The organism is Breoghania sp. JC706, from assembly GCF_037026715.1.
In the GTDB taxonomy this organism is placed as follows: Bacteria; Pseudomonadota; Alphaproteobacteria; order Rhizobiales; family Stappiaceae; genus Breoghania.
The window spans coordinates 282,046-370,519 of sequence record NZ_JBANCG010000007.1 but is presented as its reverse complement, the minus strand read 5'-3'; the positions used below and the strand labels follow the sequence as shown (position 1 = coordinate 370,519).

The window sequence follows — 88,474 nt, the reverse complement described above, 5'->3', positions numbered from 1 at the left end:
GAGGCCGTCAGCGCGATCAGCGAGATCACCCACACCGTGAACCAGATCAACGAGATCACCTCCGGCATCGCGGCGGCTGTCGAACAGCAGGGTGCGGCCACGACGGAGATCGCCCGCAACGTTCAGGAAGCCTCCAACGGCACGCGGGAGGTTACGTCGAACATCGAAGGCGTCTCGGGTGCGGCAGAGGTCACCAACCAGGCGGCCGCGACGGTCTTCGACGCCTCCAAGGCGCTGGAGCGCGAAGCGCGGGAACTGCGCGAGCACGTCTCCGGCTTCCTGGCCGGCATCAAGAAGAACGTCGCCTGACGGCGATCTCTTCCGGGGCGGAACGCACATGTCCGCCCCGGGGCTTCCTGTTGTTCCCGCCATGTCCCGTCGCATCCGGGCCCGTTACGGATGCGGGCGCCACCCGTGGACAGGCGCGCTACGCTCAATGAGCAAGGTTCTGGCACTCCTTCCGTCCGGCACGCGGATGGAAGCCCGCGAATACGGAACCTTCCCCCGGAAAGACAAAAAGCCCGCCGGATCCGGCGGGCTTTTCTCGTTTTCAACGTCGAAAATGCTGTCAGGCGGCATCCGTGGTGTTGATGCTCGACAAGAAGGTTCCCACCCGATCGCGCAGGAGCCCGGCTTCCCGTTCCAGAGCCGAGGAGGCCTCGGCGACCATCGCCACGGCCTCATTGGCGACCTGGGAAGCGCTGAACACGCCCTCGATGTTCTCCGAAACATCCTGCGTGCCGCGTGAGGCCTCCTGAACGTTGCGGGCGATCTCCGTGGTGGCCGCACCCTGCTGTTCCACCGCCGCCGCGATGCCGGACGTGATCTCGTTGATCTGCTTCACCGTATGGGTGATGGCGCTGATCGCGCCGACAGCCTCATGCGTCTCGCCCTGGATCGACGAGATCTGCGAGGAGATCTCCTCCGTCGCCTTGGAGGTCTGGGTGGCAAGTTCCTTGACTTCCGCCGCCACCACGGCAAAGCCGCGGCCCGCCTCGCCGGCCCGCGCCGCCTCGATGGTGGCGTTCAGCGCCAGCAGGTTGGTCTGTTCCGCGATCGCCTGGATCAGGCTCACCACCTCGCCGATGCGCGTCGCGGCGTCCGACAGACCCTTGATGCGCACGTTGGTGCTGTCGGCCTGGCTTGCCGCCTGCGAGGCGATCTCGCTCGACGACGACACCTGACGGCTGATTTCGGCAACCGATGCGGCCAGCTCTTCGGCGGCAGACGCGACCGTCTCCACGTTGGCGGAGGCCTCGGCGGCGGCACCCGCCACGGTCTTGCTCTGGCTGGTAACCTGCGCGGCACCCGCGTTCAGGTTGGTCGAGGCATGCTGAAGGTTGGCAACCGAGCTGGAAATGGTTTCCAGAAGCGAGCCCATCTGCCCCTCGAATTCCTTCGAGATCGCCTGGATCTCCCGCGCCCGCTCCCGGTCGCGCTCGACGCGCTCCTGCTGGCCCGCCTCCAGATCGCGCCGCTTGCGCTCGTTCTCCACGAACACGGCCATCGCTCCGGCCATGGCGCCGATCTCGTCGCCGCGATCGGCGCCCTCGATATCGATCTCGGTATTGCCGTGGGCAAGTTCCCGCATACGCTCGGTCAGGTTCTTGATCGGCCTGGAGAGATTGCGGATCGCCGCGAAGGCGATGCCGAAAGCCAGCAGCCCGCCGACGGCGCCGATGCCGATGATCTGGATCGCCTTTGTCCAGAACGTGCTTTCGATATCATCGATATAGACGCCGGTGCCGAATACCCAGCCCCAGGGTTGAAACTCCTGCGCCCAGCTCAGCTTTGGCAGGGGCACGTCTCCGCCCTTGCGCGTGACGTGGTAGGGAACGGTCCCGCCGCCGGCCCTTGCGGCGGCCAGCATCTCGCGGACCTGATACTTGCCCTTGGCATCCTGGGTGTTGCTCGCGTCCTTGCCTTCCAGAGACGCCTTGGAAGAGACGACACGGACGCCGTCGGTTCCGTAGACGAAGGCATAGTTGTTGCCGTCGTAACGCATGGCGCGGATGGCATCGCGTGCCTGCGCCTGAGCCTGTTCGCGGGTGAGCTTTCCCGTCTTTTCCAGCTCGTGGTAGTGCGCGGCAACCGAGATTGCCAGCTGAACCACGGTACGGGTCTTGTCCACGCGCTCCCCGTAAAGGGCGCCATACAGTGAAGAGAGGCTAAAGGCGGCCAGAATGACGACGAGGGCAGCGAGGGTGACCACCGGAACCCAGATCTTGATGCCGATACCGAATTTGTTCAGGGACATTCGAGGTTGCCTGCTTGCAAATATAAACCCGCGCAACCTTGGAGTGACTCAAGTTAAATAATTGTGAAAAATACCTATTGAATTGCGATTATATTTTACTCTACGTCACTTTCTGTTTGTATTTTTCAATTAATTCGATGAATAAAACCGCTCTTTTTCCGTTTTTATTTCATCATCCATCTATTTCGTTGCGCATGCGGCTATATTTTTTTACGAAGGCCGATATCAACACGGCCTCCAGACGTATTCGTACGATCATGCACGGCCAGAACACGGCGCGCGAGGCTCAACCGCCGCCGAACAGACGACGGAAGAAACCACCGCCCGGCGGCGGCATGACCCGGTTGCCCGGTTCCACTGTCCGCCCTTCCGCGAGGTTGCGCGGAGGGGCCGGTGGGGGAGGCTCGCGGGCAATGACCGGACCGCCGACGGGAATGCCCGGCAGTTCCACCAGCGGCATATGCTCGTGCGCCTTGACCATGAAATCGTGCCAGATCGTTGCCGGCAGCGTCCCGCCCGTGGCCGACTTCGTGGGCGAATTGTCATCGTTTCCGAGCCACACGGCGGCGGTGTAGTTGGCGGTGAACCCGATGAACCACGCGTCGCGCAGGTCCTGGCTGGTGCCGGTCTTGCCGCCGGCCGGCCGATCGCCCAGACGCGCGCGCTTTCCGGTGCCGGTGACCAACGTTTCGCCGAGCATGGAATCGATCTCGCGCAGCTTGTCGGGCTGGATCACCTGGCCGGGTCCGTCGACGACCCGGTGGTAGAGCACCTTGCCGCTCTCCGTCTTGACCGAGCGGATGACATAGGGGATGACCCCCCAGCCGCCGTTGGAAAAGGGCACGTAGGCGGCCGTGATTTCCAGCGGCGTGACCTCGGAGGTGCCAAGCGCCAGCGACGGATTGGCCTTCAGGTCGGAGGTGATGCCGAGCCGTCGCGCCGTCGCGGCCACGTTCTTCGGCCCGACCTCGTAGCCGAGCTCCGCCGCGACCGTGTTGAGCGAATAGGCGAGCCCCTTTCGAAGCGTCACGGGGCCATAATATTTCTTGGTGTAGTTCTTCGGCTTCCAGCCCTTGATGGAGACCGGCTGATCGACACGGATCGTATCCGGCGTCATGCCCTGCTCGAGCGCCGTGAGGTAGACGAACGGCTTGAAGGCCGAGCCGGGCTGGCGTTCGGCGGAGACCGCCCGGTTGAACTGGCTCTTGCGGTAGTTGCGCCCGCCGACCAGCGCCTTGACCGCACCGGAAGTATCAAGCGCCACCAGCGCGCCCTGGCTCACGCCCAGTTTCTTACCGCTCTTGTCGAGAGCGTCCGACAATGTCCGCTCCGCCTCTTGCTGGAGCCGCAGATCGACGGTGGTGTCGACGATCACGTCGCGATCGATCCGGCCGATATAGCCGGGCAGCAGGTCCATCACCCAGTCGGCGATGTAGTTGGTCCCTGCCGCGCCGTTTCCGGCCACAGCAAGGGCGGGGTGGTCGATGGCGTTCTTCTCGTCGCGTTCGGAAATGAAGCCGGCATCATGCATGGCGGCAAGAACGAGCCGGGCCCGCTCTTCCGCCAGATCGGGATTGCGGTTCGGCGCATAGCGCGAGGGCGCCTTGAGAAGGGCTGCGAGGGTCGCGGCCTCCGCCAGCGTCACCTGACGCGCGGACTTGCCGAAGTAGCGCCGGGCCGCACCGTCGACGCCATAGGCGCCGGCACCGAAATAGACCCGGTTCAGATACATCTCCAGGATCTGATCCTTGGAGTAGCGCGTCTCCAGCCAGAGCGCGAGCACCACCTCCTGCATCTTGCGGCTGATCGTGCGTTCATGCGTGAGGAACAGGTTCTTGGCAAGCTGCTGGGTCAGCGTGGAACCGCCCTGGACGACCCCGCCGCGCACCAGATTGGTGACGAGCGCGCGGGCGAGGCCGATGACGTCGATGCCGAAATGACTGCGGAAGCGGCGGTCCTCGATGGCGATCACGGCGTTGGGCAGGTACTTTGGCAATTGCTCCAGGCGCACGGCCTCGCCACCCGTCTCGCCGCGATTGGCGATGAGCCGACCTTCCGCGGAAACGATCTTGACGTTCGGCGGGCGCGCGGGAACCTTCCAGTCATAGCTCTGGGGCAGTTGCGCGGCGAAATAGGCAAGCGTGCCGGCGACGACGATGAAGCCCCACACGCAGGCGACCATGCCCCAGTAGAGACCGCGCTTGAGAAGCCGCGTGAACCGGCCGCCACCCGAGCCGGAACCGGAGCCTCCCTTGCGGCGCGGCTTGCGGCGTTTGCGGGCGGAGGAGGGGCGGGGCGGGCGCTGACCGGAGGCTCCGGCCGCGGCCTTTGCCGGGCCGGCGGGCTTGCGCCGCTGGTCGGAGGAGCCGTCTTCGGCGCGTTGCGGGCGGGGCGCTGCCTTCTTCGCGCCGCTGGGCGCCCGGGCCCCTTTCGCGGCCGGACGGTCGGACTTATCGATGCGAAGATCCGGCGCTTTCGGGGCGCCGCCCATTCTCGGTTCGATACGTTCGCCGCGGTTGCCGCGTCTGCTGGCCATCGGCCGCCTCTTGCGTCCTGTCGTTCGGTCACTGTGCGAAAAGACAAGCGGTCCGGACCGCCGCGCCTTCTGCTTCACGCTAGAATGCGGCGCTTTAAGGGGCGGTTAAGCTTGACGGTTTTTCAACATCCGGCAAGCCCGGTGCCGATCCCCGCCCTTGCCGGCCAGTTTGGCCTTGAACCGAAGACCGCACTCGCCAAAACTGCGCATGCACAAATCATCTGGCCGGAGCGTGTCGCCAAATCATGACGGCAGTTCGGGGCGCAGCAGTTCAGGGTATGAGAGAGGTTCGAATGGCAAAGGGATACTGGATCGCGCGGGTCGATGTGGACGATCCGGAGGCCTACAAGGATTACATTGCCACGGCCAAACCGGCATTCGAGCGTCACGGCGCCCGGTTCCTGGTGCGCGGGGGAACCTATTCCGCCCTCGAAGGCACGTCGCGCAGCCGCAACGTGGTGATCGAGTTCGAAAGCTACGAGGAAGCGCTGGCCTGCTACAATTCGCCGGAGTACCAGGCCGCGAAGGCCATCCGAACAAAATTCTCGACGGGCGATCTTCTCATCATCGAGGGATATGACGGCTGACGGCAAGGTCCCTTGCCCCCAATGGAGCGGGGGCGTTGCAGCTCCCGTTTATCCTCCCGGCCCACCGAAGCGGGCGCGCCCCGCTCCGCTCGCGCGGGGCGTCTAGCTCGCGAAACGCTCCGCGCCGCTGCCGTAATAGTTGACATAGCGGCTGTTGAGCGAGGCGACAGGCACGATGATCAGGACATCCGTCGTGCCGAACTGGTGGTCAACCACCGCGCCATCGCCGATATGAGCGCCCAGCCGCAGATAGCCCTTGATCAGCGGCGGCATCTCGCGCAGCGCGCCACGGAGATCGACCTCGGAGGCCGGCAGCCGGTTCATCTCGACATAGCGCTCGTCGAGCGCGCGAACGCGCCACTCCTCCGGCGCCCTGGCGAAATGGTGGAGATAGGAAAGCGGCACGGCGAGCCGGTCGGGATCGGTGCCTTCGAAAGAGGCGCAACCGATCATCGCGTCGATGCCGTGCATCAGCACATAGGCCCAGATGCCGTGCCACAGCAGTTCCACCGTGCGCTTGGTGCGGTAGGGCTTGAGCACGCAGGAGCGGCCAAGCTCCAGGAAATTCAGCTCGGGCTTGCCGTCCAGCAGTGTCTGGATGTCGTATTCGCCGGCGGTGTAGAAACCGCCGAACCGTTCGGCGACCGACTGGCGCAGCAGGCGATAGGTGGCGACGATGCGCGGCTTGCGGCGGCCGAAGGGCTTGGCCCGCTCCGCGACGTCGTGGTCGAACACCAGGAGATGGTCGCAAAATTCGTCAAAGGCATCCGCATCGCGCCCGGAGGCGAGCGTCTGACCATCGGCGATGGCCGACATCTCCTCGTAAAAGACCTGATAGCGCAGCTCCTGCGCGCGCTTGATCTCCGAAGCCTTTCGGGCGAGGCGCACTTCCAGCGAGCCGATGCGGCCGAGCGACACGGAGGCGCCGCCGTTGCGCGCGGCTTCCGGTCCCGCCGACGGCAACGCGACGCCCTGGCCCGGCAGCCAGCCACCCAGACGGGCGGAATCGCGATGAACAGGCATGAACTTGCGCACCAGTCTGGCGGGCGACAATTTGGCTTGCTGTCTCATGAATTTCGGCCTCTGCCCAGCATGCGTGCCGCTCGGATCGGGCACGGCCTGGCGCTTCCCCGTTTTTCGGCCGGGCCTGGCTCCGGCGCCTTTGTTGAACGCTGAAGCCGGGACGCCAACAAACGTCCGGCTTGAACCGTCATAAACCACAGATTTCCGACAGTTCGATGACACCCACCGAAACCCGCCACGCCATCCGCGTGCGGCCCGGCGGACCCGGCGGATCCATGGTTAGCCGGCAATATAACGGTTGCTTGAAGCCACGTCACGCTGCTGATGGCAAATTTGGCGAGCCGGGAGGGACCCCGGCCACCGAAGGCACGCGCGAAACGGCGGTATGCGGCTCCGCGTGCGGCTTTCGCAAACCGCCGCGATCAGGCAAGGCCGCAGCGCTCGAGAAGATCGGAAAGCACATCCGGATCGAGCGGCTTGGTCAGGAAATCATCTGCACCGGCGGCTTCCGCCTCGGCCCGCGATCCGGCCGTCACATCCGCCGTGAGCGCGAAGATCGGCGTGACCTTGAGATCGTGCGCCTGTTCCGCCTCGCGGATCCGGCGAATCGCTTCAAGACCGTCGATGCCCGGCATGTGCAGATCCATGAACACGGCGGCGAACGGCGGGTCCTCGCCGGAATGCGTGCGCCGGATGAGTGCCAGCGCCGTTTCGCCATCACGGGCGACGACAGCCTCGTGACCGTGCTTTTTCAGAAGCGCCGTGGTGAGCATGAGATTGATGTCGTTGTCTTCCGCCACCAGCATGCGCAGAGCTTGCGGACGCGGGCCGAAGGCCTCGCGCTCGTCGCGCCAGGCGGCGTCACCTTCGCCCACCGGCTCGCCGGCCACGAGCGCAGCCATGACCTTGGCGAGCGAAACGCTGCGCACCGGCTTGACCAGATAGGCATCGAATCCGGCCCGGCGAAGCGCCGGCAAGTGGCCGCGTTCAGCCGGCGTGACCATGATGATGACCGGGGCCGCGACAGCGGCACCCCTCAGCCGCGAGAGCCAGCCGGCTGGGTCGGCGAGCGAGCCGTGGTCGGCGAGCAGAATATCGCATTGTGCAGCGTCGCGGCCCGCCTGGTCTCGCTCTGCCATGGTCGGCGAGCCGTCCCCACCGGGGGCATCCTCCGCGAGGTTCTCAACCACGCAGCCGAAGTCGCGCAACCGGCGCTCCATCAGCGTGGCGGCCATGCCGTCGCCGTAGATCAGCCCGACGCGCTGGCCCCGGAAATCCCCGCGAAGCGGGGAGGCGGTCGCATCTTCGGCCTCCACTTCGAAGTCGAAGGAGAAGGTGGCGCCCTGGCCCGGTTCGCTGTCGATGACGATGCGGCCGTTCATCGCCTCCACGATGCGCTGCGAGATGGCGAGGCCGAGGCCGGTGCCGCCGTGGCGGCGCGCGGGGCCGGGATCGACCTGCTCGAATTCGGTGAAAAGCCTGGATGCTGCCTCCCGGGACAGGCCGATGCCGGTGTCGTGGACACGGGCGGAAAGACGCGCCGCACCGGCCCCGCGGTGGCCGGAATTCTCCGAGGCTTCGGCATCCGCCCGCAGGATCTCGATCAGCACGCCGCCGCGATCGGTGAACTTGATGCCGTTGCCGGCCAGATTGATCAGCACCTGGCGCAGGCGCGGCGCATCGACCAGCACCTCGTCGGGCACGTCCGGGGAGACATAGCAGGCGATGTCGAGGCCCTTGGCCTGGGCACGCGGGGCGAGCAGTTCCACCACGCGCTCGGCCAGAAGCTCCAGCCGGGTGGACATGGGCCGCAGTTCCAGCCGGCCGGCTTCGATGCGCGAGAAATCGAGCACCTCGTCGATGAGGCCGAGCAAGGCCTCGCCGGAGGAGGAGATCGCCTCCACGTAGCTTGCCTGCTCGGCGGTGAGGCTTGTGTCGCGCAGAAGCGTTCCCATGCCGAAAATGCCGTTGAGCGGGGTGCGGATTTCGTGGCTCACGGTGGCGAGGAAGCGCGACTTGGCCTCGTTGGCTGAGCGCGCCTGGTCACGCGCCTCAACGAGCGCCTCCTCCGCCAGACGGCGGGGGGTGACATCGCGCAGGATGGTCTGGACGACGGGCCCGCCCGCGCCGTCGCGCACCGGCACGTCCAGCCGGGCGAACCAGCGCGGACCGGCTGTGGTCTGCAAAGCGAGATCGCTGGTGCCGGGCAGGGCGTCTTCGGGTGCCCCCGGCAGATCGGCGCGCGGCAGGCGAAAGGCCTCCCCGCCCAGCCTTGCCGGATCGATGCCGAAGCAGCGCGCGAAGGTCTCGTTTGCGTAGACGATGCGCCCGGCCGCGTCGCGGCGGAAGATGATGTCGCCGAGCGCGTTGATGACGGAGCGGTGGCGATCATCGGATTCGCGCAGTTCCCAGACGAGATCGTCGAGCGCTTCGGTCTGGCGTCGCAGCTCGTTCAGCTCGGCCGCATCGGCCGCTCTGCGGCCGCCGAGATCGACGTGGCGCAGGATGGCCATGGCGCCGACGCCGGCAAGAAAGGCGATGGCAAGGCCCGCCAGCGGCGCGGGCGACGGCTTGCCGAGCAGAAAGACGCCGCTGGCGATCGCCGCCAACACCAGCGCAGATGCCGCAGCAAGAAGCCAGGGCGCGAGCTGCGCGCGATCATCGTCTGACGTCTCGATCCCGATATCGGGCGGTGTGTCAGACCAGGCGCCGGACCAGGTGTCGCGAACCTCATCTGACTCGTTCGCGGATTGCGGGCCGGCACCGGGAGCAGGACCGGGAGCAGGACCGGCGGCGGTACCGGCAGCAAACGGAGCGGACGCCGCCAGCGCCTCCCCCGGACCGCCTTGTCTTTCCTCCGCCGTTGACCGCATAGCCTGTCGCATTCCCCCAATTGAGCGCCGGAACAGGCGGTCCGAGCCGGACCTGAACGCAGCGCCGGTGCGCCACCGGCCACCAGAGTTGCCCCGGATTCGCCTCCGGCCCCTGCCTGCATCCGGCCCGGCCTCACCGTTCCGATAGGCCATTGTGGCGCAAAGGAATTGCCAAACGATTGCCAGGGATCGTGAGCGACATGCCGGAGAGGGGGCAGAGGACCTTGCCGGACGGATTGCTTTCGGCCGTCTCGCGGTGGCCGCCGTAGCTGAAAGACACGAGCGACGGGCGCGATCATGTTGGCGCGATCACTCCTGTTTTGCGAACATGCGGAAACGAGGAGACGGATCTCTCCACAGTCATCACCCGGCGTCGTCCGGGCGATGACGGCGGCGGTGCATGAGGGGGGTGGTCGAAGGTACCCAACCCGATACCAATTCCGGGCCAGCCTCTCAAGCGGCGGTGGCGCGGCGGGCGATGGTGCCGCGATAGGCCAGCGCCTCCGCAATGTGGGGGCGTCCGACGCGGGCGCGGCCGTCGAGGTCGGCCAGTGTGCGGGCGAGCTTGAGCACGCGGTGGTATCCGCGCGCCGACAGCGAGAGCGCGTCGGCGGCATCGCTCAGAAGCGCGATACCGGCCTCGTCCGGTTGGGCGACCTCCTCGATGAGCCGCGCGCCGGCCTGGGCGTTGCAGCGGGCCGGCACACCGAGAGCGGCGTACCGCTCGGCCTGCACGCGGCGGGCGGTGGCAACCCGTTCGGCAATGGAGGCGGAACTCTCCGAGGCACCGGGGCGGATGAGATCGTGGGCGGTGACGGCGGGAACCTGGATGGAAAGATCAATGCGATCGAGGAAGGGCCCGGAAATGCGCGCCTGATAGTCGGCGGCGCAGCGCGGTCCACGCGCGCAGACGTGCCCCGGCTCGCCCGCATGACCGCAACGACACGGGTTCATTGCGGCGACGAGCTGGATGCGCGCAGGATAGGTGACGCGATGATTGGCCCGCGCGATGACCGTCTCGCCGTTTTCCAGGGGCTGGCGCAGACTGTCGAGCACCTGCGGGTTGAACTCGGGCAATTCATCGAGAAAGAGCACGCCGTTATGGGCAAGCGAAACCTCTCCCGGCCGCGCCTTGAAGCCGCCGCCGACGAGCGCCGCCATGGAGGCGGAATGATGCGGCGCGCGGAAGGGGCGCCGGTCCGACAGGCGGCCATCCGCCAGTTCGCCGGCGAGCGAGGCGATCATGGAGACTTCCAGCAGTTCGCGCGGTGTCAGCGGCGGGAGGATAGAGGGGAGCCGTGCCGCCAGCATCGACTTGCCCGCGCCCGGCGGCCCGACCATCAGCAGGTTGTGGCCGCCGGCGGCCGCCACTTCCAGCGCACGCCGCGCGCTTTCCTGGCCACGCACCTCCGACATGTCGGGCAGGCCTTCGGCGGGCGGCTTCAGGCCGGCACGCGGGCGGCCCAGAACCTGCGTTCCCTTGAAGTGATTGGCGAGCTGGATCAGGCTGCGCGGCGCCAGAATATCCATGTCGGCGCTGGCCCAGGCGGCCTCCGGCCCGCAATCGGCCGGGCAGATCAGTCCGCGCCCCATGCCGTTGGCGCCCATGGCCGCGGGCAGCGCGCCGGCGACGGACGCGATCGTGCCGTCGAGCGCCAGTTCGCCCACCACCACGTAATCGAGCAGCTTGTCGGCCGGAATGGCCCCCATCGCCGCCATCAGACCAAGCGCGATGGGCAGATCGTAGTGCGATCCTTCCTTGGGAAGATCGGCGGGGGCGAGGTTGACGGTAATGCGCTTGGCCGGCAGCGACATGCCCGATGCGATGAGCGCGCTTCTGACACGCTCGCGGCTTTCGGCCACCGCCTTGTCGGCAAGACCGACGATGTTGAAGACCACCGAGCCGGGCCCGACCTGGACCTGCACGTCGACAGGAACCGCCTCAATGCCCTGAAAGGCCACTGTCGTGACGCGACTGACCATCCGTGCCCCCGTCCTTGCCCGCCCCTGCGGCTTCTCACCATAGGAACCTTACCCTACGGCAGAAATCCGCAGGCTTCAAGAACGGAATAGGAACATTCCTGTCGAGCACTGCTGGCGGGGCAAAGAAAAAGGCCGGCGAAGGCCGGCCTTTTTGAGGAGTGGGTAGGGTCTATGCCACCGCAATGATGATGGCGGCTGCCGTTCCGCCCGTGATCAGAGGCACGAGCAGGTAAGGCAAAGCCAGGCGAACCATGCCTTTTCCTTTCTTACTTTTTTGATGTGGTCGCGGCTTATATAGGAAGGCCCGTGCGACGTTCATGCGAAATTTCGCATTTGCTGAAAATTTCTTCGCCACCTCCACCTGCCTGTTTTCAAGGCAAGAAAAGCACTGCCCCGCGCCAAGGGCATGGCGCGAGGCGGGCAGCTTCGGGTTATCCGGGTCAGGCGTCTTGCGGCGCCATCCGGCGGGCGTCGCCTGGAGTGCTGGCAGGGCTGTTGGCAGGCGTCAGCCCGCGCGCTTTGCCTCGATCGTGTTCCAGACCATGGCGGCGATGTCCGGCCCGCCGAGCTTCGCGACCGCGCGGATGCCCGTCGGCGCGGTGACGTTGATTTCCGTCAGCCAGCCGTCGATGACGTCGATGCCCACCAGAAGAAGCCCGCGCTCGCGAAGGGCCGGACCGAGGCGGGCGCAGATCTCGCGCTCGCGGTCGGTGAGATCGGATTCCCTGGGCGCGCCGCCGCGCACCATGTTGGAGCGCAGGTCGCCGGCTGCCGGCACCCGGTTGACCGCACCGGCAAACTCGCCATCGACCAGCAGGATGCGCTTGTCGCCGTGCTTGATGTTGGGCAGGAACTTCTGGATCACCCAGGGCTCCCGGAAGGTGGCGGCGAAGAAATCGTAGAGCGAGCCGTAGTTGAGGTCGTCCGCCGTGATGCGGAAGACGGCCGCGCCGCCGTGGCCGAACAGCGGTTTCATGACGATTTCGCCGTGCTCGGCGCGGAAGGCGTCGATCTCGCTTCTGTCGCGGGTGATCAGCGTCGGCGGCATCAGGTCGGCGAATTCGGTGACGAAGAGCTTTTCCGGCGCATTGCGCACCGATGCCGGATCGTTCACCACCAGCGTTTTCGGGTGGATCTTTTCCAGCATGTGGGTGGCGGCGATGTAGGAAAGATCGAAGGGCGGGTCCTGACGCATCAGGATCACGTCGATCTCGGCCAGGTCCGTGCGCACCGGCTCGCCGAGCGTGTAGTAGTCCTTCGGATCGTCGCGCACGTCGACCGGTTCGAGGCGGGCGGTGACGGTATCGCCGTTCATGGCCAGCCGGTCGGGCGTGTAGTGATAGAGCGTGTGGCCGCGCTTTTGAGCTTCCAGCATCAGGGCGAAGGCGCTGTCGCCCGCCATGTTGATCGTGGAAATGTGGTCCATCTGGACGGCGACGCGAAGCGGCATGAGCTTTGGCTCCGATGAAATCTCGGGTCGCCCGGCAACCGGGCGGCGGCAATGGTGATCGGGAACGGATCGGCCGGTTCGGGCCGATGGGGCGGGGATCGCTCCTCATATGTGGCGGCGGGCCCGGTTTGTCCACGCCGCCAGTGGCAACAAACGTCAGTGTGTGCCGGTGGAGCCGAAACCGCCGCCGCCGCGCACCGTCGCGCCGAGGTCATCGACGGGAATGATCTCCGCCCGCGACACCGGCGCCACGACGAGCTGGGCGATGCGCGCGCCGCGCGTGATGTCGAAGGGCACGTGGCCGAGATTGATCAGGATCACCTTGATCTCGCCGCGATAGTCGGCATCGATCGTGCCCGGCGTGTTGAGCACCGTTACCCCGTGCTTGACCGCCAACCCTGAGCGCGGACGCACCTGCGCTTCGAACCCGGGCGGAAGAGCGATGGCGACGCCGGTGGGAATGAGCGCACGGGCGCCGGGATCGAGGCGAACCGGTTCGCCCTCCTCAAGCGCCGCCATGAGGTCGACGCCGGCGGCCTCCTCGCTCTGGTAGGACGGCACGGGCAGGCCGACGCCATGCGCCAGAATGCGCAGCTTCACGGGAACGCTCATTCGACCTCCGGTCTGAAATGTTCGGCGATGCGGGCGACGAGCCGTTCGGCAACCTGCCGCTTGTCGAGCCGCGGCCAGGCTTCGACGCCATCGCGAGAGAGAATCTGGATCTCGTTGGCGTCGCCGCCCATGATGCCGGCGCCCGTCGCCGGGGTGGAAACGTCGTTGGCGAGGATCCAGTCCGCGCCCTTGCGCTCCAGCTTGGCGCGGGCATTGGCAAGAAGATCCGCCGTTTCCGCCGCAAAGCCGATGACGAGGGCGGGGCGGCCTTGCGCGCGATGGCCGATGCCGGCCAGGATGTCCGGGTTTTCGGTGAATTCCATTGCGGGCGGCCGGCCCGAGCCGTCCTTCTTGATCTTCTGAACCGCCTCGCCCTTGACCCGCCAGTCGGCAACCGCGGCGGCCAGTATGGCGATATCGGCGGGCAACGCCGCTTCGACCGCCGCCTGCATCTGGCGCGCGGTCTCCACGTGAACCACGGTAACACCGGCGGGATCGGGCAGAGAGACCGGCCCGGAGACGAGTACAACATCAGCGCCCGCCACTGCAGCTGCCGCGGCGATCGCGTGGCCCTGCTTGCCCGACGAGCGGTTGGCGATGTAGCGCACCGGATCGATCGGCTCGTGCGTCGGCCCCGAGGTAATGACGATGCGGCGCCCCTTGAGCGGACGGTCGCCGGCGGCAGCAGCCGCCTTTTCGAAATGCGCCTCGACGGCGGCGAGGATTTCCAGCGGCTCGGCCATGCGGCCGACACCGGCCTCCCCGGCTTCCGCCATTTCTCCGGCCATCGGGCCGATGAAGGCGATGCCGTCGGCCTCCAGCTGCGCCACGTTGCGCCGTGTCGCAGGATTGGCCCACATCGCGGAATTCATGGCCGGCGCCAGCAGGATCGGGGTCTTGCTGGCAAGCAGGGTGGCAGTCGGAAGATCATCGGCCAGGCCGTGCGCCATCCGGGCCATGATATTGGCGGTTGCCGGCGCCACGACCACCAGATCGGCTTCGCGCGAGAGCCGGATATGACCGATGTCATGCTCGGCCGCACGGTCAAAGAGCTCGGTGAAAACCTGCTCCCCCGTTATGGCGCCGAAGGCCAGCGGCGTGACGAATTGCTGGGCGGCGGCGGTCATCACCACGCGTACGCGGGCCCTACGCTCCTTCAGCCGGCGGACGAGATCGAGCGCCTTGTAGGCGGCGATGCCGCCCGAGACGATCAGCAGAATGCGTTTTTCATGCAGCATGCAGCAGCCCCCGCGACGGACCCCGTCGCCGAATGCCCGCCCCGCCCGAACCGGCGCGACGGGTCATTGCGCATCAGTTGATCGCCTGGAAGGTCTTCGGTGCGGGCGAAATGACCGTCGAACCGGAGCCGTTGGCCTCATAGACCGCAAGGCCGCGCTCGTTGGTGCCGTCGCGGTTGAAGCGGAAGACGCCGTCGATGCCGAGGAAACCGTCGCGGTTGGTGAGGACGCCGGTGGAGAAGCGGCGCTGACCGGCGCTGCGCACGAGGCCGGCGGCGAGCACGGTCGCGTCATAGGCGAGCGTTGCGTTGCGCGGCGGCTGCGAGCCATAGGCGGCCGCATAGCGCGGAGCAAACGACTGGAAGCCCTGCTTGTCCGGCGCCGGATACCAGCCGCCATCCACCATCCGGTCGGACAGCACCTTGGGATCGTCCCACTGACCGGAGCCCAGGAACTTGACCGCGTTGCGGTTGATGCCCTGCGCGGTCAGCACACCGATGGCATAGGCGGGGACGCCGCCGCCGTCGGGAATGAAGATCGCATCGGCGCGCCGCGCGGAGGCTGCGAGCGCCGTGGCCTTGGCCTTCAGATCGGTGGTGTCGACGCCGCGCGAGGGGTCGACCTTGTAGCGCTCGATGCCGACGATCCGACCGCCGGTGCGGCCGACCGCCTGACGGAACGCGGCCTCGGCGACCGCGCCGTAGCTGTTGTCGGGAATGAGCGCGGCGTAGGAGGACCGGCCCTTGGAATTGGCGTAGGAAATGATGCGCGAGACGTCTTGCTGCGGCAGGAAGGAGAGCAGGTAGACGCCGGGCGAGGCGGCCGAGGCATCGGAGGAGAAGGCGATGACCGGGACGCCAGCGGTGCGCGCGGCAGCACCCGCACCGCCGACGGCCGGGGCGAAGACCGGGCCGAGAATGAGTTCGGCGCCCTCGGAAATCGCCGCCTGGGCCGCCGCACGACCGCCCTCCGCGGTGCCGCTCGTGTCCTTGACGAGCACCTGGATGTCGGCGCCGGGGAAGTCCTTCAATGCCAGTTCGGAGGCATTGCGGAAGACGGTGGCGATCTGTCCGGCATTGGCGCCGGCGGATTTCGGCAGCAACAGGGCCACGCGGACCGCGCCGTTGCCGACAACCTCGCCGGTGGGCACGCCGCCCCCCTGCCCGGGACCGGACTGGGGATAAAAGCCGGGTGTTGATCCGGTGCAGGCGCCAAGCGCGCCGAGCGCCGCCACCATTGCCGCCGCCAGAAGGGGTCTTGGGCTTCCGATCCGCCCGAATACGCTGCGCACGTGCTGTCCTTCCCCGAAGAGTCCCAAGCCTTTACGAAAGAATGCGGGATTTTGGCGATTTGGCGGGAGTCTGTCAAAAACTTCGCGACAATCGCCAGCGCCGCCTCCGGCAGCGCCATCGTCACCACATACCGCTCCGACGCCCGGGCGGCCGGCCGAGCGCACGGTTTGCAGGCCCGGCCCCGCCCCGGCTACAAGGGTTTGAGCCGCCGACGGCCGGACAGACCTGACAGGCGCGTCATGGCGCATTTGCGGCCGTCAGGCAAGACCGGTGCTTTTCCGGCAGAACAGGAAGCGAAGAAATGACAAGCGGAGCCTCGCGCTCACATGGGCCTGACGGCGATCCGGCAGGCGCGCGCACGGACGCTCAGACGGAGCGGAACCGGCGGTTTTCGATCGGGGCGAACGGCTTTCTCGCGCCGGCCGCCGAGCCGGGGCTTCACGTGGTTTCCACCCCGATCGGCAACCTTGGCGATATCACCGTGCGCGCGCTGGAAACGCTTGCCGGATGCGCGCTCGTCGCCTGCGAGGACACGCGCGTGACCCGCGTGCTGATGGAGCGCTACGGCCTGACCACCCGGCTCGTCGCCTATCACGAGCACAACGCGGCGAAAGTGGGCCCGCGCCTATTGGCCGCGCTGGAGGAGGGGCAGGCAGTGGCCATCGTCTCCGATGCCGGAACGCCGCTTCTGTCCGACCCCGGCTACCGGCTGACCGTTGCAGCGATCGAGGCCGGACACAAGGTGATCCCGATTCCCGGCGCCTCGGCGATGCTGTCGGCGCTCGTCGGCGCGGGCCTGCCCAGCGACACGGTTCTGTTCGCCGGTTTCCTGCCGACGAAGAAGGCCGCACGGCTGCGCCGGCTGGAGGAGCTGAAGAACGTTTCGGCGACGACGGTCTTCTACGAATCACCGCGCAGGCTCACCGACACGCTCGCGGACATGATCGAGATCCATGGCGGCGCGCACCGGGCTTGCGTCGCCCGTGAACTCACCAAGCGCTTCGAAACATTCCAGCGCGGCAGCCTGAGCGAGATCGCCGACTTCTACGAACAAAACCCGCCGAAGGGCGAGATCGTCATCGTGCTGGCACCGGCCGAGCCGCAGGCAGCCGGCGAGGAGGACGTGGAGGAAATGCTGCGCGAGGCGCTGGCGGAGATGCCGGTCAGCGCGGCGGCCGCGCAGGTCGCCAAACGCACCGGCCTCGATCGCAAGACGCTTTACAAACAAGCGCTGGCCTTGCGAAAGGCCGCGGACGGCAATGGCTAGGCGGGCGCGGCGCGCGGCCTACCGGCTCGGCCTCGCCGCCGAGACCCGCGCCGCCCTGTGGCTGCGTCTCAAGGGCTACCGGATCGTGGCCCGGCGCCACAGGACGCCTGTCGGCGAGATAGACCTGATCGCCCGGCGGGGGCGGACGGTGGCTTTCGTGGAGGTGAAGGCGCGGGCAAGCCGCGAGGCCGCGCTGGAGGCGATCACCCCGCACGCCCAGCGGCGCATCGTGGAGGCCGCGCACCTCTGGCTTTCGCAAAACCCCGGTGCAATGTCAGCTACCTTGCGCTTCGATGCGGTGCTGATCGTTCCCGGCCGCCTGCCGTATCATCTCGCCAACGCCTGGGAGGCGCATCGCTGACAGGCGAAGGCCGGAAAGAAAGGCGCGGCGGGGGCTGGCGCAGACGCCCAGCCCGCTTACATGAAGTCGGCGAACCGGAAACCCGGTCGCGGAACGTTTTTCGAGCGTCCGGGCCATTACCCGTATCGATTGAGTACAATTTTGCTCGTTCGCGAGAATTATTGGAATTTGATGCCAACTGGAAGCACGGGTGACCGTATCGACGGACTCGCGGGCGGGCAGGCGGCGCACTAGACTTCGGCCCAGCCCGGCGGGAGAGCGGGCGGGGAGCGCGATGAACAAGATCAAGAAGGGAGAGTAGCGATGAGCGACAAGCTCGGACGCGGACGCATCTACAATTCGATCACCGAGACGATCGGCAACACCCCGATCGTCCGCCTCGACCGCCTCGCCAGGGAAAAGGGCGTAGAGGCGAACCTGCTGGCGAAGCTGGAGTTCTTCAACCCGATTTCGAGCGTCAAGGACCGCATCGGCGTCGCCATGATCGACGCGATGGAGGCCGCCGGCAAGATCAAGCCGGGCGAGACGACCCTGATCGAGCCGACATCCGGCAACACGGGCATCGCGCTCGCCTTCGTGGCGGCGGCGCGCGGCTACAAGCTGATCCTGGTGATGCCGGAGACCATGTCGATCGAGCGGCGCAAGATGCTGGCGCTGCTCGGCGCCAAACTTGAGCTTACCGAAGGCCCCAAGGGCATGAAGGGCGCGGTCGCGCGCGCCGAAGAAATGGTCAAGGAGATCCCGAACGCGGTGATCCCGCAGCAGTTCGAGAACCCGGCGAACCCCGACATCCACGCCCGCACCACCGCCGAGGAGATCTGGAACGACACGAACGGGTCCGTCGACGCGTTCATTTCCGGCATCGGCACCGGCGGCACCATAACCGGCACCGGCCGCGTGCTGAAGGAGCGCAACCCGGCGGTGCGCGTCATCGCGGTGGAGCCGGCGGACAGCCCCATTCTTTCCGGCGGGCAGCCCGGCCCGCACAAGATCCAGGGCATCGGCGCCGGCTTCGTGCCGGGCGTGCTGGATACCAAGGTCTATGACGAGGTGGTGACGATCACCAACGACGAATCCTTCGAGATGGCCCGGCTCGTCGCCCGCATCGAAGGCGTGCCGGTCGGCATTTCCTCCGGCGCGGCGCTTGCCGCAGCGGTGAAGGTCGGCAAGCGGCCGGAAATGAAGGGCAAGAACATCGTCATCATCATCCCCTCTTTCGCCGAGCGCTATCTGTCGACGGCGCTTTTCGAGGGGCTGGGCGAGTAGCCTGCCGGCTCGACGGACATTCACACGAAAAAGGCCCCGGCGCATTTCGCCGGGGCCTTTCTTTTCGCAACCGATCGTCCGCGACGCGTCTACTTGCGTGTCGTCAGGAAGCCGACGATGTCCTTGACGCCCTGCATGACCGGGCGGGCGATGGCATCGGCCCGTCCCGCACCGTCGGCGAGAATGCCCTCGATAAAGCCGGGATCAGCCTTCAGGCGGCGCATCTCGTCGGCGATCGGGGCAAGCTTTGCGACCGCCAGATCGGCCAGCGCCGGCTTGAAGGCGGAGAACTGCGCGCCCGCATGGTCCTTCAGCACATCCGCAACGCTCACGTCGGCGAGCGCGGCGTAGATGCCCACGAGGTTCGCCGCGTCGGGACGCTCCTTGAGGCCGTCGGCATCGCCGGGAAGCGGCTCGGTGTCGGTCTTGGCCTTGCGGATCTTCTTGGCGATCGTGTCGGCATCGTCCGTCAGGTTGATGCGGGCGAGATCGGAAGGATCCGACTTCGACATCTTCTTGGTGCCGTCGCGCAGGCTCATGACGCGGGTCGCCGCACCGCTGATGAGCGGCTCGGTCATCGGGAAATAGCCGTCCTCGCCCCCAAGCCCCAGTTCCGCGATACGCTCGGCGTAATCGTTGTTGAACTTGGCGGCGATGTCGCGGGTCAGCTCCAGATGCTGCTTCTGGTCTTCGCCCACAGGAACGTGGGTCCCCTTGTAGAGCAGGATGTCGGCCGCCATCAGGCTCGGGTAGACGAAGAGGCCCGCGGAGGCGTTTTCGCGGTTCTTGCCGGCCTTTTCCTTGAACTGCGTCATCCGATTGAGCCAGCCCATGCGGGCGATGCAGTTGAACACCCAGGCCAGTTCCGCATGGCCGGCAACCTGGCTCTGGTTGAAGATGATGGAACCCTTGGGGTCGATACCGGCGGCAATGTAGGCGGAGGCGACTTCGCGGATTGCGGCCTGCAGGGCGGCGGGGTCCTGCCAGACCGTGATCGCGTGCATGTCGACGACGCAATAGATGCAATTGTGGGTGTCCTGCAGGGCGGCAAAGCGCTTGATCGCGCCGAGATAGTTGCCCAGATGCAGGTTGCCGGTCGGCTGGACGCCGGAAAAGACACGAGGTTCGAACGCACTCATCGATGGGGGACCCTTCGTAAAAACCGCTCCGGTGGAGAGAGCTTGCGCGTTATCGGCCAACACGCATGTCATGTGCAAGGCCGTTCGACGACAGAATTTACGCCGTCTACCCCTTCTTCGCGCCGCGTTTCCTGAGAGCCGCCTTGAAGTATCCGAGGAGGTCGGACGCACCGGTGACCTGCACGAAAACCGCAAACGTCGCCATGCCGACGACGACGAGAGCGGCGAGGGCGCCGGCGCGGACCGGCAGCAACGCCTGGCCGAACACGGGTGCGAAGAGCAGATAGCCCGCAAAGACGATGCCGCCCATCAGCACGCTTGCCAGCACCAGAAGCGGCAGGCGCTTCCGGAGGGAGGCATCGGGCACGAACTCGCCGCGCCGCCACAAGGTGCCGATCAAGAGCCCGGCATTGACCCAGCCGGCGAGCGAGGTCGCCAGCGCGATGCCGACATGGGCGAGAACGGGCGAAAGCAGCAGGGCGCCCGCGACATTGACCACCATGCCGACGCCGGCAAACCACATCGGCGTGGCCGTGTCCTCGCGCGCGAAGAAGGCCGGCGAGAAGACCTTGATCAGCACGAAGGCCGGCAGGCCGATGCCATAGGCGGCGAGAGCCGCCGTCGTCGCCGCGGCATCATGCGCTGTGAAGGCGCCGCGCTGGAACAGCACGTCGACAATCGGGTAGGGGATGACGATCAGCGCGATCGCCGCCGGCAGGGTGAGCGCGAGACCGAATTCCAGTGCGCGGTTCTGGGTGGTAAGCGCCCCGCGCGAATTGCCGGAGCGAAGCAGCCGCGACAGATCGGGCAACAGCACGACGCCGATGGCGATGCCGACGATGCCCAGCGGCAGCTGGTAGATGCGGTCGGCGTAATAGAGGTAGGAGACGGCGCCGGCCTGGGTGGAGGCGATGATGGTGCCCACCGCTATGTTGATCTGGGTGATGCCGCCGGCGATGGCGCCCGGAAGTCCGAGCTTCCACAGCCGCTTGACCGCAAACGTGTAGCGCGGCCGGCGCAGCTTCATCGGAAAGCCGAAGCGCCTCAGCGCATAGATCAGGGACAGAAGCTGGACGACGCCGGCCAGGGCGACGCCAACAGCCAGCACGATGCCGGACGCACCGCTCGCATCGAGCCCGAAAACGGCGATCACCCCGAGAACGACGATCATCACGATGTTCAAGAGGACAGGTGCGAGCGCGGAGGCGGTGTAGCGGTTGTAGGTGTTGAGGATGCCGCCGATCAGGGCGATCAGCGACATGCACAGAAGGTAGGGGAAGGTAATCCGCGACAGCAGAACGGCCATGTCGAACTTGGCCGGATCGTCTGCGAACCCCGGCGCCAGCACCCAGACCAGCCCGGGCATGGCGATTTCCGCGATCGCCGTCAACGCCACCAGCAACCAGAACAGCGCGGCGAGGATCTCCTCGGCGAAGCGGCGGGCCCCCTCCCGTCCATCCTCTTCAAGCGAGCGGGCGAAAAGCGGCACGAAGGCGGAATTGAACGCGCCTTCGGCAAACAGCCGGCGGAAGAGGTTTGGCAGGCGGAAGGCGACGAAGAAGGCATCGGCCACCGGCCCGGTGCCGATGAAGCCGGCGATGAGGACGTCGCGGGCAAAGCCCAGAACGCGGCTGGCGGCGGTAGCGCCGCCGACGGTGGCGAAGTTCCTGAGAAGGCTCATTTGGCGGCGACCACGGCGCGCTGGCCCGGCTTCGGCGCCCGCGCCCGGCCTTCGCCGTCGAAGGCCTCCGTCAGGCGCTGGCGGATATTGGCCTGGCGCGTGATGTTGGAGATCTTCTGGCCGGTGAGATCGGTGACATAGAAGACGTCGACCGCGCGCTCGCCGAAGGTCGCGACGTGGGCGGAGGCGATGTTGAGATTGAGCGCGGAGATTTCGCGGGTGAGATCGTAGAGCAGGCCGGGCCTGTCGAGGCCGGACATCTCCAGCACCGTGTGCTGCTCGGAGACGGAGTTCTTGACCAGCACCTCCGTTTCCAGCCGGAAGGCGCGGGCCCGGTTGCGGCCGGAACTCTTGTGCACGACGCTTTCCGGCAGCTTCTCCTTGCCACGAAGGCAATCGCGGATGAGCCGCGTCACCCGTTCGCCGCGCCGTCTCTCATCCGCGTCATCCGGCAGCTCGCGGGTGACGAAGATGGAGTCCAGGGCAAGACCGTCGGTGGTCGTATAGATGTGCGCGTCGACGATGTTCGCGCCGGCAACCGAACAGGCCCCGGCGATGGTGGAGAGCAGACGCGGGTGGTCGGGAGCGAGAACCGTGATCTCGGTGACGCCTTCGAAGGCATGCGTGGCGACGCGGGTGGCGAGCCGGTCGCCCGATTTGTCGGCCTCGCGGATCAGGTTGGCGTGGGCACGCTTGTCGTCCAGATCGACGCGCACCCAATAGGCCGGATAATGACGCTGGCGGTAGCTGTCGATCTCCTGGGCGCTCCAGTCGCCAAGCGACTTCGCCAGCTCATCCTGGGCGGCGGCAACACGCCCCTCGCCGACATGGGAGGAGCCGCCGGTCAGCACCGTTTCGGTTTCGTAATAGAGCGTGCGCAGCAGCTGGCCCTTCCAGCCGGTGAAGACGCCCGGCCCCACCGCCTTGATGTCGGCGACGGTGAGGATCAGCAGCAGTTTCAGCCGCTCCGGCGTCTGCACGACGGCGGCGAAATCGGCGATCGTCTTGCGATCATTGAGATCGCGCGACTGGGCGATCGTGCTTAGCAGAAGATGATACTCGATGAGCCAGGAGACCGTTTCGGTCTCAGCCGGCGTCAGGCCCATCCTCGGGCACAGGCGCTTGGCGATGCGGGCACCAACGATGGAATGATCCTCCGGCCGGCCCTTGGCGATGTCGTGCAGGAACAGCGCGACATAGAGAACGCGGCGGTTCTGGATCTCCTTGATGAGCGTCGTGGCCAGCGGATGGTCGTCGCCGCGGTTGCCGCGCTCCAGTTCCGACAGCACGCCGATGGCGCGCAGCAGGTGCTCGTCCACCGTGTAATGGTGGTACATGTTGAACTGCATCATCGCCACGACCTTGCCGAAGTCGGGGATGAAGCGCGACAGCACGCCCGCCTCGCTCATGCGCCGCAGAACCGTTTCGGGGTCGTTGCGCGAGGTCAGGATGTTGAGGAAGAGCCGGTTGGCCTCGGGATTTGCGCGAAGGTCCTTGTCGATCAGCCGCCGGGAGCGGCGCACCAGCCGCATCGCATCGGGGTGGAAGAGAAGATCGTGGCGCTCGGCAAGGGAAAAGATCCGGATCATGTTGACCGGATCGCGCTTGAAAACGTCCTCGTTCGTCACGTTCAGGCGCTGGTTGTCGATGACGAAATCCGTCGAGCCGTCGAGCGGCCGTCGCCTGCGGGCCCCGCGCAGAACACCGAGGAAACGGGACAGTCCCGGCGTCTGCTTGACGTGCTTTTCCTCCAGATCGGCGCAGACGATGCGCGTCAGATCGCCGACATCCTTGGCGACGAGGAAATAGTGCTTCATGAAGCGTTCCACGTCGCGCTGGCCGGGATGGGCGGTGTAGTCGAGGCGCTGGGCGATCTCGCGCTGGATGTCAAAGGAGAGCCGCTCTTCGGAACGGCCGGTGAGGAAGTGCATGTGGCAGCGCACCGCCCACAGGAAATCCTCGCACTGGACAAACCGCGTGTATTCGCGCCGGGAGAACACCCCGGCCTTGACCATTTCGCTGCCCGACTGCACGCGATAGGCGTATTTCGCGATCCAGAACAAGGTGTTGAGATCGCGCAAACCGCCCTTGCCCTCCTTGACGTTGGGCTCCACCAGATAGCGCGAGGCACCCTGGCGGCGGTGGCGCTCGTCGCGTTCGGCGAGCTTGGCGGTGACGAACTCGGTGGCGGTGTTCTTCACCACCTCCTCGTCGAAGCGTTTCGTCAGTTCCTCGAAAAGCGGCTGATCGCCCCACAGGAAGCGGGCTTCCAGAATGGCTGTGCGGATGGTCATGTCGGAGCGCGACAGGCGCACGCAGTCGTTCACAGAACGCGTGGCATGCCCCACCTTCAGACCCATGTCCCAGAGCATGTAGAGAATGTATTCGACGACCTGTTCGCCCCACGGCGTCTGCTTGTAGGGCAGCACGAACAGGAGATCGACGTCGGAGCCCGGCGCCAGCGTGCCGCGGCCGTAGCCGCCGACCGCCACCACGGCCATGTGCTCGGCCGAGGACGCGTTCATCACCCGGTAGACGTGCCAGACCGCGAAATCGTAGATGACCCGGATGATCTCATCCTGGACATGGGCGAGGCGCTGAGCGCAAAGAACGCCGCCGCCGTCCGCGCGCAGACGCCGTTCCGCCTCGTCGCGTCCCTCCTGATAGGCCGCCTTCAGAAGGCCCAGGACCTCGGAGCGGATCGCGGGATCGGATCCGTCTCCATCTTTCGTCAGCGCCGAAAGCCTTTCACGCAAGCCGTCGGCATCGATCAGTCCGGCGAGGGTATCGCTCTTGTTCGTCATGAGGAGGGATCCGGAAACAGCGAGTCGCGCCACGATATAGCAGTGTCTTGCGCAGCGCACGCAGGGCTTTGCGGTTCTGGCGGGACCGTCACCTGATGACGTTCGTCCGCATTCCGACCGCGATCGGCGTTAGATAGCATCATTGCGGCGACGATCCGTCCGCCGCATCCCGTATCCCATGCGGATTGTGCCTAGACTTTGGTTTCGCCCCGCTTCGCCTTCAGCCGATAGAGCGCCTCCTGCGCCTGGCGCGGCGTCATGTCGTCGGGATCAAGCGTGTCCAGCAATTCGCCGAGCTCGTCGGAAACGGCAAGCGCGGCAGCCGGCTGGGGCCTCGCAACCTGCGCCGCGAAAAGCGGAAGATCGTCGATCAGCGCCTCCGCAGGTGCGCGGCGGTCCTGCTCCTCCAACTGGGTGAGGACGGCGCGGGCGCGCTCGACGACGGCCGCGGGAAGGCCAGCGAGCTTCGCCACCTGGATGCCGTAGGACCGGTCGGCCGCGCCGGGCACGATCTCGTGCAGGAAGACGACGTCGCCCTTCCATTCCTTGACCTTGACCGTGGCATTTTCCAGCCGGTCGAGGCGCTGGGAGAGCGCGGTCAGCTCGTGATAGTGGGTGGCAAACAGCGCGCGGGCGCGGTTGACCTCGTGCAGGTGCTCGATCGCCGCCCAGGCGATCGAAAGCCCGTCGAAGGTGGCGGTGCCGCGGCCGATCTCGTCGAGGATCACCAGCGAGCGCTCGCCCGCCTGGTTGAGGATCGCCGCCGTCTCGACCATCTCAACCATGAAGGTGGACCGGCCGCGCGCCAGATCATCGGCGGCGCCGACGCGCGAGAACAGCCGGTCAACCACGCCGATATGAGCCGAGGCGGCCGGAACGTAGGAGCCGATCTGGGCGAGCACCGCGATCAACGCGTTCTGGCGCAGGAAAGTCGATTTACCGGCCATGTTGGGGCCGGTGACGAGCCAGATGCGGCCACTGCCGGCATCCTTGCCGGGGCCGAGATCGCAGTCGTTGGCGACGAACGGTTCGCCGCTGTCGCGCCGGAGCGCCTGTTCGACCACCGGATGGCGGCCGCCGACGATATCGAAGGCGAGGCTGTCGTCGACCGTCGGCCGGGCATACCCCTCGGCCTCCGCCAGCGTCGCGAGCGCGGCGGTGACGTCGAGAACGGCGAGCGCTTCGGCCGCGGCCTTGACCGCATCGCCCACCGAAACGGTCGAGGCAGCGAGATCCGCGAAGATCTCCAGCTCGATGGCAAGCGAACGGTCGCCGGCATTGGCGATCTTGCTCTCCAGGTCGGAGAGTTCGGTCGTGGTGAAGCGCATCGCCCCCGCCATGGTCTGGCGGTGGATGAAGGTGCCGGGCTCACTGGTGAGCTTGTCGGCATGGGCGGCGGGCACCTCGATGAACCAGCCGAGCACGTTGTTGTGCTTGATCTTCAGCGCGCGGATGCCGGCGGTCTCGGAATATTCGGCCTGCAGGCGGGCGATCACCTTGCGGCTTTCGTCGCGAAGCTGGCGCAGTTCGTCGAGTTCGCCCGCGTAGCCTGCGCGCACGAAACCGCCGTCGCGTTTCAGAAGCGGCAGGTCGTCGTCGAGTGCGGCGGCGAGCTTTTCGGCCAGATCACGGGGCGCTGCGGCAAGTGCTGCCTGCGCCGAAGCCAGTTCGGCCGGCGGCGCGACGGGACACGCCTCAAAAAGTGCCGAAATCGCAAGTGCCGCCTCAAGCCCGTGGCGGACGGCGGCAAGATCTCGCGGACCGGCACGATCGAGCGCGATGCGCGAGAGCGCGCGCGGCATGTCCGGGGCCTCGCGCAGGGCGCCGCGCAGACGTTCGCGCAGCAGCGTGTCCTCGTGCAGGAAGGCCAGCGAATCATGCCGCGCCAGGATTTCCGCCGGATCGGTCAGGGGCGCTGCGAGACGGCCGGCCAGCAGGCGCGAACCGCCGCCGGTCACCGTGCGGTCGATGACGGACAGCAGCGAACCGGACTTTTCGCCCGACAGCGTGCGGACAAGCTCCAGGTTCGCCCGCGTTGCGGGATCGATCAGCATGGCGCGGCCGGCGGAATCGCGCACCGGCGCATCGAGCGGCGGGCGCTGACCGAGCTGGGTCTTCTCGACATAGGCGACGACGGCGGAAGCGGCGCACAGTTCGGCGCGCGTGAAGGCGCCAAAGCCGTCAAGCGTCGCAACCTGAAAGAAGGAGGCGAGCCGATCGGCAGCGGTCGCGCCGTCAAAAAGCGCGCGGGCGACGGGCACGACCGCGCCGCGCAACGACCGCCAGACGCTCCTCAGTTCCGCGTCGTCGTCCAGGACGTCGGGGATGACGATCTCGCTGGCATCGATGCGGGCAAGCTCCGCCGGCAGATTGACGGCGTCCGCCTCCGTCACGCGGAAGGCTCCAGTGGAGATGTCGATCCAGGCGATGCCGAAGGTGCCGGCACCCTCGCCGGTGCGAAGGCGCGAGACGGCGGCCAGATAGTTGTTGGCGCCGGCCTCCAGCAGCCGTTCTTCGGTCAATGTACCGGGCGTGACGAGGCGCACCACATCGCGGCGCACGACCGACTTGGAGCCGCGCTTTCTGGCCTCCGCCGGATCCTCGGTCTGTTCGCAGACCGCGACCCTGTGACCGAGGGCGATGAGCTTTTGCAGATAGTCGTCGGCGGCGTGAATGGGCACGCCGCACATGGGGATGTCCTCGCCCAGATGCTTGCCGCGCTTGGTCAGCGTGATGCCGAGGGCGCGTGAGGCGACCTCCGCGTCCTCGAAGAAAAGCTCGTAGAAGTCGCCCATCCGATAGAACAGCAGACTATCGGGATTGGCCGTCTTGATCTCGATGTACTGCTCCATCATCGGCGTGGCTTGCGGCCGGGGGGAAGCAGGTTTGGTTTCAGCCTTGGCACTCGTCATGGCGGCGACGTTATCAAACTGATTGCGGAGTTTCACGACCCCCGCCGGCACGCATGCCTTGTGGCCCCTGTTTTCGGGGGATAATGTCGCGGCCCACCCGGGCGGCGAGCGCCCCGGGCAAATCACGGGGAGAATGATGGCATCTCGCGACGAACCGGCCAAAAGCGGTCCCTCCTTCACCGAACAGGAAGCGCTCCTGTTCCATCAGCAGGGCAAGCCGGGGAAGCTGGAGATCGTACCGACCAAGCCGATGGCGACGCAGCGCGACCTTTCGCTCGCCTATTCGCCTGGCGTTGCGGTGCCCGTACTGGCCATCAAGGAAGATCCCTCGCGCGCCTTCGACTACACCGCTCGCGGCAATCTGGTTGCGGTGGTCACTAACGGTACCGCCATTCTCGGCCTCGGCAATCTGGGTCCGCTTGCGGCAAAACCGGTGATGGAAGGCAAGTCCGTCCTGTTCAAGCGGTTCGCCGACGTGGACTCGATCGATCTGGAAATCGACACCAGCGACGTCGATGAATTCATCAACTGCGTGCGTTATCTGGGGCCCACCTTCGGCGGCATCAACCTGGAAGACATCAAGGCGCCGGACTGCTTCATCATCGAAAGCCGCCTGCGCGAGTTGATGGACATCCCCGTCTTTCATGACGACCAGCACGGCACCGCGATCATCGCGGCCGCGGGCCTGATCAACGCGGCAATGATCACCGGGCGCGACATCAAGACGATGAAGGTCGTGTGCAACGGCGCAGGCGCGGCCGGCATCGCCTGCATCGAACTGATCAAGGCGCTGGGCGTGCCGCATGAGAACGTCATCCTGTGCGACACCAAGGGCCCGATCTACCAGGGCCGCGAAGCGGGCATGAACCAGTGGAAGTCGGCTCACGCCGTCCCGACCGAAGCGCGCTCGCTGGCGGAAGCGCTGAAGGGCGCGGACGTGTTCATGGGCGTTTCCGTCAAGGGTGCGCTGACGCCGGACATGGTCGCCACCATGGCCGACAAGCCGATCATCTTCGCCATGGCGAACCCGGATCCGGAAATCACGCCGGAGGAAGTGGCCGCTGTCCGCGACGACGCGATCATGGCGACGGGTCGCTCCGACTATGCCAACCAGGTCAACAACGTCCTGGGCTTTCCCTACATCTTCCGCGGCGCGCTTGACGTGCAGGCGACCACCATCAACGAGCCGATGAAGGTCGCCGCCGCCGAGGCGCTCGCCGCGCTCGCCCGTGAGGACGTGCCGGACGAGGTGGCAGCCGCCTACAAGGGCAACCGCCCGAAGTTTGGCCCGGAATACATCATTCCGGTTCCCTTCGATCCGCGGCTTATCTCCCACGTTTCGCCGGCCGTTGCCAAGGCGGCGATGGATTCCGGCGTCGCCCGCAAGCCGATCGTCGACATGGACGCCTACAAGGAGGCGCTGAATGCGCGGCGCGATCCGGTCGCGGGCACCCTGCAGCGGATCTTCTCCAAGGTCCGTTCGTCGCCCAAGCGCGTGGTCTTCGCCGAGGGCGAGGAGCCGCAGGTGATGCGGGCGGCCTCCGCCTTCGTAGCCCAAGGGCTGGGCACGGCGATCCTGATCGGGCGTGAGGACGAGATCCACCGGGTGGCGAACGAAGCGGGCATCGAGTTGCGCGCCGGCATCGAGATCCAGAACGCCCGGCTGTCCAACAAGAACCGGGACTATGCCGAATTCCTCTATGCGCGGCTGCAGCGGCGCGGCTATCTGCTGCGTGACTGTCAGCGCCTCGTCAACGGCGACCGCAACTACTGGGGCGCGATCATGGTTGCGCGCGGCGATGCCGACGCAATGGTAACCGGGACGACCCGAAACTATTCCGTCGCGCTCGACACCGTGCGCAAGGTCATCGACACCAAGCCGGGCCACCGGGTGATCGGCGCCTCGCTGGTGCTGGCGCGCGGACGGCAGGTGCTGGTGGCCGATACCGCCGTCCATGCCATGCCGACCTCTGAAGAACTCGCCGACATCGCGGAAGAGGCTGCCCACGTGGCGCGCCGGCTCGGCACCGAGCCGCGCGTCGCCATGCTCGCCTTCTCCACCTTCGGCCATCCCGCATCAGAACGGGCGGAGCGGGTGATCGAGGCAGTTGCGATCCTCGACAAGCGCCGGGTCGATTTCGAGTATGACGGCGAGATGGCTGCGGACGTTGCGCTCAACATGGACGCCATGGCCGCCTATCCGTTCTGCCGCCTGTCCGGGCCGGCCAACGTGCTGATCATGCCGGCCTTCCATGCCGCTTCCATCTCCACAAAGATGCTGCAGGAACTGGGCGGTTCGACCGTGATCGGCCCGCTGCTCGTCGGCCTCGACAAGCCGGTGCAGATTGTCTCGATGTCGTCGAAGGACAGCGACATCGTCAACATGGCGGCGGTGGCCGCCTACAACGTCACCTGAGCCCACGGCGCAACTCGAGCAAAGCCGCGGCGCTCCCGGTTTTCGCTCAAGGAGCGTTCGAAGTTCTCTCAAGATCCGTCACCGCGGATGCGATCCGCGGTGACGCTCCATCGGACCATCCGGCAACCATCATGCCCATTATCGTCAAGATCTGCGGCCTTTCCACCACCAACACCATGAATGCCGCCCTCGATGCCGGGGCCGACATGGTCGGGCTGGTGTTCTTTCCCAAAAGCCCGCGTCACGTTTCCATGGAGACGGCGCGGGACCTTGCCGCGCTGGCGCGGGGAAGGGCCGAGATCGTCGCGCTGACGGTGGACGCCGATGATGCACTGCTTGGCGAAATCGTCGATCAGGTCGCGCCCGACTGGCTGCAGCTTCACGGATCCGAAAGCCCGGAGCGGGTTCGCGAGATCCGCGAACGTTTCGAGACGCCGGTCATGAAGGCCTTCGGCATCCGCGAACGGGACGATCTGAAGGCGGTTTCGCGCTATGTCGGCATCGCCGACCGGATTCTCTTCGACAGCAAGCCGCCGCGCGACGCCGAAGTTCCGGGCGGTTCGGGAAAGCGCTTCGACTGGCGCCTCATGGAAAACCTTGACCTCGACGTGCCCTTCATGCTTTCCGGTGGACTTGACGCCGACAATGTCGCGGAGGCGCTGGACATCACGGGCGCGGGCGCCGTCGATGTGTCGTCCGGCGTCGAGGCGGAACGAGGCGTCAAGGACGCGCGGCTGATCCGCCGGTTCATCGAAACCGTACATAGAGTCGATCCGGAGCGCTCGGCGTTTGATTGAACGCAAACGGGATTGCGCCGATATTTTGAAAACAGGCATCTTCTGTACGCCCGAAGCCGCGCGGCCGGGCGCTCACAAGGTGCTTCAGGACGAGGACAGGCGACGTGGACCACAAGCCGAATACATTGCGCTCGGGACCGGACGATAGCGGCCATTTCGGCATTTTCGGCGGGCGTTTCGTTGCTGAAACGCTGATGCCGCTGATCCTCGAACTGGAACAGGCCTACGAGGCAGCCAAGGCCGATCCCGCCTACGCGGCGGAAATCGAGTATCTCAACACCTATTACACGGGACGTCCGAGCCCGCTCTATTTCGCCGAGCGGCTGACGGAAGAACTCGGCGGCGCGAAGATCTACCTGAAGCGCGAGGAGCTGAACCACACCGGCTCCCACAAGATCAACAATTGCCTGGGCCAGATCGTGCTGGCCAAGCGCATGGGCAAGACCCGCATCATCGCGGAGACCGGCGCCGGCCAGCATGGCGTGGCGGCGGCAACCGTCTGTGCCCGTTTCGGGCTGCCCTGCGTGGTCTACATGGGCGCGACGGACGTGGAGCGGCAGGCGCCCAACGTGGTCCGCATGAAGATGCTGGGCGCGGAAGTGGTGCCGGTCACCTCCGGCGCGGGCACGCTCAAGGACGCCATGAACGAGGCACTGCGCGACTGGGTGACCAATGTCGAGGACACCTACTATCTGATCGGTACGGCGGCCGGTCCGCATCCCTATCCGGAGATGGTGCGCGATTTCCAGGCGGTGATCGGGCGCGAGACGCGCGAGCAGATCCTGGAGGTCGAAGGCCGGCTTCCGGACATGCTGGTCGCAGCAGTCGGCGGTGGCTCCAATGCGATCGGCATGTTCCATCCGTTCCTCGACGACGCCGACGTGAAGATCGTCGGCGTGGAGGCCGGCGGTCTCGGCCTTGAAGGCGACAAGCACTGCGCCTCGCTCAATGCCGGCAGGCCCGGCGTCCTGCATGGCAACCGCACCTATCTGCTGCAGGACGGCGACGGCCAGATCTTCGAGGGCCACTCGATTTCCGCCGGGCTCGACTATCCCGGCATCGGGCCCGAGCATTCGTGGCTGAACGATATCGGCCGGGTGGAATACGTTCCCATCATGGACACCGAGGCACTGGACGCCTTCCAGCTCCTGACCCGGGTGGAAGGCATCATTCCGGCGCTGGAATCGGCCCATGCGCTCGCGCAGGTCGTGAAGGTCGCACCGCAGATGGACAAGGATCAGATCATCGTCATGAACCTGTCCGGGCGGGGCGACAAGGACGTGTTCACCGTCGCCAAGATCCTCGGCTACGACATCTGAGCGCAGATCGCCGTCGCGGCCGGACCGCATCGGGAACCGGAACGACGACCTCGCAGAAGAAGGCCGCCGCCGTGCCAATGCCGAACGACTATCAGCGCGCGGGTCCCGTGTTCGAACGGTTCATCGAAGAGGCCCGCGACGCGCTGGACCTGACCACCCGCAACCAGACCTATACGGTCGTGGAAGGTGTATTCCGCACATTCCGTCGCCGCCTCAGCGTCGAGGAAGGGCTGCGCTTTGCCGACACGCTGCCGGCGGTTCTGCGCGCGCTGTTCGTCGGGGAATGGGATATCTCAGTGCCGCCGGTCGCCTATGCGGAGCGAAAGGTGCTGGACGAGGAGGTGGCCGGCCTGCGCCGCCACCACAATTTCGCCCCGCACGGCAGCATCCGCGCGGTTGCCCGTGCACTGCGTCGTTTCGTGGACGAAAAACGGTTCGACCAGTGTCTGGCGACGCTCGGCGAGGAAGCCTGCGCCTTCTGGAGCGTCGAGGCCGACTAGAATGGGCCACGGCGGGATGGAAGCAGGTCGCCCATCCTTCGAGACGCCCGCTCACGCGGGCTCCTCAGGATGACGTAATGTTTGTTGCTACCTTCACCAAAACATCAACACGGACAACGTCATCCTGAGGAGCCGTCGCAAGACGGCGTCTCGAAGGATGAGCCACAGCCGAAATCCCCGCGCCACGTCCGTCAGGCCATGAAACGATCCGGCGGGCAGTCCCCGCGCGTGGTTCCGGCCGGCGCGAGTGACGAGCCATGCGCAAGACACACGGCACCCATGCTCCGTGCCTGATTGTTGTGCGTTGCACAAAGAGCGATATCGGGATCAGAAACCTCCGAAAAACAAGGAGAATCCCAAAATGGTTTCCCGCTCCTTCCTTGGCTCCGTTCTCGGCGTGTTCGACGATATCCAGCGTGCCGGGCGTGCCAACGCCACCTATCACGAGCTTTCCATGATGTCGGACGACGAACTTGCACGGCGCGGCCTCAACCGCGGCGATGTCATGCGCGTCGCCCTGAGGTCCGGTTTCGGCGACCTCTGACCTCCATTCCGGCCCCCGCGCCGCCGCCGCGACCGACGCGGCGCATTGACAGAGGGACGCCGCCGCCCCTACATCCTCATTCTGGTAATGGCGCCGGACACGATGCCCGGTACCGGAAGGATAATGGGACGTTGCGAATGAGCCCCACGAACGGGACGCGGATCGACCGCCGGTTTGCGGCTTGCGCCAGCGAGGGTCGGCCGGCCCTCGTGACTTTCGTCACCGCAGGCGATCCGGACCTCGAAACGTCGCAGGCGATCCTCAAGGCGCTGCCGAGTGCCGGCGCCGACGTGATCGAACTCGGCATGCCCTTCTCCGATCCCATGGCCGAAGGCCCGACGATCCAGCTCGCCTCGCAGCGCGCGCTGGCGGCCGGCCAGACCATGAAGAAGACGCTTTCGATGGTCCGCGCCTTCCGCGAAGGCGACGCGGAGACGCCTATCGTTCTGATGGGCTACTACAATCCCATCTACGCCTATGGCGTTGACGCCTTCCTCAGGGATGCGGTGGAGGCCGGCGTTGACGGCCTGATCGTCGTGGACCTGCCGCCCGAAGAGGACGAAGAGCTCTGCCTTCCCGCGATCAGGGCTGGCGTCAACTTCATCCGTCTCGCGACCCCCACCACTGATGACCATCGGCTTCCCGCCGTTCTCGCAAACACCTCCGGGTTCGTCTATTACGTCTCCATCACCGGCATCACCGGCACGGCCGCGCCTGACGCGGGCCGGGTCGCGGAGGCGGTGACGCGGATCAAGGGGCACACGCGGCTTCCCGTGGCCGTCGGCTTCGGCGTGAAATCGGCCGAGCAGGCACGCGAGATCGGCCGCAATGCGGACGGCGTCGTTGTCGGCTCCGCAATCGTGAATGCGGTGCGCGAGAGCCTCGACAACGAGGGCCGCGCCACACAAAGGACGGTTTCGGCCGTCACAGAGCTGGTCGCCGATCTCGCTCGCGGCGTGCGCGCCGCGCGATCGCAGGCCGCAGAGTAGCGGCCCCAGGCGGTCCATCCGTTCAACAGATACCGGAACTTGAACCCGTGAACTGGATCAACAACGTCGTCCGACCGAAAATCCAGAGCTTCCTGCAAAAGCGGGAGACCCCGGAGAACCTCTGGATCAAGTGCCCGGAGACGGGCGAGATGGTGTTCCATCGCGACCTGGAACAGAACCAGTGGGTGGTGCCGAGCTCCGGCCACCACATGCGCATTTCCTCGACCAAGCGGCTGGAGTTCTTCTTCGACGACGGCGCGTTCGAGAAGCTTGAGACGCCTGAAGTCGCCATCGATCCGCTCAAGTTCCGCGACGAGCGCCGCTACACCGACCGTCTCAAGGACGCCAAGACGAAGACCGGCATGGACGATGCCGTGATCGTGGCAAGCGGCCTTGTGAAGGGGCTGAAGATCACCGCGGCCGTGCAGGACTTCGCCTTCATCGGCGGATCGCTTGGCATGGCGGCTGGCGAGGCGATCATCCGCGGGCTCGATCATGCGCGGGAGGCCGGCACGCCGTTCGTGCTGTTTGCCGCTTCCGGCGGCGCGCGGATGCAGGAAGGCATCCTGTCGCTGATGCAGATGCCCCGCACCACCGCCGCGATCCGCCTGCTGAAGGAGGCGGGGCTTCCCTACATCGTCGTGCTGACCAACCCGACGACCGGCGGCGTTACCGCATCCTACGCGATGCTCGGCGACATCCACATCGCCGAGCCCGGCGCCCTCATCGGCTTTGCGGGACCGCGCGTCATCGAGCAGATCATCCGCGAGAAGCTGCCCGAGGGTTTCCAGCGCTCGGAATATCTTCTGGAGCACGGCATGGTCGACATGGTCGTCCACCGGCACGAAATACCGGAAACGGTTTCGCGGATCTGCGCCCTGCTGATGAGCGAGCCGACCATCGTCGAACAGGCCGGCGAGGAAACGCGGGATACGGGCGGTGAAGCCCCGGAGCCGGCCGACGAGAAAGCTGCCGAAGAGGCCTGATCCCGTTCGCACGTTCATTCACTTGAGAAATTGCGAAGATCCGCCGATGGATCACAGTACGCCCATTCTGGAGCGACTTCTCGGTCTCCATCCCAAGGAGATCGACCTTTCGCTCGGCCGCATGCAGCGGTTGCTCGACGCGCTCGGCAATCCCGAGCGTTCGCTGCCGCCGGTCATCCACATTGCCGGTACGAACGGCAAGGGCTCCACCACCGCCTTCATGCGCGCGATGCTGGAGGCGGCGGAAAAGCGCGTTCACGTCTACACCTCGCCGCATCTGGTGCGTTTTCACGAACGCATCCGGCTCGCGCACGAGGGCGGCGGGCGGATCGTCGAGGACGACGTGCTGTGCGAGGCGCTGCGCCACGTGGAACAGGTCAACGCGGGCGAGCCGATCACCTTTTTCGAGATCTCCACCGCCGTCGCCATGCAGCTCTTCGCAAGCCACCCGGCCGACGTGTTGCTGATGGAGGTGGGGCTTGGCGGGCGGCTTGACGCGACCAACGTCATCGACGCGCCGCTCGCGTCCGTGATCACCTCGGTCTCGCTCGACCACGAACGGTTTCTCGGCAGCCGGATCGAGGAAATCGCCTTCGAAAAGGCGGGCATCCTGAAGCGCGGCGCGCCCGGCGTGATCGCGCCGCAGGTGGATGCGGTGCGCGATGTCATCGAACGCGAAGCCGCGCGGGCGGGCGCTCCGCTCAGGATCGGCGGCCAGGACTGGATGGCGCACGAGGAACACGGCCGGCTCGTCTATCAGGACGAGGATGGCCTTCTGGACCTGCCGAAGCCCAGGCTCATCGGCCACCATCAATATGTGAACGCGGGCACGGCGATCGCCGCCCTTCGCGCCGCCGGCGTCTGGCCAGGCATGGACGCGACAGAAGCCGGGCTCGCCAACGTTTCGTGGCCGGCGCGCATGCAGCCGATCCGCAGCGGCGAGATCATGGACCATGTTCCGGAAGGGGCGGAGGTCTGGCTCGACGGCGGCCACAATCCCGGGGCGGGCGCCGTGATTTCAGCGGCAATGGCGGAACTGGGCGACAAGGTCGACCGGCCGCTCTATCTCGTCGCCGGCATGCTGACGACCAAGGATCCGGTTGGCTTCTTCCGGGCCTTCGAAGGGCTGGCGCACTACGTGGTGACCGTTCCGATCCATGCCTCCAATGCCGGGCGCACGCCAGAGGAGCTGGCGGACCTTGCGGCTGAAGCCGGTCTCATCGCGGAGCCGAAGAAGGATCTTCATGCGGCACTTGATCGGGTCTGCGAGCTGTCGGCCGGCGATATTGCGCCGCGCATCCTCATCTGCGGGTCGCTCTATCTTGCCGGCGACGTGCTGTCGCTGAACGGCACGCTTCCGCAATAGGACGGCAGACGCCGATCCTTCTCAGTCCGTCGCAGTCCCGCTGACCCCGGCCTCCCAGCCGAGGATCGCGCGCTTGCGGGTCAGGCCCCAGTGATAGCCGCACAGCGCGCCGGTCTTGCCCAGCACCCGATGGCAGGGAACCACGAAGGACACCGGATTGCGCCCGACAGCGCTGCCCACCGCGCGCGCAGCCGAAGGCTTGCCGAGGTGCGCCGCTATATCCGAATAGGTGGTGGCGCGGCCGAGCGGGATCGCAAGCAGCGTTTCCCAGACGCGAACCTCGAAATCGGTGCCGATGAGCACGATGCGCAACGGGCTTTGCGCCGACCAGCGGCCGGGATCGAAGATGCGCGCGCAATAGGGCTCCGTCGCCGCCCGGTCCTCGACATAGTCCGCATGCGGCCAGCGCGAGGACATGTCCGCCAGCGCCGCGGCCTCTTCGCCGGGATCGGCAAAGGCGAGGCCCGCCAGACCGTGCTCGGTGATCATCACAAGGGCCTGGCCGAATGGGGAGGCATGGAGCCCCCAGCGGATTGTGAGCCCGCGCCCGCGGGCGCGGTAGACGCCCGGCGTCATCGCCTCGTGCACCACGAACAGATCGTGCAGCCGGGCAGGTCCGGACAGGCCGACCTCAAAGGTCGTATCCAGGACGGAGGCTGAATTGCGCAGCAGTTCTCGCGCGTGATCGAGCGTGATCGCCTGCAGGAACTGTTTCGGCGTGAGCCCCGCCCAGCGATGAAAGACCCGCTGCAGGTGCATCGGCGAGATGCTGGTGCGCTCGGCGATTTCCTCCAGCGACGGCTGATCGCGCCAGCGCTCGGTGATGAACTCAAGCGCAGCGCGCACGGTCGCATAGTTGCCGCCCATCTCCTGCGAAAGAGACCTGGTTTCGGCCACGGCGGGCATTTCCAGCGCCACGGTCATGATGCTCTTCTCCGACAGATCGGGTGTTGTCCTGTTCGAGGAGAAGAGGGTAGGCGTGCGGGGACGTCCGGACCACCCGTTTCTTGCGCGGGCGATACAGATCGATGCCGGGCGCGATCTATCCCATTCAGGCGTGGCTGGCGGCGCTCTCCGACGGCGCCGCATTGGGATCGCCGGCGGCGGTGCGCCAGCCGAATTCCGGGATGGCGATCTGCCGGTTTCCGGAGAAATCGGTGCTGACGACAATGAAGTCGCGCTCTTCCATGTAGGTGATCAGCCGGCGGGCACGGCCCGTGGACCGCGTGCCGTAGATACGCGCGATCTCCGCATCGCCGGGGCAGGGCTCGCCGGCAAGCGCTGCGCGCGCAAGGACCAGGAACACGCCCTGCATGTCGTCCGGCAGGCTGCGGGAGAGCTCGATGGCGTGTTCCCAGTCCGGCGTCGCCTGCTCGTCCATCCCCACACCGGCGCGGGCGACCGCGAGGCGCTGGCGGAACGAGGACAGGTCCATCGGCGCGCCGAGCCGGGCAATGCGCATGCGCACCTGGAAATCCTGATAGAGCACGGAGACCGACCGGAACCCGGCTTCGGGATCGTTGAGGATATCGTGCAGGATGGCATCGATGGCCGCCTGCCGCTCGCTTTCGTCCATGGCGGGACTTGCGGCCTCGGCCTGCTCATTTGCGCTGACACGCGCCTCGGCGAGCTGGGTGAGGAGATCGGGGGCGGGGGTCGGAGGCGGGCGACGCACCGGGCGGTGCACCTGTTCCGGCTCGTCGGCGCCACGCGTGAAGATGAGATCGCGCGCATCCTCGGGCGGCTGTTCGGGCAGCGGCATCAGCTTCAGGCCGCCACTTCTGGCCGAGGTCTCCACCGGCCCGATCTTGACGGTGACGGCGCGCCGCGTGATGGCCGAGCCGAGCGCGATGAAATGGCCGCGCTCCAGATTGCGGAACGCTTCCGCCTGACGCCGCTCCATGCCGAGGAGGTCGGCGGCGCGGGCCATGTCGATATCGAGAAAAGTGCGGCCCATCAGGAAATTCGCCGCCTCGGCGGCGACGTTCTTGGCAAGCTTGGCAAGACGCTGGGTGGCGATGATGCCGGCGAGCCCGCGCTTGCGGCCGCGGCACATCAGGTTCGTCATCGCGCCCAGCGACACGCGCCGGGCCTCGTCGGAGACGTCGCCGCTGGCGGAAGGCGCGAAGAGCTGAGCCTCGTCGACGATGACCAGCATCGGATACCAGAAATCGCGCTCGGCATCGAAAAGGCCGTTCATGAAGGCGGCGGCCGCCTTCATCTGGATATCGGCATCAAGCCCTTCGAGGTTGAGGACGACGGAAATACGGTGCTGGCGCACGCGGCCGGCAATGCGGGCGAGATCGGCCTCGCTCGTTCCTTGCGCATCGACGACCACATGACCGAACTTGTCGGCCAGGGTGACGAAGTCGCCTTCCGGATCGATCACCGCCTGCTGGACCCATTGCGCGCTCTGTTCCAGGATCCGGCGCAACAGATGGGATTTGCCCGAGCCGGAATTGCCCTGGACGAGAAGACGGGTCGCCAGCAGTTCCTCCAGATCGAACATGGCCGGCGTCCCCTGTGACGTCATGCCGATGTCGATGCCGACCTGCATTCCTGCTCCTGCGACTGGGATGGGGGAAGGCGCGGCGCTCATCGGCCGCGATCCTGCCCGCACGAATTAGCACAAATCCGCCCGCCAGCGGTGGAAAGAGGGGCGTTCCTCCACAAGTTAACGGGCACGACCGGCCGGCGGCGCTTTGCGCCCACCCACATACCGGTCGCAGCCCTTAGTTCAAGCGGGGGCAGCCGGAACGGGGAGGGGCCCTCCGGCACGGGCCGAGGCCAGCGCGAGCGAGAACGCCCTTGCGAAATCCTCCCGGTCCGCCGGATTGAGGAAAACGCCGAGCGGCACCTCGCGCCCGTGCGAGCGAAGCCGCAGGCGGGTCACCCCTTCATCCTCGATACGTTCGACGTCGATGCGCACCCAGGCCGGATTGAACCGGTAGACCTGCACATCGCCCTTCGCAGACACCTTTCGCAGCACGACCTCTTCGATGGAGACGTCGACCTCCTCAAAGGCGCGCGCATCGCGATAATTGCGGCGGAAGGCAAACCAGACGAGCGCCACATCGAGCCCGAAAAATCCGAAGACCGGCCATGCACCGATGGCGACACAAAACAGGCCCGCGGTAAACGACACCGCGACGAGCAACAGCATAAGCACCAGAAATCCGCGCGGCCCGAGCGAACGGTACGGGGTCAGGACGGCCGAAAAGAAGGGATCGGGCGCCGTGGCGGTTCCGATTGCCGCACCGGCCGCGGGCGTTTTCGCGTTGGCGTCACTCATGGGGCTTCAGTATAGAAGAGAAATGGCCAATACCAAGACAGCATCGAAATCCGGGGCGGCCGGTTCGGCATCGCCGGCGAAAAAGGCGGCTGCCAAGCCCGCACCGCGCAAGCGCACGAAGGCGCCCCGCTACACGTCCGCCGAGATCGAGGCGATCTTCGAGCGGTTCCGCCAGCACGATCCGGAGCCGAAGGGCGAGCTGGAATACGTCAATCCGTTCACGCTGCTGGTGGCGGTGGTACTCTCCGCGCAGGCAACCGATGCGGGCGTGAACAAGGCGACGCGCGGGCTCTTCGCGATGGCCGACACGCCCGAAAAGATGCTGGCGCTCGGCGAGGACCGGGTGCGCGAGGCGATCAAGACGATCGGGCTTTACCGCAACAAGGCGAAGAACGTGATCGCCCTGTCGCAGATGCTGATCGCGGACTATCGCGGCGAGGTGCCGCGTTCGCGCGAGGCGCTGGAGCGGTTGCCGGGCGTCGGACGCAAGACGGCCAACGTTGTGCTCAACATCGCCTTCGGCGAGCCGACAATCGCGGTCGACACACATCTCTTCCGGATCGGCAACCGGCTGGGCATCGCACCCGGAAAGACACCGCTGGAGGTGGAGCTGGCGCTGGAGAAGATCATTCCCGACGCCTATCGCCTGCACGCCCATCACTGGCTGATCCTGCACGGACGCTACGTGTGCAAGGCACGCACGCCCGATTGCGGCCGCTGCATCATCGCGGATCTGTGCAAGTCGCCGGAAAAGCGCGTCTGAGCGGCCCTGTGTTCAGGCGGACACGAAGTTCAGGCGGGCACGAAAAGAGGCGCAGCGCACCTCCCGGGTGCGCTGCGCCTCGATGTCCGATTGTCCGGGCATTCGGTGAAGCGGGCGACGGCGATCCGCCTAATGCTCGTCGCAGCGGCGAAGACGGACGACAACGTCGACGCGGACGATTTCCATGCCTTCGGGCGGCGGCGGAAGATCGTCGACCGTCACGTTCGCACCGGGAATATCGACGACGCGGTTCTCGCCTTCGATGAAGAAGTGATGGTGGTCGCTGACATTGGTGTCGAAATAGGTCTTGGTGCCTTCGACCGCGACCTCACGCAACATGCCTGCCTCGGTGAACTGATGCAGGGTGTTGTAGACGGTCGCGAGCGAGACCGGGACGCGGGCGAGGACCGCTTCTTCATGAAGGAGTTCCGCCGAAATATGGCGGTTTCCCTTGGAGAAGAGGATTTCGGCCAGTGCCAAGCGCTGACGCGTCGGCCGCAGGCCGGCGTCACGCAGCATGTCGCGCACGCTGTGCCGCGATTGCGGCGAATGGATATGGATATGCTGGTCGGCCATGACGTTACAAAGCTGCCACTAGATTAGGTGCCAAAGTCTGTGCCTGCGCCCGCACGGGATTTGCCCAGGTACATCACTCAACGCGCCGGCGGCTGACGTTCATCGGGAGTTACACGCCCGCGTCCGGCGGATCAACCGACGTTTCATCGATTGTCGCGAAAGACGTCACGTATTCCGTCGTTGTGAGACGTCTCACCCGAAGACCCGACGATGTGATCGCGTATCCGACAGGACATGCGATCGCCGCAACCGCCAGCTTCACATTTGTCTAGATAATAGGAAATCTCTGCCTTTAGCGCAACCAGACCGAATTGACGCACCAAACAGCAACCTTCGCGCAGCCATGGCCCGAAGACCGGCGCGCTCTCCAGTCGCCAGCGCCCTGCCGGCACGCTGCTAGGGGCGAATTCCATCCATTTCCGTGTGTCCGTTGCCCTTTCGAAGCCGGTACTCCTGTGATAGGAAGGCGCCATCAAAAAACGAACGATGGTGAGAACCGGCTCAAAGTGCGTCAAGATGGAGCACTGGCGGGCGGAAATCCCTCGACAGAACAGTGCGGGATCGGAATGCAGGAACGCGCCTCTAGCTACGACTACGAAGACCTACTCGCCTGCGGGCGCGGCGAACTGTTCGGCGCTGGCAATGCACAGTTGCCGCTGCCGCCCATGCTGATGTTCGACAAGATCACCTCGATCACCGAGGATGGCGGCGAATTCGGCAAGGGTGCCGTTCGCGCGACGCTGGCGGTCAAGCCGGACCTCTGGTTCTTTCCCTGCCACTTCAAGGGCGATCCGGTCATGCCCGGCTGCCTGGGTCTCGACGCGTTGTGGCAGATGGTCGGCTTTTTCCTCGGCTGGTCCGGTTCGCCCGGACGCGGGCGCGCGCTCGGCGTTGGCGAGGTGAAGTTCTCCTCCATGGTCACGCCCGAGGTGAAGGAAGTCGAATACGGCGTGGACCTGCGCCGCGTCATGCGCTCCAAGCTCGTGCTCGGCATCGCCAACGGCTGGCTGAAGGCGGACGGCGAGGTCATCTACCGCGCCAACGACCTCAAGGTCGGCCTGTTCCAGAGCTGACCGGCTTCGGATCACCCAGTTTCGGTTCGCCCAGTTTCGGTTCGCCCAGTTTCGGTTCGACTGGATCAAGATCACGGGCAGGCGGTTTCGCGATAGCGGGCCGCCGGACGACATGCCGCATGTTCGTCCCGTTTGCGCCCGACACCGGTTTTGCGCAGCCACGTCCCGAAATCGTCATGCCGGGGCATTGCAAAATGCCCCGGCGCACTCATCATCGCTTCAACAACGACAGCTTCCGGCCACCGGTAACACCGGATGATCGCCAGGCATCAGCAAAACAAGATCGAGGAGACCGCCATGAGGCGTGTGGTCGTCACCGGAATGGGCATCGTATCGTCTATCGGCAATACGACGCAGGATGTTCTGGCGAGCCTTCATGACGCCAGATCGGGCATCGTATTCGCCGAGGATTACGACCGGCTCGGCTTTCGCTGCCGGGTCCACGGAGACCCGAAGCTCGATCCGACCGAGGTTCTCGACCGTCGCACCACCCGCTTCATGGGGGCCGGCGCGGCGTGGAACTACATCGCCATGCAGCAGGCGATCGCCGACAGCGGGCTTGAGGACGGCGATATCAGCAACGAGCGGACCGGCCTGATCATGGGCTCGGGCGGACCGTCGACCAAGGCCATCGTGGAAGCCGCGGACATCGCCCGCGACAAGGGGCCGCGGCGCATCGGACCGACCGCCGTGCCGAAGGCGATGTCGTCGACGAATTCGGCGACGCTCGCCACTCCCTTCAAGATCCACGGCGTGAACTATTCGATTTCGGCTGCCTGCGCGACCACGAACATCTGCATCGGCAACGCCGCCGAGCTGATCCAGTGGGGCAAGCAGGACGTGATGTTCGCCGGTGGCGGCGAAGAGCTCGACTGGACGCTCTCCGTGCTGTTCGATGCCATGGGCGCGATGTCGGCCAAGTACAACGACACGCCGGAAGTGGCCTCGCGTGCCTATGACGCCAACCGTGACGGCTTCGTCATCGCCGGCGGTGCGGGCGTGCTCGTTCTGGAAGAATACGAACGGGCCAAGGCACGCGGCGCGACGATCTACGCCGAAGTGGCGGGCTATGGCGCGACATCGGACGGCTACGACATGGTGGCCCCCTCGGGCGAGGGCGCGGCGCGCTGCATGAAGCTGGCGCTTTCCACCGTCGATTGCCCGGTCGACTACATCAACCCGCATGCAACCTCCACGCCGATCGGCGACGCGAAGGAGATCGAGGCGATCCGCGCGGTGTTCGGCGACAAGGTGCCGCCGATCTCGGCGACGAAGTCGCTCACCGGCCATTCGCTGGGCGCCGCCGGGGTGCAGGAAGCGATCTATTCCATCCTCATGATGCAAAACGATTTCATCGCCAAGTCGGCCAATATCGAGGAACTCGATCCGGCCTTTGCGGACATGCCGATCGTGCGCGAACGCATCGACAACGCCAAGCTTAACTGCGTTCTGTCAAACGGCTTCGGCTTTGGCGGGACGAACGCGTCCGTCGTCTTCAAGCGGTGCGATGCCTGAACATTGCGAGGGGCGGTCGGAAACGGCCGCTCTCAAGGCGAACGACCGGCACGGCCGGTCACAGATAAATGATGAACTCGGAAACCGGCTGTCGACACACGTCGACCGCGCGGCGTCCTTTTGAAACGAAATTAAGGAGAGTCGCATGACCGGTTTGATGGAGGGCAAACGCGGGCTTGTCATGGGCGTCGCCAACGATCACTCGATCGCATGGGGCGTCGCGAAGGCATTGTCCGACCAGGGCGCCGAGCTGGCATTCACCTATCAGGGCGAGGCGTTCGGACGACGCGTGAAGCCGCTGGCGGAATCCGTCGGATCCGACCTGCTGATCCCCTGCGACGTGGAAGACATCACTTCCGTCGAGGCCGTCTTCGCCACGCTGAAGGAGAAGTGGGGCAAGATCGACTTTCTCGTCCACGCCATCGCCTTTTCCGACAAGAGCGAGCTGAAGGGACGCTACGCGGACACCAGCCGGGAGAATTTCTCTCGCACCATGGTGATCTCGTGCTTCTCCTTCACGGAGATCACCCGGCTCGCGGCCGAGCTGATGACCGACGGCGGCTCGATCGTGACGCTGACCTATGGCGGCTCCACCCGCGTGATGCCGAACTACAACGTCATGGGCGTTGCGAAGGCGGCCCTGGAATCCTCGGTCCGCTACCTCGCCGTCGATTACGGCGGACAGAACATCCGCGTCAACGCGATCTCCGCCGGTCCCGTGCGCACGCTGGCCGGAGCCGGTGTTTCGGACGCGCGGCTGATGTTCAACTATCAGCGCGAGCATTCGCCGTTGAAGCGGACGGTAACGATCAGCGAGGTGGGCGGATCCGCTGTCTATCTACTGTCGGATCTCTCCTCCGGTGTCACCGGCGAGATCCATTTCGTGGACAGCGGCTACAACATCATCTCCATGCCGCGGCTCAGAGAGCTGCAGGCCCAGGAGGAAGCCGCCGAAAACGCTGCGGCAGAGTGATGCACCAATCGTTTTGAAGGGATCTCCCGGATCCCTTTATCAAGAATATGACGCCCCGGCCCGGTCCGGGGCGTTTTCGTTTTCAGGCCGTCATCCACTGCGGCGGGCGCTGGCCTCAGTTGAAGGTCTCGTCGGGATAGACGCCGAAGAGCAGGGTCTGGTCGACCCAACCGGCCCAGTCCTTGCCGGAGATCCGGCAAAAGCCCTTGCCGCATTCCGAGACCGACGCCAGGACATTCGGCTCCAGTTCTCCAACGATCGCAGCATTTGAATCGGGCCCGGAACGAAGCGGCACCGTGCCGGTCTTGTCCCAGGGCTTGACCAGCGCGGTTCGACGGCCGGACAGCAGGGAATGGAAGACCCAGCCCTCGCTGCCCTCCCAATCCCGGATGCGGCGCCAGTTCTCGAACTCCTGAACGATCTCGACGGGCAACCCGGCGCGCACGAAGGTCCAGACAACCTCGTGATCGCGCCCCGGGCCGCGACGAACGTTGACCCTGTCCGACTTGAGACTGACGAAACGGGGCACCGGCAGGCCACTTGCGCCTTCCGACGTGCCCTGCGCCAGCGCTTCACCGCCAAGACCCGGGATGACCGGAGCGACCATCAACGGGCCGAGCAGCGCCGGGGCCAGGAAGGCGACCACCAGGAGGGCCTGCATCAGGACACGTATCGAATTCGGCTTCGTTCGGTTTCGGTGCATGGGGTTGCGACGTCCGTAATACATGAGTCTAACCGGCTGCTCCGGCCTCATTGTTCAGCTTGAAGACACCCGCCAGAGGACGCTACGGTCTAACCCGATTCCCGCCGGCGAAGGAGCGGGCGCCGGCGCGGGTCGAAATTATTGCGCGTCGGGCCGCGGCTTTGGCCGGTTCGGCTTGTTTCTTCCAGACCATCTGGTATGGAAACAACAAGCTTCAGCCGGCGCCACTCGGCGACAGGATGCGTCGATTACGGTTAAGGACCCCTCAACGAACTGGTCTAGGCGAGGACCGAAATGCCCATCAAGAAACCCCTTGTCGTGGTTACCCGGACCTTGCCGGATGTCGTCGAGACGCGCATGCGCGAATTGTTCGACACCCGTCTCAATGACAGCGACCGGCCGATGAGCCAGGCCGAACTCGTCGAAGCGGTGAAGACCGCCGACGTGCTGGTGCCGACCGTCACGGACAGGATCGATGCCGCCGTTCTCTCCCAGGCCGGCCCAAACCTCAAGCTGATCGCGAATTTCGGCAATGGCGTCGACAACATAGACGTGAACGCGGCCAACAACCGCGGCATCACGGTGACGAACACGCCGGGCGTGCTGACCGAGGATACCGCCGACATGACGATGGCGTTGATCCTGGCGGTTCCGCGCCGGATCGCCGAAGGCATCAAGGTTCTCGAAAACAATGAGTGGCACGGCTGGTCGCCGACATGGATGCTCGGCCGGCGCATCTGGGGCAAGCGGCTCGGTATCGTCGGCATGGGCCGAATCGGTCAAGCGGTGGCGCGCCGCGCCAAGGCCTTCGGCATGTCGATCCACTATCACAACCGCCGCCGCGTTCCGGGCAAGATCGAGGACGCGCTGGAGGCGACCTACTGGGACAGCCTCGACCAGATGCTGGCCCGCATGGACGTGATTTCCGTCCATTGCCCGCACACGCCGGCGACCTACCATCTGCTCTCGGCCCGGCGGCTCAAGCTGATGAAGCCGGAGGCCTATCTGGTCAACACCGCCCGCGGCGAGGTCATCGACGAGGCGGCGCTGACGCGGATGATCGAGGCAGGCGAGCTTGCCGGCGCCGGGCTCGACGTGTTCGAACACGAACCGGCGGTCAATCCGAAGCTTCTGAAATCGGAACGCGTCCTCCTTCTGCCGCACATGGGCTCGGCGACGATCGAGGGTCGGATCGACATGGGCGAGAAGGTGATCATCAATATCCGCACCTTCATCGACGGTCATCGTCCGCCGGACCGGGTGCTGCCGTCGATGCTGTAGCAGGCGCACACGCGCCGGCGGGACCCTCGCCGGCTTGCAGTCGCTATGACTTTTTCTCGATCTCGATATATTTCCGCCAGACCGCATCCTCACCGAGCTTCGCGACAAATTCCGCATGGGCGGAAATCTCGACTTCGCTCAGTCGCGAGGGCAACGGGTTCGGGCGCGGCTTGACCGCACGCCGCAAGGCGGGACCGCCTGAACCGTGTTCCTCCTCCTCGCCGCTCGTCATCAGCCCGAGCGAGGACTGCTTGCCGCCGATCAGCTCGATATAGACCTCGGCCAGCAGCTCCGCGTCGAGAAGCGCGCCGTGCTTGGTCCGGCGGCTGTTGTCGATGCCGTAGCGCGAGCACAATGCGTCGAGCGAATTGGGGCCCGCCGGGTGTTTGCGCCGGGCCAGTTGCAGCGTGTCCAGCACCTGCTCGTTGCCGATCGGCGGCAAGCCGAAGCGCACGAGCTCCATGTTGATGAAGCCCATGTCGAAGGCTGCGTTGTGAATGACCAGCGTCGCATCGCCGACAAAATCCACGAAGTCCTGGGCGAGTTCGGCGAAGAGCGGCTTGTCGGACAGGAACTCCTCCGACAGGCCGTGCACGTTGAAGGCCTCCTCCGGCATGTCGCGCTCGGGATTGATGTAGACGTGATAGAACTGGCCGGAAGGAATGTGGTTGACCAGTTCAACGCCACCAATTTCCACCAGCCGGTCGCCGCCGCGCGGGTTTAGGCCGGTCGTTTCGGTGTCGAGCACGATCTCGCGCATGATGGGATCCTGTGAGTGGAGCGCAGCTTATCTGCGCCGGAAGACGTCATTGTCGCCGCAGCGAATCACCGGCACAACCGGACGAGGCGGATTATCCCCCCATTGCCGCGGTTGCACGCAGAATGGCGGCCACGCGCCGGCGGGCACGCTCCAGCCCGTAGCCGGTCTCGATCAGGAAATGGGAATGGCGACGCTTTTCCGCATCCGGCATCTGGCGCGCCAGGATGGCATCGAGCTTTTCCGGGGTCATTTCGGGTCTCTGCAGGACACGCTCGCGCTGGATTTCCGGTGTCGTCGTGACCAGAACCACCGCATCGACATGCGCCTCGCCGCCGGTTTCCAGAAGAAGCGGAACATCGAGCACCGCGACCGGACAGAGCCGCGCGCGGGCATCGGCCAGAAAGTCGTCGCGCACCTCGCGCACGAGCGGATGGATGATGGTCTCCAGCCGGGCGAGCTCCTCCGGCTTGCCGACGACATGCTTGGCGAGGACGGCCCGGTCGACCTTGCCGTCGACCACGGTGCCGGGAAAGGCTTCCTCGATGGCGGGAGCCGCCTTGCCGGCATAAAGCGTGTGCACGGCGATGTCGGCGTCATGAACGGGCACGCCGGCTTCCGCGAAAAGCCGACCCGTCGTTGATTTTCCCATCCCAATGGAGCCGGTCAGTCCGAGAACGATCATGTCAGCGCGCCTCCGAGATCCGCCTCTGTCTGGCCCATGTCCGCCAGAACGAGGCGTCTGAGTTCAGGCGTCACCTCGGGCTTGCGTGCGAACCAGAGTTCGAAACCGGGGACAGCCTGGTGCAGCAACATGCCGAGACCGTCAACCGTCAAAAGCCCGCGGGCGCGTGCAAGTGCCAGCAGCGGCGTTTCCAGCGGCACATAGACGATATCCGTGACCACCGCCCGGGCGGGCAGGGGGGCGAGATCTATGTCGAGAGGCGGCTGGCCTTCCATGCCGAGCGAGGTCGTGTTCACCAGAACGGAGGCACCTTCCAGGATTTCGGACACTTTCGCGAAGTCGTGAACATGAACCTCGGCGCCGAAACGTTCCGCCAGCGCTTCGGCGCGACTGCGGGTCCGGTTGAAGAGATGCACCGTGAGCCCGCGCGACAGCAGCGCCCAGACCACGGCACGCGCGGCGCCGCCCGCTCCCAGAACCACAGCATTGGCTCCGATTTCGTCCCAGCCCGGCGCACCGGAATCGAGCGAGCCCAGAAAGCCGATCCCGTCGGTGTTGCTGCCCACAAGGCGCCCGTCCCGGACAACGAGCGTGTTCACCGCCCCAAGCCGGCGTGCGGTCTCGTCCACCTCATCGCAGAAAGAGAAGGCGGTCTCCTTGTGGGGGATCGTCACATTCGCGCCGACGAGACCGGAGGAGATGAAGGTGCGGAAGAACCCTTCCGCCTCCTCGGGGCGTAGCGCGAGACGATCGTAGCTTCCCGCGATGCCGTAATGCTCAAGCCAGTAGCGATGAATGATCGGTGAGCGGGAATGCTTCACAGGCCAGCCGATCACCGCCGCGCGTGGTTCCTTTTCCATTTCGTCCCCCCGGTACCCGCTCACGTCTCGATCACCCCCTCCTCCCGCAGGAAGGCCAGCAACGGAAGAAGCGGCAGGCCGATAATGGTGAAATGATCGCCTTCCACCTTCTCGAACAACTGGATGCCTTCTCCTTCGATCTGATAGGAGCCGACGCTTTTCAACGCATCCTCTCCGATCCTTGCGAGGTAATGACCGAGGAATTCGGGCGAGAAATCGCGCATGGTCAATGTGGCTGAAGAGACGTGCCGCCACACGGGCTGACCGTCACGGACACAGACGATGGCTGAGCGCAGATGATGCGGCTGACCGCGCAGTGCGAGCAGATTGACGCGCGCCTGCTCGATCGTCTCAGGCTTGAAGAAGACCTCGCCGTCGAAATCCAAAACCTGGTCGGCCCCGATAACGATGGCACCGGGATGGCGTGCGGACACGTCCGTGGCCTTGGTTTCCGCCAGTATGAGGGCAATATCCTCCGGCGGCAGGTTCGCCTCGCGCAGCGGCGCGTCAACGGCGCGTTCGTCGATCTCCGCCACCTCGGTCGAAACGCTCAAGCCTGCATCACGCAACAATTTGGCGCGCCAGGGACTTCCGCTCGCCAGAACGATCTCGCTCATGTCGTCACTCTCCCGAAATGCCGCGCAGATGGCTGCGCTCCTTCATCAACGACATGATGGCAGCAGCGGTTTCCTCGATGGAACGCCGGGTGACATCGATCACCGGCCAATCCCGTTCCGCACACAGACGGCGCATGAAGCTGATTTCCTCCGAAATGGCCGAGCGATCGACATAGCGCTCGTTCTGCCCGATCGCATTGAGTGACAGAAGCCGGTTCTGCCGGACCTGAAGAATGCGTTCCGCGCTGGCGACAAGCCCCACCACAAGGGGCCGTCGCACCTCGAAGAGCGCGGGCGTGATCGGGACTTCAGGAACGATCGGAAAATTGGCGGCCTTGATGCCCCGATTGGCGAGATAGATGCTCGTCGGCGTCTTGGAGGTGCGGCTGATGCCGATCAACACGACGTCGGCCTCGTCCAGCCCTTCAGGCATCTGACCGTCATCATGCATCATGGTGTAGTTGAGCGCGTCGATGCGCCGGAAATAGTCCGCATCGAGCGCATGCTGGCCGCCGACGCGCCGGGTTTCCTGGACCTTCAGATAGGACTGGAAGACGGCAAAGACCGGGTCCAGGATATTGACGCAGGGCACGCCGTGATCGCGGCAGACGCGTTCCAGCCGGCGGATCTGTTCGTCGGCGACCAGGGTATAGAGAACGATGCCCGGAGCCGCCTCGATTTCGGTCAGAACGCGATCGAGCTGGCGATCGGAACGCACCAGAGGATAGACGTGCTCTATCGGCTGGATGTTCTCGTACTGGGCGAGCGCGGCGCGAGAAACCGTCATCAGCGTCTCGCCCGTGGAATCCGAAATCAGATGCAGATGGAAGAAGCTACGCGGATCGCTCACGATGTCATCCCCAGACGAGGTGTGGCCCTGTGTATGAACGGGCATGACTAGGCCTCCTTCGGAATATGGCCTCGCCATCATGCCCATAGCGGTCAATTCATCAACAGACAGGGGTCGGCGGGACAGTTTTGGTGAAACGATTCCTGGAATCGGGGATTTCACGGAGAGGGCCCGGGTTACTGACTCCCCATCCGCACTTTATGCACAGCGCCGAATTCGTTAACAAGGCGTTAACGTCATTGGATTCCTTAAGGTCTGTTTAGGGAATTGGGCGGAACCGCGACGGCTATGGAAAAACCATCCCCAGCCGCGAGCCGGGACGAACAACCGGCCCCAAATATGTGGACTGATCATAATCACGGCAATCCACACTCAAACCAAATAAACAGATCTCTTAAAGAGATTCATTGATAGGTAGTTTGAAGGGAAAAAGGGGAGCGAAGCGCATGCAGTCCAATGAACGAGCCGTGATGCGGGTTCTTGCCGGCGAAAGGCTCTGGCCGCCTCCGGTATGGATGATGCGTCAGGCGGGGCGCTACCTTCCCGAATATCGAGAGACCCGGGCAAAGCAGCCTGACTTCCTCAAGTTCTGCTATGACACTGATCTGGCGGTAGAGGTAACGCTCCAACCCATCCGTCGGTTCGGTTTCGATGCAGCGATCCTGTTCTCCGACATTTTCGTCGTTCCCGAGGCGCTCGGTTATCCCGTTCGCTTCGAGGAGGGACGCGGGCCTGTTCTGACGCCCCTGACCAGCGACCTGCTGGACGGGCTGGCGCCTGAACGAGCGCACGATCATCTCTCGCCGGTCATGGAGACGATGACCCGGCTCAGGGCAGAGCTACCCGAAGAAACGACGCTCCTGGGCTTCTGCGGGGCTCCCTGGACGGTTGCCTGCTATTCCGTGGCCGGTCACACCACGGCGGAGCAGACCGCGGCTCGCATCGGCGCCTATTCGGATCCGGAGACGTTCCAGCGTTGGATCGACCTGCTGGTTGAGGCTTCGGCCGACTATCTGGTCCGCCAGCTCGATGCGGGGGCGGATGCGCTCCAGATCTTCGACACCTGGGCGGGCGTGCTAGACGATGCCGGTTTCAGGCGCTGGTGCGTGGAGCCGACGCGGAAGATCGTGGAAAAGGTTCGCGCGGCGCGGCCTGGTGCGACGATCATCGGCTTTCCGAAAGGCGCGATCGGGCGGCTGAAGGCTTATGCCGAGGAGACGGGCGTGACTGCCGTCGGCCTCGATTGGACGGCGCCTCTTGAGCTTGCGCGAGACGTTCAGACGATGTTGCCGGTGCAAGGCAATCTCGACCCGATGCGGCTGGTGGCCGGTGGCGATGCCCTCGACGAGGGCGTGGATGGCGTTCTGAACGGGCTTGGCGGCGGGCCGCTTGTGTTCAATCTCGGTCACGGTATCGTGCCGCAGACCCCCGTGGCCCATGTGGAGCGAATGATCGAACGGGTGCGCTCGGCACCGGATCCATGGGCCGGGAAAAACAGGTGAGGCGACGTTTTGAGTGGTGAATTGTTACTCTGGTTCAAGGCCTTCCACATCATGGCGGTGATCGCCTGGATGGCCGGGCTTTTCTATCTGCCCCGGCTGATGGTCTATCACACCAAGGTCGCGCCCGGGTCGGAGGCTTCGGAAACCTTCAAGGTGATGGAGCGTCGGCTTCTCAAGGCGATCATGAACCCGGCCATGATCGCCGCCTGGATCTTCGGGTTACTGATCGCCTGGGGCTTTGGCGATTTCACCGAGGGCTGGTTCCACCTGAAGCTTCTTCTCGTCTTCATTCTTTCCGGTTTCCACGGTATGTTGTCGAAACACGTGAAGGAATTCGCTGCGGATGCAAACCGCAAGTCGGAGCGCTACTATCGGATCATCAACGAGTTTCCGACGCTGATCATGGTGGTGGTTGTTATTCTGGTAATTCTGCGGCCGTTCTGAAATGGCCGCTTCACCTTTATTGGTATGATTTCAAAATGATATTTTACATCTGAAGTGGATTTGAACATTTGATTGCGACGAATTGGCCTGTACGGGCGTGCCCCCTTGTCGGCCAGAATAAAAGTGACTATGTTCCCGATACCCCACGACATGCAGACAAGCGTCCAGCGTTTTTAAGTGAGGCGCTGGCGCGGCGGTTCAAATGCCGCAACAAGATCTGTTAACTCCCCATAACGCTTTTCATCTTGCCGGCGCATCCCATCCTCAGCCGGCGTCAATGCGGACCATGATCCAGCCCATGCGGGAAATGAAACTTCAGGACCTTAAGTCCAAATCTCCCACCGAATTGCTCGCCTTTGCCGAGGAATTGGAAGTCGAAAACGCGAGTACCCTGCGGAAGCAGGAGCTGATGTTCGCGATTCTCAAGCAGCTTGCGACCCAGGATGTCATTATTATTGGCGAGGGTGTCGTTGAGGTATTGCAAGACGGATTCGGCTTCCTGCGCTCTCCGGACGCGAATTATCTTCCGGGCCCGGACGATATCTACGTCTCGCCGTCACAGATCAGGCGCTTCTCGCTGCGCACCGGCGATACGGTCGAAGGCCAGATCCGGTCGCCCAAGGAAGGCGAACGCTACTTCGCCCTTCTCAAGGTGAATTCGATCAATTTCGAAGATCCGGAAAAGACCCGCCACAAGATTCATTTCGACAATCTCACGCCGCTCTATCCGGAAGAACGCTTCCGCATGGAAGTCGAGAACCCGACGATCAAGGATCTTTCGCCGCGTGTCATCGATTTGGTCGCGCCGCTCGGCAAAGGCCAGCGCGCACTGATCACCGCGCCGCCGCGGACCGGCAAGACGATGTTCCTGCAAAACATCGCCCGCGCGATCACCACGAATCATCCCGAGTGCTATCTCATCGTGCTGCTGATCGACGAGCGGCCGGAAGAAGTCACCGATATGCAGCGCACGGTCGACGGCGAGGTCGTGTCCTCGACATTCGACGAACCGGCGGCGCGTCACGTCCAGGTGGCGGAGATGGTGATCGAGAAGGCCAAGCGCCTTGTCGAACACGGACGCGACGTCGTCATCCTTCTGGATTCCATCACGCGACTTGGTCGCGCGTACAATACCGTCGTTCCGTCTTCGGGCAAGGTGCTGACCGGTGGTGTCGACGCCAACGCCCTGCAGCGGCCCAAGCGCTTCTTCGGCGCGGCTCGCAACATCGAAGAGGGCGGTTCGCTGACGATCATTGCGACCGCGCTCATCGATACCGGTTCGCGCATGGACGAAGTGATCTTCGAAGAATTCAAGGGCACCGGCAACTCGGAAATCATCCTTGACCGCAAGGCCGCCGACAAGCGCGTCTTCCCGGCGATCGACATTCAGCGCTCCGGGACGCGCAAGGAAGAGCTTCTCGTTGCACCGCAGGAGCTCAAGAAGATGTATGTGCTGCGCCGGATCCTGAATCCGATGGGCACCACGGACGCGATCGAGTTCCTGCTCGACAAGCTGCGGCAGACCAAGAGCAACCAGGAATTCTTCGACAGCATGAATACGTGATCGGGAAACCTGGCGGATATATCCGCCAGGCGATTCACGTGAAACGCGATTTCAAAACGCGCTGGATGGGAAATCCCCGTCCGGCGCGTTCTTGTTTCACGTGAATCATTCGATTCGGCAGCGTATCGATCAGGAACCGGAAGCCATGACCAACACCGATTGTCGCGATCACGATTTTAGACTGGAAACGGAACGGCTGGTTTTGCGTCCGTGGCGGGAGGACGACACGGACGCTTTAGCCGCGATGAACGCGGATCCGCAGGTCATGAGACATTTCCCCGGCTGTCTGACGCCGGAACAATCCCGTGCGTTGTTCGACCGACTTTGCGACAAGATCGCGACCGAGGGGATCAGCTTTATGCCGGTGGAGGAAAAGGCGAGCGGGGCCTTCATCGGCTTCGTCGGCCTGAACCGGCCCGCGTTTCCTGAGCCGGTTTTCTTCGAGCCCTGTGTCGAAATCGGGTGGCGTCTGGTCCCGTCCGCATGGGGGAAGGGATATGCGAGCGAGGCCGCAAGAGAGTGGCTCCGATTCGGATTCGAAACACTGCGCCTTAATGAGATTGTTGCCTTCACGGCCGCGGAAAACGAAAGATCGCAGACAGTGATGCGGCGTCTTGGCATGCAGCCGGCAGGGAGGTTCGATCATCCCGGAGTGCCGCCCGCCCGGCCGGATCTCTTCGAGCACGTTCTTTACAGTCTTGCGCGGACAGACTGGTGCACTGTGCAGAATACGAGGCAATCAGACCGCGGAGCCATGTGAAGCGTCGGCTGAGGACCGCAGCGCCTCCAGGAGAGCGACAGGGTCGGTCATCGGCAGCGAGCAAGTCTCTCCTTTGCAAAGATAGGCCGTGGCAGTGCCCGGTGTTGCGGCCGGCTTTCCTCTTGCGGGATGAGAGGAGGGGAGCTCGGCGTTGCCGCTCCGACGAAGAACCGTCAGGTTATAGGAAACCGTCTGACGTAGAAGTTCGGAGAAGTGAGTCTCGCCCTCCGGTTCGAGAAGCACGAGTTGTCGAGCGTGCAGCCTGAAATCGAAGGCGTTGAGAAGGCTTGTGCTCGCAAACGCGTTCTGGAGGATTTGGTCGGTGAACGTGTGCAGGATCGCATCCGCCCGTTCCCGGTAAATGTCCTCCCCTGTCAGAAGCCAAAGCTCCACGAGATTGGCGGCCATGATCCCGTTGGCGCTCGGTACTGCCTCATCGACGGCGCCTTTGGGACGGACGATCAGGTCATCGGCATCCGCCGCAGTGAGGAAATACCCGGAGTTTTCTCTATCCCATTGATATTCATAAAGTAACAGCTCAAGGTCTTGGGCCTTGGACAGGTATGTCGGGTTGTTCGTGACGCGGAAGAGAGCGAGCGAGGCCTTGATGATGTTCGCATGGTCGCTGGCGAGCCCAGGAAAGCTCAGACGACCGTTTCGCCATGAGTGTCCGAGCCGCCCGTCGCGAACCATCGATTCGGTTATGAAATGGAAAGCGCGTTCGGCCGCCTCCAGCCACTCCGGTCGTTCGAATACATCGGAAGCCCGGACAAGTGCCGCAATCATGAGGCCGTTCCAGTCCGCCAGGACCTTGTCGTCAAGGCCGGGGCGGACGCGGCGGGAGCGTATGTCCATTAGGCGGGCTCTTATGGTGGTGAGCCGGGCTTCGGTCGTGCTATCCGCCAGCGGCGTGGAGCGTAGGCGATTGAGGATCACCTTGCCTTCCCAGTTCCCCGCTGGCAGGACATCATATGTCTCAGCGAAGAGCGCAAATTCCTCGCGCGTGAGCGCGCCTTTCAGCTCCTGATGATCCCAGACGTAGAACCGTCCTTCCTCGCCTTCGCTGTCGGCATCGAGCGATGCGGCAAAGGCGCCTTCGGCCGTTGTCATCTCACGCCGCAGCCAGTCGATCGTCTCCTCGATTCGGATGCGGAACAGCTCTTCACCAGTGCTTACGAAGGCCTCCGTGAGAAGGGAAACAAGTTGCGCATTGTCGTAGAGCATCTTCTCGAAGTGCGGGACGAGCCAGCGCTCGTCGACCGCGTAGCGGGCAAACCCCCCGCCCAGGTGGTCATAGATCCCGCCGGAGCAGATGGTCCTGAGGGTGGTTAGGACGATTTCGCGAAAACGCCGGTCGCCGGTTCGCATTCCCGCGCGCCAGAGCAACTCCAGGAGGGAGGCTTGCGGGAATTTCGGCGCACCGCGCGTCCCTCCGTTCAAAGGATCCATGACAGCGAGCAATCGATTCGCAGCCGTATCGAGGAGCTCCGGCGTCAACGGCTCGCCCGATTGGGCGTGCTGGTCGGCATTCTTCAGGACGTGCATGAGCGCGTCGGCATTGGAGGCGACCTTTTCACCCTCATTCTCATGGATGCGCGCGATCTGGCGAAGGACCTCTACGAACCCGGGCCGTCCCCATTGGGCCTGCTTGGGGAAATAGGTACCTCCCCAGAAGGGCTCGGCCTGCGGGGTGAGGAACATGGTCAGGGGCCAGCCGCCCTGCTGACCCAGGGCATGTAGCGCGTTCATGTAGATCTGGTCGACATCCGGGCGTTCCTCTCTGTCGACCTTGATCGGTATGAAATGCGCGTTGATTACGTCGGCGGTCGCTTGATCCTCAAAGCTCTCGTGCGCCATGACGTGGCACCAATGGCATGCTGCATATCCCACGGAAAGCAGGATCGGCTTGTTCTGCATCCGCGCTTCGGCGAGCGCGGCGGCGTTCCAGGGTCGCCAGTGAACCGGGTTGTCCTTGTGCTGGAGAAGATAGGGGCTGGTTTCGTTCGCAAGGAGGTTCCCGGTCATGATGCGTGTCTGCTGCTCCCGCTCTGCCGTTGACAAGGCCACGCTCCGGCCTTGGGTTTCTTCCGAAATAGGGCTATCCCCATCACCTTCAACGTTTCAGGTGTCGGCCATATCTGTGGACTATGCCTGAAGGGGAACTCTGTCGGTGGCGGACGAGATGGCTGAGCGCGAAACGATTTATGCGTTGTCGAGTGGTGGACTGCCTTCCGGGGTTGCCGTGGTTCGGCTTTCCGGTCCCCGGGTTCGATTCGTCGTCGAAACGCTCTGCGGCACGATGCCGGAACCGCGGCGGGCGAGCCTCAGACGATTGCGCGATCCGCGTGAGGGTCAGGTTCTGGACGAGGCCCTGGTAATCGTCTTCGAAGCGCCGGCAAGCTTCACCGGCGAGGATGTGGCGGAATTCCATCTTCATGGCGGCCGTGCGGTTGTGGCGGCCTTCCTGCGGGCCCTGGAGAGGTTTGATGGTGTTAGTCCGGCGGAAGCCGGCGCTTTCACTCGACGGGCCTTCGAGGCGGGACGGCTGGACCTGACGGAGGTCGAGGGTCTCGGCGATCTCATTCAGGCGGACACAGAAGCACAGCGGCGTCTGGCATTGCGGCAGATGGGTGGTGAGCTTGGCAGGCTCTATGATCGCTGGCGCACGGTGCTGGTCCGGTGTCGGGCGATGATCGAGGCGGAACTGGACTTTGCAGATGAAGAGGATGTTCCGGGTTCGGTGGGGGAAACGATCTGGGAAGATGTGATTCGGATCCGAGATGAGATTTCACGCCACCTGAGCGACAATCGACGCGGCGAGCGGTTGCGCTCGGGGCTTCAGGTGGTCCTTCTCGGTCCTCCGAATGCGGGCAAGTCGAGCCTCCTCAACGCGTTGGCTCAGCGCGACGTGGCGATCGTGACCGAGGAGGCCGGAACCACGCGCGATCTCATCGAGGTCTATCTGGATCTGGGTGGATATCCCGTTTGTCTCGTGGATACGGCTGGCTTGCGGGAGGGGGGAGCCGGGGCCATCGAGAAAGAGGGCATGCGCCGGGCGCTCGAACGGGCGCGGTCCGCGGATCTGGTCCTGTGGCTGGGCGTCGCTGGGGAGAAGCGGGATGCGCTGAGCGAGGATTGGGGTTCTGGAACCGTCTGGCGGATCGCGACGAAGACGGATCTGCGCGCCGCCGGATCGGACGAGATTGGATGCTCGGTGGTTTTGGAAGGCGGTCTGGACCTGTTACTCGCACGGTTGAGTAGATTCGCGTCCGAGACGATTGGTGCAACCGAAGCGCCTGTCCTGACGCGGGCGCGGCATCGCGACGGATTGCGGCGGTGTCTTGAGGGGCTGGACCGGGCACTTGAGGGGAGTGCCCGTGCTCTGGAATTGCGAGCTGAAGATCTACGGCTCGCCGCTGATGGATTGGCGCGGATCGTCGGCAAGACCGATGTGGAGGACCTGCTTGATGTGATCTTCCGGGATTTCTGCATCGGCAAATGATGTGGATAGATTGTGAATCGAGCCTGAATCTCTGGGGATGTTTCACGTGAAACACCTTGTTTACCGTATCGATTCGTACCCGGTTCGAAGTGAGCGGCTTGGGGATAACCTAGCGCCCCAAGACGGCCTCTACTGCTTCTTTCATCAGGCCAAAAGCGACGGCTGGTCGATGGCGGACAATCGGTTCCTTTTGACCGTCACGCCCGCTTGCAGTATGTCAGAGCCAATCGAGTTCATCCGACATTGTTGAACCATATCTCCGTGCGCGAGGGTTTCAGGAACCATGGCGGCGTTTGACGTAATCGTTATTGGGGCAGGGCACGCCGGCTGTGAAGCCGCGGCCGCCGCTGCCCGCATGGGAGCCAAAACAGCCTTGCTGACCCATGCGAAGGCCACCATCGGCGTCATGTCGTGCAATCCCGCGATCGGCGGTCTTGGTAAGGGACATCTCGTCCGGGAGATCGATGCTCTCGACGGATTGATGGGGCGCGTCGCCGACGCGGCCGGGATCCAGTTTCGCATGCTCAATCGGCGCAAGGGGCCGGCGGTGCGCGGTCCGCGCGCGCAAGCTGACCGCAAGCTCTATCGCGAAGCGATGCAAGCTGCGATTTCGCAGACGCAGAACCTGACGATAATCGAGGGTGAGGCGGACGATCTCGTTATTGAGGATGGACGCGTCCAGGCCGTGTTGACTGCCGATGGACGTCGATTCGGATGCGGTTCGGTCGTGCTGACGACGGGTACCTTCCTGAAAGGTCTGATTCATATCGGCGACACGCAGATCCCGGCAGGCCGGGTAGGGGAGAAACCCGCAGTCGGCCTTTCCGACACGCTCGCGCGTGCGGGGTTTCGTCTCGGGCGTCTGAAGACGGGCACGCCTCCACGCCTCGATGGGCGGACCATCGAATGGGCCCGGCTTGACGCGCAGCCGGGCGACGAGCATCCGATACCTTTTTCCACGCTGACGGATCGTATCACCACGTCACAGGTCTCGTGCCATATCACGCGCACGACGCCCGCCGGCCATGAGGTCATACGCGAGAACATTCATCGTTCTGCGATGTACTCCGGGAACATCACTTCGACCGGGCCGCGGTATTGTCCCTCCATCGAGGACAAGATCATGCGGTTCGGTGATCGCGATGGTCATCAGATATTCCTGGAGCCGGAGGGGCTCGATGATCCCACCGTTTATCCGAACGGTATCTCGACTTCGCTGCCCGAAGATGTGCAGCGCGCCTTTCTCAAAACGGTTCCAGGGCTCGAAAGGGCCGAGGTGCTACGGCCGGGTTATGCCATCGAATACGATCACGTTGATCCGCGAGAGCTCGATCGGTCGCTTGAGACCAAGCGGGTGAAGGGCCTGTTCATGGCCGGCCAGATCAACGGGACGACAGGCTACGAGGAGGCCGGGGCACAGGGGCTCCTGGCGGGCGTAAATGCCGCGCTTCGGGCCGGTGGGGGCGATATGTGCACGGTCGGCCGTGCAGACGGGTATATCGGCGTGATGGTGGACGATCTGGTCACCCGGGGAGTGAGCGAGCCCTATCGCATGTTAACCTCACGGGCCGAATACCGGTTGACGCTTCGGGCCGACAATGCGGACCAACGCCTCACGCCGCTCGGGCTTTCGCTCGGTTGCGTCGGCAAGGATCGTCGAATCGCCTTCGAAACGAAGATGCAAGAGCTCGGCGCGGCGCGGGAGCGGATCGCGCACCTGTCCTTGTCCCCTGCCGAAGCGCGGCGGCATGGACTTGAGATCAATCAGGACGGAGTGCGGCGCAGCGCGTTCGATCTTCTCTCCTACACCTCGATCGATCTGGCACGGCTTTCCAGGATCTGGCCCGACCTTTCCGATATCCGACCAGAGATCGCGGAGCAGATCGAGATCGATGCGACCTATGCGGTCTATCTGGAGCGTCAGGAATCCGACATCGCCGCGCTGCGGAAAGACGAAGCCCTGCCGATTCCGGCCGATTTCGATTATGGCGTTCTGTCGGGTCTTTCGAACGAGCTCAGACAGAAGCTGGAGACCGTGCGGCCGGGAACGCTGGCCCAGGCCGGACGGATCGACGGCATCACGCCGGCCGCGTTGACGCTCATTCTGGCTCATGTCCGACGTGCGGCGGGTCCATCGGAAAAGGCGAGGTCGCGCGATGCGGTCTGATCTCCATGACGGGCCAGAGGTGCTCGACGCATACTTTAACGTTTCACGTGAAACGCGCGAGCGTCTGACGATCTATGTCGATCTGGTGCGCCGCTGGCAGAAGGCCCAGAATCTCGTCGCGCCCTCGACGTTGCCGCAGCTCTGGTCGCGGCACGTGGCCGACAGCATGCAGATCCACCATCTGGCCCCGGATATCCTGCACTGGATCGATTTTGGCTCGGGTGCGGGGTTTCCCGGTCTGGTGACGGCCATTCTTCTTGCCGATAGTCCTTCGGCGATGGTCGATCTGGTCGAAAGCAATCAGCGAAAGGCCGCGTTCCTTCGCACCGTGATCCGGGAGGCCGGCCTGCCCGCGCGGGTTCATGCCGATCGAATCGATACCGTGACGGATCGATGGGATACGGCCGTGGATGGGCGAATAGAGGGCGTTTCAGCGCGGGCGCTGGCCGATCTCGACACGCTATGCGGCTTCGCGCGGCCCTTCGTGGCGGACGGGGCGCGGGCCTTTTTCCACAAAGGAAGGGAATCGCGTCCAGAGATTGTTAAAGCGTCTCACACCTGGGACATGGATCTGGTAGAACATAGAAGTCTCATCGATCCGCAGAGCATTATTCTCGAGATCCTCCGGATCGACCCCTTTGTAAATTGATGGATTGGGCGAGGGCGTTGACCGCATGAGTGTGCTTCCGAAATCTCCGCGCGTGCTCTCGCTCGCAAACCAGAAGGGCGGCGTCGGCAAGACGACCACGGCCATCAATCTCGGCACCGCGCTTGCGGCTATCGGCGAGCGGGTTCTGGTGATCGATCTCGATCCGCAGGGAAATGCCTCTACGGGGCTTGGTATTGAGCGTTCCCAGCGCACGGTTTCCACCTACGAGGTTCTCTATGGCGAGGCATCGCTGAACGATGCCATTCGAGAGACGGCGGTTCCGCGCCTGTGGGTGGCGCCTTCGACGATGGATCTGCTCGGGCTGGAGCTGGAGATCGCGGATTCGCCGGATCGCGCCTACCGGCTGCGCAAGGCGATTTCAGACTATGTGGCCGAACACGACAAAACGGATTTCAGTTACATCCTGGTCGATTGTCCGCCGTCGCTCAATCTTCTGACCATCAATGCGCTGAGCGCGTCGCACTCCATCCTGGTTCCCCTGCAGTGCGAGTTCTTTGCGTTGGAAGGGCTCAGCCAGCTCCTCAGCACGGTCGAGCAGGTGAAGCAGGCGCTCAATCAGGAACTCAGCATCCACGGCATCGTGCTGACGATGTTCGACAGCCGCAACAACCTGTCGACCCAGGTGGTCGCCGACGTGCGCGAGACCATGGGGGACGCGGTTTACGATACGGTCATTCCGCGCAACGTTCGGGTGTCGGAAGCGCCGTCCTATGGCAAACCCGTCCTGCTCTATGATCTGAAATGCCCGGGGAGCCAGGCCTATCTGCGGCTGGCCTCCGAGATCATTCAACGTGAACGAAAGATCCGGACGGCGGCTTGAGAAAGATGTAGGCCGCGCGGCCGGACGGCTCTGCGGGCCGATTCGGACTCGAATTGAAAATCGAAGAAAACGACAGCTCAAAGCTGCGTTCAGTGAAGCGGGAACATGGCCATGGCCGATGAAGCCGGTGGTGCAAGGAACAAGAGACTGGGCCGTGGGCTCGCCGCGCTGATCGGCGACGTCAGCAGCGAGGCGCCGAGCGGCAGCGATGCCAGCGAGGCCGCAGCGGCCCTGTCGCGCAGCGGCGGCATTCGCACGATTCCAATCGAGTATATCCGCCCGAACCCGCGCAATCCGCGCAAGACGTTCAGCGAGGACGATCTCAGCGACCTGATCGAGTCCGTGCGGGAAAAGGGGGTTGTGCAGCCGATCCTCGTGCGCCCGTCGGCTGCCGACAAGGGGACGTTCGAGCTGATCGCCGGTGAACGGCGCTGGCGGGCCGCACAGAAGGCCGGCCTGCACGAGTTGCCGGCGGTGGTGCGCGATGTCACCGATCAGGAGGCGCTGGAACTCGCGATCATCGAGAACGTCCAGCGCGCCGATCTCAATCCGATCGAAGAGGCGCTGGGCTACGATCAGCTCGTCGCCGATTTCAATTACAGCCAGGCGGCGCTGGCCAAGGTGATCGGCAAGAGCCGGTCGCACGTTGCCAATACGATGCGGCTCTTGAAGCTGCCGAATGCCGTGAAGGATTATCTGGCCGAAGGGCTTTTGACCGCAGGCCACGCCCGCGCGTTGATCACGGCGGAGGATCCGGCGGCGCTGGCCGAGATCATCGTGGAGAAGGGTTTGAGCGTCCGCGATGCGGAGAAGCTCGCACAGGACCCGGAAGCGCTGAAGAAGGCCACAGGCGGAGCCGCAAAGCAGAAGGCGCCAAAGCCGGCGGATACGATTGCGCTCGAACGGCGGCTTTCCGACGGTCTGGGCCTCGCGGTGGCGATCAGCCACAAGCCGAACGCGGATTCGGGTGAACTGAAGATCAAGTACAAGTCGCTTGAGCAGCTCGATCAGGTCTGTCGCTTGTTAGGCGTCAATAACTGATTGAAATTATTATGTAAAATATGAAAAACCGCTCAGGTATCGCCTGGGCGGCCGGACTTTTTGCGGAACCGAGCATCTGCTCCCTCTCTTTCGATCCTGATAGGCCCAGGCTGTCCAAGGGGCGTCCGTTGGGTCTGCCACGCCTCGCTATCCGGAGCGCCTCAGCTTCCGGAAAGCGAATCAGGAGACGGCGCCGTATAGATCAGAACCGCGCCATCCTGGCCTCGACCTTCTTCAGGAAGGCTTCGCGGTCGCTGTCCGTTGCCCGGTTCATGTCGTAGAGCGCCAGGTAGGTGACGGGCGCGAGGGGCTTGATGACGGCCCGCAGCACGCGCTTGACGCTCTTGCGCGGTGGATCTCCGGCGAGGAAGGCGCGCACACGTGTGCCGCCGTAATGCGTTATCGCTGCCATCTTCTTGATGTTGTGAAGGCTCGGGACGACTTTGCCGTCTTCCATCCGGAAGGAGACGCCGGGCAGGAACACACGGTCGAGAAAGCCCTTCAGCATCGCGGGAAAGCCGAAGTTCCAGACCGGGTAGCACAGCACGAGGGCCTCGGCCTGCTGGAGCCGCCGAACATAATCGGCGACATGCGCCTGATTGCGGTCCGGGTCGTGATAGTCGATGCGTTCCTGACGCGTCAGGGCCGGCTGGAACCCCTCCGCGTAAAGATCGCAATCATCGACCTCATGGCCCGAGGCCCTGAGGGTTCGCAGTACAGCCTCGTGCAGGGAGGCGTTGAAGCTGGTTTCAACCGGGTGGGAATAGAGGAGGAGGATGCGCACGTAAGACCTATTTCAAGCCATGGAAAAGGAAGGGACCGTCGGCGGCGAAATCGAAATCCGGGTCGTCCCATGCGATCATCTTGCCGGGATTGAGCAGGCCCTTGGGATCCGCCTCGCGCTTGAAGGCGAGCTGCTGCTCGTCAGTCTGTTTCATACCGCCTTCCTCCAGCGTGTAGCGATGAGGGTTGAAGACCGGGCAGCCGGCTTCCTCATGCAGGCGAATGATCTCGTTCAGCCGCTCTTCGCTGGTGTAGCGCACGACCGGAAGGCCGAAGCAGGTGACGTTTCCGTCGAAGCGCACGAATTCCAGGTGCCCCGGCAATTCGTCTGCGAACAGGTTGGCCATCTTCTCCACCTTCTCGATCTGGTCGGGATAGGGATAGAGAATCTGCAGGTAGGTGATGGTGGGATCGACGCGCAGCCCGCGCAGGGTGGTGTGGTTCCACGAAAGCTCGAAAACCGGCGGCAGGCCCTTCTTTTCCTCCGCATCGGCCGTATCGGAGCGATAGACGATGTCGGCTTTCCAATGCCCGGCAAAGGCCGCGAGCGCCGGCATGGCGAAGGGTGCGACCATCAGCACGCAGACGGATTGGTCCGGGCGCAGATACTTCCTGTGACGCAGGAAATAGTCGTGGGGCAGGGGCGCCGAGATCACGCCCAGTTCCTTCAGCAGGATGCCGTCCTGAACGCCGAGCGCATTGGCGAAACGGGCCGCGTCCATGAACGCGTCGAAGGCGACGATCACGTCCACCCAGTCATAGGAGGCGGTCAGCGGCATCTCCACTTCGGTGATGACGCCGTTGGTGCCGTAGGCGTGGAGCACCTTGGCGAGGTCGGCGCCGGTCATGTCGAGCACGCGCGGTTCGGCTTCCATCGTGATCACGCGGGCCCGGATAACATTGCCGAGATCGCGCAAACCGCCCCAGCGGATCGAGCCGATGCCGCCCGAGCCGCCCGCGATGAAGCCGCCGACGGTGGCCGTCCGGTAGGTCGACGGATGGAGCCGCAGTTCCTGGCCGGAAGGCTTCGCGGCCTCATCAATGGCGGACAGAAGCGCGCCCGCCTCGCAGGTGACGCGCCCGGGGCCGATTTCCTTGATCGCGTTGAGCTCAGCGAGGTTGAGCACCACGCCGCCGGCAAGCGGCATCGCCTGACCGTAGTTTCCGGTCCCCGCGCCGCGCACCGTGACGGGAACGTCGTGGGCGTAGCACGCCTTGAGCACCTGGATGACTTCGGCTTCGCTCTTTGGCGTGACGACCAGGTCGCCCGTGACCTGGTCCAGCTGCTTTTTCAGGACCGGCGAGTACCAGAAAAAGTCGCGGCTCTTCTGCTTGACGATGGACGCATTGTCCTCAATGGCGAGATCTGTCAGGGCCTCGCGAACCTGCTCGAGGCCGGAAGTTTCGTCGGTCATGGTGCTTCTCCCAGAAGGGCGTCCAATTCGCGGTAATCCGGCAGGGCGGTATCGATCCGCTTGCCGTTTCGAAAGACTGTGCGAGGGGCGGACGGGCGTGCCATGATCTCGAACAAATTCCGGCCGGCGAAAGTGATGAAATCGGCGCCACCGCCGAGGCGGATGCGCCCCTGCTCGGGATGTCGAAGGATGTCCGCCGGCGTCGCGGTGACGGCGCGGATCCAGTCGGATGCCGGGTGGTCGAGATGGGCGATCCGGGTGGCGGAGGTAAACACCTCCACCATGTCGAGATCGCCATAGGCGTAGAAGGGGTCGCGCGTGTTGTCGGAGGCGACCATCACGGAAACGCCGCGACGCTTCAGTTCGTGTACGAGCGTGATGCCGCGCCAGCGGGGCGTGCCGGGCGCCTGTCCGGGATTGCGCCGCCCCTGCAGGTACATGTTGCACATGGGCAGGGAGACGATGGCGATGCCGGCTTTAGCGACGAGATCCATGGTGCGGTCGGCCTCGGCATCATCCTGGCAGGCGAGCGAACAGCAATGCCCGCACAGGATCCGACCCGAAAACCGGTTGCGCAGCGCTGCCTGTGCGATCCGGACGAGCGTCTTCGCCTCGGGATCGGAAGTTTCGTCCACGTGAAAATCGAGATCGAGGCCCCGGCTCTCCGCGGCCCGCATCATCGCGTCCAGATGTTCATCGAGCCGGGGGATCATGTAGGTCACCGCCCCCAGAACGCCGTTTGCGGCCTCGACGCGGTCGGCGATGGTTTCCAGGAAACCGTCGTCGGCGTCGAGGCGATCGATGCCGAAGAGGCTCGCGCCGTGAAGGGAGATGCGGTCCGACCAGTCGGACATGACCTCGCGCAGGACCGGCCAGGAAATCGCGTCCTGCGGAGGGAGACTGTCGATATGCGTTCGTATCAACGAGGTTCCGTACGCGTAGGCGCAGCGCAGGGAAAAGTCCATTCGAGCGCGCACGTCCTCGGCCGACCAGTTGGCGACGCGATCCTGCGATACGGCTTGCAGCGCGCCTTGAAAGGTTCCGTCCGGGTTGGCGCGGCGCGGCCAGATATGCCCCTTGTCGAGGTGCGTGTGGCAGTCGACGAAGGTTGGCAGGACCATGCCGGCGTTGAGATCGACGGTGGCAGGCGCCGCACGATCCAGCGTGCCGGCCGGAGCGATTTCCATGATGCTGGCGCCCTCGACGCGGATATCGACGCGGGCGAGCCCGTAGGTATCGGCCGAGAGCCTCGTTCCCTCCACCAGCACCACGGGTACCGTGGCGTTGGTGAGAAGGAAGCTCTCGGCGCCGTTGAGACCGGCGAAGTCGGTCACGTCAGTTTTCCCTTTTCAGAGCGCTTTCGTGCCACTTGCGAAGCAGCAGATAGGAAATCGTGTTGGTGGTGAGGAAAATCGCCACGCCGGTGAGGGAGAGAAGGAAGAGCGCGGCAAAAAGGCGGGGGATGTTGAGCCGGAACTGGGATTCCAGCAGGCGAAAGGCGAGACCCGATCCGGCGCCGGCAGAGCCGGCCGCGAACTCGGCGACGACGGCGGCGATGAGGGCGAGGCCACCGGCGATCTTCAGACCGGCCAGGAAATAGGGCAGGGCGTTCGGCATCTTCAGGTAGATCAACGTCTGCCACCGGCTGGCGCCGTAGAGCTCGAACAGGTTCAGCAGGTTGTGGTCGGTGGACTTCAGGCCCTGCACGGTGTTGGACAGGATCGGGAAGAACGCAACGATCCAGGCGCAGATGAGAAGGGCCGCCTGCGTCGACGGCGCGTAGATGAGGATCAGGGGCGCGATCGCGACGATCGGGGTGACCTGCAGCACCACCGCATAAGGGTAGAGAGCGAGTTCGGCGATGCGCGACTGGGCCATCAGCACCGCAAGCGCAACGCCGCCGGCGAGCGCGATGGCAAGCGCCGTGAAAGTGATCTTGAGCGTGACGAGAAGTGCGGGTGCAAGGATCGGCCAGTCCGTATAGAGCGCCTCGGCGACGCGCAGCGGGCTCGGCAAAATGTAGTGCGGCACGTCGAAGGCCCACACATAGAACGCCCAACCTCCGATCAGAAGAACAAGCATCGCCAGAGGGATGACGATGCGCCAGACTGCGGTGGGTAATCCCTTCGAGGCTGTATCGGGCACCGCGCCGGCCTTTCCGGCCCGTGCGCCTTTCGTGCGGATGAGGGGAGGGGTGTCCTGAACGGTGGCCATCGTCATGCTGGTTCGCTTACCTCCATCGCGCCATGCAGGGCCTGGGAAGCCCGGCGGCAGAAATCGTTGTAGGTGTCGGACGTGCGGAACTCCTCCTCGCGCGGGTAAGGGGCGTCGATGGGAATGTCTTCAACGACGCGGCCCGGCCGCGCGGCCATGACGATGATCCGGTTGGAGAGATAGACGCTCTCGAAGACGGAATGGGTGACGAAGATGACCGTCCAGCCGAAGGCCTCCCACAGGTGAAGGAGGTCGTTGTTGAGCTTGAAGCGCGTGATCTCGTCGAGTGCGGCGAACGGCTCGTCCATCAGCAGCAGTTTCGGCTTGGTGACGAGGGCGCGGGCGATCGAGACCCGCATTTTCATGCCGCCGGACAGTTCGCGCGGATAGCTTTTCGCGAAACCTTCGAGACCCACCATTTCCAGTGCGCCCATGACATCGTCACGCGCTGCCTGTTTGCTCAGGCCCTTGAGCCTGAGCGGCAGGTAGACGTTGGAAAAGACGCTCGCCCAAGGCATCAGCGTCGGTTCCTGGAAGACGAAGCTGATGTCCTGGTTCGTGCCTGCGCCGTTGGAGGTGTCCTCTCCCGTGCGAGCGGAGGAGGGCCACATGACCTCGCCGGCGGAGGCGTCGCCGAGCCCGGCGATGATGCGCAATGCGGTCGATTTTCCGCATCCCGACGGCCCCAGCAGGCTGACGAAATCGCCTTGTGCGATGTCGAGCGACATGTCGCGCAAGGCAATCGTTCCGTTGGCGAACGTCTTGGAGACATTTTGCAGGGAAACCAGCGTCGAAGCGACCGGCTGGCTGCGGGCTGTCTCCTCTTGGAATCTCGGCGTTGTGTTCACTTGACCAATCCGTTTAGCGCCAAGAGAGCCGGCGGTATTTGCGATCGGGCGAAGCCCCGCTTGTCGAGGCTCCGCCATCATTCGCGCGCCTGCCCTGGCAGGCATGGGGTGCGCGGCGGGTGCGTGAGAGACGTCTTGCGGACCCTATTTCTTCAGGTCCATGCCGACGCCCTTGCAGACGAATTCGGTCGTGTAGATCTGGTCGATGTCGAGATCGGATTTCACTACGCCGGCATCGACCATCTGGTCGTAGAAAGCCTTGACGCGGTCCGCTTTCATGCAGCCGATACCTTCTTTCAGGGCCTCTCCGGATTCGACAAGGCCGAATTCCTTCATCGTCTTGATCGAGAAGGCGATCTGGCCGTCGGTCATTTCCGGATTGTCTTTCTTGATCGCAGCGTTCGCGGCCGCGTTGTCACCGTAGAGGTAATTGTACCATCCGATGATCGAGGCATCGACGAAGCGCTGGACGAGATCCTTGTTCTTTTCCACGAAGTCGACCTTCGCCTCGATCGTGGTCGAATAGGTCTCGAACCCGGCATCCGCCAGCAGGAAGAGCTTGGGCTTGAACCCGCCCTCCGTTTCGATCGCATAGGGCTCGGAGGTGATATAGCCCTGCTGGGCTGACTGCTTGTCGGCGATGAAGGGTGCGGGATTGAAGGTGTAGGGCTTGTACTGGGCATCGGAGAAGCCGTCGAAAGCCTTCTTCATCCACTGGAAATAGGAGGCGTAACCGTCCTTGCCCATGAAAATGGTCGGCAGCTTCGCAAGATCCTCGAATGTCTCCAGGCCCTGGTCGGGATGGGCTATGAGGACCTGCGGGTCCTTCTGGAAGATCGCTGCGACTTCGATTAGCGGAATGCCCTGTTCGACAGCCGAGAAGGAGCCGAGAAGGTTGCCGTTCATGTAGAAATCGATCTTGTCGGCCATCAGCAGGGCGCGGTTGGCGGCCTGCGGACCACCCTGGACGATTTCCACCTTGAGGCCGTATTTCTCGTAGGTTCCGTCGACCACCGCCTGGTAGAAACCGCCATGTTCCGCCTGCGCCAGCCAGTTTGTTCCGAACTTCACGTCATCGAGCGCAAAGGCCGGCGCCGAAGCGGACAGCGCGCCCGCCAGCGTCAACACCGCAATTCCAAATCCGAGCGCACGTTTCATCGTGAATTCCCCCTCTTGACCCTTCAGGTCCCTCCGCACCGCGACCGAGAATGGTAGAGCGGCGCAACCCTTCGAAAAACGCAAGAGCCGTGCCAGCAAACGCCGGCCCCGGTCGTGTCGCGGGAAATATATTTGCTTAGTCAATGACTTTCGCCGATTGAAACCCGTGTTTTCGTCTCCGCTGCCACCTGCCGGAAATACGGGCTTTTCCGCATCCTGACGTTAGCACAGCTCAGGTGCCTAAAAAAGCGGCGATTGCAGTCCGTTTCGAGGGCGACCCGCGAGCGGGTGTGTCGGCCGGGGTCGAAAGGGCCGTCGCAGGTATGCGAAATTTCTTTGTCGAAACGATTTTCAGAGATGGTCCAGTAAGCTAGCGTCTACCGACATCAAATGGAGGTCGTCGTCATGCTGAGGCATCTGGTTCCCGAGAGAATTCGTGCGCCCTTTGCCCGATACAGCCATGGGGTGGAGATCCCGGCCGGAAGCCGGTTGCTGGTCTGCTCCGGCCAGCTGGGCATCGGTGGGGACGATGCCATTCCGGAAGGAGCGGAGGCGCAGTCGAAGCTTTGCTTCGAGGCGATCCGCGCCCTCTTGCGCGAAGCGGGAATGGATGTGAACGATATCGTGCGTCTGAATGCCTATGTGACGGCGCGCGAGCACATGGCCGGATACATGGCGGCGCGCGACGCTTTCGTCGGAACGCCGCCTCCGGCATCCACCCTGATGATCGTTTCGGGTTTCACCCGCGAGGAATTCGTGGTCGAAATCGAAGCGCTGGCGGCCAAGACGGACTAGCTTCATCCCGGTGTCGGTTACGAGGACGGTGCGGTCGGTCCGCACACACGGTAAGAGGTCTCAATGCGCCTTTGGATCAAGGACCCGATCGCAATTCTCGCCGAGGGCGCGGAGCGTGGTGTCGTCGTGGAAGACGGCGTCATCGTTGAACTCGTGGCAAGGGGCCGCGAACCGGCCCGGCACGACACGGTCTTCGATGCCTCGCGCCATGTCGTCATTGCCGGTCTGGTCAACACGCACCACCACTTCTTCCAGACGCTGACGCGTGCGCACCCGTCCGCCATCAACAAGGAGCTTTTTCCCTGGCTGAAGGCGCTCTATCCGATCTGGACGAAGAACGTGACGCCAGAAACCTTCCGGCTCGGGACGCGGCTGGCGCTGACGGAGCTTTTGATGTCCGGCTGCACCACGGCGGCCGACCACCATTATCTCTTTCCGGCCGGTCTAGAAGAGGCGATGGACATCCAGGTGGAGGAGGCTCAGCGCCTCGGCATCCGGATGACGGTTTCGCGGGGATCGATGAACCTGTCGGAAAAGGATGGGGGCTTGCCGCCTGACGGGGCCGTTCAGGACGAGGACACGATCCTGGCGGATTGCGAGCGCGTGCTGCAGAAGTATCACGACCCCTCCGAAGGCTCCTTCATCCAGGTCGCGCTCAGCCCCTGCGCGCCGTTCACGGTCACCAAGCATCTGATGAGGGAAAGCGCCGTGCTGGCGGAGAAATACGACTGCCGCCTGCACACGCATCTGGGCGAAACGCTCGACGAAAACGACTATTGCGAACACCACTTCCAGTGCCGGCCGGTCGATTATCTGGAGGAAGTGGGCTGGCTCAACGATCGCGTCTGGCTCGCCCATGGCATTCACTTCAATGATGCCGAGGTGAAGAAGCTCGGCCACCACTGTGTCGGCGTCTGCCATTGTCCGACCTCGAACATGGTGCTCGCCTCCGGGCAGTGCCGTACGAAGGAACTAGAGGCGGCGGGCAGCCCGGTCGGGCTCGGTGTCGACGGGTCGGCGTCCAACGACAATTCCAACCTGATGGAGAGCGTCCGGCATGCCCTGATGATCAACCGGCTCACCTATGACGCGACCGTCAGCCATTTCGATGCGTTCCGATGGGCGACCGAAGGTTCGGCACGTTGCCTCGGGCGCAACGACATCGGCGCGATCGCGGTCGGCAAACAGGCGGACATGGCCTTCTACACACTCGATGAACTGCGTTTTTCCGGCGGCGGCGATCCCCTGGCGACGCTGGTTCTGTGCGGCGCGCACTCGGCCGACCGCGTGATGATCGCGGGGGACTGGAAGGTGAAGGACGCGCTGCCGGTGCATATGGATATCGGGCGATTGCGCCAAGAACACGGGGAGGCGGCCCGACGGTTCCTGGACGCCCTGTGATTCCCTCCATTCACCCTCTCCCCGTTTCTCCGTTTCCGCGAGCGTCCCCGTGCTGTCCGATCCCTATCTTGTCGTCCTCGCCTTCTGTGTCTTTCTGTTCGCGGGGCTTATCAAGGGAACCATCGGGCTCGGTCTGCCGACGATCTCGCTGGGGCTTCTGACCGCGTTCATTGGCTTGCCCCAGGCCATGGCGTTGATGCTCGTGCCGGCATTCCTGACGAATGTCTGGCAGGCGCTGGCGGGCGGTCACGCGCGCCAGGTGATGCACCGGGTCTGGCCGTTCCTGCTTGCCGCCACCATTACCGTGCCGATCGGGGCGAGCGCGCTCACGCTGGTCGATCTCGACCTTCTCTCCGCTCTGCTCGGCGTGCTGCTGATCTCCTACAGCGCGGTCAATCTCGCCGGGTTGCGGCTGATGGTCGAGGCCCACCGGGAAGGATGGGTTGGACCGGTGCTCGGTGCGATCAACGGCGTCTTTTCCGGCATGACCGGCTCCTATTCGGTGCCGGGCGTGATGTTCCTGCAAGGCATAGGCCTGCCGCGCGACCAGCTCATCCAGGCGATGGGCATGCTCTATCTCGGCTCCACGATCGCGCTTGCCGCCGCTCTCGGCGGGAGCGGGCTGATGTCGGCGTCCCTCGGTTTCGGCTCGCTTCTCGCCGTCGTGCCCGCGCTGACGGGGGTCTTCATCGGGCAAAAAGTCCGCCGGCGGCTGTCGGAGACGCAGTTCCGGCGCGTCTTCTTCGTCGCGTTGCTGCTTCTGGGGATCTATATCTTCCTGGAATCCATCAGAAGCCTCCTGGGATGAACGTCGCCGCGACGGCGTTCACAACAAGCCAGCCGTGTGAAGAGCGAGGCTTGCCGCCAGCATCATAGCGACGACGCGGCCGGAGCCCTGGTTCAGGACAGTCAGCAGAAGAAAGGCGCCGGCGGCCAACGTGAAATCGAGCGACGAGCGGATGCTCGAGGTCCAGATCGGATCGTAAAGCGCGGCCGCCAGCAGGCCGACCACACCCGCGTTGACGCCTTTCAGGAGGCTTCGCACGTGCCTCGATGCCCGCATGGCCTGCCAGATGGGCAAGGTGCCGTAGACGAGCAGGAAGCCGGGCAGAAAGATCGCGACAAGTGCCACGGCCGCTCCGGCGAGCGGCGGAATGCCCAGCGGCATCACGGCGCCGAGATAGGCGGAGAACGCGAAGAGCGGGCCTGGCAGGGCCTGCGCGGCACCATAGCCGGCCAGAAAGGCGTTTTCGTCGATGAGCCCGCTTTCCACCGTGCTTGCCTGGAGAAGCGGGAGAACCACATGCCCGCCGCCGAAAACGAGCGCGCCCGCCCGGTAGAAGATGTCGGCAAGCATCACCACCGCGCTGTCCGTCACCGATCTCAGCTGTGGCAGGGCAAGCAGGAGTGCCGCGAACAGGACGAGCGCGAGTGCGGGGAGGATGCGGCGACCTGCCAGGACCAACGGTGCCGTGGGGGCATCGGCCGGAGTTTCCTCACCGGTTCGGCATAGGATCAGTCCCATCAGCCCGGCGATCGCGATGGCGATCAGTTGCATCAATGCTCCGGGCACCAGAAGAACGGTCGCGAGCGCGAAGAAGGCAATGAAGGTGCGCGGTGCGTCCGGGCACAGGCTGCGGGCCATGCCGCGCAGGGCCTGGGCGACAACGGCCACGGCAACGATCTTCAGGCCATGGACAAGCGCCGCGCCAAGATCGCTTTCGAACATCGCGCTGCCATAGGCGACGCCCAGCATGATTATCGCGGAGGGAAGCGTGAAGCCAATGAAGGCGGCAATCGCGCCGGGCAGGCCGCCGCGCATCAGGCCTATGGCGAAGCCCGTCTGGCTGGAGGCAGGGCCGGGAAGAAACTGGCTGAGCGCGACGAGATCGCCGTAGGTCTGGTCGTCTATCCACCGGCGCCGTTCCACGAATTCCCGGCGATAATAGCCGAGATGCGCGATCGGCCCGCCAAAGGATGTCAGGCCCAGGCGCAGGAAGATCAGGAATATGCGAAGCGGCGAATCGGGTCGGGTCATAGCGACGGCAAGCGTAATCCCTCCGTGTTGCAAGGTCACGAAGGGGCAACTGCCGACGCCTGAAGCAATCGTGGGCCGGGTCAGGCGGGGAGCGGCGACAGGAGACGCGTTGCTGCGTCATAGGCCCGTTGTGCGGCGAAGCCGGCGTCCGCTGTTGCGCCTGTCCGGGGCGTTGTCTGTTCCTGTTCGCTTGCGGGCGTCTCCGCCGCCGCACTGTTCCCTGATTCCTCGCCGGACAGCTTCCCGGTGTTGCGCGTCTGTTCCTCTGCCTGCAGCCTGATCAACTCGGCCTGGGCTTCCGCGCGCATTTGGCGTGCCGCCGCCGCGACGCGCATGTCCTGGGAGGAGGGATCGGCCGGGGCCAATGCGGCGCGCACGATCTGGTCCGCCTTCGCCAGCGTGGCCTCGGGGGTTCGTGCCGGCGAAACGTCGATCGCGACTTCCCCGCCGACCGCATATGTCCTGCCGTCGGGACCGCGCTCCGTCTGATAACTCGGCGCCCCCGCCAGGGTGCCGCCGGCAGAGGCATGGGCCTGTTCGTGCGCTCTCACTTCGGCGTCGCGATCCTTAAGGTCCCGGACACGCTGTTGCTCTTCTTCGGTGAGTTCCGCGTCGCGCGAAGCGGCGGCCTTTTTCTCCTCGCCGGCGCGCGCAGCCGAGGTCTCGGCGGAAAGTGTCCTCCCGCCATGAAACCTGTCCGACGCCACCGAGAGCGTGGCAGCAGAACCGATCGCCGCGACCATGGAAAGAGCCCTTGAGCTCGCATTCGAACGGGTGAATAACGCAGCGTAATTATCGTTTCATTTTCACGGGAAGAACATTGTCAAAGTTACGTGGCAGTGAAAATTGGACGCGCGGCGAGCTGTCACTGCGGCAAATTAGCATGCCGCCCGCCATTGCCATGAAAAAGCGTGACGTCCAAACTAGCTTCTCCCTCACACGGGAAAAGCTCAGCAGGAATAACGATGTTCGACTTCGACGCCGAACGGTTGGACCGGGTGAGGGGGGAACATACCGGTGCTGCCCTATTTTTCAAAGACCGCGATCGGCCGCCGCGTGGAGCGGAGCGCTGCGGCTCGGAATTGCTAGCAGTCGTTTCATGTCGACTGTGCAGTGACAGGCGTCGCTTCGGCGTGGCTGGTTTGTGTGCGATACAGCAGAAACCTTTCGGATTTTCCGGGGCAACGGACTCGGGAGGGTCGCTTTAATGACGTTTCATGATAAGTACGCCTATTCGCTGGTGCATACGCGTCCCGGCAAGGCCTTGCCCAAGCGCCGTTTCCGGTTCTGGACGCCGCGCGTGAGCTGGTTTGCCGGCCTGTGGGCTGCAGGAGCGCTGACGGCGGTGGCGGTGCTTTTCCTGGTGCAGGGATGGTTCTCTAATTGAGCCGAACGATCGGCCGTGGATGCGATTTGCGCGACCAGTCGCCGGTCGCGGCAACCGCGCGCTGCAGGAATACGCTTCGGATCAACGCGTTGAGCCAGGGTCGGCCTCATTCATGGGGTCATGCCTAGTGCTTTGAAAATGGGCAATTTTTCTGCACGCTGGCGATTCCACGCGAACGCAGGTTGATCTAGGCTGAGGCTCCCCAAGCGATCTTGCCCGGAGCTCTGCAATGTTTCCCCGACGATTCTGGCACGAAATGACGACCGTCGATTTTGCGCAAGGCGATACGGATACCTGGATCGCGGTGCTGCCAGTCGCGGCGATCGAGCAGCATGGCCCGCATTTGCCCGTGGCCACCGACACGGCGATCGCCCAAGGCCAGATTGCGCGCGTTCTGGAGTTGCTTCCGCAAGACCGGCCCGTGACGTTCCTGCCGGTGCAGGCTGTGGGCAAGTCGAACGAGCACATCTCCTCTCCCGGAACGCTGACGGCCGATTGGGACACGCTGACAAAATTCTGGCTGGATATCGGCGAGAGCGTGCACCGGGCGGGTGTGCGCAAGCTGGTCATCGTGAATTCGCACGGCGGTAATGTGCCGATCATCGACATCGTCGCCCGCGAGCTTCGCGTGCGCCACGACATGCTGGTGGTGGCGACCGCATGGTCACGCTTCGGTCAGCCGGAAGGCGTCTTTCCGAGCGAGGAATTTACCTATGGCATTCATGGCGGCGACGTCGAAACGTCGATCATGATGCACCTTCATCCCGATCTGGTTCGCCACGACAAGCTTGAGGATTTCAAGTCGAACCAGCTGAATTTCATTCAGGAGTTCAAACACCTGCGCGGTCACGGCCCGGTTCAGTTCGGCTGGAAGGCCCAAGATCTCGGTGCAAAGGGAGCGCTCGGCAACGCCGCGGCGGCGACGCCGGAGAAGGGCTTTGCTTCTCTCGACCACGCCGCGCGCGCCTTTGTGGAGCTTCTGGACGACGTCCATCGCTTCGATCCCGACCGCCTGTGGCGGCCGGAATAGCAGCTCAGACCGCCGCCGACAGACGCTCCTGAGCAAGCGTGTCGGCAATCGCCTGGGTTGGCCGCCTCTCGGCCTCCGCACGCTCGAATATGCGGGTGAGGGTCCGTCCGATGGCGATGGTCTTTTCGCGCACCAGCGCATCCGTGTCGCCGGGGCCCGCGAGTGCGATCGATATGATCCCGCCGGCGTTGATGGCGTAATCGGGGGCGTAGAGAATGCCGGCGTCGCGCAAGCGCGTGCCATCGGTATCGCTCGCAAGCTGGTTGTTGGCGGCGCCCGCGACGATTCCCGCCCTGATCTCGGGAATCGTGAGGGAATTCAACCCGGCCCCCAGGGCGCATGGACAGAAGACGTCCGCATCCGCCCGGTGTGCTTCGGCAGGTTCGCAGGTCCGCGCGCCGAATGCCTCCACGGCCTTCGCGACAGATGTCGCATTGATGTCGGACACGATGAGCCGGGCACCCGTCTCGTGGAGGAACCGGGCGACGGCGAAGCCGACGTTGCCTAGGCCCTGAATCGAGACGGTCAGACCGGCGAGATCGTCGCGCCGCAGGCGGAACTGCACCGCCGCCTTGATGCCTTCGAACACGCCGAGCGCGGTATAGGGAGAGGGGTCGCCGAGACCCGTCTGGGCGGTGCCGAGGGCATGGGCAGTCTTGCGCGCGACGACTTCCATGTCGGCGCTCGATATACCGACGTCCTCGGCCGTGCGGTAGCGTCCGCCAAGGCGCTCCACCTGGACACCGAAGGCCTCCAGCATCTGCTCGCTCTTGTCGGTACGCGGATCGGCGATGATCACCGCCTTGCCGCCGCCGAGATCGAGCCCGGCAAGCGCATTCTTGTAGGTCATGCCGCGCGAGAGTCGCAGGGCGTCGGTCAGCGCTGCAGCGCCGGTATCGTAGCGCCACATGCGGCAGCCGCCCGCGGCCGGCCCCAGCCGCGTGTCATGGATGGCGATGATCGTCTTCAGGCCGCTTGCAGCATCGTATCCGAACACGATCTGCTCGTGGTCCTTGAATTCGGGATGATCGAACACGCTTACCGGATCGGCGTCTCCGACCCTGTAGGGGGTAGAAATATTCATCTCGTCCTCGTTCCAGAAGGTTTGCCCGGGAGACGGCGCGTGCCGCCAGCCCAATCTTTCGTCCGAACCGGCAACCCGTCGCCGGACGACGAAAAGCGTCCCCACTTCCCTGCTGTGACCGCAGGGTTTCGGAGTCGCGCATATCTGACGAGAACAATAACGCCGATCTTAGAAAATATACGGTCATTTTTCACCGAAATAATTAAAATATAGTGATATTCTACCAATTTTCAGTCTTAGAAAGAAAAATATAAGCTATATAAATTCCCCGATGGGCGGCTTTATGAGCCGTATTCCCCAGAGGAACACCAATCGTGGGCTGCGACAGAGGCGGAGTGCCCTGCGCTACCGGTCTCGGTGCCCGGCAATGAAAGGGGGCAGAATTGCGGTCTTGCTTTTGCCGTCATGACGCCGCAGGAAAGAACCAACGTGCGGCAGCCGTTGCCCCGCTCACGCGAGATTTCCGTCATGCGCTGGAACAGTCGAGGAATAGCCGGTGGAAGAGCTGCCGTCCTGGCGATTTCTGCCTGGATCGCGGGAGCTTCGGTTGCCCAGTCCCATCCCCATGTCTTCGTGGAAGCGCGCAGCGAAATGGTCTTCGATGACCAGGCAAGGCTCGTGAGCATCCGCCATGTCTGGCGTTTCGACGCCGCCTTTACGGCCTTTGCGGTGCAGGGGCTGGATGCGAACGGCGATGGCCAGCTATCGCACGAGGAACTGCAGCCTCTGGCGAAGGTGAACGTTGAGTCTCTCAAGGAGTACGATTTCTTCACGTTCCTGACCATCGCCAGGAAAGAGCAGAAATTCGTCGAACCGTCCGAGTACTGGCTGGATTTTTCCGATGGCCGTCTGACGCTGTTTTACACGTTGCCGCTCAAGACGCCCGTCGCCGTATCGGGCAAGAAGACGATCATGCAGGTTTACGACCCCAGCTATTTCGTCGACTTCTCGATGACGAAGACGGATCCTTTCGTACTCACCGATGCACCTGCGGGTTGCGGGTTGACCACGCACTTTGCCGGCAAGCCTGATCCGCAGCTGGCTGCTGAACTGGCGCAGATACCTGCGGATGTGCGGGATCTGCCACCCCAGTTCATGACGGAGACGTCCACGTGGAGCAACGAGGCTATACTGGATTGCCAATGATGCGATCGAGCGCCTCAAGCTGGCGTCGCGTGAACCCGTCGTTGATCATCGCATGCGCCATCGTGCTGGCGTCCGTTGCGGCGGCGCGGGCCGCCGGCTCTCCCTTCGGGGTTGGCCTGCCGGAAACCTCGACAATGCCCGGCGGTTGGTTTTCCGGCTTTTTCGCGTGGATCGCGACGAACCAGGCGGCGTTCTACCGCTCGCTGACGGCCGCTCTTGAACACCTGAAATCGGACGGCCAGGCGGGCTGGTGGCTTGCCGGGCTCTCCTTCATCTACGGGGTTTTCCATGCGGCCGGGCCCGGTCACGGCAAGGCAGTGATCTCAACCTATGTGCTTGCAAACCGGCAGACACTTGGCAGGGCCGTGGCGCTGTCGTTTGCCTCGGCGATCGCGCAGGCCGTTACGGCGATCCTCCTGATCGGGATCGCGGCGGTCGTCTTGAACATGACATCCATTGCGATCACGCAGACCACGCGGATGTTCGAAATCGGCTCCTATGCCCTGATCGCCGCTCTTGGAGCCTGGATGATCTGGACGAAGGCACTTCGCCCGGTCCTTCACAGGCCGGCGCATGCGGGGCACACGCCTCATGACCACGATCACCACCATCATCATGATCATCATCACGGGCATGATCACGGTGCCTGCGGCAGCTGCGGACATGCGCATGCGCCAGATCCGGTCATGCTGGAAAAACCCGTTACCCTGGCGCGCGCGTGGTCGGTGATCCTCGCCGTCGGGCTGAGACCGTGCACGGGAGCATTGATCGTGCTGGTCTTCGCCTTGTCGCAAGGCCTTGCCCTGGCGGGTATCGCTTCCACTTTTGTCATGGCGCTGGGAACGGGGCTGACGGTTTCCGCGCTCGCCGTCTTCGCGGTCACCGCACGTGGGCTCGCGATGCGACTGGCGGGCGAAAGCAGTCCGCTGGCGTTTCGGATCCACCGGACGGTGGAAATCGGCGGATCGGTGCTGGTTTTTCTCCTGGGCTTTGTCCTTCTTACCGCAACTCTCGGTTGGGGATGAGCCTTGCTGCAAATTCTGCATATAGTCAGATTTAGCGAGACCCGGGATAGCAACTGCGGCGCGGCGCAAATGGAAAAATGTCGATGAGCGAAAACAACAAGATCACCGCCTTGACTTCCAATTCGGCTGAAGGAAGTCAGACGCGCGAGAAGGAGCCGGCAGGCCTGACGTTTCCCCCCGACCTGCTCAGCGGCTATTCGCGATATCGCGACAAGAGCTTCCTGCCGAACCGCCAGGCGCTCGAGGATCTCGCCATCTATGGACAGAAGCCAAAGGTGCTCGTGATCGGCTGCTGCGATTCACGTGTAACACCCGAGGCGATTTTCGACGTCGGGCCGGGTGAGCTTTTCGTGGTGCGGAATGTCGCCAACCTCGTGCCTCCGTATGAGGAGCACGGCGACTATCACGGCACCAGCGCCGCTTTGGAATTCGCCGTGCACGGATTGAAGGTGGAGCATATCGTCGTGCTTGGTCACGCGCGCTGTGGCGGTATCGCGGCCTTCCGTGCGGAAGATGCCGAGCCGCTATCCCCGGGTGATTTCATAGGACGATGGATCACGCTGCTGCAGCCGGCTGCAAGGACGCTCGCCTGCAATCCGGTCGACCATGGGCTGGAGCCACAGATGTCGATGGAGTTTGCCGGCATCCGCCAGTCCCTCAAGAACCTGCGGACATTTCCCTGGGTGGAAAGTCTGGAAGCGAAAGGCCGGCTGGCGCTTCACGGCGCGTGGTTCGATATCCGCACCGGCCAGCTGAAGATCATGGACCGCGAAACGTCGCTGTTTCACGATGCGGAAACCAATCAGGTCGTGGCCGGCACCTAACGGCCAGACGGGCCACGCGGCGGCATCAGGCCCGTTCGACGGCCCGGCCGATCTTCCGCGGCTGCATCTCTTTGGGCGCCGGCAGCTCCCGCAGGGCCGCGTGGTGCGGCGAGTGCATGCAACCCGGATCGGTTGCCGCTGCATCCCCGGTGAGCGCGAAGGCCTGACAGCGGCATCCGCCGAAATCGATTTCCTTTCGGTCGCAGGATCGGCAGGGCTCGGGCAGCCAGTCGGTTCCCCGGAACCGGTTGAAGCTCTCGGAATCCTCCCAGATCTCGCGAAGCGGGCGGTCCGTGACGCGGTGAAAGCTCAGCCCGTCGATCGATTGCGCTGCGTGGCAGGGGAGCATTGTCCCGTCCGGCGCCAGCACGAAGGCATCCGCCGCCCAGCCGCCCATGCACGGCTTGGGGTAATCGGCATAATAGTCCGGCGTGACGAAATCGATGTTGAGCCGGCCAAGAAGCTCCGCGCGGATCTGCGCCACGTAGTCCACCTGTGCCATGACCGCCTCGTAATCGGGCAGCAGGCTCGCGCGGTTGAGATAGGCCCAGCCGTAATATTGCACATTCGCGATTTCCAGCCGCTCCGCATCGAGTTCGAGCGCGAGTGCGACGAAGTCGGGGACCTCGTGAATGTTGAGCCGATGGATCGGAGCGTTGATCGTTACGGGCAACCCGGCTTCGCGTACCCACGAGGCGACGGCCCGTTTCTTCTCGTGCGCGCCCCGGTAGCGGCCGACTAGCTCCGTCGTCTCAGCCTTGGCTCCCTGGAAACTGATCTGGACATGATCGAGCCCGTGATCGCGCAGGGCGAACAGGCGGTCACGGTCGAGTGTTACGGCGGCCGTGATCAGGTTCGTGTAGATCCCGTGATCCGAAAGACAGGCGACAAGCTCCTCCAGCTCGGGGCGCAGGGTCGGCTCGCCGCCCGAAAGATGCGCCTGACGGACCCCGAGTTCCGCCGCTTGAGCGAACGCGGCTTTCCACTGTTGCGTGGCGAGCTCGCGGTCCGCTTTCAGCAGTTCCAGCGGGTTGGAGCAATAGCCGCACTGGAGCGGACACCGGTGGGTGAGTTCCACCAGCATGCCGAGCGGGGGAGAGACCGTCATCACGAAACCTCTGAAACGTCTGCGGTTCCGGTCTTGTCGGATGTTGCCACATCGACAAGCAGCCGATCGCTCCAGCCCTGGAGGAAGGCGAGAATGTCCGTCGCGATCTCTTCCACGGGCGCCACGTAATCGCGGGCAAAGGCTGTCGCGATTTCTGCGACCGTCGTCCTTCCGTCGCAGCGTTTGAGAATTTCAGCCGAGATCTCGTCCGGCCAGAGCACCTTTTCGGGCGCGAGCACGATGGGCGCGTTGCGCAGCTCATCGAAGCGCAGCCTCACGTGCCGGGGAAGACAGGGCCGGCTTTCAGGCGTGATGGTGATGCGCTTCGGGCGCATCGCTCAGTGCTCCTGCGGCCGGAAGGCGCCCGGCGGAATGTGGCCGGGTTCGCCATAAGCGTGTTCGAGAGCGTCGAGCATCGCCCAGAGCATATCGCACTTGGCGATCAGCGCGTTGACGGCATCGGCCTGCTTCTGCGGCGTGTCGGCGTTGGTGCAGACATAGGCGAGGGCGAAGTCCGCATCGCGTGGCGCCTGGGTCAGACGCGGCTTGAAATAGGCAAGCGTCTCCTCGGTGATGTAATCGTAGCGGGCGAGCATCGCCGGCACACGCTGGGCGATTGCCGCGCCGGAGAACAATTCCGTCAGCGACGAGGCCACCGCGACGAGCAAAGAGTGCTTCGTGACGAGATCGATATAGGCGGCAACCGCATAGCGGGTCGCCGGGAGAGCATGTCGGGTGGAGGTCACCATGTCGGGATCGAGCCCGACGCCCTCGGCGAGCTTGATCCATCTGCGAATGCCACCCTCCGAGCCTGCGTCGTCGCCGTCATGGTCCACGATGCGCTTGCGCCATTCGCGCCGAAACGCGGGATCATCGGAACGGGCCAGGATCAGGGCATCCTTCTTCGGAATGATCGCCTGGTAGCAATAGCGGTTGAGGGCCCAGGCCTGCATCTGCGCGCGCGTCAACTGGCCGGCGTTCATGCGTTGATGAAACGGGTGCAATACGTGGTAGCGCGCCGCTCCGACGCGGCGCAGAGCCGCTTCCAGTTCGCCGGCAGACAGCAGCCTTTCGGCGCTGTCGGGCGGAAGGAACTCCGCTGCCGAACCGGGATCGTAGCGCGGGCCGACCGGCTCGGGGCGCACATCGCGCATCGTCTCCGCAAGCGCCGTCATAGCTCGATCTCCATCCCGTCGTAACCGACCTCCCATCCTGCCTGTGTTACCGCACGCTCGGCGGCGGACCCCGGCTCCAGGATGGGATTGGTCGTGTTGATGTGTACGTAGATCCGCCGGCCGGCCGACACGTCGCGCAGCGCATTCAGCGATCCCGCCTCGCCGGAAATCGCCATGTGCCCCATGCGCGCTCCCGTCTTTTCGCCGACACCGGCCTGTCGCATCTCGTCGTCCGTAAAGACGGTGCCGTCGAACAACAGGCAGCCGGCCGCGTTCATTCTGCGCCGCAGGTCGTCGTTGAGCCGCGCGCAACCGGGGATATAGAGGAGGGGGGCGCCATCTGCCCCGTGGCCCGCAGTGGAGCGTATCGAAATTCCGATCGTATCCCCCGATTCGGATCCGAAATCATCCTTGTCGCCATCTTCCAGAAAGAGCGCAATCTTGCCGGGCACGGCGAATGTTTCGATTTGCAGTCCGATCGGACCGTTCGGGCCTTCGATCTCGGTCACGCCCGGCAAGGGAAGCTCGCGGCGAATGACAAGCCCCGGATCGAGCACCCGAAATATGCTGTTCGCTTCGAGCGTCTCGAGGACGCGGGAGCTTGCGTAAAGTGTGAAGGGCTGGCGCTCACGCAACGAGAGCAGGCCGGCGATATGATCGACGTCAGCGTTGGTGAGCACGACGGCCGCGATCGGCGTCTGTCGCGGCGGACCGTCGGGATCGGGCTGCAGCACGGCGTTGGCCGCGATCTGGCTTCGAATATCGGGCGAGGCATTGAACACGGCCCAGGCCCGGCCGTCGGCGCTTGCCGCGATGCTCGACTGTGTTCGGGGCAGAAGGCCGGGCCTGCCCTGGCGAACGGCCCGGCTCAACGCCGCGTTGCAGTTCCATTGCGGAAATCCGCCGCCAGCGGCGGACCCGAGAACCCGGGCCTTCACGGCTCTCAGCCCGCTCTCACTTCTTGCGGCCGCAGGTGCCAATTTCCGCGGGCATGTAGCGCGTCACCTCAAAACCGGCTTCCACGCTCGCCATGGTCGGCTTTTTCCAGGTCTTCATGTCGCTTCCTCCTCTTTGGCTGCAAGATGCAGCACAAGGGAGCCTAGCGAAGCGTGAGACGGGAAAAATAGTACTTTGGTGCCAGCGTGACTTACCGTAAGTCGCACTGGCACCAAGTTATTGAAAAGTCCGGTATCGTGCCGTTATCCAGACGTTACGTGGCGCGACTGGAGACCAAAGGGCTGGTATGGGTCAGGCGGCGTTCTGCTTCTTCAGCAGCCCGCGATTGACCAGGACTTCGGCAATCTGCACGGCATTGAGGGCTGCCCCCTTGCGCAGATTGTCGGAAACGACCCACATGTTGAGGCCGTTCTCGACCGTGGCATCCTCGCGAATGCGCGAAATGTAGGTCGCGTCCTCGCCGGTCGCCTCGTAGGGCGTGACATAGCCGCCGTCTTCCTGCTTGTCGACGACAAGGCATCCCGGCGCCTCGCGCAGGATCTCGCGGGCCTCGTCCGCGCTCAGCGGCTTCTCGAATTCCATGTTGACCGCTTCGGCATGGCTGACGAAGACCGGAACGCGCACGGCGGTGCAGGTGACCTTGATCGCCGGATCGAGGATCTTCTTCGTCTCGGCCAGCACCTTCCACTCTTCCTTGGTGTAGCCGTCCTCCATGAAGACGTCGATGTGCGGGATGACGTTGAAAGCGATCCGCTTGGTGAACTTGGCCGGCTCGATCGGGTCGTTGACGAAGATCGCGCGGGTCTGGTCGAAAAGCTCGTCCATCGCGTCCTTGCCCGCGCCGGAAACCGACTGGTAGGTGGAGACGACGATGCGCTTGATCGTGGCGGCGTCGTGCAGCGGCTTTAGCGCGACGACGAGCTGTGCGGTCGAGCAATTCGGGTTGGCGATGATGTTCTTCTTGGAGAAGCCCGTGATAGCATCCGCATTCACTTCCGGCACGATCAAAGGCACGTCGGCGTCGTAGCGCCAGGCCGACGAATTGTCGATGACGACGCAGCCCTGGGCCGCGATCTTCGGGGCCCATTCCTTGGCAACCGATCCGCCGGCGGACATGAGGCAGATGTCGGTGCCGGAAAAGTCATAATTCTCCAGCGCCTTGACCTTCAGGGTCTTGTCGCCGAAGGAAACTTCCGTTCCCTGCGAACGGCGGGACGCGAGCGCGACGACCTCGTCGGCGTCGAACTGGCGCTCGGCCAGAATTTCCAGGATCTCGCGCCCGACATTGCCTGTCGCGCCAACGATAGCGACCTTGTAACCCATGATGCGTCCTTCCTGATGCTGAGAGGAACCGAAAGGTTTTACGGTCCCGATACCGGTTTCGTCTCCCCTCCGGCCGCGACCCGTTCGCTCGGCCGGCCTTCCGCGCCCCTCGACCCCGGGGAGCACGGGACGAGCGGCACCGTCAGACAGTCGTCGTGGCGGTCGTTTTCGTCGTTTTGGTCGTGATGGAGACGGCAACACGGTCACCGCCGCAGCGTGCGCGGCAGGTTGTTTCGATCGCAGAGAAGGCGTCTGGGCGCTGCATCATGTTTGCGAAAAACCGTGTCTCCTGTGCCGCTCTCATGACGGCTATCCGCGGAAAAGTCAACTGCGCCGTGCGCGGCGTCGGGCGATGGCGAGCGGTATGACGGACGTGCGAAGAGGACTGAAGACAGGTCAGTGAAACAACATAAGTATTTGTTCTATATTGGTTATTTATCGAAGCAGGGAAGCATTTGTTTATTTCTTCGCCGCATCATGGCGCAGCTTGCAACCGGGAAAGCGGCTCTTTTGATGCTTCTGAAACACCTCGCCGGATTTTCGAATATCCGTATCGGGACCCGCGTCTACGCGCTGGCCGGCCTGTCGATCATCGCGGCGGTCGCGCTCGTAGCCGTTTACGCCATGGGAGATCGCCTGGTGGCGCGGGACGTCGCCAACCAGCTTCAATATGCGCGGCTGGCTCAACTTTCGCAGCAATTGCAGACCGGCACGTTGCAGATGCGTCGCCGCGAGAAGGACTTCCTGTTGCGGAGGGACATGGAATACGCGCGCAAGTATGCAGACGAGGTCGAAGCCGTCCACGATACGATCGATGCGATCGCCGCCCTTCCTGCCGCCGCTTCGATCGGACGCCCGCTTGAGGCTCTCGGCAACGGTGTCGATCGTCTCAGCGCGCAGTTCCAGACCATCTCCGGTCTCTATTCGGAGCTCGGCCTGAGCGAGGACGAGGGTATTCAAGGCAGGCTGCGCAACGCGGTCCATGCGGTGGAACAAACGATCAAGACCGCCAACCTCGACGCGCTCACCGTGAAGATGTTGATGATGCGCCGGCACGAAAAGGACTTCATGCTGCGCGGAGGGCAGAAATACGTAGATCGCATCGACGAAAGACGGTCTGAGTTCAACGACCTCCTTAAGACCGCCCCGCTTCCCGAGACGGTCAAGGCCGAGCTTGCGACCCAGATGGACGCCTATCAGGCAGGATTCCGCGAGTACGCGGCCACGTCGCAGAAGCTTGAAGCGAATATCGAGCTCCTGAGCAGCATATTCTCGGAGCTCTCTCCCGACTTCGACGCTGTCTTCGCGGCTGCCGATGCGGGAAGCCGGAACGCTGAGAAGAACCTCGCGGAGGTGAGGAGCAAGACCCGGGAGATGTTCATCTATGCGGCCATTGCGGTGCTCGTGCTGGCCTGCGCACTGGGGTATGCGATCGGGCGGAGCATCACGGTGCCCTTGCGCGGTCTGACATCGGCGATGCGGGTTCTGGCCGACGGCGAAACATCGGTCGATATTCCGAACACGGCGAATTCGAACGAACTCGGGAACATGGCCAGAGCGGTCGAGGTGTTCAAGAAAAACGCCATTCGGAACAGGGAGCTCGTCCGCGAGCAGGAACAGCGCGACGAACGTGCCCGGGCCGAAAAGGTCGACATGATGCGAAAGCTGGCCGACGATTTCGATGAAAGCGTCGGGCTGATCGTCAACACCGTTTCATCCGCTTCCTCCCAACTGATGGGAATGGCCACGCAGGTTTCGGGCGCGACGCAGAACACGAACGAGCAGGCCAGCACCGTTGCGGCTGCCGCTGAGCAGGTGGCGGCGAATGTGCAGACGGTGGCCAGCGCCACCGAGCAGATGTCGGCCTCGGTCTCCGAAATCAACCAGCAGGCCGCCCGAGCCTCTACGGTGTCGGCACGGGCGGCTTCGGCGGTCGCCCGGACGGCGGAGCAGATGCAGGCGCTGTCGGAAATGACCGAGCGCATCGGTGAGGTGGTGTCGATGATTTCCGACATCGCCGCGCAGACAAATCTTCTGGCCCTGAACGCCACGATCGAGTCTGCCAGGGCCGGCGAGGTGGGCAAGGGGTTTGCTGTTGTGGCGGGCGAGGTCAAGCAGCTTGCCGGACAGACGTCGAACGCGACCGAGAGCATCACCACGCTCATCGAGGAGATCCAGAACGGCGCACGCTCGACTGTAGCCGGGATAGGAGAGATCGGATCGGTCATTGATGAACTGGAAGGCTTGTCGAACGCGATCGCGGGCGCAATGGACGAACAGGGGGCGACCACGCAGGAAGTTGCGCGAAACATCTCGGAGGCTGCGACCGGTACGCATTCGGTTTCAAGCAGCATCGTGACGGTCTCCCAGCTGTCGCAGGAGACGAATGTCGCCACCGGTCAGGTGCGCTCGTCGGCGGAGGAACTGTCGGTCCAGTCCGAACGGCTTCGTGCGGAGGTCGATCGCTTCCTCCATACCATCCGCGCCGCCTGAGGCAGCGTACGGGACTACTGCGCGCGTCGATAGACAGCGGTGTCGACGGGGCTGGTGTCGTCGGGCAGATGCACGGTCTGGGTGATGGTCATCGACCGGCCGTCGTCGGAAATCCTGCGTACCGCCGTCATGAGCGCCGCGCCGCCGCGTCGGGCCTCCGACACGAGCGCGCCATCGGGGCGGACGTAAAGCACCATCGCATCGACAAGGCCACTCTCGCCCAGCTTGACAGGGCGGCCGTCGGGCACGCCCTTGAGCTCGGCTTCTGTGGTCTCGCCTCTGGCGTCAAGAGCCAGCATGTGAAAGACGAGGCGCTGGCCCTCTGTATCGATCCGGCAGCTGCCCGCCTGCGGGGGCTCGCCCTGCTCGAAGTCGCTGGCCTCTACATCTAGGATCCAGGTGCCGAGAAAGGGTTCGATCGGATCGGACATGAAGGGCTCCGGGTTGGGAGAGGGGGACACCTTCGATGAAGGTGGACGTGGGCCGCTTAGCCCATGCCGGCGCCGAGCGAAACCCCCAATCCCGTGATCTGGCCGCAAGGCCGTCACCTCAAAGAGCCGGATTCCGCGGTCGTGCGCCCTATTCCGCTGCCGCGCGCGGGGGACGGCACGACTTCTCGGCTTCCGCCTCGTTGCGCAGGTCGCGGATGACACTGCAGCGGCTTTCCGGATCGCGTGCGAGGAGATGGACGAACGTCTGGGTGCGCTGTGGCTTGCGGCCGACGGTCGCGCCATGCAGAAAGCCCTGTGCATCCACTTCGCCGACCCAGAATATCCGGCGCGAGCGCGTGTTGTCGGCCGTCTTCACGGCGACAGCCCCCGGATAGTCCCGCAGACCTTCTTCCGGGACCGCAGTAAACAGATACCGCTTTCCCGATGCCCCATGAAGATAGCTGTAGGTTTCGACCAGCCCCAGCGCCTCTGCGGCGCGCGGGGCTTCGTGCTCTATGCGACCCATGGTTCTCATCATGTCCCCGAAAAGAGAACAAATTATGAACAAGATGCCGTGGTGGTCAAGTTTTATCCCCAGACGAACCACAGCCTTTCCACAATAGGTGGGGCGGCGATCATGTCTGGACAAGTCGGAAAAACGTGATCGGAATCACGGTTTTGCGATCTGATTTGCGAAAGGGGCCATCAAGCTGGCGCATATGCGGGGAACATCACCCGTGCGCTTCCTGCCCTTCGCGGCGCGCGAGAATGGCCGCTGCGATCTCGCGTGCGCCCGGAGGCGGGGTCTTGGCCTGTGCTGCCTCCAGAAGCAGGCTATCGGTTGCGCTCTCCAGGGCTTTTTGCAGGGAAGCGACGAATTCCTCGCCGATCAGCCCCGGCGCGATCGGCGGCAGAATGTCAATGACCACCGTGCCGGGGTAGCGTTTGAACGTGCGGCGGGGCCAGAACAAGCCCGAATTGAGCGCGACCGGCAGGACAGGGCACTTCAACTCGCGATAGAGGTGGACGATGCCGAACTTGTAGCTCGGTTCGGCACCGGCAGGGCGACGGGTGCCTTCGGGAAAGATGAGGATTTGCCGGCCGTCCTGAACCGCCGCGCGGGCGTCGACCGTCATGGCGCGAAGCGCGGCCGACCGCTTGCCGCGGTTCACCGGGATCATCTTCATCTTCATCGTGTACCAGCCGAAGATCGGCAGCCACGTCAG

78 protein-coding genes and 1 pseudogene (1 of these 79 cut by a window edge) are annotated in these 88,474 nt (G+C 64.2%); 36 read left to right on the top strand and 43 right to left on the bottom strand.

Annotation, left to right across the window (positions count from 1 at the left end; all coding sequences use genetic code 11):
- Positions 1-309: pseudogene (locus V2L18_RS16990) on the top strand (chemotaxis protein); the annotation flags it as partial.
- Positions 310-568: 259 nt separating this feature from the next.
- On the opposite strand, the gene V2L18_RS16985 reads toward V2L18_RS16990, so the two are convergent.
- Together V2L18_RS16985 and V2L18_RS16980 are read right to left on the bottom strand one after the other, a co-directional pair.
- On the bottom strand, positions 569-2,257 hold the full coding sequence (locus tag V2L18_RS16985; protein WP_336179475.1) for a cache domain-containing protein: 1,689 nt from the start codon (positions 2,255-2,257) through the stop codon (positions 569-571).
- A 286-nt stretch (positions 2,258-2,543) separates the two neighbouring features.
- Entirely contained in the window at positions 2,544-4,793 is a 2,250-nt protein-coding gene (locus V2L18_RS16980) for a PBP1A family penicillin-binding protein (protein ID WP_336179474.1), read from the bottom strand.
- Positions 4,794-5,086: 293 nt separating this feature from the next.
- Between V2L18_RS16980 and V2L18_RS16975 the strand changes: the two genes are divergently transcribed.
- On the top strand, positions 5,087-5,380 hold the full coding sequence (locus V2L18_RS16975) for a DUF1330 domain-containing protein (RefSeq protein WP_336179473.1): 294 nt from the start codon (positions 5,087-5,089) through the stop codon (positions 5,378-5,380).
- A gap of 102 nt (positions 5,381-5,482) precedes the next feature.
- Here the strand turns inward: V2L18_RS16975 and V2L18_RS16970 are convergent, their stop codons facing one another.
- From V2L18_RS16970 to V2L18_RS16935, 8 genes are all read right to left on the bottom strand, one after another.
- Positions 5,483-6,451 (bottom strand): GNAT family N-acyltransferase, encoded by a 969-nt coding sequence (locus V2L18_RS16970; protein ID WP_336179472.1) that lies wholly within the window; start codon positions 6,449-6,451, stop codon positions 5,483-5,485.
- A 374-nt stretch (positions 6,452-6,825) separates the two neighbouring features.
- Positions 6,826-9,276 (bottom strand): response regulator, encoded by a 2,451-nt coding sequence (locus V2L18_RS16965; protein WP_336179471.1) that lies wholly within the window; start codon positions 9,274-9,276, stop codon positions 6,826-6,828.
- A gap of 453 nt (positions 9,277-9,729) precedes the next feature.
- Positions 9,730-11,259, bottom strand: a complete 1,530-nt coding sequence (locus V2L18_RS16960; protein WP_336179470.1) for a YifB family Mg chelatase-like AAA ATPase — start codon at positions 11,257-11,259, stop codon at positions 9,730-9,732.
- A gap of 169 nt (positions 11,260-11,428) precedes the next feature.
- Positions 11,429-11,614: a hypothetical protein gene (locus tag V2L18_RS16955; protein WP_336179469.1), complete on the bottom strand. Its 186-nt coding sequence runs from the start codon at positions 11,612-11,614 to the stop codon at positions 11,429-11,431.
- A 150-nt stretch (positions 11,615-11,764) separates the two neighbouring features.
- The gene (gene gshB / locus V2L18_RS16950; RefSeq protein WP_336179468.1) at positions 11,765-12,709 is read right to left on the bottom strand and encodes a glutathione synthase; all 945 of its coding nucleotides are present in this window, start codon (positions 12,707-12,709) and stop codon (positions 11,765-11,767) included.
- 156 nt (positions 12,710-12,865) lie between these two features.
- Positions 12,866-13,321, bottom strand: a complete 456-nt coding sequence (gene dut / locus V2L18_RS16945; RefSeq protein ID WP_336179467.1) for a dUTP diphosphatase — start codon at positions 13,319-13,321, stop codon at positions 12,866-12,868.
- Positions 13,318-14,559 (bottom strand): bifunctional phosphopantothenoylcysteine decarboxylase/phosphopantothenate--cysteine ligase CoaBC, encoded by a 1,242-nt coding sequence (coaBC, locus tag V2L18_RS16940; protein WP_336179466.1) that lies wholly within the window; start codon positions 14,557-14,559, stop codon positions 13,318-13,320. Before coaBC ends, dut begins: the two co-directional genes overlap by 4 nt.
- 73 nt (positions 14,560-14,632) lie before the next feature.
- Complete coding sequence (locus tag V2L18_RS16935; RefSeq protein WP_336179465.1) at positions 14,633-15,850, bottom strand: penicillin-binding protein activator; 1,218 nt, start codon at positions 15,848-15,850, stop codon at positions 14,633-14,635.
- A gap of 302 nt (positions 15,851-16,152) precedes the next feature.
- Here V2L18_RS16935 and rsmI point away from each other — a divergent pair, with 302 nt between their 5' ends.
- The 3 genes from rsmI to cysK all read left to right on the top strand — a co-directional run bounded on the left by rsmI (position 16,153) and on the right by cysK (position 18,745).
- Entirely contained in the window at positions 16,153-17,118 is a 966-nt protein-coding gene (rsmI, locus tag V2L18_RS16930) for a 16S rRNA (cytidine(1402)-2'-O)-methyltransferase (protein ID WP_336179464.1), read from the top strand.
- A complete protein-coding gene (locus V2L18_RS16925) occupies positions 17,111-17,479 on the top strand; it encodes a YraN family protein (RefSeq protein WP_336179463.1) in 369 nt (122 codons plus the stop codon). The genes rsmI and V2L18_RS16925 overlap by 8 nt, the downstream gene beginning before the upstream one ends.
- 303 nt (positions 17,480-17,782) lie before the next feature.
- Positions 17,783-18,745 carry a cysteine synthase A gene (gene cysK / locus V2L18_RS16920; protein ID WP_336179462.1) on the top strand — a complete coding sequence of 321 codons (963 nt, stop codon included), beginning with the start codon at positions 17,783-17,785 and terminating at the stop codon, positions 18,743-18,745.
- An 89-nt stretch (positions 18,746-18,834) separates the two neighbouring features.
- Here cysK and trpS read toward each other — a convergent pair whose 3' ends face one another.
- The 4 genes from trpS to mutS form a co-directional block, all read right to left on the bottom strand.
- Complete coding sequence (trpS, locus tag V2L18_RS16915) at positions 18,835-19,884, bottom strand: tryptophan--tRNA ligase (RefSeq protein ID WP_336179461.1); 1,050 nt, start codon at positions 19,882-19,884, stop codon at positions 18,835-18,837.
- 106 nt (positions 19,885-19,990) lie between these two features.
- Complete coding sequence (murJ, locus tag V2L18_RS16910; RefSeq protein WP_336179460.1) at positions 19,991-21,565, bottom strand: murein biosynthesis integral membrane protein MurJ; 1,575 nt, start codon at positions 21,563-21,565, stop codon at positions 19,991-19,993.
- A complete protein-coding gene (locus tag V2L18_RS16905) occupies positions 21,562-24,369 on the bottom strand; it encodes a [protein-PII] uridylyltransferase (RefSeq protein WP_336179459.1) in 2,808 nt (935 codons plus the stop codon). The genes murJ and V2L18_RS16905 overlap by 4 nt, the downstream gene beginning before the upstream one ends.
- A gap of 191 nt (positions 24,370-24,560) precedes the next feature.
- Positions 24,561-27,281: a DNA mismatch repair protein MutS gene (gene mutS / locus V2L18_RS16900; RefSeq protein WP_336179495.1), complete on the bottom strand. Its 2,721-nt coding sequence runs from the start codon at positions 27,279-27,281 to the stop codon at positions 24,561-24,563.
- A gap of 136 nt (positions 27,282-27,417) precedes the next feature.
- Here mutS and V2L18_RS16895 point away from each other — a divergent pair, with 136 nt between their 5' ends.
- The 8 genes from V2L18_RS16895 to V2L18_RS16860 all read left to right on the top strand — a co-directional run bounded on the left by V2L18_RS16895 (position 27,418) and on the right by V2L18_RS16860 (position 36,198).
- Positions 27,418-29,697 carry an NADP-dependent malic enzyme gene (locus V2L18_RS16895; RefSeq protein WP_336179458.1) on the top strand — a complete coding sequence of 760 codons (2,280 nt, stop codon included), beginning with the start codon at positions 27,418-27,420 and terminating at the stop codon, positions 29,695-29,697.
- A gap of 131 nt (positions 29,698-29,828) precedes the next feature.
- Positions 29,829-30,494 carry a phosphoribosylanthranilate isomerase gene (locus V2L18_RS16890; protein WP_336179457.1) on the top strand — a complete coding sequence of 222 codons (666 nt, stop codon included), beginning with the start codon at positions 29,829-29,831 and terminating at the stop codon, positions 30,492-30,494.
- A 104-nt stretch (positions 30,495-30,598) separates the two neighbouring features.
- Positions 30,599-31,813 (top strand): tryptophan synthase subunit beta, encoded by a 1,215-nt coding sequence (gene trpB / locus V2L18_RS16885; protein WP_336179456.1) that lies wholly within the window; start codon positions 30,599-30,601, stop codon positions 31,811-31,813.
- 77 nt (positions 31,814-31,890) lie between these two features.
- Positions 31,891-32,313 (top strand): DUF2267 domain-containing protein, encoded by a 423-nt coding sequence (locus V2L18_RS16880; protein ID WP_336179494.1) that lies wholly within the window; start codon positions 31,891-31,893, stop codon positions 32,311-32,313.
- 361 nt (positions 32,314-32,674) lie between these two features.
- Positions 32,675-32,857, top strand: a complete 183-nt coding sequence (locus tag V2L18_RS16875) for a hypothetical protein (RefSeq protein ID WP_336179455.1) — start codon at positions 32,675-32,677, stop codon at positions 32,855-32,857.
- Between the two features lie 137 nt (positions 32,858-32,994).
- Positions 32,995-33,846: a tryptophan synthase subunit alpha gene (trpA, locus tag V2L18_RS16870; protein ID WP_336179454.1), complete on the top strand. Its 852-nt coding sequence runs from the start codon at positions 32,995-32,997 to the stop codon at positions 33,844-33,846.
- 47 nt (positions 33,847-33,893) lie between these two features.
- On the top strand, positions 33,894-34,832 hold the full coding sequence (gene accD, locus V2L18_RS16865) for an acetyl-CoA carboxylase, carboxyltransferase subunit beta (RefSeq protein WP_336179453.1): 939 nt from the start codon (positions 33,894-33,896) through the stop codon (positions 34,830-34,832).
- A gap of 46 nt (positions 34,833-34,878) precedes the next feature.
- Complete coding sequence (locus V2L18_RS16860; protein ID WP_336179452.1) at positions 34,879-36,198, top strand: folylpolyglutamate synthase/dihydrofolate synthase family protein; 1,320 nt, start codon at positions 34,879-34,881, stop codon at positions 36,196-36,198.
- A gap of 21 nt (positions 36,199-36,219) precedes the next feature.
- On the opposite strand, the gene V2L18_RS16855 is transcribed toward V2L18_RS16860, so the two are convergent.
- From V2L18_RS16855 to V2L18_RS16845, 3 genes are all read right to left on the bottom strand, one after another.
- On the bottom strand, positions 36,220-37,104 hold the full coding sequence (locus V2L18_RS16855; protein WP_336179493.1) for a methylated-DNA--[protein]-cysteine S-methyltransferase: 885 nt from the start codon (positions 37,102-37,104) through the stop codon (positions 36,220-36,222).
- Positions 37,105-37,249: 145 nt separating this feature from the next.
- Positions 37,250-38,755: an ATP-binding protein gene (locus V2L18_RS16850; protein WP_336179451.1), complete on the bottom strand. Its 1,506-nt coding sequence runs from the start codon at positions 38,753-38,755 to the stop codon at positions 37,250-37,252.
- 180 nt (positions 38,756-38,935) lie between these two features.
- The gene (locus tag V2L18_RS16845; RefSeq protein WP_336179450.1) at positions 38,936-39,490 is read right to left on the bottom strand and encodes a DUF2244 domain-containing protein; all 555 of its coding nucleotides are present in this window, start codon (positions 39,488-39,490) and stop codon (positions 38,936-38,938) included.
- 22 nt (positions 39,491-39,512) lie between these two features.
- Here V2L18_RS16845 and nth point away from each other — a divergent pair, with 22 nt between their 5' ends.
- A complete protein-coding gene (gene nth / locus V2L18_RS16840) occupies positions 39,513-40,253 on the top strand; it encodes an endonuclease III (RefSeq protein WP_336179449.1) in 741 nt (246 codons plus the stop codon).
- Between the two features lie 129 nt (positions 40,254-40,382).
- Here the strand turns inward: nth and irrA are convergent, their stop codons facing one another.
- Complete coding sequence (gene irrA / locus V2L18_RS16835; protein WP_336179448.1) at positions 40,383-40,829, bottom strand: iron response transcriptional regulator IrrA; 447 nt, start codon at positions 40,827-40,829, stop codon at positions 40,383-40,385.
- A 566-nt stretch (positions 40,830-41,395) separates the two neighbouring features.
- On the opposite strand from irrA, the gene fabA reads away from it, so the two are divergent.
- The 3 genes from fabA to fabI all read left to right on the top strand — a co-directional run bounded on the left by fabA (position 41,396) and on the right by fabI (position 44,390).
- Positions 41,396-41,902 carry a 3-hydroxyacyl-[acyl-carrier-protein] dehydratase FabA gene (fabA, locus tag V2L18_RS16830; RefSeq protein ID WP_336179447.1) on the top strand — a complete coding sequence of 169 codons (507 nt, stop codon included), beginning with the start codon at positions 41,396-41,398 and terminating at the stop codon, positions 41,900-41,902.
- Positions 41,903-42,199: 297 nt separating this feature from the next.
- Positions 42,200-43,417, top strand: coding sequence for a beta-ketoacyl-ACP synthase I (gene fabB, locus V2L18_RS16825; RefSeq protein WP_336179446.1), 1,218 nt, complete (start codon positions 42,200-42,202; stop codon positions 43,415-43,417).
- A gap of 145 nt (positions 43,418-43,562) precedes the next feature.
- The gene (gene fabI / locus V2L18_RS16820) at positions 43,563-44,390 is read left to right on the top strand and encodes an enoyl-ACP reductase FabI (protein ID WP_336179445.1); all 828 of its coding nucleotides are present in this window, start codon (positions 43,563-43,565) and stop codon (positions 44,388-44,390) included.
- Between the two features lie 115 nt (positions 44,391-44,505).
- Here fabI and V2L18_RS16815 read toward each other — a convergent pair whose 3' ends face one another.
- Positions 44,506-45,051: an SH3 domain-containing protein gene (locus V2L18_RS16815; RefSeq protein WP_336179444.1), complete on the bottom strand. Its 546-nt coding sequence runs from the start codon at positions 45,049-45,051 to the stop codon at positions 44,506-44,508.
- Positions 45,052-45,387: 336 nt separating this feature from the next.
- On the opposite strand from V2L18_RS16815, the gene V2L18_RS16810 reads away from it, so the two are divergent.
- On the top strand, positions 45,388-46,374 hold the full coding sequence (locus V2L18_RS16810; RefSeq protein WP_336179443.1) for a D-glycerate dehydrogenase: 987 nt from the start codon (positions 45,388-45,390) through the stop codon (positions 46,372-46,374).
- 43 nt (positions 46,375-46,417) lie between these two features.
- On the opposite strand, the gene dnaQ is transcribed toward V2L18_RS16810, so the two are convergent.
- From dnaQ to V2L18_RS16785, 5 genes are all read right to left on the bottom strand, one after another.
- Complete coding sequence (gene dnaQ, locus V2L18_RS16805; RefSeq protein WP_336179442.1) at positions 46,418-47,134, bottom strand: DNA polymerase III subunit epsilon; 717 nt, start codon at positions 47,132-47,134, stop codon at positions 46,418-46,420.
- A gap of 91 nt (positions 47,135-47,225) precedes the next feature.
- Positions 47,226-47,816, bottom strand: coding sequence for a dephospho-CoA kinase (coaE, locus tag V2L18_RS16800; RefSeq protein ID WP_336179441.1), 591 nt, complete (start codon positions 47,814-47,816; stop codon positions 47,226-47,228).
- Positions 47,813-48,676 carry a shikimate dehydrogenase gene (locus V2L18_RS16795; protein WP_336179440.1) on the bottom strand — a complete coding sequence of 288 codons (864 nt, stop codon included), beginning with the start codon at positions 48,674-48,676 and terminating at the stop codon, positions 47,813-47,815. Before V2L18_RS16795 ends, coaE begins: the two co-directional genes overlap by 4 nt.
- 20 nt (positions 48,677-48,696) lie before the next feature.
- Positions 48,697-49,293, bottom strand: coding sequence for a Maf-like protein (locus tag V2L18_RS16790; RefSeq protein WP_336179439.1), 597 nt, complete (start codon positions 49,291-49,293; stop codon positions 48,697-48,699).
- Positions 49,294-49,297: 4 nt separating this feature from the next.
- Positions 49,298-50,188, bottom strand: coding sequence for a pyruvate, water dikinase regulatory protein (locus V2L18_RS16785; RefSeq protein WP_336179438.1), 891 nt, complete (start codon positions 50,186-50,188; stop codon positions 49,298-49,300).
- 401 nt (positions 50,189-50,589) lie between these two features.
- On the opposite strand from V2L18_RS16785, the gene hemE reads away from it, so the two are divergent.
- The 4 genes from hemE to V2L18_RS16765 all read left to right on the top strand — a co-directional run bounded on the left by hemE (position 50,590) and on the right by V2L18_RS16765 (position 54,413).
- Complete coding sequence (hemE, locus tag V2L18_RS16780; RefSeq protein WP_336179437.1) at positions 50,590-51,645, top strand: uroporphyrinogen decarboxylase; 1,056 nt, start codon at positions 50,590-50,592, stop codon at positions 51,643-51,645.
- 21 nt (positions 51,646-51,666) lie between these two features.
- Positions 51,667-52,089 (top strand): protoporphyrinogen oxidase HemJ, encoded by a 423-nt coding sequence (gene hemJ, locus V2L18_RS16775; protein ID WP_336179436.1) that lies wholly within the window; start codon positions 51,667-51,669, stop codon positions 52,087-52,089.
- Between the two features lie 307 nt (positions 52,090-52,396).
- Positions 52,397-53,653, top strand: a complete 1,257-nt coding sequence (gene rho, locus V2L18_RS16770) for a transcription termination factor Rho (protein ID WP_336179492.1) — start codon at positions 52,397-52,399, stop codon at positions 53,651-53,653.
- Positions 53,654-53,798: 145 nt separating this feature from the next.
- Entirely contained in the window at positions 53,799-54,413 is a 615-nt protein-coding gene (locus V2L18_RS16765; protein WP_336179435.1) for a GNAT family N-acetyltransferase, read from the top strand.
- Here the strand turns inward: V2L18_RS16765 and V2L18_RS16760 are convergent.
- On the bottom strand, positions 54,393-56,438 hold the full coding sequence (locus V2L18_RS16760; RefSeq protein WP_336179434.1) for a thioredoxin domain-containing protein: 2,046 nt from the start codon (positions 56,436-56,438) through the stop codon (positions 54,393-54,395). The two genes, V2L18_RS16765 and V2L18_RS16760, sit on opposite strands and share 21 nt — an antisense overlap.
- A gap of 145 nt (positions 56,439-56,583) precedes the next feature.
- Between V2L18_RS16760 and mnmE the strand changes: the two genes are divergently transcribed.
- The 5 genes from mnmE (at position 56,584) to V2L18_RS16735 (ending at position 62,613) form a co-directional block, all read left to right on the top strand.
- Positions 56,584-57,915, top strand: a complete 1,332-nt coding sequence (mnmE, locus tag V2L18_RS16755) for a tRNA uridine-5-carboxymethylaminomethyl(34) synthesis GTPase MnmE (RefSeq protein ID WP_336179433.1) — start codon at positions 56,584-56,586, stop codon at positions 57,913-57,915.
- Positions 57,916-58,198: 283 nt separating this feature from the next.
- Positions 58,199-60,082 (top strand): tRNA uridine-5-carboxymethylaminomethyl(34) synthesis enzyme MnmG, encoded by a 1,884-nt coding sequence (gene mnmG / locus V2L18_RS16750; RefSeq protein ID WP_336179432.1) that lies wholly within the window; start codon positions 58,199-58,201, stop codon positions 60,080-60,082.
- Positions 60,072-60,731 (top strand): 16S rRNA (guanine(527)-N(7))-methyltransferase RsmG, encoded by a 660-nt coding sequence (gene rsmG / locus V2L18_RS16745; protein ID WP_336179431.1) that lies wholly within the window; start codon positions 60,072-60,074, stop codon positions 60,729-60,731. Before mnmG ends, rsmG begins: the two co-directional genes overlap by 11 nt.
- A 25-nt stretch (positions 60,732-60,756) precedes the next feature.
- Complete coding sequence (locus V2L18_RS16740; RefSeq protein ID WP_336179430.1) at positions 60,757-61,572, top strand: ParA family protein; 816 nt, start codon at positions 60,757-60,759, stop codon at positions 61,570-61,572.
- 111 nt (positions 61,573-61,683) lie between these two features.
- A complete protein-coding gene (locus V2L18_RS16735) occupies positions 61,684-62,613 on the top strand; it encodes a ParB/RepB/Spo0J family partition protein (RefSeq protein WP_336179429.1) in 930 nt (309 codons plus the stop codon).
- A 202-nt stretch (positions 62,614-62,815) separates the two neighbouring features.
- Here V2L18_RS16735 and V2L18_RS16730 read toward each other — a convergent pair whose 3' ends face one another.
- From V2L18_RS16730 to V2L18_RS16705, 6 genes are all read right to left on the bottom strand, one after another.
- Positions 62,816-63,397 (bottom strand): NAD(P)H-dependent oxidoreductase, encoded by a 582-nt coding sequence (locus V2L18_RS16730; protein ID WP_336179428.1) that lies wholly within the window; start codon positions 63,395-63,397, stop codon positions 62,816-62,818.
- Positions 63,398-63,404: 7 nt separating this feature from the next.
- Positions 63,405-64,811, bottom strand: a complete 1,407-nt coding sequence (locus V2L18_RS16725; RefSeq protein ID WP_336179427.1) for an FAD-binding oxidoreductase — start codon at positions 64,809-64,811, stop codon at positions 63,405-63,407.
- Entirely contained in the window at positions 64,808-66,145 is a 1,338-nt protein-coding gene (locus V2L18_RS16720) for a cytosine deaminase (protein WP_336179426.1), read from the bottom strand. Before V2L18_RS16720 ends, V2L18_RS16725 begins: the two co-directional genes overlap by 4 nt.
- Before the next feature lies 1 nt (position 66,146).
- The gene (locus V2L18_RS16715; protein ID WP_336179425.1) at positions 66,147-67,031 is read right to left on the bottom strand and encodes an ABC transporter permease; all 885 of its coding nucleotides are present in this window, start codon (positions 67,029-67,031) and stop codon (positions 66,147-66,149) included.
- A complete protein-coding gene (locus V2L18_RS16710) occupies positions 67,028-67,873 on the bottom strand; it encodes an ABC transporter ATP-binding protein (RefSeq protein ID WP_336179424.1) in 846 nt (281 codons plus the stop codon). The genes V2L18_RS16715 and V2L18_RS16710 overlap by 4 nt, the downstream gene beginning before the upstream one ends.
- A gap of 144 nt (positions 67,874-68,017) precedes the next feature.
- Positions 68,018-69,031, bottom strand: a complete 1,014-nt coding sequence (locus V2L18_RS16705; protein WP_336179423.1) for an ABC transporter substrate-binding protein — start codon at positions 69,029-69,031, stop codon at positions 68,018-68,020.
- A 405-nt stretch (positions 69,032-69,436) separates the two neighbouring features.
- On the opposite strand from V2L18_RS16705, the gene V2L18_RS16700 reads away from it, so the two are divergent.
- The 3 genes from V2L18_RS16700 to V2L18_RS16690 all read left to right on the top strand — a co-directional run bounded on the left by V2L18_RS16700 (position 69,437) and on the right by V2L18_RS16690 (position 72,035).
- Positions 69,437-69,826, top strand: coding sequence for a RidA family protein (locus V2L18_RS16700; RefSeq protein ID WP_336179422.1), 390 nt, complete (start codon positions 69,437-69,439; stop codon positions 69,824-69,826).
- Positions 69,827-69,889: 63 nt separating this feature from the next.
- Entirely contained in the window at positions 69,890-71,227 is a 1,338-nt protein-coding gene (locus tag V2L18_RS16695) for an 8-oxoguanine deaminase (protein ID WP_336179421.1), read from the top strand.
- 49 nt (positions 71,228-71,276) lie between these two features.
- The gene (locus V2L18_RS16690) at positions 71,277-72,035 is read left to right on the top strand and encodes a sulfite exporter TauE/SafE family protein (protein ID WP_336179420.1); all 759 of its coding nucleotides are present in this window, start codon (positions 71,277-71,279) and stop codon (positions 72,033-72,035) included.
- An 18-nt stretch (positions 72,036-72,053) separates the two neighbouring features.
- Here the strand turns inward: V2L18_RS16690 and chrA are convergent, their stop codons facing one another.
- Entirely contained in the window at positions 72,054-73,265 is a 1,212-nt protein-coding gene (chrA, locus tag V2L18_RS16685) for a chromate efflux transporter (protein ID WP_336179419.1), read from the bottom strand.
- An 80-nt stretch (positions 73,266-73,345) separates the two neighbouring features.
- The gene (locus V2L18_RS16680; protein ID WP_336179418.1) at positions 73,346-74,008 is read right to left on the bottom strand and encodes a putative metalloprotease CJM1_0395 family protein; all 663 of its coding nucleotides are present in this window, start codon (positions 74,006-74,008) and stop codon (positions 73,346-73,348) included.
- 464 nt (positions 74,009-74,472) lie between these two features.
- On the opposite strand from V2L18_RS16680, the gene V2L18_RS16675 reads away from it, so the two are divergent.
- On the top strand, positions 74,473-74,652 hold the full coding sequence (locus V2L18_RS16675; RefSeq protein WP_336179417.1) for a hypothetical protein: 180 nt from the start codon (positions 74,473-74,475) through the stop codon (positions 74,650-74,652).
- Positions 74,653-74,881: 229 nt separating this feature from the next.
- A complete protein-coding gene (locus V2L18_RS16670) occupies positions 74,882-75,682 on the top strand; it encodes a creatininase family protein (RefSeq protein WP_336179416.1) in 801 nt (266 codons plus the stop codon).
- A 4-nt stretch (positions 75,683-75,686) separates the two neighbouring features.
- Here V2L18_RS16670 and V2L18_RS16665 read toward each other — a convergent pair whose 3' ends face one another.
- Positions 75,687-76,766, bottom strand: coding sequence for a Glu/Leu/Phe/Val dehydrogenase dimerization domain-containing protein (locus tag V2L18_RS16665; RefSeq protein ID WP_336179415.1), 1,080 nt, complete (start codon positions 76,764-76,766; stop codon positions 75,687-75,689).
- Positions 76,767-77,234: 468 nt separating this feature from the next.
- Between V2L18_RS16665 and V2L18_RS16660 the strand changes: the two genes are divergently transcribed.
- The 3 genes from V2L18_RS16660 to V2L18_RS16650 all read left to right on the top strand — a co-directional run bounded on the left by V2L18_RS16660 (position 77,235) and on the right by V2L18_RS16650 (position 79,761).
- Entirely contained in the window at positions 77,235-77,912 is a 678-nt protein-coding gene (locus V2L18_RS16660; RefSeq protein WP_336179414.1) for a DUF1007 family protein, read from the top strand.
- Complete coding sequence (locus V2L18_RS16655; protein WP_336179491.1) at positions 77,912-78,937, top strand: nickel/cobalt transporter; 1,026 nt, start codon at positions 77,912-77,914, stop codon at positions 78,935-78,937. Before V2L18_RS16660 ends, V2L18_RS16655 begins: the two co-directional genes overlap by 1 nt.
- Before the next feature lie 83 nt (positions 78,938-79,020).
- Positions 79,021-79,761, top strand: coding sequence for a carbonic anhydrase (locus V2L18_RS16650; RefSeq protein WP_336179413.1), 741 nt, complete (start codon positions 79,021-79,023; stop codon positions 79,759-79,761).
- A gap of 25 nt (positions 79,762-79,786) precedes the next feature.
- Here the strand turns inward: V2L18_RS16650 and pqqE are convergent, their stop codons facing one another.
- The 6 genes from pqqE to V2L18_RS16620 form a co-directional block, all read right to left on the bottom strand.
- The gene (gene pqqE, locus V2L18_RS16645) at positions 79,787-80,869 is read right to left on the bottom strand and encodes a pyrroloquinoline quinone biosynthesis protein PqqE (RefSeq protein WP_336179412.1); all 1,083 of its coding nucleotides are present in this window, start codon (positions 80,867-80,869) and stop codon (positions 79,787-79,789) included.
- Positions 80,869-81,204 carry a pyrroloquinoline quinone biosynthesis peptide chaperone PqqD gene (pqqD, locus tag V2L18_RS16640; protein WP_336179411.1) on the bottom strand — a complete coding sequence of 112 codons (336 nt, stop codon included), beginning with the start codon at positions 81,202-81,204 and terminating at the stop codon, positions 80,869-80,871. The genes pqqE and pqqD overlap by 1 nt, the downstream gene beginning before the upstream one ends.
- A gap of 3 nt (positions 81,205-81,207) precedes the next feature.
- On the bottom strand, positions 81,208-82,044 hold the full coding sequence (gene pqqC / locus V2L18_RS16635; protein ID WP_336179410.1) for a pyrroloquinoline-quinone synthase PqqC: 837 nt from the start codon (positions 82,042-82,044) through the stop codon (positions 81,208-81,210).
- Positions 82,041-82,982, bottom strand: a complete 942-nt coding sequence (gene pqqB / locus V2L18_RS16630; protein ID WP_336179409.1) for a pyrroloquinoline quinone biosynthesis protein PqqB — start codon at positions 82,980-82,982, stop codon at positions 82,041-82,043. Before pqqB ends, pqqC begins: the two co-directional genes overlap by 4 nt.
- A 16-nt stretch (positions 82,983-82,998) precedes the next feature.
- Positions 82,999-83,100, bottom strand: coding sequence for a pyrroloquinoline quinone precursor peptide PqqA (gene pqqA, locus V2L18_RS16625; RefSeq protein WP_336179408.1), 102 nt, complete (start codon positions 83,098-83,100; stop codon positions 82,999-83,001).
- A 192-nt stretch (positions 83,101-83,292) separates the two neighbouring features.
- The gene (locus tag V2L18_RS16620) at positions 83,293-84,324 is read right to left on the bottom strand and encodes an aspartate-semialdehyde dehydrogenase (RefSeq protein ID WP_336179407.1); all 1,032 of its coding nucleotides are present in this window, start codon (positions 84,322-84,324) and stop codon (positions 83,293-83,295) included.
- A 399-nt stretch (positions 84,325-84,723) separates the two neighbouring features.
- Between V2L18_RS16620 and V2L18_RS16615 the strand changes: the two genes are divergently transcribed.
- Positions 84,724-86,817 carry a methyl-accepting chemotaxis protein gene (locus V2L18_RS16615; protein ID WP_336179406.1) on the top strand — a complete coding sequence of 698 codons (2,094 nt, stop codon included), beginning with the start codon at positions 84,724-84,726 and terminating at the stop codon, positions 86,815-86,817.
- 14 nt (positions 86,818-86,831) lie between these two features.
- Here the strand turns inward: V2L18_RS16615 and V2L18_RS16610 are convergent, their stop codons facing one another.
- The 3 genes from V2L18_RS16610 to V2L18_RS16600 all read right to left on the bottom strand — a co-directional run.
- Complete coding sequence (locus tag V2L18_RS16610; RefSeq protein WP_336179405.1) at positions 86,832-87,248, bottom strand: hypothetical protein; 417 nt, start codon at positions 87,246-87,248, stop codon at positions 86,832-86,834.
- Positions 87,249-87,396: 148 nt separating this feature from the next.
- A complete protein-coding gene (locus V2L18_RS16605) occupies positions 87,397-87,774 on the bottom strand; it encodes a hypothetical protein (protein ID WP_336179404.1) in 378 nt (125 codons plus the stop codon).
- A gap of 205 nt (positions 87,775-87,979) precedes the next feature.
- Positions 87,980-88,474: the 3' portion of a 1-acyl-sn-glycerol-3-phosphate acyltransferase gene (locus V2L18_RS16600; RefSeq protein WP_336179403.1), read on the bottom strand. The gene runs 300 nt beyond the window's last position; the window shows 495 of its 795 coding nt (coding positions 301-795); its start codon lies off the right edge, out of view; the stop codon is at positions 87,980-87,982.

Excerpts from the sequence above, each read along its gene's own strand:
- V2L18_RS16985 (WP_336179475.1), bottom strand. The coding sequence starts at position 2,257 with ATGTCCCTGAACAAATTCGGTATCGGCATCAAGATCTGGGTTCCGGTG.
- V2L18_RS16980 (WP_336179474.1), bottom strand. The coding sequence starts at position 4,793 with ATGGCCAGCAGACGCGGCAACCGCGGCGAACGTATCGAACCGAGAATG.
- V2L18_RS16975 (WP_336179473.1), top strand. The coding sequence starts at position 5,087 with ATGGCAAAGGGATACTGGATCGCGCGGGTCGATGTGGACGATCCGGAG.
- V2L18_RS16970 (WP_336179472.1), bottom strand. The coding sequence starts at position 6,451 with ATGAGACAGCAAGCCAAATTGTCGCCCGCCAGACTGGTGCGCAAGTTC.
- V2L18_RS16965 (WP_336179471.1), bottom strand. The coding sequence starts at position 9,276 with ATGCGGTCAACGGCGGAGGAAAGACAAGGCGGTCCGGGGGAGGCGCTG.
- V2L18_RS16960 (WP_336179470.1), bottom strand. The coding sequence starts at position 11,259 with ATGGTCAGTCGCGTCACGACAGTGGCCTTTCAGGGCATTGAGGCGGTT.
- gshB (WP_336179468.1), bottom strand. The coding sequence starts at position 12,709 with ATGCCGCTTCGCGTCGCCGTCCAGATGGACCACATTTCCACGATCAAC.
- dut (WP_336179467.1), bottom strand. The coding sequence starts at position 13,321 with ATGAGCGTTCCCGTGAAGCTGCGCATTCTGGCGCATGGCGTCGGCCTG.
- coaBC (WP_336179466.1), bottom strand. The coding sequence starts at position 14,559 with ATGCTGCATGAAAAACGCATTCTGCTGATCGTCTCGGGCGGCATCGCC.
- rsmI (WP_336179464.1), top strand. The coding sequence starts at position 16,153 with ATGACAAGCGGAGCCTCGCGCTCACATGGGCCTGACGGCGATCCGGCA.
- V2L18_RS16925 (WP_336179463.1), top strand. The coding sequence starts at position 17,111 with ATGGCTAGGCGGGCGCGGCGCGCGGCCTACCGGCTCGGCCTCGCCGCC.
- cysK (WP_336179462.1), top strand. The coding sequence starts at position 17,783 with ATGAGCGACAAGCTCGGACGCGGACGCATCTACAATTCGATCACCGAG.
- trpS (WP_336179461.1), bottom strand. The coding sequence starts at position 19,884 with ATGAGTGCGTTCGAACCTCGTGTCTTTTCCGGCGTCCAGCCGACCGGC.
- murJ (WP_336179460.1), bottom strand. The coding sequence starts at position 21,565 with ATGAGCCTTCTCAGGAACTTCGCCACCGTCGGCGGCGCTACCGCCGCC.
- V2L18_RS16905 (WP_336179459.1), bottom strand. The coding sequence starts at position 24,369 with ATGACGAACAAGAGCGATACCCTCGCCGGACTGATCGATGCCGACGGC.
- mutS (WP_336179495.1), bottom strand. The coding sequence starts at position 27,281 with ATGACGAGTGCCAAGGCTGAAACCAAACCTGCTTCCCCCCGGCCGCAA.
- V2L18_RS16895 (WP_336179458.1), top strand. The coding sequence starts at position 27,418 with ATGGCATCTCGCGACGAACCGGCCAAAAGCGGTCCCTCCTTCACCGAA.
- V2L18_RS16890 (WP_336179457.1), top strand. The coding sequence starts at position 29,829 with ATGCCCATTATCGTCAAGATCTGCGGCCTTTCCACCACCAACACCATG.
- V2L18_RS16880 (WP_336179494.1), top strand. The coding sequence starts at position 31,891 with ATGCCGAACGACTATCAGCGCGCGGGTCCCGTGTTCGAACGGTTCATC.
- V2L18_RS16875 (WP_336179455.1), top strand. The coding sequence starts at position 32,675 with ATGGTTTCCCGCTCCTTCCTTGGCTCCGTTCTCGGCGTGTTCGACGAT.
- trpA (WP_336179454.1), top strand. The coding sequence starts at position 32,995 with ATGAGCCCCACGAACGGGACGCGGATCGACCGCCGGTTTGCGGCTTGC.
- V2L18_RS16860 (WP_336179452.1), top strand. The coding sequence starts at position 34,879 with ATGGATCACAGTACGCCCATTCTGGAGCGACTTCTCGGTCTCCATCCC.
- V2L18_RS16855 (WP_336179493.1), bottom strand. The coding sequence starts at position 37,104 with ATGCCCGCCGTGGCCGAAACCAGGTCTCTTTCGCAGGAGATGGGCGGC.
- V2L18_RS16850 (WP_336179451.1), bottom strand. The coding sequence starts at position 38,755 with ATGCAGGTCGGCATCGACATCGGCATGACGTCACAGGGGACGCCGGCC.
- V2L18_RS16845 (WP_336179450.1), bottom strand. The coding sequence starts at position 39,490 with ATGAGTGACGCCAACGCGAAAACGCCCGCGGCCGGTGCGGCAATCGGA.
- nth (WP_336179449.1), top strand. The coding sequence starts at position 39,513 with ATGGCCAATACCAAGACAGCATCGAAATCCGGGGCGGCCGGTTCGGCA.
- irrA (WP_336179448.1), bottom strand. The coding sequence starts at position 40,829 with ATGGCCGACCAGCATATCCATATCCATTCGCCGCAATCGCGGCACAGC.
- fabA (WP_336179447.1), top strand. The coding sequence starts at position 41,396 with ATGCAGGAACGCGCCTCTAGCTACGACTACGAAGACCTACTCGCCTGC.
- fabB (WP_336179446.1), top strand. The coding sequence starts at position 42,200 with ATGAGGCGTGTGGTCGTCACCGGAATGGGCATCGTATCGTCTATCGGC.
- fabI (WP_336179445.1), top strand. The coding sequence starts at position 43,563 with ATGACCGGTTTGATGGAGGGCAAACGCGGGCTTGTCATGGGCGTCGCC.
- V2L18_RS16815 (WP_336179444.1), bottom strand. The coding sequence starts at position 45,051 with ATGCAGGCCCTCCTGGTGGTCGCCTTCCTGGCCCCGGCGCTGCTCGGC.
- V2L18_RS16810 (WP_336179443.1), top strand. The coding sequence starts at position 45,388 with ATGCCCATCAAGAAACCCCTTGTCGTGGTTACCCGGACCTTGCCGGAT.
- dnaQ (WP_336179442.1), bottom strand. The coding sequence starts at position 47,134 with ATGCGCGAGATCGTGCTCGACACCGAAACGACCGGCCTAAACCCGCGC.
- coaE (WP_336179441.1), bottom strand. The coding sequence starts at position 47,816 with ATGATCGTTCTCGGACTGACCGGCTCCATTGGGATGGGAAAATCAACG.
- V2L18_RS16795 (WP_336179440.1), bottom strand. The coding sequence starts at position 48,676 with ATGGAAAAGGAACCACGCGCGGCGGTGATCGGCTGGCCTGTGAAGCAT.
- V2L18_RS16790 (WP_336179439.1), bottom strand. The coding sequence starts at position 49,293 with ATGAGCGAGATCGTTCTGGCGAGCGGAAGTCCCTGGCGCGCCAAATTG.
- V2L18_RS16785 (WP_336179438.1), bottom strand. The coding sequence starts at position 50,188 with ATGCCCGTTCATACACAGGGCCACACCTCGTCTGGGGATGACATCGTG.
- hemE (WP_336179437.1), top strand. The coding sequence starts at position 50,590 with ATGCAGTCCAATGAACGAGCCGTGATGCGGGTTCTTGCCGGCGAAAGG.
- rho (WP_336179492.1), top strand. The coding sequence starts at position 52,397 with ATGAAACTTCAGGACCTTAAGTCCAAATCTCCCACCGAATTGCTCGCC.
- V2L18_RS16765 (WP_336179435.1), top strand. The coding sequence starts at position 53,799 with ATGACCAACACCGATTGTCGCGATCACGATTTTAGACTGGAAACGGAA.
- V2L18_RS16760 (WP_336179434.1), bottom strand. The coding sequence starts at position 56,438 with ATGACCGGGAACCTCCTTGCGAACGAAACCAGCCCCTATCTTCTCCAG.
- mnmG (WP_336179432.1), top strand. The coding sequence starts at position 58,199 with ATGGCGGCGTTTGACGTAATCGTTATTGGGGCAGGGCACGCCGGCTGT.
- rsmG (WP_336179431.1), top strand. The coding sequence starts at position 60,072 with ATGCGGTCTGATCTCCATGACGGGCCAGAGGTGCTCGACGCATACTTT.
- V2L18_RS16740 (WP_336179430.1), top strand. The coding sequence starts at position 60,757 with ATGAGTGTGCTTCCGAAATCTCCGCGCGTGCTCTCGCTCGCAAACCAG.
- V2L18_RS16735 (WP_336179429.1), top strand. The coding sequence starts at position 61,684 with ATGGCCGATGAAGCCGGTGGTGCAAGGAACAAGAGACTGGGCCGTGGG.
- V2L18_RS16725 (WP_336179427.1), bottom strand. The coding sequence starts at position 64,811 with ATGACCGACGAAACTTCCGGCCTCGAGCAGGTTCGCGAGGCCCTGACA.
- V2L18_RS16715 (WP_336179425.1), bottom strand. The coding sequence starts at position 67,031 with ATGACGATGGCCACCGTTCAGGACACCCCTCCCCTCATCCGCACGAAA.
- V2L18_RS16705 (WP_336179423.1), bottom strand. The coding sequence starts at position 69,031 with ATGAAACGTGCGCTCGGATTTGGAATTGCGGTGTTGACGCTGGCGGGC.
- V2L18_RS16700 (WP_336179422.1), top strand. The coding sequence starts at position 69,437 with ATGCTGAGGCATCTGGTTCCCGAGAGAATTCGTGCGCCCTTTGCCCGA.
- V2L18_RS16695 (WP_336179421.1), top strand. The coding sequence starts at position 69,890 with ATGCGCCTTTGGATCAAGGACCCGATCGCAATTCTCGCCGAGGGCGCG.
- chrA (WP_336179419.1), bottom strand. The coding sequence starts at position 73,265 with ATGACCCGACCCGATTCGCCGCTTCGCATATTCCTGATCTTCCTGCGC.
- V2L18_RS16680 (WP_336179418.1), bottom strand. The coding sequence starts at position 74,008 with ATGGTCGCGGCGATCGGTTCTGCTGCCACGCTCTCGGTGGCGTCGGAC.
- V2L18_RS16675 (WP_336179417.1), top strand. The coding sequence starts at position 74,473 with ATGACGTTTCATGATAAGTACGCCTATTCGCTGGTGCATACGCGTCCC.
- V2L18_RS16670 (WP_336179416.1), top strand. The coding sequence starts at position 74,882 with ATGTTTCCCCGACGATTCTGGCACGAAATGACGACCGTCGATTTTGCG.
- V2L18_RS16665 (WP_336179415.1), bottom strand. The coding sequence starts at position 76,766 with ATGAATATTTCTACCCCCTACAGGGTCGGAGACGCCGATCCGGTAAGC.
- V2L18_RS16660 (WP_336179414.1), top strand. The coding sequence starts at position 77,235 with ATGCGCTGGAACAGTCGAGGAATAGCCGGTGGAAGAGCTGCCGTCCTG.
- V2L18_RS16655 (WP_336179491.1), top strand. The coding sequence starts at position 77,912 with ATGCGATCGAGCGCCTCAAGCTGGCGTCGCGTGAACCCGTCGTTGATC.
- V2L18_RS16650 (WP_336179413.1), top strand. The coding sequence starts at position 79,021 with ATGAGCGAAAACAACAAGATCACCGCCTTGACTTCCAATTCGGCTGAA.
- pqqE (WP_336179412.1), bottom strand. The coding sequence starts at position 80,869 with ATGACGGTCTCTCCCCCGCTCGGCATGCTGGTGGAACTCACCCACCGG.
- pqqD (WP_336179411.1), bottom strand. The coding sequence starts at position 81,204 with ATGCGCCCGAAGCGCATCACCATCACGCCTGAAAGCCGGCCCTGTCTT.
- pqqC (WP_336179410.1), bottom strand. The coding sequence starts at position 82,044 with ATGACGGCGCTTGCGGAGACGATGCGCGATGTGCGCCCCGAGCCGGTC.
- pqqA (WP_336179408.1), bottom strand. The coding sequence starts at position 83,100 with ATGAAGACCTGGAAAAAGCCGACCATGGCGAGCGTGGAAGCCGGTTTT.
- V2L18_RS16620 (WP_336179407.1), bottom strand. The coding sequence starts at position 84,324 with ATGGGTTACAAGGTCGCTATCGTTGGCGCGACAGGCAATGTCGGGCGC.
- V2L18_RS16610 (WP_336179405.1), bottom strand. The coding sequence starts at position 87,248 with ATGTCCGATCCGATCGAACCCTTTCTCGGCACCTGGATCCTAGATGTA.
- V2L18_RS16605 (WP_336179404.1), bottom strand. The coding sequence starts at position 87,774 with ATGGGTCGCATAGAGCACGAAGCCCCGCGCGCCGCAGAGGCGCTGGGG.